We start from the raw sequence: 115040 nt of genomic DNA on the forward strand, positions 1-115040 counted from the left end.
TCAGTTGGTAGAGCAGTTGACTTTTAATCAATTGGTCGCAGGTTCGAATCCTGCACGACCCACCAATCGCTAAGGTGGAATGCGATTGTAAAACGTGAAGGATAACGTTGCGTAAGCAACGGCCCGTAGGGCGAGACGAAGTCGAGTCATCCTGCACGACCCACCACTAACTACAGTTAGTAAGTAGTATCCAGCGTAGTATCGGGTGATTAGCTCAGCTGGGAGAGCACCTCCCTTACAAGGAGGGGGTCGGCGGTTCGATCCCGTCATCACCCACCACTCGGGGCGTTAGCTCAGTTGGTAGAGCAGTTGACTTTTAATCAATTGGTCGCAGGTTCGAATCCTGCACGCCCCACCAATTTATTGGTGGTACCGAGTAAAAATTTTCAGGTTATACCCGAGCGGGTCGTTAGCTCAGTTGGTAGAGCAGTTGACTTTTAATCAATTGGTCGCAGGTTCGAATCCTGCACGACCCACCAATCGCTAAGGTGGAACGCGATTGTAAAACGTGAAGGATAACGTTGCGTAAGCAACGGCCCGTAGGGCGAGGCAAAGCCGAGTCATCCTGTACGACCCACCATCCTGAAAGTATAAAGAAGTAAACCCCATAAGGGGGCGTTAGCTCAGTTGGTAGAGCAGTTGACTTTTAATCAATTGGTCGCAGGTTCGAATCCTGCACGCCCCACCAGTGTAAAAAAGCGCCCTAAAGGCGCTTTTTTGCTATGCGCAGGATTTCATGATTCGAACCTGCAGCAGGTTCGGGTCGAACGAAGTGAGACAACGGAGCCGTTTACGGCGATGGCCCGAAGGGCGAGCGTAGCGAGTCATCCTGCACGCCCCACCAGTGTAAAAAAGCGCCCTAAAGGCGCTTTTTTGCTATGCGCAGGATTTTTTGATTCGAACCTGCTTGCCTGATGCCTTCGCTTATCAGTCCTACAGACGACACTATTCACGTAGGCCGGATAAGACGTCAGTCGCCATCCGGCATTCATCACACGCAATTATTGTGACTTTCTTACGCCAATCCGCTATCTTGTTTAGCATATAAAACAAATCTAACCGAATACGGCGTGCGTCACGCTTTTAATCGGTTATTTCGTTAAGCTAGTAAAACGAGAAAGCAAGATGAGCGTGATGTTTGATCCAGAAGCAGCAATTTATCCGTTTCCGCCGAAGCCAGCCCCGCTGAGTGTGGATGAAAAGCAATTTTATCGTGAAAAAATCAAGCGCCTGTTGAAAGAGCGTGATGCCGTTATGGTCGCGCACTATTACACCGATCCTGAAATTCAGCAATTGGCCGAAGAGACCGGTGGCTGTATTTCTGATTCTCTGGAGATGGCGCGGTTCGGCTCAAAACATTCTGCCTCTACGCTGTTGGTTGCAGGAGTGAGGTTTATGGGGGAAACCGCCAAAATCCTCAGCCCGGAAAAGACCATCCTGATGCCGACCTTACAGGCGGAATGTTCATTAGATCTGGGTTGTCCGATTGATGCTTTCAGCGCGTTTTGCGATGCGCATCCTGATCGTACTGTGGTGGTTTACGCCAATACCTCCGCTGCCGTTAAAGCACGTGCGGACTGGGTCGTCACGTCCAGTATCGCGGTAGAACTTATTGAGCACCTTGATAGTTTAGGTGAAAAAATCATCTGGGCTCCGGACAGACATCTGGGCAACTACGTGCAAAAACAGACCGGTGCAGACGTTCTTTGTTGGCAGGGGGCCTGTATCGTCCACGACGAATTTAAAACTCAGGCTTTAACACGCATGAAGGGGCTTTACCCTGATGCTGCGGTGTTGGTGCACCCGGAGTCCCCTCAGTCTATCGTTGATATGGCCGATGCGGTTGGCTCAACCAGCCAGTTAATCAACGCAGCTAAATCGTTACCGCATCAACAGCTGATTGTGGCGACTGACCGGGGCATTTTTTACAAAATGCAGCAGGCCGTTCCGGATAAAGAATTACTTGAAGCGCCGACGGCTGGCGAAGGGGCAACCTGTCGCAGCTGTGCGCATTGTCCGTGGATGGCGATGAACGGCCTCAAGGCGATTGCTGAGGGCCTGGAACAAGGCGGAGCGGCTCATGAGATACATGTTGATGCTGCGCTGCGAGAAGGGGCGTTGTTGCCGTTAAACCGCATGTTGGAATTTGCGGCTACACTTCGAGCTTAATTAATTTTTTTTGCTCTGGGGGAAAAGATGGACTTTTTTAGCACGCAGAACATTCTGGTACATATTCCGATCGGCGCTGGCGGTTACGATCTGTCGTGGATCGAAGCTGTGGGGACGATCGCCGGGTTGCTGTGTATTGGTCTGGCGAGCCTTGAGAAAATAAGCAATTACTTCTTCGGCCTGATAAACGTCACGCTGTTTGCGATTATCTTCTTTCAGATCCAGCTCTATGCAAGCCTGTTGCTGCAAGTTTTCTTCTTTGCCGCCAACATCTACGGCTGGTATGCCTGGTCCAGGCAAACTAACCAGCATGAAGCGGAACTGAAAATTCGCTGGCTGCCGTTACCAAAAGCGATCGGCTGGCTGGCGGCTTGCGTGGTAGCGATCGGTCTGATGTCGGTCTATATCGATCCGGTCTTTGCATTCCTGACCCGCATTGCGGTGAACATTATGCAGGCATTAGGATTACAGGTTGTTGTGCCTGAGTTGCAACCCGATGCATTCCCGTTCTGGGACTCCTGCATGATGGTGTTGTCGATTGCGGCGATGATCCTGATGACGCGCAAATACGTCGAAAACTGGCTGCTGTGGGTGATCATTAACGTAATAAGCGTAGTGATTTTCGCCCGACAAGGCGTATATGCCATGTCGCTGGAGTATATGATCCTGACGGTTATCGCCCTGAATGGTAGCAGGATGTGGATTAACAGCGCGCGTGAGCGGGGTTCCCGCGCGCTGTCCCATTAATGGTGATGATGTGAATGGCCGGACACGCCTTGGTACAGGTGGCAGTCCGGCCCATTGCACGGCTGATACTCCATCTGGATCGTCGCGTGTTCAATCTGGTAGTGATGGATAAGGAAATGCTGAATACGTTCCAGCAGGGCGTCATGATCGTGCGGCGGGATCACCTGCACATGCAGCGTCATTACCGGTTTTTCACCCACCATCCAGACATGGACATGGTGCACATTGCGGACTTCGGGGATATCCCGGCTGAGATGGCGCTGCAGTGCGGCAATATCCAGCGTCAGCGGGGCACCTTCCAGTAATTCGTTAACGCTATCCTTTAACAGTCGCCAGGCGCTGCGCAGTACCAGCACGGAAACCAGAATCGAGAGAATCGGGTCCGCAGGCGTCCAGCCCGTCCAGATAATAATGAGCGCAGCGATGATCGCTCCGACCGAGCCGAGTAAATCGCCCATCACATGTAGTGCCGCGGCGCGGACGTTCAGGTTTTTCTCCTCACTGCCGCGGTGTAGAACCCAAAAAGCCAGCACGTTGGCGAGTAAACCCGCGATAGCTATAACCATCATCATGCCGCCTGCCACGGGGCGGGGCGTATGAAAGCGCTCAATGGCTTCCCAGACGATTAAAATAGTGATCACGACCAATGCGATGGCATTAACAAACGCGGCCAGTGTCGTGAGCCTCAGCCAGCCGAAGGTGTGTCGTATTGTGGGCGGTCGATGGGAAAACCGGACGGCCAGCAGCGCGAAAAGGAGCGCTGCGGCATCAGTGAGCATATGTCCGGCATCAGCCAACAAGGCCAGTGAACCTGAAAGTATTCCACCTACCACTTCAACCAACATAAATCCGGCTGTAATGCAGAATGCAAACATCAAGCGGCGGGCATTATTGTCCTTGGGTTGCTCAGAGGAATTATGAGTATGCGAGTGCGCCATTATGCCATCCCTTTGTTATTCTCATCTTTACTGTATGCCATCATACCGTTTTTGGGATGATAAAATTAAAAAGGAGAGCTATTGCTCTCCCGTTATTAGCTTTATTTTCAGCGTTACTGCGTAGTGCCATCAGTTTTTGTCTCGGCATCATTATTAATGCCGTTTCCGGTCTCAACCTTCTTATTCACATCAGGGCAGCGACCGTCCTTACACATGGTGTTTTTGTGCATCTCGTCTTTGGTCATCCCTTCATGGTTCATTGATGAACCGTTCGGGTGCAGCATTGTGCCACCCGAATTCACGTTACTGTTGTCAACGTTATTTGGTGCCACGTTTTCGCGTGCGTCTGGGGCGACCTGACCGGCATCCGCCGAGGAATTTGCCTGGCCGTTGTTGGACTGCGTATTGGTTTCAGCAGCCAGCGCCGCGCCGCTGGCGAGGCTGAGTGTAGCGGTAAGAAAGAGTGAAGCCAGCTTTGTCATATGCATAATATGCTCCTGTTATGGTCGATATGTCGGATAACGTCTTCCAACAGTGCATGTGCCAGTTACATCATCAATATGTGGTTAATAGTTTTGCTTGAGAAATTAAACCCAGCATAGAATCTTGAAATTTATGGAAATTAAAGCTGTTACAGTTATAAATTGTAGGTTGGATCTCGTTTTTCGCTACTTTATTGCGTTTTTTTGGCCAATTCCAGGATTAATCCGTCCAAAGTGTAAAACCCCGTTTACACTTTATGACTGAAGATATAGATTGGAGGGATTGCATTCATTTATATAAGTATGGCAACGCTGGAATAATCATGAATTATCAGAACGACGATTTACGCATTAAAGAGATCAACGAGTTATTACCGCCAGTCGCATTGCTGGAAAAATTCCCCGCTACTGAAAATGCCGCAAACACGGTGGCTCATGCCCGTAAAGCGATTCATAAAATTCTGAAAGGAAGCGATGATCGCCTGTTAGTGGTAATTGGGCCGTGCTCTATTCATGATCCGGCAGCCGCTAAAGAGTACGCCGCCCGCCTGCTGGCGCTGCGCGAAGAGTTAAAAGGCGAGCTTGAAATTGTCATGCGCGTCTATTTTGAAAAACCGCGAACCACCGTCGGCTGGAAAGGGCTTATCAACGATCCGCACATGGACAACAGCTTCCAAATCAACGATGGGCTGCGCATTGCACGTAAATTGCTGTTGGATATCAACGATAGCGGATTGCCGGCTGCGGGTGAGTTCCTCGATATGATCACGCCGCAATACCTCGCCGACTTGATGAGTTGGGGCGCGATTGGGGCTCGTACCACCGAGTCTCAAGTACACCGCGAGCTGGCATCAGGTCTGTCTTGCCCGGTTGGTTTTAAAAACGGTACCGATGGCACGATCAAAGTTGCGATTGATGCAATCAACGCAGCAGGGGCGCCACACTGCTTCCTGTCTGTGACCAAATGGGGTCATTCAGCGATCGTGAATACCAGCGGTAACGGCGATTGCCATATTATTTTGCGCGGCGGCAAAGAACCTAACTACAGCGCTCAGCACGTTGCCGACGTGAAAGAAGGTCTGATCAAAGCAGGGCTCTCTGCACAAGTGATGATCGACTTTAGCCATGCCAACTCCTGCAAGCAGTTCAAAAAGCAGATGGATGTTGCGAAAGACGTTTGCGGACAAGTCGCTGGTGGAGAAAAAGCGATTATTGGCGTGATGATCGAAAGCCATCTGGTCGAGGGTAATCAGAACCCGGATAGCGGCGAGCCGCTGACCTACGGTAAGAGCATCACTGACGCCTGCATTGGCTGGGAAGACACCGATGCGGTCTTACGCCAGCTGGCAGAAGCAGTAAAAGCACGCCGCGGGTAAAAACGCATCCGGGCTACGCTCGGTAGACCGGATAAGGCAACGCCACTATCTGGCAATAAAAAAGCGTGGAGCATTCCACGCTTTTTTCGTTTGACCCGGGATGAAAATTACTTCGCTTTACCCTGGTTCGCAACGGCGGCCGCTTTTGCTGCGATCTCGTCAGCGTTACCCAGATAGTAGTGTTTGATCGGTTTGAAGTTTTCGTCGAACTCATATACCAGCGGTACGCCGGTCGGAATGTTCAGTTCAAGGATCTCATCTTCGCCCATGTTATCCAGGTATTTAACCAGCGCACGCAGAGAGTTACCATGAGCGGCGATAATCACACGCTCACCGCTTTTCATGCGCGGCAGAATGGTTTCGTTCCAGTAGGGGATAACGCGATCGATGGTCAGCGCCAGGCTTTCGGTAACCGGTAACTCTTTGTCGGTCAGCTTCGCATAACGCGGATCGTGACCCGGATAACGCTCGTCATCTTTGGTCAGTTCCGGTGGCGTTACCGCAAAGCCGCGACGCCATTGTTTAACCTGCTCGTCACCGTATTTTTCAGCGGTTTCAGCTTTGTTCAGACCCTGCAGCGCGCCGTAATGACGTTCGTTCAGTTTCCAGGATTTCTCAACCGGCAGCCAGGCCTGATCCAGTTCGTCCAGTACGTTCCACAGGGTGTGGATGGCACGTTTCAGCACAGAGGTATAAGCAAAATCGAAGCTGTAGCCTTCCTCTTTCAGCAGTTTACCTGCCGCTTTTGCTTCGCCCACACCTTTCTCGGACAGATCAACGTCATACCAACCGGTAAAACGGTTCTCGTTGTTCCACTGACTTTCACCGTGACGTACCAGAACCAGCTTAGTTACAGCCATACACTCACTCCTATAAATCATATTGAATGATAATAATTCTCATTATATTGCCGTAATGCGTCAGCGGCAATCCTTACGCATAACCATAGCGAAAATAGCGCCACAGTGTAAGGTTCTTGTGAACTCAAGGTTGCGATTTTGTCTTTGAACGGTGGGGATTTGAGCGGTTCTACTGTGATAAACAAGCAACAGGCCCGATACGTTACGTCATCGGGCCTGGGAGGGGGAACGATTAGGCTGGAATAAACCGGTATTCCGTCACGCTGGCGTACTCTTCGCCAGGACGCAGGAAGCAGTCTGGCTGCGGCCATTCCGGATGGTTCGGGCTGTCCGGCAGGAACTCGCTTTCCAGCGCCAGACCTTGCCAGTCGGCGTAGGCATCAGGACCACGGGATGGCGTACCGCCGAGGAAATTCCCGGAATAAAACTGTAATGCCGGGGCGGAGGTGTAGACCTCCATCTGCAGTTTTTCATCCTGGGACCACAGTCGAGCGACCGGCGTATGCGTATTGCCCTGTGCCTGGAGCAGGAAGGCGTGATCGTAACCTTTTACCTTGCGCTGATCGTCATCGGCAAGAAATTCACTGCTGATGATCTTAGGCGTACGGAAATCGAAAGTGCTACCAGCGACGGATTTCAGTCCGTCGTGCGGGATGCCCATTTCATCAACCGGCAAGTACTCGTCGGCGAGGATTTGCAGCTTGTGTTGGCGCACATCCGTTTTGTCACCGTCGAGGTTGAAATAAACGTGATTCGTCAGATTCACCGGGCAGGGCTTATCGACCGTGGCGCGGTAGGTTATCGAAATACGATTATCGTCAGTCAGGCGATACTGCACGGTAGCGCAAAGATGGCCAGGGAAGCCCTGATCGCCATCGTCAGACGTTAAGGCGAACAGCACCTGGCGGTCATTTTGATTGACTATCTGCCAGCGACGTTTGTCAAAACCGTCCGGCCCGCCGTGCAGCTGGTTGTCGCCCTGACTTGGTATTAATTCAACGGTTTCGCCAGCAAAGGTATAACGGCTGTTGGCGATACGGTTCGCGTAGCGACCAATCGAAGCCCCCAGAAATGCAGCCTGTTCCGGGTATTGTTCCGGGCTGGCGCAACCGAGTAATGCTTCGCGCACGCTATCATCGCTGAGCGGAATACGTGCAGAGAGTAGGGTCGCGCCCCAGTCCATCAGCGTGACCACCATCCCTGCGTCATTACGCAGGGTGAGCAGGCGAAACGGCTGGCCGTCCGGAGCCTGCACGGGGATTTCGTTTAACATTGTCCGGCTCCTTGAGAAGGTTTGCAGACGTAGAATGTTTCTTTAATTCCAGTTTTTGCTTCGTACTGCTCAGCGACAGCTTGCTGTACGGCAGGCACCAAGTCTTGCGGGATCAGCGCCACGATACAGCCGCCGAAGCCGCCGCCGGTCATGCGTACACCGCCTTTATCGCCAATGGTCGCTTTGACAATCTCAACCAGCGTATCAATTTGCGGCACGGTAATTTCAAAGTCATCGCGCATTGAGGCGTGAGATTCCGCCATCAGTTGGCCCATACGCAGCAGGTCGCCTTTTTCCAGCGCCTGTGCTGCTTCAACGGTACGCGCATTTTCCGTGATCACGTGGCGAACGCGTTTGGCGACAATCGGATCCAGCTCGTGGGCGACGGCGTTAAACGCTTCAAGGCTAACATCACGCAGCGCTGGTTGCTGGAAGAAACGTGCGCCGGTTTCACATTGTTCACGACGGGTGTTGTATTCGCTACCGACCAGCGTACGTTTAAAGTTACTGTTGATGATCACCACCGCTACGCCCTCAGGCATAGAAACTGCTTTGGTGCCAAGCGTTCGGCAGTCGATCAGTAGCGCATGATCTTTCTTACCAAGTGCCGAGATCAACTGATCCATAATGCCGCAGTTACAGCCGACAAACTGGTTTTCAGCTTCCTGACCGTTCAGGGCAATCTGCGCGCCGTCGAGCGGCAGATGATAGAGCTGCTGGAATACCGTACCCACAGCGACTTCCAGCGAGGCAGAAGAACTTAACCCCGCGCCCTGTGGGACGTTACCGCTGATCACCAGATCAGCACCGCCAAAGGCGTTATTGCGCTTTTGCAGATGTTTCACTACGCCACGCACGTAGTTTGACCACTGCTGGCTGTCGTGGGCGATAATCGGCGCATCAAGCGAGAACTCATCAACCTGATTGTCGTAATCAGCGGCGATCACGCGGACTTTTCGATCGTCGCGTGCCGCACAACTGATAACGGTTTGATAGTCGATGGCGCAAGGCAGAACGAAGCCGTCGTTATAATCGGTATGTTCGCCGATCAGGTTTACACGACCCGGTGCCTGAATAGTATGGGTGGCAGGGTAGCCAAATGTTTCTGCAAACAGAGATTGTGTTTTTTCTTTCAGACTCATTATTTAAACTCCGGATTCGCGAAAATGGATGTCGCTGACCGCACGCAGTCGTTCAGCCGCTTGTTCTGCCGTCAGGTCGCGCTGGGTTTCTGCCAGCATTTCATATCCGACCATAAATTTACGCACGGTCGCGGAACGCAGCAGCGGCGGATAAAAGTGTGCATGCAACTGCCAGTGTTGGTTTTCTTCACCGTTAAACGGTGCGCCGTGCCAGCCCATGGAGTAGGGGAATGAACACTGGAACAGATTGTCGTAACGACTGGTCAGTTTTTTCAACGCCAGCGCCAGGTCAGCACGCTGTTCGTCGCTCAAATCGGTAATACGCTGCACATGCGCTTTCGGCAGCAGCAGCGTTTCGAACGGCCACGCGGCCCAGTAAGGTACAACCGCCAGCCAGTGCTCGGTTTCAACGACCGTACGGCTGCCATCCGCCAGTTCTCTCTGGACGTAATCAACGAGCATCGGTGCGCCTTGTTCGGCGAAGTATGCTTTCTGCAGGCGATCTTCACGTTCGGCTTCGTTAGGCAAAAAGCTGTTGGCCCAAATTTGTCCGTGTGGGTGCGGGTTCGAGCACCCCATCGCTGCGCCTTTATTCTCAAATACCTGCACCCAGGGATAGGTTTTCCCTAAGTCTTCGGTCTGCTCCTGCCACGTTTTTACGATTTCTGTCAGTGCAGGGACGCTGAGTTCCGGCAACGTTTTGCTGTGATCGGGTGAGAAGCAAATCACGCGGCTGGTACCGCGCGCGCTCTGGCAGCGCATCAACGGATCGTGACTGTCCGGCGCGTCCGGGGTATCGGACATCAACGCCGCAAAGTCATTGGTAAAGACATAGGTCCCGGTGTAATCCGGGTTTTTGTCGCCGGTAACGCGCGTATTGCCAGCGCACAGGAAGCAGTCCGGGTCATGTGCAGGTAGTACCTGCTTAGACGGAGTTTCCTGCGCCCCTTGCCACGGGCGTTTGGCGCGATGCGGTGATACGAGGATCCACTGCCCGGTGAGCGGGTTAAAACGGCGGTGTGGATGATCGACAGGATTGAATTGCGTCATGATTGGTCCTTAATCCGAATATCCCTGTGGGTGGCGTGACTGCCAGTGCCATGTATCTTGTGCCATTTCATCCAATGTGCGGGTCACGCGCCAGTTGAGCTCGCGATCGGCTTTGCTGGCATCAGCCCAGTAGGCCGGAAGATCGCCTTCACGGCGCGGGGCGAAGTGGTAATTCACCGGTTTACCACAGGCTTTGCTGAAGGCGTGGACCACGTCCAGCACGCTGCTGCCGATGCCTGCACCGAGGTTATAAATATGCACACCCTGAATGCCTGCCAGTTTTTCCATGGCGGCAACGTGGCCGTCGGCGAGATCCATCACATGGATGTAGTCGCGTACGCCGGTGCCATCTTCAGTAGGGTAGTCATTGCCAAATATGGCAAGAGACTCGCGGCGGCCAACCGCAACCTGCGCGATGTAAGGCATCAGGTTGTTTGGAATACCTTGCGGATCTTCCCCCATATCTCCTGACGGATGAGCGCCAACAGGGTTAAAGTAGCGCAGCAGGGCAATGCTCCAGTCGGGCTGAGCTTTTTGCAGATCGGTCAGGATCTGTTCCACCATCAGCTTGCTTTTGCCGTACGGACTTTGTGGCGTGCCGGTGGGAAAGCTTTCAACGTAAGGAATTTGCGGCTGATCGCCATAGACGGTCGCGGAGGAGCTGAAAATGAAGTTTTTCACGTTGGCTGCGCGCATTGCATTCACCAGACGCAGAGTGCCGTTGACGTTGTTGTCATAGTACTCCAGCGGCTTGGCAACGGATTCTCCAACGGCTTTTAAACCGGCAAAATGGATGACCGTATCAATGGCATGATCGTGCAGAATTTCGGTTATCAGCGCTTCGTTACGGATGTCTCCTTCCACGAAGGTCGGATGCTTGCCGCCTAAACGCTCAATGACGGGCAGTACGCTGCGCTTGCTGTTGCAGAGATTATCCAGGATCACCACCTCGTGACCGTTTTTCAGCAACTGCACGCAAGTGTGGCTTCCAATGTAACCGCTACCACCTGTAACCAATACTCTCATAATTCGCTCCGTTAAGCCTATGGTATGCAATAACCATAGCATAACAAAGATGCGAAAAGTGTGACACGGAATAAATTAGTGGAATCGTTTACACTCCAGGGTTTTCACTCGATGCTGCTGGTTACTTTATTATAAATCATTATGTTAGGTTGTTATTTCAGCGATTGTCTGAAAAAAAAGCAGAAAAAAGGGCGTGATAAACGCCCTGGCATGAAAATTAACGCAGAGAAGTTTGTCGATAGCCGTAGATATCTTCCTCGGGTACAAACTCTAGCCGATGGGTAATGCAAGCTGGGGCATCTTCGGCGTGATGAGAGACGAACAAAAGCTGAGTTTCGCCTTCACCGATCAGGACATCCACAAACCGACGGATCAGTTGGCGGTTGAGCGGATCTAACCCTTGCAAGGGTTCATCGAGGATCAGCAATGTAGGATGTTTCACCAGAGCACGAACAATCAAGGCCAGTCGCTGCTGTCCCCAGGAAAGACTATGAAATGGTGCATCCGCGGTACGTTTATCGATGCCAAGAATATCCAGCCACTGTTGTACCAGCTTGTGCTGCCTGTCGGAGACGGCCTGATAAATGCCGATTGAATCGAAATAACCGGAGAGAATAACGTTGCGAACTGTCGTACTTACCCGGTAATCCAAATGCAGGCTGCTGCTGACATAGCCAATGTGTTTTTTGATATCCCAGATAGTTTCACCGCTGCCCCGGCGTCGGCCAAACAGGGTCAAGTCGTTGCTATATCCCTGGGGATGATCGCCGGTGATTAAACTGAGCAGGGTTGATTTCCCCGCACCGTTGGGGCCGACGATTTGCCAGTGTTCTCCCGGATTTACCCGCCAGCTCAGATGATGCAGGATAGGGCGATCGTTATACGAGACGGTGCCATCGTTAAGCACAATGCGCGGCTCGTTATCTGACAATGTGTGGCGTACTGAAGGCTCATCCGGCTCGGGTAACTGGATGCCTTCCAGCCGCTCGCTATGGGCAAGCTGAGCGATTAATGCCTGTTGCAGAAGGTCGATTTTTGCGCCGGTTTCCGTCAGTGTGCAATCGGCAAGCACGCCGGCAAACTGCACGAATTCGGGAATTTCATCAAAGCGATTAAGCACCAGTACCAGCGTTAAGCCGGCCTGGTGCAGCTCATCGAGCAGTTCTGCTAACTGGCTACGGGACGCGACGTCCAGCCCGTCAAAGGGTTCATCAAGGATCAGCAAATCTGGCGTGGACATTAATGCCTGGCAGAGCAGAGTTTTGCGTGTTTCACCGGTGGAAAGGTATTTGAAACGCCTGTTGAGTAGGGCTGAAATGCCAAATTGCTGCGCCAGCGCAGCGCAGCGGGCGGGATCGTTGACCTCATCCTGAATGATTTCTGCGGTGGTGCGCCCTGTGTCGTCTTCACCGGGACTAAGAAGATCGGTGTTGTTCCGCTGCCACTCGTCGCTGACCAGCTTTTGGAGCAGCTCAAAGGAGAGTCGGGTAATACGTGTGAACTGGCAGCGGCGTTCGCCTTTCAGGAGCGGCAACTCGCCCGCCAGCGCGCGGGCCAGCGCAGATTTCCCGCTACCATTAGAGCCAACAAACGCCCAGCTATCACCCGCGTTTAACGTCAACGCATCTAACTGGAGCGTTTTTATGTCGCTAAGACGAAACGTGCCTTGCGAAATTTGCAACGATGACATTTTGTATCCCATTATTTGCAGCGATGAATAACAGGGATACGTGTTCTTCGGGATGATGTCAATCAACTCAGCACAGTGTGGCGATAATCACTCTATCAGCATTAAAATATGCTGTGACGTTAGCGCCTTCAGTTAATGTGTGGGTCTGATCTATCGGCAACGTCGCGCAGAGCGTCTGGCCATCTGGCAACGTCATCAGCACTTCACACTGTTCCGCACCGCGTTCAATATGGCTAATCGTGCCCTGCAACTGGTTATCTGCAGCCTGAGCGATAGCGTCGTCCTGAGTGATTCCCACCCACGGCGCTTTCAGCAAAATCAGTACTTCTTTGCCTTCCTCAAGACCCAGACGCTCGCCGCTTTGCGCAGTGATTGCCACTTTCAGGCGCGTTTCGCCATCGGCCAGCAGGACGTCAACATGCTGCTGGACCTGATCGTAGTCGCGAGCGGTAATGGTGCCAAACCACTGGTTACGGGCGCTGGTTTGCAGTGAAAAACGCGAGATAGCTGCCAGCAGGCTGTTGAGCGGTAGCGCATCGTCATCGCTCAAAACATCAAAAGCTTTTTGTTGGATTTGCGCCAGTAAATCATATAACTGGATTAAACGTTGGCCATAGCGCGTTAACACCGCGCCACCGCCGCCTTTACCGCCTGTGGCACGTTCAACCAGCGTCTGCTCGCTGAGCTGGTTCATTTCGTTAATCGCATCCCAGGCGCTTTTGTAGCTGATACCTGCATCCTTCGCGCCCTGACTGATGGAACCGGAAAGCGCAATGTGCTTAAGCAGAGAAATGCGACGGGGATCAGCAAACAGTTTTTGCTGAAGTTTCAGCGTAAGAAGGATTTCGGCCTGCATCACAAGCTCCTGGCAAAAAAGGGTATTGTGACGGAAAACCGTGCCTGAGCAAAGCCGACCGCACAAAAGGGGAGTGCTTTTCTGCGTTATGTGGTTAGAATACAACTAAGGACTATATCTGGAGTTGACCATGTTAGAGTTATTGAAAAGTCTGGTATTCGCCGTAATCATGGTACCTGTGGTAATGGCCATCATTCTGGGTCTGATTTACGGACTGGGTGAAGTGTTCAACATTTTCTCTGGTATCGGTCAGAAAGACCAGTCCAGACAGAATCATTGATTCCCCAAACGCCCGCTCAGTCGGGCGTTTATATTTTTAGCCTTCCTACTCGTTTTCTCTCGCTACAGTTTCTCAAGATCCTGCTTTCCCTGCCGATATTTTCTTTGTGTAACCTCTAATTGGTATCAATAACCACTGGGAAAATCCTGGTTTAATCGTTATATTTGCGCCTACATAACGAAACGCAAAGGAGTTACAGATGGCACGTACATGGTTACGCTTGTTTGCAGGGGCAACACTTTCTCTTACTGTTGCCGGACATGCGCTGGCGGATGAAGGAAAGATTACCGTTTTCGCAGCGGCTTCGCTGACCAACGCGATGCAGGACATTGCAACGCAATATAAAAAAGAGAAGAACGTTGATGTTGTCTCCTCTTTTGCTTCTTCTTCCACACTGGCGCGTCAGATTGAAGCAGGCGCACCGGCCGATCTGTTTATTTCTGCCGATCAGAAATGGATGGACTATGCGGTAGACAAGAAGTCGATTGATACCGCAACGCGTGAAACGCTGTTGGGTAACAGCCTGGTGGTGGTTGCGCCGAAAGCCAGCGCACAGAAAGACTTCACCATCGACAGCAAAACCAACTGGACCAGTCTGTTGAACGGTGGGCGCCTGGCTGTTGGCGATCCGGAACATGTTCCGGCAGGCATTTATGCCAAAGAAGCGCTGCAAAAACTGGGTGCATGGGATACCCTGGCCCCGAAACTGGCTCCTGCTGAAGACGTGCGCGGTGCGCTGGCGCTGGTAGAGCGTAACGAAGCGCCGCTGGGGATCGTCTATGGTTCTGATGCCGTCGCCAGCAAGGGCGTAAAAGTTGTGGCGACCTTCCCGGAAGATTCGCACAAAAAAGTGGAATACCCTATCGCGATTGTTGATGGGCACAAAAACGCAACGGTTAGCGCGTTCTATGATTACCTGAAAGGACCGCAGGCTGCTGAAATCTTTAAACGTTATGGATTTACGACTAAGTAATGATACTGACCGATCCTGAATGGCAGGCCGTTATACTGAGCCTGAAAGTTTCTTCCCTGGCCGTGTTGTTTAGTCTGCCATTTGGGATCTTCTTTGCCTGGCTACTGGTGCGATGCAAGTTCCCGGGCAAAGCGCTGCTCGACAGCGTACTGCATTTGCCGCTGGTTCTGCCGCCTGTGGTGGTGGGGTATCTGCTGTTGGTCTCTATGGGACGGCGCGGATTCATTGGCGAATGGCTGTACGACTGGTTTGGCATCACTTTTGCCTTTAGCTGGCGTGGGGCGGTGCTGGCCGCTGCGGTGATGTCCTTCCCGCTCATGGTGCGGGCTATTCGTTTGGCGCTGGAAGGTGTCGACGTCAAGCTGGAGCAGGCGGCCCGCACGCTGGGAGCCGGACGCTGGCGCGTCTTTATGACCATTACGTTACCGCTGATGCTGCCCGGCATTATTGTTGGTACGGTGCTGGCGTTTGCGCGTTCCCTTGGGGAATTTGGTGCAACCATTACCTTTGTTTCCAATATTCCTGGCGAAACCCGCACCATTCCTTCGGCGATGTATACCCTGATCCAAACTCCCGGCGGCGAAAGCGCGGCGGCGAGGTTATGTATCATTTCCATTGTGTTGGCGCTGATTTCGCTGCTGATTTCTGAATGGCTGGCGCGTATTAGCCGTGAGCGGACGGGGCGATAATCATGCTTGAACTTAATTTCTCCCAGATGCTGGGGACGCATTGTCTGACGCTCAACGAAACGCTGCCAGCCAGCGGCATCACCGCTATTTTTGGCGTTTCCGGTGCGGGCAAAACCTCACTGATTAACGCCATCAGTGGTCTGACGCAGCCGCAGTCCGGGCGCATCGTGCTCAACGGTCGGGTCTTAAACGACGTCGAGAACGGTATCTGTTTAACGCCGGAAAAACGCCGGGTGGGCTATGTTTTCCAGGATGCGCGCCTGTTCCCGCACTATAAAGTGCGCGGCAACCTGCGTTACGGAATGGCGAAAAGCATGGCCGGACAGTTTGATAAGCTGGTGGCGTTGTTGGGCATTGAACCGCTGCTTGACCGTCTGCCAGGCGGTCTTTCTGGCGGTGAAAAGCAGCGTGTCGCCATCGGTCGGGCGCTGCTGACCGCGCCTGAGTTATTGCTGCTTGATGAGCCGTTAGCCTCTCTGGATATACCGCGTAAACGCGAACTGCTGCCTTATCTGCAACGCCTGGCGCGGGAAATTAATATTCCGATGCTGTACGTCAGCCACTCGCTTGATGAGATTTTGCACCTGGCAGATAAAGTGATGGTGCTGGAAAACGGGCAGGTCAAAGCGTTTGGTTCGTTGGAAGATGTCTGGGGCAGCAGCGTGATGCACCCCTGGCTGCCTAAGGAACAGCAAAGCAGTATTCTGAAAGTCAGCGTGCTGGAACATCATCCACACTACGCGATGACCGCGCTGGCGCTTGGCGATCAGCATCTGTGGGTCAACAAGCTGGAGCAACCGCTGCAAACCGCGCTGCGTATTCGTATTCAGGCCTCTGATGTTTCACTGGTTCTGCAGCCGCCGCAACAGACCAGTATTCGTAATGTTCTCCGGGCAAAGGTCGCGCAATGCTATGACGATAACGGTCAAGTGGAAGTTCAGCTTGAGGTGGGCGGTAAGACGCTGTGGGCGAAGATCAGCCCATGGGCCAGGGATGAACTGGGTATCAAACCTGGCCTGTGGCTGTACGCGCAAATTAAGAGCGTATCGATTACCGCCTGATTACAACAGGTGAGAGTAGATAAATTTCGCGATGCTGTCGGTGGTGTTATCACCAATCACGATGTTGGCGCGGGCTTTGACAGCGTTATCCGCGTTGCCCATCGCCACGCCAGTGCCTGCGGCTTCCAGCATGCTGATATCGTTAAAGTTATCGCCAAAGGCAATCACGTTTTCCATTGACCCGCCCTGTGCTTCGATCCACTGGGTCAAGCGTCGTCCTTTACTGTTGCCTTTACGGGCAATGTCGACCTGATCGTGCCAGGACCATTCACACTCCAGCCCCAGCTGTTGCTCGACATATCGGCCAAACTGCTGCAGTTTCGGAATATCTTCGTCGGTCAGAGCAAATTTCCATACGGCGTTAACGTCATGCGCCGCCTGCGCCAGCGAAGGAACCTGGGTGAAGGTCGGGCGCTGTTCCGGCGGCAGCGTTTGTGCCCAGTTAGCGGTACGCACTACATGCCCGGTAGGGCGCTCATACAGCATGGCCTCATCCACATACATCAGCCCGTGGATCTGATGTTCATCCAGCATTTCGATCAGCTGTAATGCCTGGTCTACCGGAAGGGGATCGGATTCCAGCACCTTTTTTGCTTGATAATCATACAAATAGGTACCGTTACAGCAAATTGCAGGTGTATCCAGCGCCAGTGCCTGATAAAAAGGATGAATAGCAACGTGATGGCGACCTGTGACAATGATAAGTTGGTAGCCTGCTTCTCTGGCGCGCGAGAGCGCTTCGAGAGAGGATGGCAGCAAGGTTTTTTTCGGGGTCAAGAGGGTACCGTCTAAATCCAGGGCAATCACGCGTGCGGTCATAGGTTTATCCAGATTAAGGTTGAGAATTATGTCTGTTGGAATGGTACACCGAGACGGGAGCCGGACAAAATTCTGAGCCTTAATTAAGCATTCACCGTTAAAAGCGTCTACCTTAGGCGTGTGTCAGGCAATTGCAGCCACCTGCCAAAAAGCAAAGGAGTATTCATGAAGCAAACCGTTTATACCGCCAGCCCTGAAAGTCAGCAAATCCACGTCTGGAGCCTGAATCACGATGGTTCTCTGACGCTGACACAGGTGGTTGATGTGCCGGGTCAGGTACAGCCGATGGTCGTCAGCCCGGATAAGCGTTACCTCTATGTTGGCGTGCGCCCGGAGTTTCGCGTGTTGGCTTATCGTATTGCGCCTGATGACGGTGCGCTGACCTTCGCGGCAGAGTCTGCGCTGCCGGGTAGCCCGACGCATATTTCTACCGATCATCAGGGACGTTTCGTGTTCGTGGGTTCTTATAACGCTGGCAGCGTGAGCGTCACGCGTCTGGAAGATGGTCTGCCGGTGGAACTGGTTGACGTGATTGAAGGTCTGGATGGTTGCCACTCAGCCAACATCTCTCCGGATAACCGTACCCTGTGGGTTCCGGCGTTGAAACAGGATCGTATCTGCCTGTTTGATGTAAGCGATGATGGCCATCTGGTCGCGCAGGAACCGGCTGAAGTGACTACCGTGGAAGGCGCGGGCCCGCGTCATATGGCGTTCCATCCGAATAAGCAATATGCCTACTGTGTGAACGAGCTGAACAGCTCTGTTGATGTCTGGGAGCTGAAAGATCCGTACGGCAAAATTGAGTGTGTGCAGACGCTGGATATGATGCCTGCAGATTTCGCTGATACCCGTTGGGCAGCAGATATTCATATCACACCTGATGGGCGTCATCTGTATGCCTGTGATCGCACCGCCAGCCTGATTACGGTCTTTAGCGTGTCTGAAGACGGTAGCGTACTGACTAAAGAGGGTTTCCAGCCTACCGAAACTCAGCCACGTGGTTTTAATATCGATCACAGCGGAAAATACCTGATTGCCGCCGGGCAAAAATCGCACCATATCGCGGTGTATAAGATTGCAGGCGAACAAGGACTGTTGACAGAGAACGGTCGTTACGCGGTAGGACAAGGCCCGATGTGGGTGGTGGTTAACGCGTACTAAAACGTCAGGTGTTACAAACGATCCGCAATCTTGTGAAGATTGCGGATTTTTTTATGTTTATTCAACAAGCGGTAGATTTTCATGACGTTCAGCAACGGATGTCCAAAGACAGTCTTTGTCATCTGCCCATAAATTAAGCAGAAGAGAGAAGAAACGTTCAGCGGGAGGTGAGAGAATAGCGTCTTTACGCCGAATAACTCCCAGTGTGCGTCTAATAACAGGCTCAACCAGTGGGATACCTGTCAGGGTGGGATGCGGCGTTTGCGGCATTGCTAACCCTGGTAACGCAGAAACGCCCAGTCCAGCTTCAACCAGTCCCAGCGAAGTGGACAGATGACGAACCTCGTAAAACCAGTTCAACTTCCACGGTTTATCGGCCAAATGTTGTTCAATCAATAATCGGTTGCCGCTTGAGGAGCGAACGCCTATCAATTTGTAATTCAGCAATTCCTGCCACTCCACCAACTGTTTATTGGCGAGTGGATGATCGCGCCGACAGGCCAGAACAAACGGTTCATTAACCAGTGGAGTGAACTCGATAGAGGAATTTGTGATGTTGTTCATATTTATTCCAAAATCAGCCTCATTGCAAAGTACGGATTCCATACAATTATTCGTACCTTGCTCAATAATTCGCACTTTGATATTGGGATACCGCTCATTAAATTTTCCTATTGCCAACGGCAAGAAATAGAAAACTGCGGTAGGAATACAGGATAATGTCACTATGCCATGATGATGAACATTCACATTACTAATATTAAAAATAGTTTCATCTAATGCCCTAATTAATTCTCTGGCTTCAGGTAAGAGCATCTTTCCTGATTTTGTTAATGTGACTTTGCGGGTTGTTCTTTCAAAGAGTTGAGTGTGTAAATACTCTTCCATCTTTTTAATCCTGCGTGTTAATGCAGGTTGCGTAATATTAAGTAACTTGGCGGCATTGTTAAAAGAATCGGACTCTGCCAGTGTGACAAACGCCTTCATGCTTGATAATTCGTGTTTCATTCTGACTCCGGACTAAATCGGGGAAGCCCCTGTCTAAGATGAAAGTGTTCAGTGTATCTGCAATTCATAATTTTTAATTAATAAAAATAAATCACTAATTACGAAAATGAAGTCATTAGTCACCCTAATCATGACATGCAACTATGTACATAGTGAAAATAATATCGAGAGCATAATCATGAAAAAAATACCTTGCGTTATGATGCGCGGAGGAACCTCCAGGGGCGCATTTTTATTAGCACAAGATCTACCGCAAGAAGAAAAACTGCGTGATGAAGTATTGATTAAAATTATGGGTTCTGGCAATGCGCTGGAAATAGACGGCATTGGTGGTGGCAATCCGTTAACCAGCAAAGTAGCGATCATTAGTCGTTCAAACGACCCGAAAGCTGATATCGATTATTTATTTGCTCAGGTATTGGTGCATGAGCAACGGGTCGATACCACGCCGAACTGCGGCAATATGCTTTCCGCCGTTGGCGCGTTTGCTATTGAAAAGGGATTAATTAATGCCGCAACGCCGACCACCCGCGTTCGTATTCGCAATGTAAACACCAACACGTTTATCGAAGCTGATATACAGACACCAAACGGCGTTGTTGAGTATGAAGGAACAGCAAGAATTGACGGTGTCCCGGGAACATCGGCCCCGATTGCATTGACGTTCCTGAATGCCGCAGGTTCTAAAACCGGGCATATTTTTCCAACGGGCCAACACATCGATTATATCAACTCCGTTCCCGTGACCTGTATGGATATGGCGACACCTGTCGTAATTATTCCTGCCGAATATCTGGGGAAAACGGGTTATGAATCCGCGCAAGATTTAGATGCAGACCGCGAATTATTAGCGCGCATCGAGTCTATTCGTTTACAGGCCGGTGAAGCTATGGGCCTGGGAAATGTCAGTAATAAGGTTATCCCTAAACCTATTCTCATCTCGGCGCCTCAGCACGATGGCGCAATTAATGTTCGCTATTTTATGCCGCATTCTTGCCATAAAGCACTGGCAATTACTGGGGCGATAGCGATCGCGAGCAGTTGCGCCATTAACGGTACCGTTACGCGTCAGATAACGGAAGGCGCGCATTACGGGAATATCACTATCGAACATCCAGGTGGCGCTCTTGATATTTATTTAACCAATGAAGGGGATGAGCCTGAAACTATCAGAGCTTCGGTTATTCGCACCGCCAGAAAAATATTCGCCGGTGATGTTTATCTTCCCTGACAGCATTGGCCACATGTCGATGTGATTATGGAAAATCGAAAAACATTCTGTATTGCTTGTACAGATTATTCAGGACCCCAAAATGAACGTTAAATCATTATGGAAGCTAATATTAATATTGGCCATCCCTTGCATTATAGGACTTATGCCAGCACCGGCAGGATTAAGTGAACTGGCCTGGGTGCTATTTGGTATTTATCTCGCAGCCATTGTCGGGCTGGTGATCAAACCGTTTCCTGAACCGGTGGTATTATTGATTGCTGTTGCCGCTTCAATGGTGGTTGTCGGAAATTTAGGCAGCGGCGTACTTAAAACCAGCAGCGTGCTGAGTGGCTATGCTTCCGGTACGACATGGCTGGTGTTCTCCGCGTTTACTTTAAGCGCTGCTTTTGTGACGACGGGACTGGGCAAGCGAATTGCCTATATTCTGATTGGTAAAATAGGTAACACCACGCTTGGACTGGGCTACGTGACCGTATTTCTTGACCTGGTATTAGCCCCGGCAACACCGTCAAATACGGCGCGTGCGGGAGGCATTGTCTTGCCCATCATCAATAGCGTGGCGGTGGCGTTAGGCTCTGAGCCGGACAAGAGCCCCCGACGTGTCGGCCACTACCTGATGATGACGGTGTATATGGTCACTAAAACGACCAGCTATATGTTTTTTACTGCGATGGCAGGAAACATTCTGGCATTGAAGATGATCAACGATATCTGTCAGTTACAACTAAGCTGGGGAGGATGGGCTCTTGCAGCAGCTTTGCCTGGACTGGTTATGCTGTTGGTAACGCCTTTAGTCATCTATTTTATGTATCCACCTGAAATTAAAAAGGTTGATAACAAAACTATCGCCAAAGCCGGGCTTCAGGATTTAGGGCCAATGAAAGGGCGCGAAAAAATGCTGCTAGGCATTTTCGTCCTCGCGCTATTAGGATGGATCTTTAGTAAAACTCTCGGCGTTGATGAATCAACGGTTGCCATTGTAGTAATGGGGACGATGCTTTTGTTTGGCGTAGTCACCTGGGATGATGTGGTTAAAAATAAGGGCGGCTGGAATACCTTAATCTGGTACGGTGGTATTATCGGTTTGAGTTCGCTGTTATCGAAAGTGAAATTCTTCGATTGGTTAGCCGAACTCTTCAAGAATAACCTCGACTTTGGTAACCACGGCAATGTTGCGTTCTTTGTTATTCTCTTTTTGAGCATTATTGTTCGTTATTTCTTTGCCTCTGGCAGCGCCTATATTGTGGCAATGATGCCGGTATTTGCCATGCTGGCGAACGTTTCTGGTGCGCCACTAATGTTAACTGCATTGGCATTACTCTTTTCTAACTCTTACGGCGGTATGGTTACCCATTATGGCGGCGCCGCGGGACCAGTTATTTTTGGCGTTGGATATAACGACATCAAATCGTGGTGGCTGGTTGGCGCAATGCTGACGTTCTTGACGTTTCTCGTCCATATCACGCTGGGTCTTTGGTGGTGGAATATGTTGATTGGCTGGAACATGCTCTAACTATACCCGTCATACTTCAAGTTGCATGTGCGTTGGCTGCGCTCGCTCACCCCAGTCACTTACTGGAGTAAGCTCTTGGGGATTCGCTCCCTTGCCGCCTTCCTGCAACTCGAATTATTTAGGGTATAAATTACATCGTTCATTGGTTGTCTGTGCTCTGGTTGGAGCACAGCAATGTGGAGTATCTAATGATTAAATTATATGAGAAAGGGATTTACCTCTCCGGTAATAATGAAATTATCGCTGAAGATGGGGTGTCTGAAGCAATCTGTAAAGAAGAAGCGAAAAAAGGAACTATCGCGTGGTCAATTCTCTCAGCGCATAATACGTCCGGTGACATGAATAAGCTAAAAATTAAGTTTGATTCATTAGCCTCACACGATATTACCTTTGTCGGTATTATTCAGACCGCTAAAGCATCAGGAATGGAGCGCTTTCCTTTACCGTACGTTCTGACGAACTGCCATAACTCATTATGCGCGGTAGGGGGAACCATTAACGGTGACGATCATATGTTTGGTCTGTCTGCGGCACAGCGTTACGGCGGAATCTTTGTGCCGCCACATATTGCCGTCATCCATCAGTACATGCGTGAAATGATGGCCGGGGGCGGCAAAATGATCCTCGGCTCAGACAGCCATACGCGTTACGGCGCATTAGGCACGATGGCGGTAGGAGAAGGGGGCGGTGAGCTGGTCAAGCAGCTGTTAAATGATACCTGGGATATTGATTATCCTGGCGTTGTGGCCGTTTATCTGACCGGTAAGCCTGTTGCGGGTGTCGGCCCACAGGATGTCGCTTTGGCTATCATTGGCGCGGTATTTAAAAATGGCTACGTCAAAAATAAGGTCATGGAGTTTGTCGGCCCTGGCATTCGCCATCTCTCAACGGATTTTCGCAACAGCGTTGATGTAATGACCACCGAAACCACCTGCCTGAGCTCTGTCTGGCAAACGGATGATGAAACTCGCAGTTGGCTGGCATTACACGGTCGCGAACAGGATTATCGCCCGCTCAGCCCGCAGCCGATGGCCTGGTACGATGGGTGTATTTATGTCGATCTGAGTGCGATTAAGCCGATGATTGCGCTGCCATTCCATCCAAGTAATGTCTATGAGATTGCTACACTCAACGAAAATCTGACGGATATTCTCCGGGAGATTGAAGTTGAATCTGCACGAATCGCGCAAGGTAAAGCCAGCCTTTCGTTGTTGGATAAAGTGGAAAACGGACGCTTAAAAGTACAGCAGGGGATCATTGCTGGATGCTCGGGCGGCAACTATGAAAACGTGATTGCCGCGGCGCAAGCCTTACGTGGTCAATCCTGCGGTAATGATGCTTTCTCGCTGGCTGTCTACCCCTCGTCACAGCCGGTGTTTATGGATTTAGCGCAGAAAGGTGTCGTAACGGATTTACTGGGAGCCGGGGCCGTCATCAGAACCGCATTCTGTGGTCCATGCTTTGGTGCGGGCGATACGCCAATCAACAATGGTCTTAGCATCCGCCATACCACGCGTAACTTCCCTAACCGTGAAGGCTCGAAACCGGGCAATGGTCAAATGTCAGCCGTTGCGCTGATGGATGCGCGATCAATTGCGGCTACGGCAGCAAATGGAGGATTTCTCACTGCCGCGACGGATCTGGACTGCTGGGAGGCTGTACCTGACTATGCGTTTAATCCTGCGCCATATAAGAGCCGCGTATACCAGGGGTTTGTGAAAGGGGCCACGCAACAGCCGCTCATTTACGGCCCGAATATTAAAGACTGGCCGGAACTGGGCGCGTTAACAGAAAATATTCTGCTGAAAGTGGCCTCAAAAATACTTGATGACGTGACAACGACGGATGAGCTTATCCCGTCCGGAGAAACCTCTTCGTATCGTTCCAATCCTTTGGGGCTGGCGGAATTTACCCTTTCCCGACGCGATCCCGGCTATGTTGGCAGAAGCAAGGCGGTCGCTGAACGGGAAAAACAACGTCAGGCGGGTGACGTTAGCGAACTGGCGTCCGTTTTCGCACGCATCCAGCAGATTACCGGTCAGGAAAACACGCAACCACTGGAGACTGAAATTGGCAGCATGATTTATGCCGTCAGGCCTGGTGATGGTTCTGCGCGCGAGCAGGCGGCAAGCTGTCAGCGAGTGATCGGTGGGCTGGCAAACATCGCCGAGGAATATGCCACCAAGCGTTACCGTTCCAATGTCATTAACTGGGGAATGTTACCGCTACAAATGGCTGAGAAACCCTCTTTTGAGGTCGGGGACTATATCTATATTCCCGGTATTCGCCGTGCGCTGGATGAGTGCAGCCACGAGATAAAAGCGTACGTTCTTCATGATGATGGCGCGGTGAGTGAAATTAGCTTGTATATGGAAAGCCTGACCGCCGAGGAGCGTGAGATTATTAAAGCGGGGAGTTTGATTAACTTTAATAAGTCGCGTTTGGTGTAACGCCATAAAAAAGGTCGCCAGCGTAAATATGGCGACCTTTTTTTACTCTGGGATTACTGCTTCGGCTCGGCAACCACTTTGCTACCGATACCGCGGTTGTTGTATTCCCACATGCGGTTGAAGTTGGTGTCGTTCAGGTTGCGCTGGATTTCACCTTTGTCATCTTCCGCACCGGTATTACCGGCAAATGGGCGTTTTGCGATAACGCTGTCAGCCCATGGTTTTGCCATGTTAAAGCCTTCGTTAATCACGCTGTCACGGATAACGACCTGACCGTTAGTGTTGGAATCGACATCCAGCGATCGGCCTAACTGCGCCACGCCATCGCCGCTTGCCGTGAAGCGGCTATTAATCGCCAGGAAACCGTAGTAGATGTTTGACAGAGTAGCCGGTGCGAACACATAGGCTTCCTGCTGGGTACGGGAGTTCACTACACGGAAATCGGTGTTCTCGAACACCACGGCGCCGCGACCGGAAACAATATCCACATCGCCTTCAATGTAGCTGTTGGTAACCAGCGTACGCGGCTGACGATCGTTTTCCAGGCGGTTTTGTACGCCGCTGTTGGTTACAAAGAACGTATTCTGACGACCCAGAATATTGACCTTGTTGATCTGCACTTTATCACCATCGGTACGCAGTGCAACGGCCGGGTGGTTGCCTGCATCAACGCTATCACCCAGGTTGTTTTCGATGGTCAGGTTCTGCAATTGCAGACCGTTGTTTTGCGACCAGACGACGGCAGAACACATCACACCAATATTTGTGCCACGTTTGTTCTGGCAATTATCAAACATATACCACGCAGGTTTACCCGGCATATATTTACCGCCTGGGTTCACCGTACGACGCCAGTCTGCGGTGCTCATGTCACCGTCAATGGCCTGGCCAATTTTTACATCCAGCGGTTTTTCGCCCATACCGTACAGCGTCAGGCTACCCGTTGCTGCCGGGATGTATACCGTGCCCTGATACTCGCCCGGCATAATCGCGATGTACTGACGTTTGTTTGTACGTTTGATGATTGCCGCATCCACCGCAGCCTGAATGCTGGTATGGGTTACGCCCTGAGTGCCTGCCGGGCCAACGACGAAGTCAGGTTGTGCAGGCAGAGAAATTGAAGAAGGGCTCCATGGCGCGGTGTTTGGCGTCAGCGCGGAAAAATAGTGCGCAGCAACGAAGTTTTTCGCTTCATTGGCCGACAAGATCGGGCGCGAAGAGGTACCTGGCGCGGTCTGATCGGAAGGAATTTGATCGGGCGGCGTAGAGCTACAGGCGGTCAGCGTCACGCCAAAAGCCATTGCCAGCGCCAGACGGGAAACTGATGATATGTTCACAGGTTGCTCCGGGCTTTGAAAGTTATCCATTAAAGCCTGCTTTTTTATACTAAGTTGAGCGAAACGGGAAGGCGAAAAGGTAAAAAGTTGTTTTTTATCGCAGCAATGTCTGGCGCGGAGAGTCTTTATATCACAAATAGATAACAATTATGGCTCTTCAGGTTGACAACATCCCTATAATCAAAAATAAATGTCTATACAACCTATGACAAGTGGTGAGTCGAATGCAGCAATTCTTCCCTGATGATGTTATCTGGCGCAATGTTCGTCTGGCGACTATGGATCCTGAACGTGGTACCCCATATGGGCTGGTGGATGGTCACGCGCTGATCGTCCGCCAGGGCAAGATTCGCGATATCGTCCCGGAATCATCGTTATATCTCACACATGACAATACTTTTGATATGCAGGGCAGGCTGATTACGCCTGGCCTGATTGATTGCCATACGCATCTCGTCTTTGGCGGAAACCGCGCAGGTGAATGGGAGCAGCGGCTAAATGGTGTCTCCTACCAGCAGATAAGCGCTCAGGGTGGGGGGATCAATGCCACCGTATCGGCGACCCGCAGCGCCACGGATGAACAACTCTTACACGTAGCTCATCAGCGGATGGAACAGCTGATCAAAGAAGGTGTTACGCTGTTGGAAATAAAATCCGGCTACGGCCTGGATTTGCCGACAGAAGAGAAAATATTGCGCGTGGTGGCAGCGCTGGCGGCAGAGAATATCGTTGAAATCAGCCCGACGCTGTTGGCTGCGCATGCGACGCCAACGGAATTCAGGGATGATCCTGACGGCTATATTACGCTGGTGTGCGAGACCATTTTGCCGCAGCTGTGGGAACAAGGGCTGTTTGAGACCGTTGATCTGTTCTGTGAAAGCGTCGGATTTAACCTCGCGCAGAGCGAACGGGTATTTCAAGCCGCCCAGGCGCTGGGCATTCCGATTAAAGGCCATGTCGAACAACTGTCATTGCTTGGCGGCGCGCAGTTGGTAAGCCGCTACCACGGACTATCCGCCGATCATATTGAATACCTCGATGAAGCGGGCGTGGCGGCAATGAGCCAAAGCGGTACGGTCGGCGTGCTGCTGCCCGGCGCATTCTATTTCCTCAAAGAGCAGCAGCGCCCACCGGTAGCGTTGCTGCGTCAATATCAGGTACCGATGGCGGTAGCGACAGATTTTAACCCCGGTACCAGCCCGTTTATCAGCCTGCACTGGGCGATGAATATGGCCTGCGTTCAGTTTGGCTTAACGCCGGAAGAAGCATGGGCGGGCGTAACCCGTCATGCGGCCCGGGCGCTGGGGCGTCACGCCACCCACGGTCAATTGAAGGCCGGGTTTGTGGCCGATTTTGTGGTGTGGGATGCAACACTTCCTGTTGAGATCCTGTATGAACCCGGACGCAACCCGCTCTACCAACGCGTATTCAAAGGACAAATAGCATGACTCACTGGCAACCTGCTTCACCTGCGCTATGGCAGGGACGTGATGACCGGGCCGAATCGCCGAATGCGCTGCGCCTGTTTCAGACTATCACCCAGAGCCCGACGTTTAGCCCAGAAATGTATCGCGAGCAGATAGCGTTGCTCGGGTTTGCTTGCGACGAAGGTGTTAAACGTAATCAGGGGCGCACGGGAGCTGCCGGAGCGCCCGATGTGCTGCGCAAGGCGCTGGCGAATTTAGCCAGCCACGATGGGCATCATCGACTGGTGGATCTGGGCAATATTGTGGCGCAGGCCCCCGATCTTGAGGGCGCGCAGCAGGCGCTACGCAATGCAGTACAGCGTTGCCAGCAGGAAAATATGCGCACCTTTGTTTTGGGTGGCGGACACGAAACCGCATATGCCCATGGTGCAGGTGTGCTGGACGCATTCCCGCAGGCGAAAGTGGGGATAGTCAACTTCGATGCGCATCTCGATTTGCGCCATGCCGGGCAGGCTACATCCGGTACGCCGTTTCGCCAGTTGGCGCAGCTTTGCGATGAACAACAGCGTGAATTTCACTATGCCTGTATCGGCGTCAGCCGGGCGGCAAACACCCAGGCGCTTTGGGATGAGGCCCAGCGGCTCGGTGTGACCGTAGTGGAGGATCTGCATTGTGATACGGCGCAGGCGCAGTTAGCGCAGTTCATTGCCAATCTGGATGTCATCTATCTGACAATCGACCTCGACGTGCTGCCGGTGTGGGAAATGCCCGGTGTGTCGGCCCCCGCCGCGCTTGGCGTACCGTTGGCGACGCTGCTGAGACTGATTGAGCCTCTGTGTCGTAGCGGTAAACTACAGGCGGTGGATATGGTTGAATTTAATCCACGCTTTGACGATGATGGCAGGGCGGCGCGGGTTGCGGCGCGATTAGGCTGGCAAATCGCCCACTGGTGGCACTGACATACCTGATGGCGTTGCGCTTATCAGGTTCGGGTAATGCCTGTAAACTGTACCCACTCACATTTTCAGCTTAAGGAAGGCTCACGCATGCTCCCATCCCGTTCTGCACCGGCTCCTTTTTACGAAAAGGTCAAACAGGAGATCAGCGAAAAAATTGCCAGCGGTATCTGGCAGCCTCACGATCGCATTCCGTCTGAGGCAGAGCTGGTGGCGCAGTATGGTTTTAGCCGCATGACCATCAACCGGGCGCTGCGTGAGTTAACGGATGAAGGTTTACTGGTGCGTTTGCAGGGCGTGGGGACGTTTGTCGCCGAGCCAAAAGGTCAGTCCGCGCTATTTGAAATTCGCAGCATCGCGGATGAAATCAACGCCCGTCAGCATCAGCACCGGTGCGAAGTGCTGACGCTGGAAAGAACCCGGGCAAACGCGCAGCAGGCTTTGGTATTAAACGTCAAAGAAGGCACCTCTATTTTTCACTCTGTCATGGTGCACTACGAGAACGATCTGCCGGTACAGATTGAAGATCGCTGCGTGAATGCCGAAATTGTGCCCGAGTATCTGGCGCAGGATTACAGCCAGACTACGCCGCACGCTTACCTGTCGCTGATAGCCCCCTTGACCGAAGGTGAGCATATTGTTGAGGCCGTTCGCGCCAGCGCCGAAGAGTGCGCGTTGCTGAACATCAAAGAACACGATCCCTGCCTGCTGATCCGCCGCAAGACCTGGTCCGCGTCATCCATTGTCTCTCATGCCCGTTTGCTGTTCCCTGGTTCCCGCTATCGACTGCAAGGGCGGTTTATGTCCTGATACAGGAGATGAAAACCGTGATTGCTGACGCAATATAATAAAAATGTATCTTAATTGTTAAAAACATCCTTGCGGTGACTTGTATAGACAAGTATATGTTACTTATCTATCCGACGTTCGCGAGGAGTTTTCTGTCATGTCCCATAGCAAATATCGTCAGCAGGATATTCGTGCCCCACGCGGCACCACCTTAACGGCCAAAAGCTGGCTGACCGAAGCGCCGCTGCGCATGTTAATGAATAATCTGGATCCCGATGTGGCGGAAAATCCGCATGAGCTGGTGGTTTACGGCGGGATTGGCCGCGCCGCACGGGACTGGGAATGCTATGACGCCATCGTCAACGCGCTGACCAAACTGGAGACCGATGAGACGCTGCTGGTCCAGTCCGGAAAACCGGTAGGCGTATTCAAAACTCACGACAACGCACCGCGCGTGCTGATTGCCAACTCCAACCTGGTGCCACATTGGGCTACCTGGGAACACTTCAACGAACTGGACGCCAAAGGGCTGGCGATGTACGGCCAGATGACCGCCGGGAGCTGGATCTACATCGGCAGCCAGGGCATCGTGCAGGGGACTTATGAAACCTTCGTTGAGGCCGGGCGTCAGCATTATCAGGGTAACCTGAGCGGGCGCTGGGTACTGACCGCCGGACTGGGCGGTATGGGCGGGGCGCAGCCGTTAGCCGCTACGCTTGCGGGGGCGTGTTCGCTGAACATTGAATGCCAGCAAAGCCGAATCGATTTCCGTCTGCGTACCCGTTACGTGGACGAGCAGGCGACATCGCTTGACGATGCGCTGGCGCGTATCGACAAATACACTCGCGAGGGTAAAGCGGTCTCCATTGCGCTGTGTGCGAACGCCGCCGACGTTGTGCCGGAACTGGTGAAGCGCGGTGTGCGCCCGGATATGGTCACCGACCAGACCAGCGCCCACGATCCGCTGCATGGTTATCTGCCGTCTGGCTGGAGCTGGGAAGAGTATCAGGCAAAAGCGGTGTCCGATCCGCAGGGCACGGTGCAGGCGGCGAAACGTTCAATGGCAACGCACGTTGAGGCGATGCTGGCGTTTAGCAAAATGGGCGTGCCAACGTTTGATTACGGCAACAACATTCGCCAGATGGCCAAAGAGATGGGCGTGGAAAATGCCTTTGATTTCCCCGGCTTCGTACCTGCTTATATTCGACCGTTGTTCTGTCGCGGCATTGGCCCGTTCCGTTGGGTAGCGCTTTCCGGCGATCCGCAGGATATTTATAAAACAGATGCCAAAGTGAAAGAGATCGTGGCAGATGATAAGCACCTTCATCACTGGCTGGATATGGCGCGTGAGCGGATTAATTTCCAGGGTTTACCGGCGCGTATCTGCTGGGTCGGCCTGGAGTGGCGTCAGAAACTGGGGCTGGCGTTTAATGAAATGGTGCGCAGCGGTGAAGTATCCGCGCCGATTGTTATTGGCCGTGACCATCTGGACTCCGGTTCTGTTGCCAGCCCGAACCGCGAAACTGAAGCTATGCGTGACGGCTCAGACGCCGTATCCGACTGGCCGCTGCTGAACGCGCTGCTTAACACCGCCAGCGGCGCGACCTGGGTGTCGCTGCATCACGGTGGCGGGGTCGGTATGGGCTTCTCTCAGCATGCCGGGATGGTGATTGTTTGCGATGGCACCGATGAAGCCGCGGCGCGTATCGCCCGGGTCTTACATAACGATCCGGCGACCGGGGTGATGCGTCACGCCGACGCCGGATATGACATTGCGGTGGAATGCGCCGTCGAAGAAGGGCTAAATTTGCCGATGGTTACCGCGACGCAGGAGAAACGCTGATATGAACACCATGACACTCACGCCGGGCCATCTGAGTTTTATCCAGCTACGTGAAATCTGGCAGCAGCCGGTCAAACTGAGTCTGGATGCCGGGGCGATCGATGCTATTAACGCCAGCGTCGCCTGCGTCAATAATATTGTCGCTGAAGGCCGTACGGCGTATGGCATTAATACCGGCTTTGGCCTGCTGGCCCAGACCCGTATCGCCACGGAAGATTTGCAGAATTTGCAGCGTTCGCTGGTGCTTTCCCATGCGGCAGGTGTCGGCGAGGCGCTGGACGACGCGATGGTGCGTCTGATTATGGTGCTGAAAATCAACAGCCTGGCGCGCGGTTTTTCCGGTATTCGCCTGAGCGTGATTGAAGCGCTGATTGCGCTGGTGAATGCCGAGGTGTATCCACTGATCCCGGCGAAAGGCTCCGTGGGGGCATCGGGTGACCTGGCGCCGCTGGCGCATATGTCTTTGACGCTGTTGGGAGAAGGGAAGGCGCGCTGGCAGGGTGAATGGCTCCCGGCGACCGAAGCGCTGAAAAAGGCCGGGCTGGAGCCGATAACGCTGGAGGCAAAAGAAGGGCTGGCGTTGCTCAACGGCACCCAGGCTTCGACGGCCTTTGCGCTGCGTGGGCTAATTGAAGCTCAGGAACTGTTTGCGTCTGCAACGGTGTGCGGGGCGCTGACCACCGAAGCCGTGCTGGGTTCCCGTCGTCCGTTTGACGCCCGTATTCACGCCGCGCGAGGGCAGCGTGGGCAGATTGATGCCGCAACGCTGTATCGTCACGTATTGACCGACACCAGCGCGCTTTCGCAGTCGCATCATAACTGTGAGAAAGTGCAGGATCCGTATTCTCTGCGCTGTCAGCCACAGGTGATGGGGGCATGTCTGACGCAAATGCGCCAGGTGATGGATGTTCTGCTGGTGGAAGCCAATGCGGTTTCCGACAACCCGCTGGTATTTGCCGAAGAGGGGGATGTCATATCTGGTGGCAACTTCCATGCTGAACCGGTGGCGATGGCAGCAGATAATCTGGCGCTGGCGATTGCGGAAATCGGCTCGTTATCGGAGCGACGCATTGCGTTAATGATGGATAAACACATGTCGCAACTGCCGCCGTTTTTGGTGAAAAACGGTGGGGTGAACTCCGGCTTTATGATTGCTCAAGTCACGGCTGCCGCGCTGGCGAGTGAGAACAAAGCGCTGGCGCATCCGCATAGCGTAGACAGTTTACCGACGTCCGCCAACCAGGAAGATCACGTATCTATGGCTCCGGCGGCGGGGCGCAGACTGTGGGAGATGGCAGCAAATACGCGCGGCGTGATTGCCGTAGAGTGGCTGGCGGCGTGTCAGGGGATTGACCTGCGTGAAGGGTTAACCTCAAGCCCGCTGCTGGAGCAGGCGCGCCAGGCTTTACGCGAGCAGGTTGCCCATTACACGCAGGATCGCTTTTTCGCCCCGGATATCGAGTGCGCGACCGAACTGTTAGCGCAAGGAACGTTGCTGAAATTGCTGCCTGAATTTCTGTAGAAAATTGCCTGATGACGACGCTGACGCGTCTTATCAGGCTTACGGTCTGCTTTGTAGGCCGGATGAGGCTAAGCCGACATCCGGCACAACAGAACTTAGCTAAATATTGCGGTAACAGAAGCGCTGGCGAGCGAGTGGAAATGGACGTTAAACCCAACCATCGCGCCGCTGGCGTCCTCATTGACATCAATACGCTCCACATCCAGTGCGTGAACCGTAAAGATATAGCGGTGGTTTTCCCCCTTCGGCGGCGCAGCGCCACCATAACCGGCTTTACCAAAATCCGTGCGTGTTTGCAGCACGCCTTCCGGCAACGCAACCAGCCCCGAGCCGTAACCTTGTGGTAAAACCCGGGTATCTGCAGGCAGGTTAACCACCACCCAGTGCCACCAGCCGGAGCCGGTTGGCGCATCAGGATCGTAACAGGTCACGACAAAGCTTTTAGTCCCGGCGGGCACATCATCCCATGCCAGGTGCGGGGAAATATTATCCCCGTCATATCCCATGCCGTTAAAGACGTGGCGATGAGGAAGCTTTTCGCCATCGCGCAGATCGTTACTGATTAGTTTCATGCTGACTCCTCTCGTTAGCCAAAAAGTGTAGCCAGAAACCGTAGAGCTTACCGCTGATTAATCGCTAAAAAATGTTGCATTGCGCACAGCCTCGTTGACGGCCTGGGTCAGACGACGCAGTTGTTCGGGCTTGATGATGTACGGCGGCATCAGATAAATGAGCTTACCAAACGGTCTTACCCACACGCCCTGTTCGACAAAGAACTTCTGTAACGCGGCCATATTCACCGGATGCGTGGTTTCTATCACGCCGATGGCACCAAGCACGCGCACGTCGGCAACCCAACGGGAATCTGCCGCCGGGGCGAGTTCTTCACGCAACTGCGCTTCAATGACCGCGACCTGCGAGCGCCATTCGCCGGTTTCGAGCAGCGACAGGCTGGCAGAGGCGACGGCGCAGGCCAGTGGATTACCCATGAAAGTCGGGCCGTGCATAAAACATCCGGCTTCACCGTTGCTGATGGTTTCCGCAACCAGGCGCGTGGTCAGGGTGGCGGAAAGGGTCATCGTTCCGCCGGTTAACGCTTTGCCAAGGCACAAAATGTCCGGAGTGATATCAGCGTGCTCACAGGCAAACAGCTTGCCCGTGCGACCAAATCCGGTGGCGATTTCATCGGCAATCAGCAAAATGCCTTCCCGGTCACACATCTTACGGATGCGCTTTAACCATTCGGGGTGATACATGCGCATGCCGCCAGCGCCCTGTACAATCGGCTCAAGGATCACTGCCGCAATTTCGTGGCGATGTGCGGCCATCAGACGGGCAAAAGGCACCATATCCAGTTCGTCCCATTCGCCGCCCATCCGGCTTTGCGGAGCGGGCGCAAACAGGTTATCAGGCAGATAACCCTTCCACAGACTGTGCATCGAGTTGTCAGGATCGCAGACCGACATCGCGCCGAAAGTATCGCCGTGATAACCGTTACGAAATGTCAGGAAACGCTGACGGGATTCACCTTTGGCCTGCCAGTATTGCAGCGCCATTTTCATCGCGACTTCCACGGCGACCGAACCAGAATCAGCGAGAAAAACGCACTCCAGCGCCTCGGGCGTCATCGCCACCAACTGGCGACACAGCGCAATAGCCGGGGCATGGGTAATGCCGCCAAACATCACGTGCGACATGGCATCAATCTGCGTTTTCATCGCGGCATTCAGCTGCGGGTGATTGTAACCGTGGATCGCCGCCCACCAGGATGACATGCCGTCAACCAGCTTCTCACCGCTGGCTAATATCAGTTCACAACCTTCGGCACTGGCCACCGGATAAACCGGTAGCGGGGAGGTCATGGAGGTGTAAGGGTGCCAGATATGGCGTTGGTCAAACGCAAGATCGTCCGTTGTCATAATCGACTTGTAAACCAAATTAAAAAGATTTAGGTTTACGAGTCTACACCAAACTAACAACGAAACGTATACCAATATGGCTCATTCTTCTCGCTGGACAATGTCGCAAGTCACCGAATTATTTGAAAAACCGCTGCTGGATCTGTTGTTTGAAGCGCAGCAGGTTCATCGTCAGCATTTCGATCCGCGGCAGGTACAAGTTAGTACGCTGCTGTCGATTAAGACCGGTGCTTGCCCGGAAGACTGCAAATACTGCCCGCAAAGTTCCCGCTATAAAACCGGACTGGAAACGGAACGTTTGATGGAAGTTGAACAGGTTCTGGACTCTGCACGTAAGGCGAAACAAGCCGGTTCAACGCGGTTTTGCATGGGCGCGGCGTGGAAGAACCCTCACGAACGCGATATGCCGTACCTGGAACAAATGGTTCAGGGCGTGAAAGAACTGGGGCTGGAAGCCTGTATGACGCTGGGCACGCTGGACGAATCTCAGGCCCAGCGCCTGGCCAATGCGGGTCTGGACTACTACAACCACAACCTCGACACCTCGCCGGAATTTTACGGCAATATCATTACCACCCGTTCGTATCAGGAGCGCCTGGATACGCTGGATAAAGTGCGTGAGGCGGGCATTAAAGTTTGCTCCGGCGGGATTGTGGGGCTGGGTGAAACAGTGACCGACCGCGCGGGTCTGCTGCTGCAATTAGCGAATCTGCCGACGCCGCCGGAAAGTGTGCCGATCAACATGTTGGTGAAAGTGAAGGGCACGCCGCTTGCCGATAACGACGACGTAGATGCTTTTGATTTTATTCGTACTATCGCCGTCGCGCGCATCATGATGCCGACCTCATACGTACGTCTTTCTGCCGGGCGCGAGCAGATGAACGAACAAACCCAGGCAATGTGCTTTATGGCCGGGGCCAACTCGATTTTCTACGGCTGCAAACTGCTGACCACGCCGAACCCGAACGAAGATAAAGATTTATTGTTGTTCCGTAAGCTGGGTCTTAACCCGCAGCAAACGGCGGTACTGGCGGGTGATAACGAACAGCAACAACGTCTGGAGCAGGCGCTGCGTACCCCGGATACCGACGATTACTACAACGCGGCAACCGTATGACCTGGCAGCAAAAAATCGACGATGCGCTAACGGCGCGTCGTCGTGCTGATGCGTGGCGTCGGCGCTATGCAGTGACACAGGGTGCTGGTCGCTGGTTACAGGCTGGCGGTCGTCAGTATCTGAATTTCTCCAGCAACGACTATCTCGGCTTAAGCCACCATCCGCAAATTATCTGCGCGTGGCAGCAGGGTGCTGAGCGTTTTGGCGTCGGCAGTGGCGGCTCGGGCCATGTCAGCGGTTATTCCGTTGCGCATCAGGCGCTGGAAGAAGAGCTGGCGCAGTGGCTCGGCTATTCCCGGGCGCTGTTGTTCATCTCCGGTTTTGCCGCTAATCAGGCAGTGATAGCCGCATTGATGGAAAAAGACGATCGCATTGTCGCCGACAGGCTTAGCCATGCCTCGCTGTTGGAGGCCGCCAGCCTTAGCCCTGCTGTTTTACGTCGCTTTACCCATAACGATCCGCAACATCTGGAGCGTCTGCTGACTTCCCCCTTTCCGGGGCAGCAACTGGTGGTCACTGAAGGCGTATTCAGCATGGATGGCGATAGTGCGCCGCTGGCAGAAATCCACGCGGTGGCGAAACGGCAGGGCGCGTGGCTGCTGGTGGATGATGCGCATGGGATTGGCGTAAGCGGTGAGGAAGGGCGCGGTTCGTGCTCTCGACAACAGGTGAAACCTGAGCTGCTCGTAGTGACGTTTGGCAAAGGGTTTGGCGTCAGCGGTGCGGCGATCCTGTGTTCTGATAGCGTGGCCGACTATCTGCTGCAGTTTGCCCGCCATCTGATCTACAGCACCAGTATGCCACCGGCGCAGGCGCAGGCTTTACGCGCCGCGCTGGCGGTGATCCGCAGCCGTGAAGGCGATGAACGCCGGGAAAAGTTAGCGATGCTGATCCAGCGTTTTCGCGCTGGGGTGAATACTACGGATTTGACGCTGGCGCATTCAGACAGTGCTATTCAACCGCTGATCGTTGGCGACAATCATAAAGCCCTGCAACTGGCACAGACATTACGGCAACAGGGATGCTGGGTGACGGCGATTCGCCCACCAACGGTGCCCATTGGTACGGCCAGATTACGGCTGACGCTGACCCAGGCGCATGAGGTGCAGGATATCGATCGTCTACTGGAGGTGTTGCATGGCACAGGTCAATAAACAGGCGATTGCCGCCGCGTTTGGCCGCGCTGCCACCCACTATGAGCAACACGCAGAGCTACAGCGTCAGAGCGCCGATGCGTTACTGGCACAACTCGATGGCCGGGCGTTCTCAAGGGTTTTGGACGCGGGCTGTGGGCCTGGGCGTATGAGTCGCTACTGGCGGGAGCAGGGGAGCGAGGTCTGTGCGTTGGATCTGTCGGCGCAAATGCTGGCTGAAGCGCAGCGTCACGATGTTGCCCATCACTATCTGCTGGCGGATATCGAAGCCATTCCGCAGGCCGCTGCCACTTTCGACTTGGCCTGGAGCAATCTGGCCGTGCAGTGGTGCAGCGACCTACGCGGTGCGTTAAGCGAGCTATACCGGGTGGTGCGTCCTGGCGGAACGGTGGCGTTTAGTACCCTGGCGCAAGGTTCGATGCCGGAACTTCGTCAGGCGTGGCGAACAGTTGATGACCGGGAGCATGCCAACCGTTTTTTGCCCGTGGAGCAACTGGAAAACGCGCTGTGCGGCTGGGACGTTGAATACCAGTCTCATGCCGTCACGCTGTGGTTTGACGATGCGCTGAGCGCCATGCGCTCGTTGAAGGGTATTGGTGCGACGCATTTGCATGATGGACGCGAGCAGCGTGTGCTGACCCGCTCGCAACTGCGTCAGCTACAGCTCGCCTGGCCCTGTCAGCAGGGGAAATATCCGCTGACCTATCATCTTTTTTTGGGAGTGATTCAACGTGACTAACACGTATTTTGTCACCGGGACGGACACTGAAGTAGGTAAAACTATCGCCAGCTGTGCGTTGCTTCAGGCGGCGGGACAGTTGGGATTGCGAACCGTCGGCTATAAGCCGGTGGCGTCAGGCAGTGAAATGACGGATGAAGGTCTGCGAAACAGTGATGCGCTGGCGCTACAGCGCAACAGCGTTGTAGCCGTGGATTATGCAGCCATCAATCCGTATACCTTCGCGGAACCTACCTCACCGCATATCATCAGTGCTGTCGAAGGGCGCCCCATTCAGGCCTCCGTGATGTCTGCGGGTTTACGCCTGCTTGAAGAACAGGCTGACTGGGTATTGGTGGAAGGTGCAGGCGGATGGTTTACGCCGCTTTCGCCAACGCTGAGTTTTTCTGACTGGGTAAAAGAGGAACAACTGCCGGTGATTCTGGTGGTTGGCGTTAAGCTCGGTTGTATCAATCATGCCATTTTGACCGCCCAGGCGGTGCAGCAGGCCGGGCTGACGCTCGCCGGATGGGTTGCCAATGATGTGACGCCACCCGGCAAGCGTCATGCTGAATATATGGCGACGCTAAAGCGTGCGCTTGCGGCTCCGCTGCTGGGGAAAATTCCCTGGCTGGCAGAAGAGCCGGAGCAAGCATCGACAGGTCGTTATATCGATCTTAGCGTTTTGTCTCTGGCATCCACCAGTCGTTGATTAGCGGGTCGCTGAATTGTGTTATTTGCCCTTGAGCCACGTTGCGGCCACGATGTAACAAGCAATAGCAGTCGGCGACCCGACGAATGAACGGCAGGCTTTGCTCCGCGAGCATAATGGTGATGCCAAGCTCCTGGCTTAGCCTTACAATCAGATTCCCCAGTTTGTGGATATACGCCTGGCCTGTTCCTCGTGTGGGCTCATCGAGGATCAGCAAACGCGGGCGAGTGACCAACGCACTGGCGAGTGCAAGCTGGTGCTGATTTTCCTCGGACAATGCCACCCCTTTGGCCTGACGCAGTACAAACAGCTGTGGAAACAGGCGGTAAATATCGCTGCTGTTCATTGCTTCGCTTTCCTCAACCACCTGGCGCGCAATGTGCAGATTTTCCTCTACCGTCAGTTGCGAAAAAATTCGCCGCTCCTGTGATACACAGTTAATACCTAGTGCAATGCGCTTTGCCGCCGGAATCTGAAGCAGATCGCAAGGTGGTGCGCCAGCCTGATGCCAGAACATGGTTCCGCTCTCAATCGGTAAATTGCCGATGATGCAATTGGCAAGCGTAGTCTTTCCCATCCCTGGAAGACCCAGCACGGCGGTACATTTACCGGGCAACAGGTCGAGATCGACATCCCAAAGCGAGTGTTGATTACCGTAATAGTGATTCACTGCACGAAGACTCAACATAGATTTCTCCCTCATGATGATATCCGCCTCGCGGACTGGTGGTCGGGAGAAAACTGCAAATCTCTTGCCAGAAGCGGAATTGGGGAAAAATACAGCAGGATGGCGTGCAGCGCTGGCGGTAAATTCTTACTGACCGCATTCCTGACGTTCTTTTGTGCACATTGGCAGTGCCTGGTGGTGTCGTGATGGTGCAGGTAGGAAAATGATGAAAATGCGAGCAAGATCTCGGCCATCCGAGGTCGCTTCGTTAGCTGATAAATATCAAAAAATAGCGATAATTTTTTTTTATCCCACCAGAAAAGATCATCAGGACGTTTTTGCCAGGCTACAGTCCATACGGGCTGGAGGCAGTTATCCACTATTCCTGTGGATAACCTTGTGTATTAGGGTTAGAAAACACAATGTAAGCGAGAGAAGACGCGGCCTGCGACTAAATTGATGCGAAAGACGGCTCGAGATAATAATCATTAAATTACAGGATGTTAGATAAATGCAATGGCTGTCGCAGAAGTGTCATGCGTTGCCACAAAACTTTCATCGAGTAGCTTGACAAATGTTAAAAAAGTCATTGGTTTGGGGATAACACATTTTTGCTGGTGTTTTATCTTGCCTGCGGACAAATTTTAGCCTGTAGTCACGGCCATTTTGCTGGGGTAACAGAAATATTCTGGCGCGTTACTGTTTTTTCATCCAGTATATTTTACTGGCAAAATATACGGCTGCGAGTAAAATTACACACCTGCCCGCCCATTGCTTCAGGTAGCTGCTCATGAGTAAACCGTTCAAACTAAATTCCGCTTTTAAACCCTCTGGCGATCAGCCTGAGGCGATTCGTCGCCTGGAAGAAGGTCTGGAGGATGGTCTGGCGCATCAGACGCTACTGGGGGTGACGGGGTCGGGGAAAACATTCACCATCGCTAACGTGATTGCGGACTTGCAGCGTCCTACCATGGTGCTGGCCCCCAATAAGACACTTGCTGCTCAGCTGTACGGTGAGATGAAAGAGTTCTTCCCGGATAACGCGGTGGAGTATTTTGTCTCTTACTACGACTATTATCAGCCGGAAGCCTACGTACCCAGTTCTGACACCTTCATCGAGAAAGATGCTTCGGTCAACGAACATATTGAGCAGATGCGCCTGTCGGCAACCAAAGCGCTGCTGGAACGTCGCGATGTCGTTGTCGTGGCGTCGGTTTCCGCGATTTATGGTCTGGGTGACCCGGATCTGTACCTGAAAATGATGCTGCACCTGACGGTGGGGATGATTATCGACCAGCGTGCGATCCTGCGTCGTCTGGCGGAGCTGCAATATACCCGCAACGATCAGGCATTCCAGCGCGGGACCTTCCGCGTGCGTGGTGAAGTGATCGACATTTTCCCGGCAGAATCAGACGACATCGCGCTGCGCGTGGAACTGTTTGATGAAGAGGTCGAACGTTTATCGCTGTTTGACCCGCTGACTGGGCAGGTCGAATCCACAATTTCGCGCTACACCATCTATCCTAAAACGCACTACGTGACGCCGCGCGAACGTATCGTGCAGGCGATGGAAGAAATCAAAGTTGAGCTGGCAGAGCGGCGTAAAATTCTGTTGGCAAATAACAAACTGCTGGAAGAACAACGCTTAAGTCAGCGTACCCAGTTCGATTTGGAAATGATGAATGAGCTGGGTTACTGCTCGGGGATTGAAAACTACTCCCGCTATCTGTCCGGGCGCGGCCCTGGCGAGCCGCCGCCGACGCTGTTTGATTACCTGCCTGCCGATGGCCTGCTGGTGGTGGATGAATCCCACGTGACTATCCCGCAAATTGGCGGCATGTATCGCGGTGATCGGGCGCGTAAAGAAACCCTGGTCGAATACGGATTCCGTCTGCCGTCGGCGCTGGATAACCGCCCGCTCAAATTTGAAGAGTTCGAGGCGCTGGCTCCGCAAACTATCTACGTTTCGGCGACGCCGGGCAACTATGAGCTGGAAAAATCCGGTGATGAAGTGGTCGATCAGGTGGTACGACCGACCGGCCTGCTGGATCCGGTCATTGAGGTGCGTCCGGTGGCGACGCAGGTTGACGATCTGCTGTCGGAGATCCGCACCCGTGCGGCGATTAACGAACGTGTGCTGGTCACCACGCTGACCAAACGGATGGCAGAAGACCTCACAGAATACCTCGAAGAACATGGCGAGCGGGTGCGTTATCTGCACTCTGACATCGATACCGTGGAACGTATGGAAATCATTCGTGACCTGCGTCTGGGCGAGTTTGACGTGCTGGTGGGTATCAACCTGTTACGTGAAGGTCTGGACATGCCTGAGGTCTCCCTGGTGGCGATTCTGGACGCAGACAAAGAAGGGTTCCTGCGTTCTGAACGTTCGCTTATCCAGACCATCGGTCGTGCGGCGCGTAACATCAACGGTAAGGCTATTCTCTACGGCGATAAAATTACCGCCTCAATGGCTAAAGCGATTGGTGAAACCGAACGTCGTCGTGAGAAACAGCAACTCTACAACGAAGAGCACGGTATTACGCCGCAGGGCCTGAATAAGAAAGTGGTCGATATTCTGGCGCTGGGTCAGAATATTGCGAAGACCAAGGCGAAAGGCAAAGGGAAGTCACGCGCAGGCGCGAAGTCTGAAGTTGTGGAACTGGATATGACGCCAAAAGCGCTGCAGCAGAAGATTCACGAGCTGGAAGGGCAGATGATGCAGCATGCGCAGAATCTCGAATTTGAAGAGGCAGCGACGATCCGTGACCAGTTGCATCAACTGCGCGAGTTGTTTATCGCAGCATCATAAGAGTGTGCCGGATGCGGGGTAAACCCATTATCCGGCCTACGGCAAAGATCGCGTTCGTAGGTCGGATGCCGGAGCAGAGCGTTTTGTAGGCCTGATAAGCGCAGCGCATCAGGCTAATCCGTTTAGCCCAGCGCCTGCACCGCTTTCTCCAGCGCACTATGCAATAGCTGGCGGTCATGGCGATACGGAATATCGCTGGCTTCCAGCACTTCCTGAATGACAACGCGGTCGGTAACGGCGGAAGCATCCACTTTCGGCCCCACAACCACCGCATCAATCACTTTCTTCCCGACGTACTGTTCAATAATGGCCAGCTTATCGCTAAGCGTCAGGCTGGCTGCTGGCAGGCTTAATTCGCGCCCAAGATTGCCTATATAGACCATCGGAGCCGGTGTGCGACGCAAGGCCTGCGCCATTTCGTCGAGCAGCAGGATCGGCATCAGGCTGGTGTAAAAACTGCCTGGCCCAATTAAAATCAAATCAGCTTCAGCGATAGCCTCTACCGCTTCGCGCGTGGTTGGCACTTTTGGCGACAGCATCAGCTCCTGAGGCGGGATGGTGAGCTGATCGATATTCACTTCGCCATACACCTCATGCCCCTGATCGTCGATAGCCATCAAATCCACCGGCAGCTCCGACATCGGAATTAAATGCGCATCGACCTTCAGCAGGTTACGAATTAAATTGATGGCTTCCAGAGGCCGCACGCTGAGGTGATCGAGCGCCTTTAACATCAGATTTCCGAGGTTATGCCCGGAAAGCTCGCCATTACCACCAAAACGGTACTCAAACATCGCGGATGCGACGCTGGGCTGGGTAATTAACTGGTTCAGACAGTTACGCATGTCTCCCCAGGCTATCCCGCCTTCAGAGCGACGAATACGACCTGTCGACCCGCCGTTATCCGTGGTGGTGACGATACCCGTCAGGCGGGAACCTAATGGGGAAAGAGAGGAGAGAACGCGTCCTAATCCATGCCCTCCGCCGAGAGCGACAACGCGGTCCAGATCTGCCAGCGTGCGAGTGCGCATATATTTTCCTGATATCAATTGATCGGCGCTACAGTAACGTAAATAGCGTGTTTTCAGCAATTATCCAGTCGGCATCTGCCGTAATTATTTTCTGCGATCTACTCCTTTCTGACGAGATCCACCTGATGGCAAGATGATGTATATCAATGCAAAACTGTGGTTTTTGCTTATTCTGTAGCGAAATTGCACGATCATGTCGTTATGTATGTATTTATACAACGAAAGTGTACATGGCAAAAGCGTCATTTACACGCTAGTATCGGCATAACCACTAAGTACTCTTAATAATTTGAGTTGCCGGAAGCCAACGCATCTGCAACACGAAGTATGACGAGTATAAACACTCTAGCCTCTGCACCTGGGTCAAATGATACGGTGCTTTGGCCGTGACAAGACTTGAAAAAGTTTGTCACCAGGGCGCAGGAAGAAATGACTACGTCTCCCGTATTTGGAAAGGTGTACATGGGCTCTCAACTTACCGATGCTTTCGCACGTAAGTTTTACTACTTACGTTTGTCGATTACCGATGTGTGTAACTTTCGTTGCACCTACTGCCTGCCGGATGGCTATAAGCCCGGTGGGGTCACCAATAACGGCTTTCTGACCGTTGATGAAATTCGCCGTGTCACGCGCGCGTTCGCCAGTCTGGGAACGGAAAAAGTGCGTCTGACAGGGGGCGAACCTTCACTGCGTCGCGACTTTACTGACATTATCGCCGCCGTGCGCGAAAACGACGCCATCCGTCAGATTGCGGTAACCACCAATGGTTATCGTCTGGCGCGCGATGCTGCTGCCTGGCGCGATGCCGGACTGACCGCGCTCAACGTCAGCGTCGACAGCCTGGATGCCCGTCAGTTTCATGCCATTACCGGGCAGGACAAGTTTCAACAGGTGATGGCAGGCATTGACGCCGCCTTTGATGCGGGTTTTGAAAAAGTGAAAGTCAACACCGTGCTGATGCGCGATGTAAACCATCATCAGCTGGACACCTTCCTTGCGTGGATCCAACCTCGGCCAATCCAACTGCGTTTTATTGAACTGATGGAAACGGGCGAGGGCAGCTCTCTCTTCCGTAAACACCATATCTCCGGACAAGTACTTCGCGATGAGCTATTGCGTCGCGGCTGGATTCACCAGATCCGACAGCGCAGCGACGGCCCAGCTCAGGTTTTCTGTCATCCTGATTATGTTGGTGAAATTGGTCTGATCATGCCTTATGAGAAAGACTTCTGCGCCACCTGTAATCGTCTGCGCGTTTCCTCTGTTGGCAAGCTTCATCTGTGTTTATTTGGTGAAGGCGGCGTAAGCCTGCGTGATTTGCTGGAAGATGACGCTCAGCAGCCGGCGCTGGAAGAACGTATTTCAGCCGCGCTGCTGGAGAAAAAGCAGACCCATTTCCTGCATCAGAACAATACCGGTATTACGCAAAACTTATCTTACATTGGCGGCTGATCGCTAAAAGGAGTTTTTCATGAGTCAGGTAAGCGCTGAATTTATCCCGACACGCATTGCTATTCTTACTGTTTCCAACCGTCGTGGCGAAGAAGATGACACCTCCGGCCATTATCTGCGTGACTCGGCGCAAGAAGCGGGTCATCAGATTGTTGATAAGGCGATTGTCAAAGAAAACCGTTACGCCATCCGCGCCCAGGTTTCTGCCTGGATTGCCAGTGATGATGTACAGGTAGTGCTCATTACCGGCGGTACCGGGTTAACCGAAGGGGACCAGGCACCGGAAGCGCTGCAACCGCTGTTTGACAGAGAAGTTGAAGGGTTTGGCGAAGTCTTCCGTATGCTGTCGTTTGAAGAGATTGGCACCGCGACGCTGCAATCCCGCGCGATTGCCGGAGTGGCCAATAAAACGCTGATTTTCGCCATGCCGGGTTCGACCAAAGCGTGTCGTACCGCCTGGGAAAATATCATTGCGCCGCAGCTTGATGCCCGTACGCGTCCGTGTAATTTCCACCCACATTTGAAGAAATAAGTATGTCGCAACTGACTCATATTAACGCCGCTGGCGAAGCGCATATGGTGGATGTCTCCGCCAAAGCGGAAACTGTACGCGAGGCGCGTGCTGAAGCATTCGTGACTATGCGTAGCGAAACGCTGGCGATGATTATCGATGGCAGCCACCATAAAGGTGATGTATTCGCCACGGCGCGTATTGCGGGTATTCAGGCCGCCAAACGTACCTGGGATCTTATCCCGCTGTGCCATCCGCTGATGCTGAGTAAGGTGGAAGTCAATCTTCACGCTGAACCGGAGCACAACCGCGTACGGATTGAAACGCTGTGTCGCCTGACCGGTAAAACCGGCGTTGAAATGGAAGCGTTAACGGCGGCCTCCGTGGCGGCGTTGACCATCTACGATATGTGCAAAGCGGTGCAAAAGGATATGGTGATTGGTCCGGTGCGTCTGCTGGCAAAAAGCGGCGGCAAGTCCGGAGATTTTAAGGTAGATGCGCATGATTAAGGTTCTCTTCTTTGCTCAGGTACGCGAACTGGTAAACACCGATGCGTTAGAGGTTGCCGCCGAGTTTGCAACGGTAGAAGCGCTGCGCAAGCATCTTGCCGCAAAAAGCGATCGCTGGGCGTTGGCGCTGGAAGACGGTAAGCTGCTGGCGGCGGTAAACCAGACGCTGGTCGATTTTGACCATCCCCTTAACTCAGGTGACGAAGTGGCTTTCTTCCCACCGGTAACCGGAGGCTAAGATGGCGGAAACGCGAATTGTTGTTGGCCCTGCGCCGTTTCGCGTCGGGGATGAGTATCCCTGGCTGGCAGAGCGCGATGAAGACGGCGCGGTAGTCACTTTCACCGGTAAAGTGCGCAATCACAATCTCGGTGACAGCGTTAAGGCGTTAACGCTGGAACACTATCCGGGAATGACCGAAAAAGCGCTGGCGGAGATTGTCGACGAAGCGCGTTTGCGCTGGCCGCTGGGTCGGGTGACGGTGATTCATCGCATTGGCGAACTGTGGCCGGGTGACGAAATCGTGTTTGTTGGCGTGACCAGTGCGCATCGCAGCAGCGCGTTTGATGCCGGGCAATTCATTATGGATTACCTGAAAACCCGCGCGCCGTTCTGGAAACGCGAGGCCACGCCGGAAGGTGAGCGCTGGGTTGATGCCCGCGACAGCGATAAGCTAGCAGCAAAACGCTGGTAGAGTACAATTGTTGTAGGCTCATACTGATTCAGGAGATTGTCATGGACCGATTCCCACGATCCGATTCTATTGTACAGGCCCGTTCCGGCCTGCAAACGTATATGGCGCAGGTATACGGCTGGATGACCTGCGGACTGATGCTGCTGCGTATTTTCGGCAATCGTCGTTAATTCTCTGTTGCCGGATGGCGCTGCGCTTATCCGGCCTACCGCTTGGTATCAAAAGTAGGCCGGATAAAGCGTTAAGCCGCATCCGGCACTATATATACTATCATTTCGCCATCGCCTTCTCGTTTTTTACCCGCAACTTTTTTGCCCGACTCTCCAGCAGCAAATAACACACCAGTGCCAGAAGCAGCGGAATAAAATAGTACAACACGCGATACGCGAGCAGGGCAGCAATGATTGTTCCCTGAGACGTGTCCTCTCCTGCCAGCAGCGCCATAAACACCGCTTCCAGCACGCCGATCCCCGCGGGAATATGCACGATTACGCCGGCAATACTGCTCACCAGCAGCACGCCCAGCACGAAGAAATAATCGATATTCTGACCGAGCAACAACCAGATAATCGCCCCCATTACCATCCAGTTCGCACTGGATATCGTCATTTGCGCGAGGGCAAATTTCCAGGAGGGCAGCACCAGTTTTTGGCCCTTGATGGTGATGTGACGATGTTTAGAGAAGGCGCAAAACCACAGATAAACAACAATAATCAGCAGCAGCGCAATGCCTAAGATGCGCAATGTGCCTTCATCGATATACCAGTGTGCGGGCAGTTCGACGACGCCGAAGGTAAATATAAAACCGCCCAGCAGAATATAGCCCAGCCAGTTAGTGGTAATACTCAGCGAAAAAATCCGCGTTATTGTGCCCCCCGGCAATCCGAGGCGCGAGTAAAGGCGATAACGCATCCCTATACCACCCACCCAGGTGCTCAACGTCAGGTTGAAGGCGTAACAGATAAACGACACCAGCATGACCTGGCGTTTTGCCAGTTTGTGGCCGCAGTAGTAGCGCCCGAGCAGATCATAACAGCCGTAAAGTAAATAACTGACGATCACCAACCCCACGGCGCTGAGCAGGGCGATCCGATTGTAATCGCGAATTACCGTCCACACTTCCTGCCAGTTGACCTTGCTGGCATAAACAACCAGCAGCACGATCACCGCAATAAAAAACAGCCATGTGAGGATCTTTTTCGCTAACCGCCAGCGTCGGTGGCTTTTTGCCATCAGGTTTTCCCTCCTGCATCCTCTGTTTGTATACGGTCCTGAGTTTCCAGAGCGGGCTGCGCGGGCGGCTCTACCTCGGCCAGATGCGGGGTATGCGCCGGCAACCAGCCGACCAGCGCCGGGAAGTGGCGTAAAAAGTGGAAGGCCAGTACGCTCTTGGTCAGGTTCCACCAGGTGCGTTTTGGCAGCATGGATTCATCAACCCGCTTGCAGTCCTGCGCAATAATAGGGTTCAGGTTGTCACGCAGGGTCTGATTAAACGTACGGTCATGAATAATCAGATTTGCCTCCAGATTCAGTGACAGGCTCAGTGGATCAAGATTGCTGGAGCCCACCGTCGCCCAGTGATCGTCCATCAGCGCCACTTTGCCATGCAGAGGTTTACGGCGGTATTCATAGACATGGACGCCGCCTTTTACCAGATAGTTGTACAGCAGGCGGGCGCCCACTTTCACAATCGGCATATCCGGTTCACCCTGCACGATGAGTTTTACCCGAACACCCCGTCGGGCCGCTTTACGCAGGGCATGCAGAAAGCGATAGCCGGGAAAGAAGTAGGCATTGGCGATGATCACTTCCCGCCGTGCCTGGGTCAGCATTTTCAGATAGTGGCGTTCAATATCATCACGATGTTCTTCGTTATCGCGCCAGACAAACAGCGCCTGCGCTTCGCCGGGGCGATGATTGTCGATTGCCCGGTGATGACGTCGCCACCAGCGTCGTACAGCGCTCTGTCCGGGCAAGTTTTCCAGCACGAATTTCAGAATGTCAGCAACGACTGGACCTTCAACGCGCACGGCGTAATCCTGCTTGGCCTCCGGACCGTAATCAGACATGTGTTCAGCGGAGTAATTGATGCCGCCAACAAAGGCAACACGATCATCAATGACCACAATTTTGCGATGCATACGACGAAAGAGATTAGTGCGCATCCCGAACAGACGCGGACGCGGATCGTAGTAGCGGAAAACAACGCCGGCTACGGTGAGCTCTTCGACAAAACTGTCGCTAAGATCAGGCGAGCCGTAGCCATCCAGTAACACCTCTGCTTTGATTCCTCGCCGGGCGGCTTCGAGCAACGCGGCATGCAGCTGTTTTCCTACCGCATCTTCAAACCAGATAAAGGTCTCGAGGATTATTTTTTGCTGCGCCTGTTCAATGGCGTCAAAGACGGCGGGGTAGAATTGATCGCCGTTTTCCAGTAGTTGAATTTGATTGCCTTCACGCCAGCCATATTTCATAAATGAATCTCCGCACTCAGAGGGGCATGATCGGACAAATGTCGCCAGTGACGCAGCGCCAGCGTCGTTGGGGTACTGGCATTCGCGTTTTTCACATAGATCCTGTCCAGACGCAGCAGGGGAAACTGCACCGGAAATGTTCGCGCCGGGCGGCCGTGGGCGCGGGTAAAAATCTCGTCAAGGCCAGCTTTGGCTTTCAACGGGCGATTGGCCGTTTGCCGCCAGTCGTTAAAATCCCCGGCAATCACCACCGGCTCCGCGTCGGGCAGGGCGTTAACCCAGTCTGCCAGCATCGCGAGCTGGGCCTGGCGGTGAGCTTCACGCAGGCCGAGGTGCACACACATCACATGGATGGGGTGGGAGAGCATTGGCGGTACGATTCGGCAGTAAAGGACTCCGCGCTTTTCACTCGCGCCGACCGACACATCACGATTTTCATAATGCTCAATGGGATACCGCGACAGCACAGCATTACCGTGATGTCCCTGCGGGTACACGGCGTTACGCCCGTAGGCGAAGTCGCTCCACATCGTGTCCGCCAGAAATTCGTAGTGGCTGGTATCCGGCCAGTTCTCAATGTGCAGCGAATGAGCTTCGTGCGCACCCATCACTTCCTGCAGGCATACAATGTCTGCACCGACCGTTCTGACGGCCTCCCTTAGCTCAGGTAAAATAAAACGCCGGTTGAAGGCGGTGAACCCTTTGTGAGTATTAATGGTGAGCACATTGAATGAAAATTGAACTCCCGATCCGCTCATGAGCCTCCCGTTGGCGTCACTTTCTAAATAAAATAGTGTAGTCATCGTCACAAAAAGATGCAGTGTTGCGGAATTTTCCGTAAAGTCCGGTACTCTGAACAATTAGTTGAAAATCCTTCAGGAGAAAAGCCATGAGGTGGCAACAACGTGTTCGTGTCGCAACGGGTCTAAGTTGCTGGCAGATTGTGTTGCATTTACTGGTAGTGGCGTTGCTGGTAATGGGCTGGATGAGCGGCACGCTGGTGCGCGTCGGCCTGGGATTATGCGTCGTTTACGGCGTAACGGTTTTATTAATGCTGGCCTTGCAACGTCACCATGAACAACGCTGGCGTGACGTCGCTGATGTGCTGGAAGAGCTGACTACCACGTGGTATTTCGGTGCCGCAATGATCGTGCTGTGGTTACTGTCGCGCGTGCTGCAAAACAACGTCTTGCTGGCACTGGCGGGTCTGGTGATCCTGGCCGGACCCGCCGTGGTCTCGCTGCTGGCGAAAGACAAAAAGCTACATCACCTTACGTCGAAACATCGCATACGCCGCTGAGCCGGTTGTGGCCGCTATCACCAACAGCGGCCACAAACTTCCCCAGACAATCTGCAGACTCGCATCCTTCAGGTAAATCTGTTTCGTGATGTCCGTAAAATGGCGGATCGGGTTTATCCACGTCAGATTCTGCAACCAGACCGGCATGTTTTCGACTGGTGAGACGTAGCCCGAGAGTAAAATCGCCGGCATCATAAACACAAACACGCCGATAAACGCTTGCTGCTGGGTGGCGCACAGCGATGAAATCAGCAGACCAAAGCCGACCAGCGACAGCCCGTAAATTACCATTGTGAAATAGAACAACCCCAGTGAACCGGCAAATGGAATGTCATAAGCCCAGATACCAATTGCCAGCACAATGGTGGCCTGAAAAGTAGCCACAATCAGCGCGGGCACAGCTTTACCGATGAAAATCTGCCAGGTGGTAAGCGGGGAGACCAGCAGCTGATCCAGCGTACCTTGCTCGCGCTCGCGAGCAACCGAAAGCGAGGTGACGATCATTACGCCGATAGTGGTGATCATGGCGATCAGCGACGGCACCACGAACCATTTATAATCCAGATTCGGGTTGTACCAGTTACGCACGACCAGCTCGCTGTTGTTTGGTTTCGGCTTGCCGTCCATCAGCTCCTGCTGATACGTCTTAACGATTTGCTGCAGGTAATTGGCGGCAATTTGCGCGCTGTTGGAGTTACGCCCGTCGAGGATAATTTGCATGGGTGCCTGCTGGAAGGTGTCCAGATTGCGCGAAAAGTTGGCCGGGAAGCGCACCAGCAGCAGGGCTTTTTGCGTATCGATAGTCGGCTTAATCTCCTGCGGGCTTTTCAGCAGCAGAACATGGGTAAAGGCGCTGGCGCGGGCGAAGCGTTGGGTTAACTCCACCGAATGTTTACCGTTGTCTTCGTTATAGATAGCGATCGTGGCGTTGGTCACTTCCAGCGTCGCCGCAAACGGGAACAGGATCACCTGAATCAGTACCGGTAAAATCAGAATGGCTCGCGTCTGCGGTTCGCGTAACAGCGATTGCAGCTCTTTGCGAATTAACGTCCATAAGCGATGAAACATGCCCGTCCCCTTAATCCAGCCGACGTTTGGTTTTAAGCCACGTCAGGCCAATAAACATCACCGCCGAAGCGATTAAAAACAGCACGTTAATAATCAGCACCACCGGAATATTTCCCGCCAGAAACAGGCTTTGCAGGGTACTGACGAAATAACGCGCCGGAATAATGTAGGTTACCGCCCGGATAATCGCGGGCATGCTGTCTATCTGGAAGATAAAACCTGACAGCATAATCGAGGGCAGGAAAGCGGCGTTCAGCGCGACCTGCGCGGCGTTAAACTGGTTGCGGGTGATGGTGGAAATAAGCAACCCCATGCCAAGCGTACTGAGCAGAAACAGGCTGGTAATGAAAAACAGGATTAGCAACGAGCCGCGATAGGGCACGCCAAGAATAAATACCGACACCAGCATACACAGCAGCATCGCCAGCATGCCGAGGAAATAATAGGGGATCAGTTTACACAGCAGTAATTCGACGCGGGTAACTTCGGTAGAAAGCAGTGCCTCCATGGTTCCGCGTTCCCATTCGCGCGCCACCACTAATGAGGTGAGGATCGCGCCAATCACCGTCATGATGATGGTTACCGCCCCGGGAATAATAAAGTGCTGGCTGATGGCCGCCGGGTTAAACCAGTAGCGTGTTTGCACGTCGATCAAAGGCTCGAACGATTCCCCACGATCTTCCGCCCGCTGTTGCTGCCAAATCTGCCAGATGCCTTCGACATAACCCTGCACAAAGTTGGCGGTATTGGGTTCGCTGCCATCGGTGATCACCTGGATCGGTGCCACATCATTAGGTCGCGCCATCTGCTGGGCAAAATCCACAGGGATCACCACCAGCCCGCGAATGCGCCCAGCCTGCATTTTCTCAATCAATTCCTGACGGTTATCGCTGATAGTGGCGTCAATATACGGCGAGCCGGTCATGGTATGGGTAAAATCCAGCGCCTCCTCGCTTTGCTGTTCGAGCAAAATCCCGACCCGCAGCTTGCTGGAGTCGAGGTTTATCCCGTAGCCGAAGATAAACAGCAGCAGCAGCGGGATCACCACCGCAATCAGCCAACTGCTGGGGTCGCGAACGATCTGGCGGGTTTCTTTCACGCACAGCGCACGTACGCGACGCCAGGAGAGAGCGGAGTTACTCATGCGTATGCTCCTTATCCCAGTCATTGATTAGCGTAATGAACGCCTGCTCCATGGTCGGGTCCGGAGTGTCGCTGTCGGCAGCCTGAGCTTTCAGGTCGTCCGGTGTTCCGCTGGCAATCAGTTTGCCGCGATACACCAACCCGATGCGATCGCAGTATTCCGCCTCGTCCATAAAGTGGGTGGTCACCATCACCGTGACGCCTTTTTCCACCATGCTGTTGATATGCAACCAGAACTCACGACGGGTGAGGGGATCGACCCCGGAAGTGGGTTCATCAAGGAACAGAATGTCGGGTTCATGCATCAGCGAGCAGGCCAGCGCCAGACGCTGCTTAAACCCTAGCGGCAGTTCGTCGGTGGCGTGGGAAGCGATACTCTTCAGGCCAAATGCCTCGCTCATTCGATCGATTTTCTCCTTCTGCGCCCGACCACGCAGGCCGTAGACGCCGGAGAAAAAACGCAGATTTTGTTCAACCGTCAGGTTACCGTACAGGGAGAATTTCTGCGCCATATAGCCCAGATGCTGACGCGCTTTGCCGGAGCTGACTTTCAGGTCCATATCCAGCACCAGCGCTTTACCGGAGGTGGGGACCAGCAGGCCGCACATCATTTTAAAGGTGGTAGATTTGCCGGCACCGTTGGGTCCTAACAGACCAAAAATCTCGCCGCGCTGTACGGAAAAGTCTACGTGGTCGGTCGCGGCAAAATCGCCAAACTTCTTGGTCAGCGCTTTGGCTTCGATCACCGTTTCGCCAGGCGTACCTTCTACGGTATGCAGGATAGCGCCCAGCGGGGATTCCGATGTTCCGGCTCCGCCGAGTAAATCGATAAAGGCATCTTCGAAGCGGGGTGCAGTTTCATTGATGGTTATCTGCGGCATGCCGTCAGCGTTTTGGATCTGCTGAGCAGTCGCCTCTTTTTTCAGGATTAAACGGACGGATTTCCCCTGAATCATTCCGTCGCTGACCAGCGGTAGTTTTAACGCGCGTTGCAGCAGTCGGCGGTTATTTTCCTGCGGACTGCTCATCAGGAAGCTGCGACCAGCCATGGTTTGCGTAAGCTGAGTAGGATCGCCCTGGTATAACAATTCGCCTTCGTTCATCAGCAGCACATCACGGCATTGCTCTGCTTCATCCAGATACGACGTACTCCAGAGGATCAGCATGCCGTCTCCGGCCAGTTCGTGGACCATTTGCCACAGTTCGCGACGGGAAATTGGGTCGACACCCACACCTGGCTCATCCAGCAGCAACACTTTGGGTTCGCCGACCAGCGTACAGGCTAGCCCGAGCTTCTGCTTCATGCCGCCGGAAAGTTTGCCGGCCAGTCGTCCGGTAAATGGCCCCAGCGAGGTAAACTCCAGTAGTCGGGCAAAGGTTTTTTCTCGCGCCTCACCGGTGACGCTACGCAAATCGGCATAGAGATTGAGGTTCTCCATGACGGTCAAATCTTCATACAGACCAAATTTCTGCGGCATATAGCCCAGCACCGCGTGCAGCGCGCTGTCGTCTTTGATGGGGTCAAAACCAATTACCGCAGCACTTCCGGCATCAGGTTTTAATAATCCCGCCAGCATGCGCATCAACGTGGTTTTGCCTGCGCCGTCCGGCCCGACAAGCCCGGTCACGTAGCCCGCATGCACGATACAGTCGAGCGGGGCGACGGCCGGTTTTTCCATTCCAGCAAAGTTTTTCGTCAGCCCTTTAAGCGTAATGACGGCGTCATTCATGCCGTGCCTCATCGCCAAATTTTATCGTTACCGGCATTCCCTGACGTAGCGCATCGTCCGCGTCGGTTACGACAATTCGCAGGCGATACACCAGATCGGTGCGCAGATCAGGAGTCTCGACCGTTTTCGGCGTAAATTCGGCGGTTGGTGACACAAAGCCGATTTTGCCGTGATACGGTTTGTCCGGGCGACCGTCGGTATAGAGCAGGATCTCACGTCCCGGCTGCGCCTGGCTCAGATTGCGTTCGTCTACGTAGGCGCGAACCCAGACCGGACGCGTGAGCGACAGCGTCAGTACCGTGCTCCCTTCGTTCAGCATGCTGCCGGGTTCAACCGCGCGGGTGAGAAGCGTGCCGTCAGATGGCGAGGTCAGCGTGGTATCATGCAAATTAAGCTCTGCCTGTGCCAGTTCGGCCTGAGCCTGTTCGAGCGTAGCTTTTGCCTGCTCGATGTCCTGCACACGATTACCGCTGCGATATTGCGTGAGTTTATCCTGCGCGGATTTCAGTGAAGCTAACGCCTGATCGCGAGATGAACGCGCGTTTTCCAGATCGTTGGCAGAAATGGTACGGCTTTTCCACAATCCTACCTGCCGATTGTAAAAATTCTGCGCGTAATCATAGGCGGCCTGCGCCTGTTTGACTGCCGCCGCGGTTTGCGCGATCTCTTCTTCGCGATACCCTGCCAGCATCAGATCGTATTGCGCCTGGGCGGCGGCAACGTTGGCTTTTGCCTGCATCAATGCGTTTTCATACGGTGCGCGGTCCAGTTCGCCCAGCACCTGACCGGCGGTAATCGCATCGCCTTCATCAACCGCCAGCGAGGCCAGTCTGCCGCCGACGCGAAAACTCAGGTTGACGCTACGGATATCGACATTGCCGTATAGCGTCAGGCTGTTATCTTGCCGACTCTGATACCACCACGTTCCACCGGCAATCACGGCAACGAGGGCCGCGATAACCAGCCCGAGAACGACAGGTTTTTTCATGACTCCAGACTCCTTTGCGTTAAACCTTGCAGAATAAGATCGATGTGACAGGTGATCGTTTGGTCAATCAGCGCGGTTTTATCCTCATCAAATTGTGACCAGCCCGTACGCAACAGAATGGTTTCTTTCCCCAGACGAAAAGCCAGCACCTCGCCGAGTATGGCGTGGGTATGCAGAATCATTTGGGTATCGTTGGCATCGCCGCTGGTATAGGCGGCAATCAGGCGCGTCAGGTGTGTATGCAGCGGATTGATAACCTGGTCGTGCACCAGTTGATAAGCCGCAGTGGGGGAAAGCTGTTCACGCGAGATAAATTTGCTCAGGTTAACGGTGTCGTCCTGGGTTAACAGCATGATCATATTTTTGCAGGCGCGCAGGATCAGTTCACGCATCGCGCCACGATCCGGTTCTGGCTGAGCGAATAAACGCTCGGCCTCTTCAGCGTGCGGACGAAACTGTGAGCCGATAAAATCTGCAATCCACTGGGCGCAGGCGAGATATAAATCCTCTTTTGAGCCAAAATAGTAGGTGATAGCCGCAATGTTTTGCCCGGCCTGTGCAGCGATATCGCGCGTCGTGGCGTGCAGACCATACTCGCCGAATTGCGCCAATGCAGCGGCAATGAGCTGGTTCTTCGCCTGTTCACCTTTGGTTGTCATGGTGGGTGTATTCATGGCACGACTCTGATCTTAATCAATCGATTGATTAAGATTATGACTGATGCGCAGCCTTGTCCAGTCCGGACGGTTATTTTCCAGTAAAGGGATAATTTATGCGGCACATCACAAAAACTGCTACACTCCGCCCCTTCATGACATTGTGGTTTTTGTCATCTCTATTGTATGTATCTCCCTGAAAACGACACCGGTAACGGTCAGGGCGGTTCGGAGTTGTTATGTCTTTTGATTCCCTTGGTTTAAACCCTGAAATTTTACGTGCCGTTGCCGAGCAGGGTTACCGTGAACCTACCCCTATTCAGCAGCAGGCTATTCCTGCCGTGCTGGAAGGCCGCGATCTGATGGCCAGCGCCCAGACCGGTACGGGGAAAACGGCAGGTTTTACCCTGCCGCTGTTGCAGCACCTGATTACCAATCAGCCGCATGGTAAAAGCCGTCGTCCGGTTCGTGCGCTGATCCTCACGCCAACCCGTGAACTGGCGGCCCAGATTGGCGAAAACGTCCGTGATTACAGTAAGTATCTGAATATTCGCTCGCTGGTGGTCTTCGGCGGCGTCAGCATTAACCCGCAGATGATGAAACTGCGTGGCGGTGTGGATGTACTGATTGCCACCCCGGGTCGTTTGCTCGATCTGGAGCATCAGAATGCGGTAAAACTGGATCAGGTGGAGATCCTGGTACTGGATGAAGCTGACCGCATGCTGGATATGGGCTTTATTCACGATATTCGTCGCGTTCTGGCAAAACTGCCGGCAAAACGTCAGAACCTGCTGTTCTCGGCAACGTTCTCTGATGACATTAAGTCGCTGGCCGAAAAACTGCTGCATAACCCGCTGGAAATCGAAGTGGCGCGTCGTAATACCGCGTCCGAGCAGGTAACTCAGCACGTTCATTTCGTCGATAAAAAACGTAAACGCGAACTGTTGTCACAGATGATTGGTCAGGGCAACTGGCAGCAGGTGCTGGTGTTTACCCGTACCAAACATGGCGCGAACCATCTGGCAGAACAGCTGAATAAAGACGGCATCCGCAGTGCGGCAATCCACGGTAATAAATCTCAGGGGGCGCGTACACGTGCGCTGGCTGATTTTAAATCCGGTGATATTCGCGTGCTGGTAGCGACCGATATTGCCGCGCGTGGTCTGGACATTGAAGAGTTACCGCACGTGGTGAACTACGAGCTGCCAAACGTCCCAGAAGATTATGTGCACCGTATTGGTCGTACCGGGCGTGCCGCCGCTACTGGCGAAGCGTTGTCTCTGGTGTGCGTCGATGAACACAAGCTGCTGCGTGACATCGAGAAGCTGCTGAAAAAAGAGATCCCGCGTATAGCGACGCCAGGCTACGAGCCAGATCCGTCCATTAAAGCTGAGCCGATCCAGAACGGTCGTCAGCAGCGTGGCGGCGGCGGTGGTCGCGGGCAGGGCGGAGCAGGGCGTGGCCAGCAGCCGCGTCGTCAGGATGGCGGTGCGCCAAAAGCGAAGCCGCGTAGTGGCGAAGGCAAACCGGCAGGTGATAAACCTCGTCCACCGCGCCGTCCGCGCAAACCGTCCACAGCGCAGTAATTGCGAGCCCGGCCGAAAGGTCGGGCTTTTCTTTTTGCGACACGGGATAGAAAGTGCCACAATAGTGGCTGTTTATACAGTATTTCAGGTTTTCTCATGGCACTTACGGCTGCGTTAAAAGCGCAAATCGCCGCCTGGTATAAGGCGCTTCAGGAACAGATCCCCGACTTTATCCCCCGTGCGCCGCAGCGGCAGATGATTGCTGACGTCGCGAAAACGCTGGCAGGTGAAGAAGGGCGGCATCTGGCGATTGAAGCGCCGACCGGGGTGGGGAAAACTCTGTCGTATCTGATTCCCGGTATTGCCATTGCGCGTGAAGAGCAAAAAACGCTGGTGGTCAGCACCGCCAACGTCGCTTTGCAGGATCAGATCTACAGCAAAGATTTACCGCTGCTGCGCAAAATTATCCCCGACCTGCGTTTTACCGCCGCGTTTGGTCGCGGACGCTATGTCTGCCCGCGTAACTTAGCGGCGCTGGCCAGTACTGAACCCAATCAGCAGGATCTGCTGGCTTTTCTCGACGATGACCTGACGCCCAACAACCAGGAAGAACAAAAGCGCTGCGCCAGGTTAAAAGGCGATCTCGACAGCTACAAGTGGGACGGGCTGCGCGATCACACCGATATCGCCATTGACGACGGACTCTGGCAGCGTCTGAGCACCGATAAAGCTAGCTGTCTGAATCGCAACTGTCACTATTATCGTGAATGCCCTTTTTTTGTCGCCCGCCGGGAGATTCAGGAAGCTGAAGTGGTGGTGGCTAATCATGCACTGGTGATGGCGGCGATGGAAAGCGAAGCCGTTTTGCCGGAGCCGAAAAACCTGTTGCTGGTACTTGATGAAGGCCACCATTTGCCGGATGTCGCGCGCGATGCGCTGGAGATGAGCGCGGAAATCAGCGCCCCCTGGTACCGGCTCCAGCTGGATCTGTTTTGCAAATTAGTGGCGACCTGTCTTGAACAGTTTCGCCCGAAAACCACGCCGCCGCTGGCGAATGCCGAGCGTCTGAACGGTCACTGTGAAGAGCTGTATGAACTGATTTCATCGCTCAATAACATTCTTAATCTGTATATGCCTGCTACTCAGGAGGCGGAACACCGCTTTGCGATGGGCGAACTGCCTGCAGAAGTGATGGAGATTTGTCAGCGTCTGGCAAAGCTTACGGAAATGCTACGCGGGCTGGCGGAACTGTTCCTCAACGATCTCAGCGAAAAAACCGGCACTCACGATATTGTGCGTCTGCATCGGGTTATTTTGCAGATGAACCGGGCGCTGGGCATGTTTGAGGCGCAAAGCAAACTGTGGCGGCTGGCATCGCTCGCGCAGTCGTCAGGCGCGCCGGTGAGTAAATGGGCGACGCGCGAGGTGCGTGACGGGCAGATCCACGTCTGGTTCCACTGCGTGGGGATCCGTGTGAGCGATCAGCTCGAACGACTGCTGTGGCGTAGCGTCCCGCATATTATTGTCACTTCCGCAACGCTGCGCTCGCTCAACAGCTTCTCGCGTTTGCAGGAGATGAGTGGTCTGAAGGAAAAAGCAGGAGATCGGTTTGTTGCGCTGGATTCACCGTTTAATCACGTTGAACAGGGCAAAATCGTCATTCCGCAGATGCGCTACGAACCGTTAATTGATAACGAAGAGCAGCATATCGCGGAAATGGCCGCCTATTTTCGCGAACAGCTGGAAAGTAAAAAGCATCAAGGGATGCTGGTACTCTTTGCCAGCGGTCGGGCGATGCAGCGTTTTCTTGAGCATGTTACCGATCTGCGCCTGCTGTTGTTGGTGCAGGGCGATCAGCCGCGCTATCGTCTGGTAGAGTTGCACCGCAAACGGGTGACCAACGGCGAGCGCAGCGTGCTGGTTGGGCTGCAATCTTTTGCTGAAGGTCTGGACTTGAAAGGCGACCTGCTGACCCAGGTGCATATTCACAAAATTGCTTTTCCACCGATCGACAGCCCGGTGGTGATCACCGAGGGCGAGTGGTTGAAAAGCCTGAACCGCTACCCCTTCGAGGTGCAGAGCCTGCCCGCGGCGTCGTTCAATTTGATCCAGCAGGTTGGGCGACTCATCCGTAGCCATGGCTGCTGGGGAGAAGTGGTTATTTATGACAAACGTTTATTGACCAAAAACTATGGCAAGCGTTTACTGAACGCGTTACCCATATTTCCGATAGAGCAACCTGCTGTGCCAGACGTTATAGTAAAACCAAAAGAAAAAGCGAAACCCACGCGCCGCCGTCGGCGTTAACGATGCGAGCAACAGGCAAGGAGTTATCGATGGATTACCGCAAAATCATTAAAGAGATTGGGCGAGGAAAAAATCACGCGCGTGACCTGGACAAGGATACTGCTCGCGGACTGTATACCCATATGATGAACGGCGACGTACCTGACCTTGAGATGGGCGGGGTGCTGATTGCGCTACGTATTAAAGGCGAAGGCGAAGCGGAGATGCTGGGCTTTTACGAAGCGATGCAAAACCACACCATTCGCCTGACTCCGCCGGTTGCCAAACCCATGCCGATTGTCATTCCCAGCTACAATGGTGCACGCAAGCAGGCGAATTTGACGCCGCTGCTGGCGATTTTACTGCATAAGCTCGGTTTCCCGGTAGTCGTGCACGGTGTCAGTGAGGATCCAACCCGCGTGCTGACAGAAACCATTTTTGAACTGATGGGGATTACGCCAACGCTGCATGCTGGGCAGGCGCAGGCAAAGCTGGATGGTCATCAGCCGGTGTTTATTCCGGTGAGCGCGTTGTGCCCTCCGCTGGAGAAACAGCTGGCGATGCGCTGGCGCATGGGCGTGCGTAACAGTGCGCACACACTGGCTAAATTAGCCACGCCGTTTGCTGAAGATGCGGCGCTGCGTCTTTCCAGCGTGTCCCACCCGGAATACGTCTCGCGTGTGGCGAAGTTCTTCGGCGATATCGGTGGGCGCGGCCTGTTGATGCATGGTACCGAGGGCGAAGTGTATGCCAACCCGCAGCGCTGCCCGCAGATAAGCCTGATAGATTCATCCGGCGTGCGAGTGTTACAGGACCGACAGAGCGAGATGCCTGACGAGCCAGTACCGCTGCCGGTGGCAAAAGATCCGGAAACCACCGCGCGCTGGATTGAGCGTTGTCTGGCTGGCAGTGAGCCGGTCCCGGCATCGTTGAAAATTCAGATGGCCTGCTGCCTGGTGGCAACCGGTGAATCCGCCTCGCTTGCCGAAGGACTTGCTCGCGTCGAGCAAAGCTTCTGATTCATTTGTTATCCCGACGGGCCTTTTACCTGGTCTGTCGGTTTTCTCTTTTCGGCAACGTGAAATTTCTGCACGTTTATTGACCTCCTGAGCGCCGTGGCGCAGCATAGTTTGTTGAAAAATAAGAAACACAACAAACACGCGACACAACAGGAGATAACAATGAACAGTGGACATCGCTTCCATGTGCCAACGCTGCACGCCTTTATCCAGGCCGTTTTTCATCAGATGGGAAGCAATGATCAGGAGGCGCGGCTGGTGGCCGATCATCTGATAGCCTCTAACCTCGCCGGTCACGACTCCCACGGCATCGGTATGATCCCAAGCTATATTCGTTCATTCTCGCTGGGGCATCTACAAATCAACCGTCATGCCAAAGTGGTAAAAGATGCAGGGGCGGTGATTACGCTTGATGGCGATTGTGCCTTTGGTCAGGTGGCGGCTCACGAAGCCATCACGCTGGGGATTGAAAAAGCTCGCCAGCACGGTATCGCCGCCGTGGCATTACATAATTCGCATCATATCGGACGTATTGGCTACTGGGCGGAGCAATGTGCGGCGGCAGGTTTTGTCTCAGTGCATTTTGTGAGCGTGGTCGGGATCCCGATGGTTGCACCGTTTCATGGCCGCGATAGTCGTTTTGGCACTAACCCTTTCTGCGTTGTTTTTCCGCGTAAAAATACCTTCCCGCTATTGCTGGACTATGCAACCAGCGCCATCGCGTTTGGTAAAACCCGTGTGGCATGGCATAAGGGCGAGCCGGTAGCTCCTGGATGTCTGATTGATGTGGCGGGGGTGCCTACAACGGATCCTGCGGTAATGCAGGTTTCTCCGCTGGGGTCGTTGCTCACCTTTGCCCAGCACAAAGGTTATGCGCTGGCGGCGATGTGCGAAATTATGGGTGGCGCGCTTTCAGGGGGTAAAACCACACATGAAGAGAGCCTGCAGACCAGCCCGGACGCCATCATCAACTGTATGACCACTATTATTATGAATCCGGAACTGTTCGGCGCGCCGGACTGCGACAACCAGGTCGCAGCATTTGCTGAGTGGGTGAAAGCGTCCCCGCATGCTGAAGATGCCCCGATCCTGTTGCCAGGTGAGTGGGAAGTGAATACTCGCGAGGAACGGCTGGAACACGGTATTCCGCTGGATGCCGGAAGCTGGCAGGCGATTTGCGAGGCGGCGCTGCAAATAGGCATGCCGGACGCCGTGTTGCAGGAATTCCGTCAACGACTTGAACACTAAGCAAAAAAAAGCCCGTCCAGTGGCGGACGGGCAAACAAAGGGTAACAAACAGGGTCAATGAGGGTTGGAGCATTGGGTCGTACAGGTAATCTTTCGGTTATTTATAGATAACCGCGGTGCCGCTCATTTTGTCTTTACCGACAGCGGAAGTGATGCTGTAACCAGTTGCGCCAGCAGCAGCCGCTTTCTCAGCCAGTTTGGCTTCCAGGCCATCCAGTGTGGTGGCACCATCAGCAGAAACTACACCAATTTTATTCATGCTTTGTGCCTGAGTGGAGGAAACCGGCTCGGCAGCGAAAACGCCAAATGACAGGGTAGACAGGGCGATGGCAGCAACAGCAAATTTGATATTTTTCATGATTAATCTCTCGAAGGGTTGTTCTGTTAGTAGTCAGTGTTCTTTAAGAAGACGTTGTTCCGTCGATGTGATAAGTATCACGTTTTTTTTGGTGAGAGAAAATCGAATAGAATTGACGACATCAATCAAAAAAATTGAATGACAAATAACTTATTGAATATTAATAAATTCAGACGAGGGATTTACAGTTCTTGTCATTGCGCTTTACAGAGAAACCAACAACGGCACATTTTGCCACACAGAGTGCGAAAAAGCGTGCTCGTAAAGGAAATCGTATGCGCTGAAACTTTTGGTAAAGATGAGTCAACGTAGCTGGCTGTCTTTCGAACCTCTGCGATTATATCCTGAAAATGCCGCGCTATGTGAATCTTTATCCTGTTGGCAAGTGATGCACAAGCGTACCCCTGGCACGGCCTCACGTCTGGCCTGAGGGATAGGATTGCCACATTCTTCGCATTCATACAGACTTTCCCCGGTCGGTAACTCACCGCGGGCGCGGGCAACAGCATCTTCAATAGTATTGTTGATCTGTTCGTTAACTGCGTCGTCATTTGCCCATCCGGATGCCATGTGTACCTCCTGCTGCTGATGTCTACAGACTAAGTATAGCGAAGGTGATGGCTGAAAAACGACCATGCGCCAGCAGTATCAGATTTCAGACCATTCGCGCAGCAGGTTATGGTAGAGATTGAGTAATGACAGGATTTCGTTGCTCTCCCCATGACGAGCCTTCAGGGATTGAATGTTTTTATCCAGTTCAAAAAGCATGGCGCGATTTTTGTCGTCACGGATCATCGACTGGATCCACATAAAGGATGCCACACGAACGCCATGGGTTACTGGCGTTACGCAGTGTAGGCTGCTGGAAGGGTAAAGCACCAGATCGCCTGCCGGAAGCTTCACCGCATGCTGGCCGTAGGTATCATTGACCAGCAGTTCTCCTCCTTCATAATCATCCGGGTTACTCAGGAATAAGGTTGCGGAAAGGTCTGTGCGCATCCAGCCGTTTTCCGGATGGCTACGCACCGCACCGTCAACGTGAAAACCATAGGTCTCGTTGTCCTGGTAGCGATTAAACAGCGGTGTGGAGAGCGTTTTCGGTAGTGCTGCGGCGAAGAAAAGCGCGCTGTTATTTACCGCAGTCTGTACCGCCTGTTGTAAAACGCCGTAGCGTTCACTTTGCGTATTTACCTGCTGGTTGTTTTTAACCTGCGCCCCCTGAGCGCCGGTGGTTGCGCGGCCATCAACCCAGTCGGCTGCGTCCAGTTGCTCGCGAAACCAGGCTACATCCTGCGCCGACAGAACGCCGGGAATGTGGTACATCATCAGTGTTTCTCCTGAAAGTGGGGCTTTCGCCCCACGCGATGGATCAGAAATGCATATTGGCTGTGAGCAGGAAAGTTCTTGGCTCGCCTGGATGATAACGGTATCCACTCTTGTTTATGGAGGATACATAATCGGTGTCGAACAGGTTATAGACGTTTAGCTGGAAATCGAGATTGCGATTCACGCGATAGCCCAGTTTGGCGTCGGCGACCCAGTAACCTTCAGTGTAGGATGGCGTACCCACGGCGCCGTCCGAACCGCGATGCATACTGCCCACGTAGCGAGCGCCTGCGCCAACGGAAACATCGTCAGTTGCCTGATACTGGCTCCACAGCGTGAACGCATGTTCCGGCGTATAGGGCAGGGAAGAAGAACCATCCTGAGCAACGTTTTTGCCGCTGTGGATGGTGGCGCGTTGCTGGGTGTAACCCCCAATAACCTGCCATGCGGGGGTGATGTTGCCTGCTACTGAGAGCTCGTAGCCTTCAACGCGTTTCTCCCCGTACTGGGAATAGGTACCGTCGTCGTTCTGCTCAACTTCATTCTCAATATCCGTGCGGAAAATTGCGGCGGTTAGCAGCAGGCGCTTATCCAGCACCTCCCATTTGGTGCCAATCTCGCTAGTTTTCGCTTTCTGCGGTTTGAAGTCGGTACGGTTTGCGCTGTTACCGCTTCCGCCCTGAGCAAGGGCAAAGTTGCTGCCGCCCGGCGGTTGCTGAGAAACGGCATAGTTAATGTAGACATTGCCGTTATCGGTCAGGTGATACAGCGCGCCCGCTTTCCAGTTCACCAGATTGCCTGATTTGGCAGTATCCACAGTGGTGACCGGGGAACCTTTGGCGACGCCTGTCGGACATGCCACTGCACCACGGCCAGAAGCGCCGCAAGCGGTGGCGCTGTCATATTCAGTGCGGTAATTGTCGAGGCGAATACCACCGTTCAGCTCGAACTCGCGGGTAATTTGTAGCGTATCAAAAGCGTATACGCCAAAGGTATCGGTTTGCCCGTTAGCGTTGGCGCCGTTACGCGATAATCCGCCGATATTCACGTCGCTGTTGGGATGATAAATATTAACCGGCGGCGGGGTGATCGGGGCTACGCCATAGTTGGTTTGTGTTTCGCGCGTCAACTCCACGCCAGTGCTGATGTCGTGACCGATGGATCCCGTGTAAAATTTTGAGGTCAGGTTGGTCTGGTTGGTCAGGATTTTGTTACTGACATCTTTGGTATTTGCCAGGCGTGACCAGGTCCAGGTGTCGACGCTGCTGGTGGGTTGCGTAATATTAGACGCACCGCCCATCACCGCCGTCATCAGATAATCCTGTTTAATACGCGACCAGCGGGTGGTGTTGCGAATCGTGGTGCTGTCGCTCAGGTCATGTTCAAAACGCATCGTCGCGGTATCGGTCGTCGAATCGTCGTAATCCGAGTTGGTACCGTAGAAATTATGCGTATCCACTTTTCCTGAATGATTCAGTGCAGACGTCCCTGCGGAAGGCGCAGAATATCCCGGCAGACCGATGGTGGGAATACCCCCATCCGGCGTGTTGTGTTGAGTAACGTGCAGATAGTTCAGATACAGTCGGTTATCGGTGCCTAAGCCAAAAGCAAGTGAGGGGGCCACGCCGTAACGTTCATTCTTAATATTATCGCGACCGGCATCATGTGTTTTTTCACCCATCAGGTTTAAACGTGCGGCGGTGGTGTCGCCGATAACCTGGTTAATGTCCAGCGTACCACGGCGGAACCAGGCGCTACCGACGCTGGCCGACGCATCGATTCCTGAGTCGGTACGCGGCTGTTTGCTGATCATATTGATAGAGCCAGTCGGCGCGCTACGTCCATAGTCGGTACCGGAAGGACCTTTAATCACTTCGACCTGTTCGGTATTGAAGGTATCGCGCGTGACGCTGCCGATATCACGAACACCGTCGATATAAATACTGTTCGAAGTATCCGCGCCACGCATATAAACCGCATCACCGGTAGTGGAGTTGCCGTTTTCACCAGCGAAAAACGCGCCAACGCCCGGTACGTTTTTCAGCGCATCGGTCAAATTTGTTGCGCCTTGATCCTTAATCACCTGCTCAGAAATCACCGTCATGGTGCGGGTGGTATCCGCCACCGGGCGGGAGAATTTAGGGTCGGCAGACTGTGTTGGGGCGTACAGCGAAGGTTTGACCGCTTCAACGACCAACGTATCTTCTGGTTTTTTGTCCTGATCGCCTGCTGCGACAGCCTGGGCTACCGGGGACAGGCCAATGCACAGACCGGCAAAAAAAGTCAGTGAATGAAAACTACTGGACGGCAAGTTGCGATTTTTATCCATTTTAATTAATGACTTATTATTTTTTGAGTAGACGGTTTCACTCACGCGAAGGGACATCTCTGTGGATGTTGTACCCTGCAGGTCTCGCGAAAATGAATGTGTAATTGATAATGATTTTAATAATCATTTCTAATCAGTGCGACGTTTTAGCATTCATTAATTCAAAAATAAATACATTTATTTACATTGGATTCAAAATGCCAACACATTGATTACAAATTGAGCCGAAAATGAAGTGAACAGCGCGCAGAAAACTGCATTCGGGCGAATGCAGTTGGGAGAAGGTGGGGGGCTACTTATAGATAGTTGCGGTACCGTACATCTGGTTTTTACCGCCTGCAGAATTAACAACAAAGCCTTTTGCCCCTTGTTCTTTCGCTTTCTCTGCCAGCTTGTCTTCAAGGTCGCTCAGGTTAGAGGCGCCGGTAGCGGATACTGTGCCGGAAGCTTGTAGCTGACCGGTAGCTGGGCTGGTGTATGGCTGTGCAGCAAAGGAGGCAAATGTCATGCCGGTAAGTACGGTAGCGGCAAGTAATGTGAGGCATTTCTTCATGGTGATATCCTCTGAAAAACAACAGGTGTGCCTGATAAGTTTAGGTCGTCAGCGGATGACATTTACCGCAAAAAACTGGTGATGAACTGTCTGTTTTTCGAACAATCAGCAAAGCGTCAAACAGGCGTAAAAAATCAAATTTCCTTGTTGTGTGTGTTTACCGCGTGGCGTTATGCGGGTATCTTACGCCGCTGTTAAAAGGAGAATGCTATGTCCGCCCAGAAACCGGGATTACACCCACGCAACCGCCACAATGGCCGTTATGATCTTGCGACTTTATGCCAGGTTACCCCAGAGCTGACGCAATTTCTCACCCTCACGCCCGGCGGGGAGCAGAGTGTTGATTTCGCCAATCCGCAGGCCGTCAAGGCGCTCAATAAGGCGCTGTTGGCGCATTTTTATGCGGTGAAACACTGGGATATTCCAGACGGTTTTCTGTGCCCGCCGGTTCCTGGTCGCGCTGACTACATTCACCACCTGGCCGACCTGTTGGGGGAAACCAGCGGAACCATTCCGGCAAATGCGAGCATCCTGGACATAGGCGTAGGGGCAAACTGTATTTATCCGCTGATCGGCGTGCATGAATACGGCTGGCGATTCACGGGCAGTGAGAGCAGTAGCGAAGCGTTTAACAGCGCTCAGGCGATCATAAACGGCAATCCGGGGTTAACCCGTGCTATTCGTCTGCGTCGTCAGAAAGATGCTTCGGCAATCTTCAACGGTATCATTCACAAAAATGAGCAGTATGAAGCCACATTGTGTAACCCGCCATTCCATGATTCTGCGGCCTCAGCCCGCGCAGGAAGCGAGCGTAAACGTCGTAATCTGGGGCAAGATAAAGATGATGCGCTGAACTTTGGCGGACAACAGCAGGAGCTGTGGTGTGAAGGCGGCGAAGTAGCGTTCATCAAAAAAATGATCGTCGAAAGCCAGGCTTTTGGCCGTCAGGTTATGTGGTTTACCACGCTGGTTTCGCGCGGCGAGAACTTGCCTCCGCTGTACCACGCATTAACGGATGCGGGCGCGGTGAAAGTGGTCAAGAAAGAGATGGCCCAGGGGCAAAAGCAGAGTCGCTTTATTGCCTGGACCTTTATGGATAACGATCAGCGTCGTCGTTTTATGGCGCGTAAACGCTAAAGCGTTGGCTCGGTAGGCGGCAGCGGTTCGCTTGCCGCAGACGTTGGGCCATTCCCTGGTGCAGGCAACACTTGATACGTCTGTACCGGGGCGCGTATGTTGGCCAGATCGAAGTATTTCTTCACCTGGCTGTCGAGCGCAAAACGTACCGTCCACTGCTTCAGCGGCAAGGTGGTAAACGAGACCCGTAGTGTGAATGCCGTATTGGTTAATCCTACAATCCCGGCAAACGACGGCTCGCCGATAATCAGCCCGCGAATATCATCTTTTTCCATCACCGCAGCAACCGCATCTTTCAACGCCTGATTCGCTTTATCCGCATCCTCATGGCGGTCTACGTCGTAATTGGCGACGACCGATCCAATTCCCCGCACAAAGTTGGCGAAGGTCGTTATCGATGACCAGGGAATAATATGGTACGCCCCGGTGTCCTGACGCACGCCCACAGAACGGATGGACATCCGTTCAACCGTACCGGTGAGTGGGCCAATGGTCACCAGGTCGCCGGTGTTCATGCCATTTTCAAACTGAATAAAAATCCCGGTAATAATATCTTTTACCAGCGTTTGCGAGCCGAAAGAGATAGCCAGCCCCAGCGCCCCGGCCCCGGCCAGTAAGGGGGCTATATTGACGCCGATTTCCGACAACACAATCATGATGGTGATCGTGCTGATGATCACCGCCAGTGCGTTACGAAACAGTGTCAGTAGGGTGCGGGTACGAGCGCTGGGCAGCGGACGACCGTGGATATCGGAAGCCAGACGATTTTCAATCAGGCTGGCGAGAATCGTCCAGCCGATGGCGGAGAAGAATAAAATCAGCGCGATACGGATCAGGATATCCACTGTTTTTTCTCCTGCGCCGTAATGCAGCCAGTTCCAGAAGTCGAACAGTCCCCAGGCATTCAGTAGCAGCATCACCGCAACGCACACCGTCAGGATCCTGGCTACGCTTAACGCTGTCGACAGCCAGCCATTCAGCCGCTTTTGCAGTTCCGGATAGTTGCGCTGGGTGTGTGGCGAAAGGGTAATAGTTTTGGCAATCCAGCGGGAAAACATGCCGGAAACAAAGGCGGCAATTCCAATGATTACCAGACTGCGCAGCGTAGCGCCCATCATGAATTTCAGGCTGTTGCCCGGATCAAACAGCGAAAAGAAAAACAACACAATGAAATAGGCGCTGGCCAGCCAATGCCATACCAACGCAAAAGCACGAATAAACAGACTGAAAAAAGCGAGGGATCTTTCCGCCAGATTCAGCAAATGCTGCGTTATCTCTTTCTTGTTTCTGAAAATCAGGTACAGCGCCCATAGCGTGATACACAACATGATGATGACGTTGGCCATCGCGCCGACCTGCACATTGACCTGATTCGAAATAATGGGCACGGCAACGATAAGCCCATAGCCAATCAGGCTGCTCAATGAACTCAAACGGCGATTCCAGTAGCGTGCGCCAGCATCCTGAATGTTAAACGGGCGCAGCTCGGCCACCGTTGGGCAAAATATCAGGCGCAAAATGGCCTTGAAGAATTCAATCAGGGCGAAGGCATTGAGAAACAGGCTTTGCTGAAAGGCGATCGTGCGACTGCCAGCGTTCATTTTGTCGCTCAGTATCTGCCCGACAAATAATGTCAGCGCCAGCAGAAGCAAATCAATAATGAATGCGCCAACGATCATCGCCGGAAGCTGAAGCCAGTTGCTGCGTTCGCGGTTTTTGCGTCGTGCCCATTGTCCCATTTTGCGATACAGCGGCAGCGCGCACAGGCGAATCAGCCAGAAAAAACCGAACACTGACACCGCCAGCATTAAAAAATGCGTCAGAGCATTGGTGAACGTTTGCGGATTAAAGGTCTTATGCGGGGCATCGGTAATATTGCGATAAAGCTGGGCAAAGCGGCTGGAGAGCGCCTCACCGTAGTGGCGGGTGACGTCCGTGACGTTTTCCAGTACCGTTTTTTCTTCCGTTAACGTGGGCGGGACAATGGTAGGCACCGGCTCGGCAGGAGGGGCAGTGGCCACTTTGCGCAACTGACCGATCAGCTCCTTCCGCGAGGCGTCATTTTCCAACACATCGGCCAGTGCACCGTAAGCCGCTTTTTTCTGTTCAATATCCGGCTCTTTCGCCGCTGTGGTTTGCGCGTTGGTTGATGTTGGCGTGGTGACGCCAGGAATTGTCACCGCCTGGGTCGGAAGACTCAACAGACAAACAATGATGAACAGGATCCCGCGCATGACTCCTCCCATGAGAAAATAAATACAAAAGGATAAGTATAGATGTCAGGGCGGGAGAGAATTGAAATGAGAGGATTCTGGTGAAAAACCTCCCTTCGGGCGAAGGGAGGCAGAGCTATCAGGAAACGTGCTGCAAGAATTCCTGTAAGCGTTGGCTGGGCGGATTTTCAATCAGGGCCTGCGGATTACCGTCTTCGGCAATACGACCCTTATCAATGAAAATCAGGCGTGAAGCCACTTTTTCGGCAAAACCGATTTCGTGGGTCACAATCACCATGGTCATCCCTTCTTCCGCCAGATCCTGCATAACTTTCAGAACTTCGTGGCGCAGTTCTGGATCCAGCGCTGAGGTTGGCTCATCAAATAGCATCATTTTCGGCTTCACCGCCAGCGCACGGGCGATAGCCACACGCTGTTGTTGACCGCCGGACAGCTCAGAAGGGTAGTGATGGGCGCGCTCGGCCAGACCCACTTTCGCCAGCAGTTCTTTCGCCAGTTTCTCGGCCTGTTCTTTATTCGCCCCGCGTACGCGCTGCGGCCCGAACATGACGTTTTCCAGCGCCGTCAGATGCGGGAACAGATAGAACTGCTGAAACACCATCCCGGCTTCCTGGCGGATTAACCGCTCGTCTACCTTCGGATCGTTCACTTTCAGACCGTCGACGATCAGATCGCCAGAGGTTATCTCTTCCAGTTTGTTAATGCAGCGTAGCAGGGTAGATTTACCGGATCCTGACGGCCCGATAATCACCACTACTTCACCCTGTTGAATGTTCAGGTCAATATTGTGCAGCACCTGGGTTGGACCAAAGTGCTTAGAAACGTTTTTAAATTCAATCACAGGATTTTCATCCTTCTTTCCAGACGACGCAGAATGAAGCTCAGCACCAGCGTAATGATCAGATAGAACACCGCAACGGCGCTCCAGATTTCCAGTGCGCGGAAGTTACCGGCAATGATTTCCTGGCCCTGACGGGTCAGTTCAGCGACGCCAATGACAATAAACAGCGAGGTATCTTTAATGCTGATGATCCACTGGTTGCCCAGCGGCGGCAGCATACGACGCAGCGCGAGAGGCAAAATAACGTGGCGAATAGTCTCTGTGCGTGAAAGTCCAAGGGCCAGTCCGGCTTCGCTGAATCCTTTATGGATTGAGAGCACCGCACCGCGGGTGATTTCCGCAATATAGGCACCGGAGTTGATCATGATGGTGACAACGGCGGCGCTAAAGGGGTCAATGCGTAAATCGTTAAATGCCATTGGTAGAGCGAAGTAAATAAACATTACCTGCACAACGATTGGCGTACCGCGAATGACTTCGATAAACACCAGCGCTACGTGGTTGGCGATCCAACCGCCGAAAGTGCGCGCAAACCCTGCTGCAAGTCCGATTATCAGACCGCCAGCCAGACCGAGGACCGAGATCCACAGGGTCATTTTGGCGCCTTCAATCAAAAGCGGGATGGCGGGCCAGATGGCACTCCAGTCAAACTGCATATGTCGTTCCTGTTACCGTGGTGTAAATATTCAAATGCCCGTTTTGCCGGATGTGCTGTGCTTATCCGGCTTACAGGTCTCAAAAATCCAGGCGTAGGCCCGGTAAGCATCACGCCACCGGGCAACGCTACCGGTTATTATTTAGGTTCAGTACCGAACCATTTTTTGTAGATTTCGTTGTAAGTACCGTTCTCTTTCAGCGTTTTCAGCGCGCCGTTCACTTTCTCACGCAGGTCGTCGCTGCCTTTCGGGAAGGCGATGCCGTACTGCTGGGCTTCCAGTGATTCGCCTACAGCTTTGAACTGACCATTGCCAGCTGTTTTGATGAAGTAAAGAATGTTTGGTGTGTCGTGCAGCACGGCGTCTGCGCGGTTGGTGCCCAGTTCCATATACGCGTTATCGATGTTCGGGAACTGACGCAGGTCTTTAGTTTTGATATTCGCTTTTGCGTAATCAACGGAACCGGTGCCGCTCTTCACTGCGACAACTTTACCATCCAGATCTTTCACGCTTTTCACGTCGTTGTTATTCGCTTTCACCATCACTAACAGACCGCTTTTGTAGTAGCCGTCAGAGAAGTCGATCGCTTTTTTACGCTCATCGGTGATGGTGATACCCGCCAGTGCCAGGTCGATATTTTTGGTTTGCAGAGCCGGGATGATGCCGCTGAAATCCATTGGTTTCAGTTCATAATCCAGCTTCAGTTCTTTGGCGACAGCAGCCCAAAGATCCACATCAAATCCAACGTATTTGTCACCCTGTTTGAATTCGAACGGTACAAACGCGGTGTCAGTTGCGACAACCAGTTTCTTATCTGCGGCATGGGAGGACACCGCAAAAGCCAGGGTAAGTGCAGCCAGTGAAACTTTTAATACAGACTTCATAGGATTTCCTTTTATATCCACGGGGCGATCCCCTGCGAGAACATATGGCTTAATGAAAGAATCGTGCCAATTTTGCAACTCATTGTTTTAACAAGAGGGTGTTTCGTTTCTCTGCACAATAAGTAGGGCAAAGCGAGTAATCTGCACTGTTTTGGGGCACTAATTTGGTGCGAACCAGCCACGGTGCAAACGGTATGACTATTTAGCGTAAAAATTGTTGATAAAACAATCTTTCGTTAACGATTGTGTGAGGTGATTATTACAAATAATTTACTTTGGAGTGACGAATGATCAATGTTATGCACCATAGATGTGCAAAACCCCCGCCGGAGCGAGGGTTATATAGGTAATTCTTATGTCTGCGGTTACTCAATGTTGGCTTCGATAAACCACAGGAATTTGTCGAGATCGCGAGAGGCTGCGGTAAAGATATCCGCGGTATCTTCGTCTTTTGCTTCGCTAATAGCCTTACGTACGCTGTTTGCAACTACGGCATAACGTTCGGCCAGCTCTTTTAAGTGGTCCTGTACGTTATGGATATCCAGCGGGTAACTTTTCAGAGGCGTTTTGCTATTAATAACCTGAGTTGTGCCCAGTGCCACACCGCCCAACTGTACGGCGCGTTCAGCCATCGTGTCGAGGTGATCGGTCAGGGCTGTACGGAAGCCATCCAGCATTTCATGTACCGCAATGAAGTTTGCGCCGCGCATGTTCCAGTGAGCCTGTTTGGTGATCAATGACAGGTCAATGAACTGGATTACTTGCTGATTCAGCAGTTCAACGGTCGCTTTCTTTTCGCTATCAGACACATCGTTGCGGGTATAAAGGAGGGCGGATGCTTTTGTTTTTACCAGTTTCGCGGTACTCATATTTTCATATCCTCTTGATATTTATGTCCCAACTCTTCAACGGAATTAAGTATAGCGCTAAATTTGGATTTTTTTTTCCGGTGTTGCCTATCACTTTAATAGCGAAGAAGGGGGAAGATATAAAATATCAAATAAAATCAATGCAATGAGTGTTGTGTTTCTTACGTGGTGTTATTTTTATGTTAATTTTTGAGATTGAATGAAATATGTGGATGAGAAAATTATATTTTTTAGAATTATTATCACGCAGATTTACAATTGGATATTCTGCATGATTATGCAAACCATGCAGAATATTACGTGGTTATTTCACGTCGACTTGTTTTATTTGTGGCTCTTTACGAATAGTGAGCGTAGAGCCCATTGATGCGACGATAATGGCACCCAGAGCGAGTGTCTGGATAAGCGTCAGCGTTTCACCGAGGAAGATCATTCCGGAAACCGCTGCCAGGGCAGGTTCCATACTCATCAATGTACCGAAAGTACGCGTCGGCAGGCGCGTCAATGCAATCATCTCCAGTGAATAGGGAAGTGCAGTAGAGAGGACTGCAATGGCCAGGCCTAACGGCAGAATGGACCAATGCCACAGGGCATCACCAGCCTGGATCGCGCCGATTGGCACAAATACCAGTGCTGCAATTAATGACCCTACTGCGACGGTTGCCGGACCGTGTTCCGCCCCGGCTCGCTGCCCGGTAAGAATATAGATGGCCCAGCAGGCACCAGCCCCCAGCGCTAGCGCAGCACCGGTTAAATCGACGTGAGAAACGTCCTGACCTAATGGCAGCAGGAACCACAGTCCGAGTACAGCCAGTGCAACCCAAATGAAATCCACCGGGCGCCGGGATGAAAACAGCGCTACCGCCAGCGGGCCGGTAAATTCCAGCGCCACGGCAATTCCCAGTGGCACGGTCTGGATTGACAGATAGAAGAGATAGTTCATCCCGCCCAGAGACAGGCCATAAAACAGAAGGGGCAGGCGCTGTTCTTTGGCGAATCGCAAACGCCAGGGCTTAAAGAAGGCGATAAGGATGAGGGTGCCCAACGCAAGGCGCAACGCGGTAACGCCCGGCGCGCCGACGAGCGGGAACAGCGATTTCGCCAGAGATGCTCCGCTTTGAATGGAGGACATAGCAATTAGCAAAACCAAAATAGGCAACCAGACTGGCGCTTTACGTGACGACCCCGGCATCCTTTCTCCTGTCAAATTATGTCAATAGAAGTAAAACAGCGAGTGTAATGGAAATACACACATGCGGTTGAGTATTCGTTGAAAAAAAAATTGCTCAGTTCCGTACAATGGCATGAAACTGATGGATTAATAATCTGCGTGATTAGGAATAATCTGGATGAATGTGCCATATTGTGCGCGCAATAATGGCATTTTACTTTAGAAAATTGATGTTAATTGAAAGAGATAGCGGATTTCTGAAATGTTCTGTTACATGAAAGACCCCGTTAGACATCGCTAATCGCAAAGAGTTTCCCATCAATTTTTGGTATATTTAAAACTTAAGATTTACTTGAAGCACATTTGAGGTGGTTATGAAAAAAATTGCATGTCTTTCAGCACTGGCCGCTGTTCTGGCTTTCTCCGCAGGTACTGCTGTAGCTGCTACTTCTACCGTTACCGGTGGTTACGCTCAGAGCGATGCTCAGGGCGCAGCGAACAAAATGAACGGTTTCAACCTGAAGTATCGCTACGAGCAGGACAACAACCCGCTGGGTGTTATCGGTTCCTTCACTTACACTGAAAAAGATCGTACCGATGCTTCTGGCGACTACAACAAAACCCAGTACTACGGCATCACTGCTGGTCCGGCTTACCGTCTGAACGACTGGGCAAGCATCTACGGTGTAGTGGGTGTTGGTTACGGTAAATTCCAGAACGCAGCATCCCCGGCTGACAACCACACCACCAGCGACTACGGTTTCTCTTACGGTGCTGGTCTGCAGTTCAACCCGATCGAAAACGTTGCTCTGGACTTCTCCTACGAGCAGAGCCGTATTCGTAGCGTTGACGTTGGCACCTGGATCGCTGGCGTGGGTTACCGCTTCTAATCACTTCGGTGATATGAAAAATCCGCCTCTCGGGGCGGATTTTTTTTGCCTGCAATATGAGCTGTTAACGAGATTTGGTCTCGAAGATGTCGGTACCAAGGTGGTTGTAGTCCACCTTTTGTAGCTTAAAGTTGGTGATGTACACAGGCCCGGCTTTTTTCTCTGAGATAAAGCGGTAGCTGTTGGTTATTTCTTTTGCGCTAATCCCTGTCCACTGCGAGAAAAAGCTGAGGAAATCATTGGCGGATCGACGGGCCTTAATCACCCGATGCGCTTTATCATCGCTCGACAGCACCATGAAAGGTACCTGGAAATTCTGCTGGAACTGATCGTCATGCGCCAGGTACTGCACCTCTTTTCCACGCTCTTTAAACGCGAGGCCATGATCGGAGAAATAGACCATCGAGAAGCTGGTACCGCTATTACGTAGCTGATCGTATAGCTGGCGCAGTAGGTCATCCGTTTGCGTCATGGTGTACAGGTAGCAAGACGTCTCTTTTGACTGGACGAAAGTCTCGTACTTACCCTGCGTACGGTCGCAGGCCTGCGGATGTGAGCCCATTAAATGCAGTACAATAAGCTGCGGCTGAGTGCGCTCGGTTGCCAGCACCTGTGCGGTCATCTTCAACAGCGCTTCGTCACGGGTATTTTTATCCGCTTCGAAGTCACCGTTCTTGAGGAACTGAACTTCATCAGCGCGTTTTGCAATGCTGGCGATGGCCGTGTCGTATTCACCAATTTGTCCCTGATTGGAAAACCACCATGTCTGGAAACCTGCTCGGTTGGCCAGGGTGACAAAGTTATCCTGGAACTGGGGCTTATTGTCGACCACCCGATTCAGCGTCAGGCCGAGTGATTTTTGCGTTGAACCGCTGGCAGCAATGTAATCCGCAAAGATGTAGCCGTTAACGGAGCTGGCAAACGGGGTGTTATCCCAGTGACCGCCAAACGCGCCTAACGCATCGCGGCGGGCGCTTTCGCCGATCACCACGACGTAGGTGTGATACTTCGGCTTCACGGCGGTTACGGTCCAACTGTCTTTCACGCTCGACAGCTTCGCCATACGCTCTTGTTCGTCGAGCACTTCGTTGTTATTGACGATCACGTCCTTGGCAAACCGGAAAACCGGATAGCCAGTGTCTTTCAGCTTGAACACGCCGCCCCAGGCCAGGTTTTGTACCGGAGTAACAAAGAATGCGACAACGCTGAACAGCAAACAAACGCTGTCGAACTTGTTCCAGCCACGCTTTTGTTCATCTTTTTTACGACGTACGGCGATAACGCCGAGGGCGAAAATAAATACCCCAACCAGATAACTGTACCAGGGGAAGATGGTCAGGATTTCGGTGGACTCTTCCATATTGGTTGAGTGCAGCGCCAGCAAGGTATTGAAGTTCGGTGAGCCGTAAGCCTGGCCGAACGGAAAGTACATTGCCGCAATCAGCGAGCAAAGGCCAATCAGCACTTTCTGCGCGCGCGGCGCGCTGCGCCACAGCAGCATCAATATACAGGTGAAAGCAACGCTATAGAGCAGGCTAAGCGGATAGCCCAGCGCAAGGTTGATCAGCAGAGACTGTAAGAAATAGAGGCCAGTCCACGGACTAATCGCCCGGCTACGAGCAATGATTGAATCTTTGAGGGTTAAATTCATATGCCACTGTTACAAAAACGCCATGTGCTTACCCTGGCGCTAAGGGTCATTGCCTGCCTGAGAGAGCGAGAAGAGGGATAGGGTCCGCATCCGCGAGCCGCAATATACGCAGGGCTGCGAAAAGATAGAGTGTGCGCAAGAGAAGGTCAACTACTACAAAGAAATTGTTTTGCGAGGGACGTGGCAAAACTGACAAAAAGAAGGGTTATTGGGACGAAAACCACCACCGTACCCGGATGACGGCAGGAAAAAGAAGCGGCGTACCGCAACGCCGCATTAATTTTCTGAAGGTTTATCCTTCTCAGGTTTGCTGTTAATCATGTCACACAGCATAGAGATCAGCATCAACCGTACTTTAAAGGGAGAGTGGCTAAACACGCGTATACACCTCTTAAATTCATTCATGTAAACCTCCTGACTTCACGATCCCATCAGTCCTTGAGGGATGTCTTTATTATATACAGATATAGCACAGGCTATATTATATAGCTATTGCTAAAACGTTAATTTTTTGTGCCCGCGCAACTCTGGTTTACAATGAGCGCTCTCTAATCAGATGCCGTTAACGCGTCACAGTAACGAGGAAGCAGAATGAGTCGTCGCGCAGGTACGCCAACAACAAAAAAAGTGACGCAATTGGTGAATGTCGAAGAACACGTTGAAGGGTTTCGTCAGGTTCGGGAGGCGCATCGCCGTGAGCTGATTGATGACTACGTAGAGCTGATTTCCGATCTCATTATTGAGGTAGGTGAAGCGCGCCAGGTGGATATGGCCGCACGGCTTGGGGTTTCCCAGCCGACGGTTGCTAAAATGCTTAAGCGTCTTGCTTCAGTCGGATTGATTGAAATGATCCCCTGGCGAGGCGTGTTTTTAACCGCAGAAGGTGAACGACTGGCTCAGGAAAGTCGGGAGCGTCATCAGATTGTGGAGAATTTCCTGTTGATGTTAGGTATCAGTCCGGAAATTGCCCGTCGCGACGCGGAGGGGATGGAGCATCACGTCAGTAAGGAAACGCTGGAGGCTTTTAGCCGGTTTACGCAACAGCAAGGAACAGGCTCTGAATGAGTTTTCCTTTATTACGCGCCTTACAGCGCGATCGTTTTTTCCAGCTGTTAATCATCGTTGGGGTTGTACTGAGCCTTTTCACGCCATTTACCCCCCGGTCGTGGCCGGGAGCGATTGACTGGCACACAATTATCACGCTTAGTGGCCTGATGTTACTGACCAAAGGCGTGGAGCTAAGTGGTTACTTCGATGTGTTAGGGCGCAAGATGACCCGCCGTTTCAAAACAGAGCGCCAGCTGGCGATATTTATGGTGCTGGCGGCGGCGTTGTTGTCGACGTTTCTGACCAACGATGTTGCGCTGTTTATTGTTGTTCCGCTGACCATCACTCTGAAAAAATTGTGCGCTATTCCGGTGAATCGCCTGATTATCTTTGAGGCGCTGGCGGTTAACGCCGGATCGTTGCTAACGCCAATAGGCAATCCACAAAACATTCTGATGTGGGGACACTCAGGCTTATCGTTTATCGCGTTTACCTGGCAAATGGCGCCGCTTGCGGGGGCCATGATGCTGACGCTGGTGGTGCTGTGCTGGTTTAGTTTCCCGAATAAAGCATTGCATTATCACACCGGTACGCGCGCACCTGACTGGCAACCGCGTCTGGTGTGGGGCTGTCTGGTGTTGTACATCATCTTCCTTGTAGCACTGGAGTTAAAACAAGAGCTGTGGGGTCTGGCGATTGTGGCGGCGGGGTTCATGGTGCTGGCTCGCCGCGTGATCCTCTGCGTAGACTGGACGCTGCTGTTGGTGTTTATGGCGATGTTCATTGATGTGCACTTGCTGACGCAGCTTCCGGCCCTGCAGGGGATAACCCACCAGATTGGCGCGCTTTCAGCGCCGGGGCTTTGGCTGACCGCCATTGGCCTGTCGCAGTTTATCAGTAATGTGCCCAGTACGATTTTGCTGCTGAACTACGTCCCGCCAACGCTGCTTCTGGCCTGGGCGGTCAATGTGGGCGGCTTTGGGCTGTTGCCGGGATCGCTGGCGAATCTCATTGCGTTACGGATGGCGAACGACCGTCGGATCTGGTGGCGTTTTCATTGGTATTCGGTACCGATGCTGATATGGGCGGCGCTGGTGGGATATGGTTTGTTGCTGATGATGTAATTGATGTGGTGTGCCGGATGGCGGCTGGCGCCTAATCCGGCCTACAGTGTTGGTAGGCCCGATAAGCGTAGCGCCATCGGGCATGTATAGCTGATTAGTTCAGGCGAACCGGCATACCAGAACGGTTCTGTACTGCCTGCTCAACGACGGCCTGATCGACGTCAGGCTGACCGGTGATGCTGGTAATGCTCTTGGTCAGGGTAATCGGTACAATTTCCCCGCCTTCGAACTGTGCTTCAGTCGTAGACAGCGGGTTATGTACTTCGATGTAACGGCTGCCGTCTGGTTCGGTAGTGGCTTTTACCGGCTCATCAATAAACTGTACACGGGTGCCGACCGGCACATTTTCAAACAAGAATTTGATGTCGTCGTTGCGCAGACGTACGCAACCGTGGCTGACACGTAAGCCGACGCCGAAGTTAGCATTGGTACCGTGGATAGCATACAGGCGACCGATATACAGCGCGTACAGACCCATCGGGTTATCCGGACCTGCCGGAACAACGGCTGGCAGCGGCTCGCCTGCAGCGCGGTATTCCGCATGCATTTTCGCCGTTGGCGTCCAGGTTGGGCCTGCTTTTTTACGTTCTACTTTGGTGGTCCAGTTGATTGGCGTGTCTTTGCCCAACTGGCCGATACCGATCGGCAGAACAATGACGGTGTTGGTGCCTTTCGGGTAGTAGTACAGACGCATTTCAGCGCTGTTGATAACAATACCTTCATGCACGGTATCAGGCAGGATCAACTGCTGAGGAATGTTCAGCACGGTGCCGCCTTTCGGCAGGAAGGTATCCACGCCCGGGTTGGCTTCCAGCATGTTAGACAGACCCATCTGATACTCTGCCGCAAAATACTCCAGCGGTTGGGTGTTGCCTTCAGGAATAGTAATGACCTGGTTTTGGCCAATCAAACGGCTGCCATCGGTCGGCAGCGGGTACGTGACGGCAGAAGCGGTGTTACAAAAACCAACTATTGCGAGTGCCGCCGCGAAAAGCGTTGTTAATTTCATATTCATGTTCATGTATGCGAGATTCAGTGCCAGGCAGGCTAGTGGGTTGAGATTTATGTAGTGTTGGGCACGCATTATATGTGCAATCTGAGCAACAAGGAATTCGGATGTGTACTAAATCACATTTTTTTCCTTTTGGTTTCACTTTATCCCTTCCGCATGAAGACGCGATCTTCTTACAGACTTATGGCATAATAAGCGGTTTGTCACATATTTCTTTCTCTTTCAGGATACGCCAGTGTTAGTTTCCAGCAACGTCACTATGCAGTTCGGCAGTAAGCCGCTGTTTGAAAATATTTCCGTCAAATTTGGCGGCGGCAACCGTTACGGCCTGATTGGCGCGAACGGTAGCGGTAAATCCACTTTTATGAAAATTCTCGGCGGCGACCTCGAACCGACGCTGGGCAACGTTTCCCTCGATCCGAATGAACGCATCGGTAAGCTGCGTCAGGATCAATTCGCCTTTGAAGAATTCACCGTGCTTGACACCGTGATCATGGGTCACGCTGAACTGTGGGAAGTGAAGCAGGAGCGCGATCGCATTTACGCCCTGGCTGAGATGAGCGAAGAAGACGGCTATAAAGTTGCTGATCTCGAAGTTCAGTATGGCGAAATGGACGGCTACTCTGCGGAAGCGCGTGCGGGTGAACTGCTGCTGGGCGTAGGTATTCCGGTAGAACAGCATTACGGCCCGATGAGCGAAGTCGCGCCCGGCTGGAAGCTGCGTGTGCTTCTGGCGCAGGCGCTGTTCTCTAACCCGGACATTCTGCTGCTCGACGAACCAACGAACAACCTGGATATCGACACCATTCGCTGGCTGGAGCAGACGCTGAACGAGCGTGACAGCACCATGATCATCATTTCGCACGACCGTCACTTCCTGAACATGGTCTGTACACACATGGCGGATCTGGACTATGGCGAACTGCGTGTTTATCCGGGTAACTACGACGAATACATGACGGCGGCAACCCAGGCGCGTGAACGTCTGCTGGCCGATAACGCCAAGAAGAAAGCACAGATTGCCGATCTGCAATCCTTCGTCAGCCGCTTTAGCGCCAACGCGTCTAAATCTCGACAGGCGACCTCTCGTGCGCGTCAGATTGATAAGATCAAGCTCGACGAAGTGAAAGCGTCCAGCCGTCAGAACCCGTTCATCCGCTTCGAACAGGATAAGAAACTGTTCCGTAACGCGCTGGAAGTGGAAGCGCTGGCGAAAGGTTTTGATGAAGGTCCGCTGTTTAAAAACTTCAACCTGCTGCTGGAAGTAGGGGAGAAGGTTGCCATCATTGGTGCCAACGGCGTGGGTAAATCCACCATGCTGAAAACGTTGGTTGGCGATTTGCAGCCGGACAACGGTACCGTTAAGTGGTCTGAAAACGCCCAAGTGGGTTACTACGCGCAGGATCATGAATACGAGTTTGAAAACGATCTAACCGTCTTCGAATGGATGAGCCAGTGGAAACAAGAGGGCGATGATGAGCAGGTTGTGCGCAGCTTCCTTGGCCGTCTGCTGTTCAGCCAGGACGATATCAAGAAACCTGCAAAAGTGCTCTCCGGTGGTGAAAAAGGACGCATGCTTTTCGGTAAGCTGATGATGCAGAAACCGAATATCCTGGTCATGGATGAACCGACCAACCACCTGGATATGGAATCTATCGAGTCGCTGAACATGGCGCTGGAAATGTATCAGGGCACGTTGATCTTTGTTTCTCACGACCGTGAGTTCGTCAGTTCCCTGGCGACCCGCGTGATTGAGATTACGCCGGAACGCGTGATCGACTTCACCGGCAACTACGAAGATTACCTACGTAGTAAAGGTATTGACGGTTAATTTACCCGTCGTCTTTCGTGTTACAGGTGTGTTGGCTGCACCTGTTCACCCCGGTCACTTACTTATGTAAGCTCCCGGGGATTTACAGGCTGACCGCCTTCCTGTAACGCGAAATACTTAGGGAAAATTGTGTAAGCTACATATTAAATAATCCCCAGCGCGCGTTTACCGTGGATATTCAAATCCTCCAGCGTGAAGCGTCCTTCCCAGTTAGTTTCATAATCCTCTCGCGGGAAATCACCCGGAGATGCGCCTTTTTCCAGCGCAGCTTTCACTTTGTGGGCGTAGGCCAGATTTTTTTCGCACATCGGGGCGGCAGGGATATACATAACGTTACCCCAGCCCTGCTGATTTTCTACAGGCGCGACGGAGTGAATCACATCGCAATGCCACCACACGGAGTCTCCGGCGTCCAGTTGTGGAATGCTGGTTAACGCTTCAATCAGCAACGGATGCCATTGCGCAGAAATCGGCAGGACTCTGCCGGGCGCTACGCCGCAAAGCTCATCTTCCGGCACATCGCCAAGCAATGGGCGTAACAGCACATACGCCATCGCTTCAGGAATCGGAACCACGTGCAACAATCCCTGTCCTGGCAGCATATCGGACAACGCAGTCCAGCCCTGGAAGGTACGGAACACTGAACATTTGGTGGTGTTATCCACCGTGTACTCTTCTACTTCGGTGCGATGCGCAGCCTGCCACGGATCGTAATCTGCCAGCTTGCCATTGAAAACATGAGCAAATACCTGCTGATACGCAGGCAGCAGCCAGCGTTCCAGCGCGCCGGAATCCGTATGCGCGCCCAGCCCTTTGGAGGTGGTTCCCGGCGGACGGCGGCGTATACGGTCAGGGTAGATAACGCTGACATCTGGGTTAAACCATTGTTTACCTTCGCTTGAAAATGTCCAAAGACGATTGAGGAACGACTGGGCATTGGCCATTTCTTCACTTTGGCGGGCCTGCATCTGCGCCTGGGACCAGTAAATGGGGTAGATTTCAGGTCGCGATGCGCTCAGGGTGCCGAAGAAGTTATCGCCTGGCCCTTTGTAGACGTCATCAAAATGGTTGCGATCCAGGTAATCAAGCATCGACTGATCCCATGCCAGCGCCTGTTCGCGGGGGAAATGCCCTTTAATGACTGCGCATCCGCGACGCTTAATTTCTTCACGCTGCTCTGCACTCACGCGACCCGCTTTGATATCCGCATAGGACAACACAGGCCATACCGGGGAGCCTTGCGCTTTGAGAGCGTTGATTTCCGCCACGCGGGTGGCAATGGCATCGCTCAGCTGATTGAAGATCAACTGAACATCCCCAAGCTGTGCCCGCAGTTGCTGTTTCATCTGACGGATTGCCGCTTTGTGATCGGCGGGCAACGTGTCGCTGGTAAAAGTAAAAGCCATAACCACCTCGCATTAACTTTCATTCGAAACTAAATTTAATTACAAGTGACAATATAAGTTAAAAGTTAGTTAATGCAAGTTTAAAAACCTGCTGGTGTGAGCAAAATAGAAAAAGAGTGAAAACCGGGATGAGGGATACCCCGGTTGGCAGGATCAGGCGTTAAAAGGTGAAGTGTTATCCAGCACTGCCTGAATTACGTTCAGCGCGCCTTGATGGTTATTGTCATCGGTCTGATAGCGGGCAATCACTTTGATGCTCTCTGCCGCATTGTCCATGGCGAAAGAGTAGTGCGCCATCTTCAGCATTTCCGCGTCATTGCCACTGTCGCCAATGGCGACCACGTTTTGCGGTGACAGGTTCCAGCGTTTTAGCAGACGGCTGATTCCGTTAGCTTTATGTAATCCTGGAATGATCAGGTCGATAAACCCAAAGCCGCTGGTGACGGGCTTCATAATGCCATCAAGCGCGGTGTGCAGGTGATCGATAACCAGCGGGATCTGTTGGTCCGGTAAATTCAGCGAGAACTTAAACAGCACATCGTCGATATCCTGATAATCCTTTACGGGTTTCAGGCGGTGGTAGTGTTTTGACATCAAACCGACAAAGGACTCTGGGGCATTTTCGCTCACGTAGGCGCTTTGCAGTCCACAGGCCACAAAGTTGAGTTGCTTATCTTTGAGCAGTTCGCCAATGACAATGCGTGATTCGTGGCGCGTAAGCTCGCCGTGAAACAGCTGTTTGCCATGTTCAAACACCAGCGCCCCGTTCTCGGCGACAAAAGAGATCTCATCTTTGAGCTGCGGGAAAAAGGAGATCAACTGGTAATACTGGTTGCCGCTTGCCACGACAAATTCAATATCTCGTTTCTTCAGTTCCTGATACTGCGCCATAAAGCGTGCACGATCGTATTGCTTGGCGTCGTCGAGAAAAGTTCCGTCCATATCGGTGACGATAACTTTGATGGTCATATATGCTCCTGGCTCATAACTGCGACCAGAAACATTTTAATAACAATGTGAGCTAAAGCACAAATTTAATTTCGAATGAAAGTAAAACGCCAGGTGGCAACTTCGCCTTACCCGGCTAAAGGGGAGTATGTAAGCCCGGTAAGCGCAGCGCCACCGGGCGGGAGGGTTACAGCATATGTTCAGTGCGCGCGATGATATCGTCCTGTGCATCCGGTGAGAGAGCGGTGAAGAAGGCGGAATAACCTGCTACACGCACCACCAGGTCACGGTACTGATCCGGGTGTTTTTTGGCTTCCAGCAGCGTTTCACGAGAAACGATGTTGTACTGAATATGCCAACCTTTGTGCTCTTCAAAGAAGGTACGCAGCAGAATCATCAGCTTTTGTTTGTCTGACTCATTTTCCAGCGTGGCCGGGTTCAGCTTCTGATTTAATAGCACGCCACCGAGAATCGAACCGGTCGGCAGTTTACCCACCGAGCCAATTACCGCAGTTGGGCCGAGATGGTCCGTACCGGAAGCCGGGCTTGCGCCTTCTGCCAGTGGAGTGTGTGCTTTACGGCCATCCGGTGTTGCCATCGTTGCTGCGCCAAACGGCACGTTTGCAGAAATAGACGAGGTCCCGGCGTAGTAATTGCCGCCAACCGGGCCACGCCCGTAACGCGGATTATGATACTGTTTCAGTTCATCGATATAAGTCTGATAAGCGCGGGCCAGCAGCGTATCAACGCTATCGTCATCGTTGCCATATTTCGGTGCGCCGTTGATTAGTCGTTGGCGTAACTGCTCATGGGTCAGACCGTCAAAATCATCGGCCAGCGCGGCGGCCAGTTGTTGTTGACCGATAGCGCCCTGTTCAAAGACCAGTTTCTTCACTGCTGCCAGGCTGTTGCCGAGGTTGGCGATACCCACCTGCAAACCTGATACCCAGTCATACTTCGCGCCGCCTTGCTTAATGCTTTTCGCGCGTTCGATACAGTCGTCTACCAGCGCGGAGCACAGAATATCGTGTACGTTCTCTTCCAGCATGGTGTCAACGACATACTCGATTTCAATGGATTTACGCGTGTAGTAGCGAATCTGTGTATCCCAGGCATCCATCACTTCATCGAAATTGTTGAAGTTGCCAGCTGAGAGCGCTTTTTCCTGCGGCAGGAAGACTTTGCCGCTGGTGGCATCGCGTCCGCCTTCCAGCGCCGCCAGCATCACGCGGGCAAAGTTAATAAAGCTCATGCCGGTGCAGCGGTAGCCCCATTTGCCGCCAACGGCGGTTTCGATGCAACCAATCGCTGCATAGTCATAGGCGTCTTGCGGTTCAATGCCCAGCTTAATGAATTCCGGAATGACGATTTCATCGTTGTTAAAGGCTGGCATCCCGAAGCCGCAGCGGATCACCTGCACGCAGGCATCAAGGAAGTCATTACTCATCCCCGCGTGATAACGCACGCTCAAGTTCGGCTGAGTAGAACGCAGGCGGCCACAGGACTCCAGAATGGCGTAGGAGAGCGGGTTGACGGCATCCATCGCCTGACCGCTAACCAGGTTCTGGCCACCTATGGTTACGTTCTGATACAGCGGGCTGCCCGCTGAGGCTTTCGAATGGGAGCCAGAACGGATTTTGTTCACTTCCAGCAGTTTCAGCCAGCAGCTGTGCAACAGCTCAATGGCGTGCTCACGATCGAGGCTCTGATTCAGTTCTACGTCACGACGGTAGAACGGGTAGAGGTACTGATCCATACGGCCAAACGATACTGAGTGACCGTTAGATTCAATTTGCAGAATCAACTGGATGAAATAGCACAACTGCAACGCCTGCCAGAATGTTTTTGGTGGCTCATGGGCAATCACATCACAGTTTTCCGCCATGGTCAGCAGTTCATCACGACGGCCGGTGCGCGTTTCTGTGGATGCCATTTTACGCGCCAGCGCGGCAAAGCGCTCAATGTGTAAAGTGACGGCTTCCAGCACGATATCAATCGCTTTCAGGAACTGATCGCCGTGGAGATCGTCCAGACACGTCAGATTGATGCGGGAGCGACGTTCATTGACTTTGTGGCGCAGGCCGTCCAGACCTTTTTCCAGCAGCAGCGGGAAGTTCACCGCCAGGTGTGCGTCGCCGGAGGTCATATTACCTTCGGCTTTGATAATGCCGGTTTCCAGCAGCCCTTTCTGCTCGTCAGTGAACATCCCGTAGCAGCGATCCTGCACGGTCTGACCACGCCACCACGGACACACCTCGTGTAATACGCGTTTATTCTCTTCGCTTACCGCAAAACCTGCGCCCGGTCTGTCGGCGAGGTCGTCGATCTCTTTTTCAATCCAGGAGACGGTGTATTCCGGGAAGATCGGCGCGGCGCGCACTTCGCTTGCCTGGTTACCGATAATCAGTTCGTCATGCTTGATCCAGATGGTGCGTTCCGCCAGATGATGGGCCAGCGCCAGCGCGCGGCGTACCGGGATCGGCTTATCCAGGTGTTGCTGATACATCTCGGTATAGTGCTGGGCGCGCTCGGTACAAACCGGCGGTTTCACGATATGGATCAGGGCTGTTTTATGCGCTTTGATACGATCGCTGAGTGTGTCCAGTTTCAGAGTGGTCATGGCGATTATCCTCGTAGGGTCGCGGTTAAACCTTTAAGGCTGGCATACTGCTGGGCAAATTCGAGCAGTGCAGGCGCATCAAGCGGTTTATCCGGTGCGTTGTAGGGTTGACTGAGTAAGTGGTATTTGTTGATACCAAGGGTGTGGTAGGGCAAAAAATGAATCTCCCCGACGTGAAGCTCGTCGGCAGCAAAATCGGTAATAGCCTGGATGGCGGCTTCGTCAGCGTTGAACCCCTGAATCAGCGGTACGCGGATAATCATTTTTTTACCAGCTGCGGCCAGTTTTTTTAGATTTTCCAGCACACGAGAGGCGCTGCCATCGGTCCACTGTTTAAACGGCGCATCCGCCACGTGTTTTAGATCGGCCAGAAACAGATCGACGTCAGATAATGATGGTTCAATATACTTCCACGGGACATGCAGGCAGGTTTCCACTGCGGTATGAATGCCGGCGTCGTGGCTGGCTTTGAGCAAAGAAGCCGCCAGCTCTGGCTGCATAAACGGTTCGCCACCGGACAGGGTTAGGCCCCCTCCGCTGCGATCGTAAAACGGTTTATCACGCAATACGGTCGCCATGATTTCGTCCACGCTTTTTATCTCTCCACAGACGGTTAGCGCCTGCGTTGGACAGCAGTGGGTCAGCGCCGTCAGATCGTCATCGGTCAGTTTTTCGCGATGAATCAGCAACCCGCTTAGTGCCCGCTCAATTACTGCGGGTGCTGCCTGAGCACAAAGATCGCAACCATCAAGGCACAGGCGTGCGTCATAGAGCAGATCCTGCGTACGGGCGCGACTTTCCGGATTCTGGCACCACCGGCAGCCCAGGGAGCATCCCTTAAGGAACACCACAGTACGGATCCCGGGACCATCATGCGTGGAATAGCGCTGGATATTGAAAATCATAAGCGACCTCTTTTCTTTCGTATAAAGATTAAATTACTTTCGAATGAAAGTTATATTGACGTGCGTCAACTAACCGTGAGGTTTCGCCGTGCTACCTTTTATTCATGCTAATTATTCGTTTGAGGAAAGGTTATGGAACTCTATTTAGATACGTCTGACGTTGATGCGGTAAAAGCTCTGGCGCGCATTTTCCCGCTGGCAGGGGTGACCACTAACCCGAGTATTGTGGCGGCGGGGAATCAGACGCTGGAAGTACTACTGCCGCAACTGCAGGAAGCGATGGGAGGACAAGGCCGTCTGTTTGCTCAGGTGATGGCGACCACCGCCGAAGGGATGGTTAGCGATGCGCGTAAGCTGCGGGCAATCATTGCTGATATCGTGGTCAAAGTGCCGGTAACAGCAGAAGGTCTGGCGGCTATAAAATTGCTGAAAGAAGAAGGGATCCCGACGTTGGGTACTGCGGTATACGGTGCAGCTCAAGGGTTATTGGCTGCACTGGCAGGTGCGGAATATGTTGCGCCATACGTTAACCGCGTGGATGCGCAAGGAGGGGATGGCATTCAGACGGTGACCGACCTGCAGACGTTACTGAAAATGCATGCCCCGCACGCCAAAGTACTGGCAGCCAGTTTTAAAACGCCGCGTCAGGCGCTGGATTGCCTGCTGGCAGGCTGCGAGTCCATCACGCTACCGCTGGACGTTGCTCAGCAGATGATTAGCTCCCCGGCAGTTGATGCTGCCGTCGTGAAGTTTGAGCACGACTGGCAGAGCGCATTCGGTCGCACGTCTATTTAAACGAGAGTGCCGGGATGTAGTCCCGGCATTATTGCGTACATGTTTCCGTCAAAATGAATGTGTTGCAGTTGTACGCTTTTATCTGCGAATCCCTCTCGTAAAACCGACAAAGTCGGCATGCGACCCGTCATCATGGCAGGTACAGTCGTGTCATCATGTTAATCAGGTGACGGACCGCCATGAAAAAATTACCCACATCCACGCCGCACGATGCGCTATTTAAAACGTTTTTAAAATACCCGGAAACGGCGCGCGATTTCATTGAAATCCATCTTCCCTCCACGCTACGAGCGCTGTGCGATTTTTCGACATTAAAGCTGCAACCGACCAGTTTTATCGAGGATAACTTACGTGCATATTATTCCGATGTACTTTGGTCGATGAAAACCAGTGAAGGGCACGGCTATATTTATGTCGTAATCGAACATCAAAGCCGCCCGGATGTTCATATGGCATTTCGCCTGATGCGTTATGCGATAGCGGCAATGCAAAGTCACCTCGACGCCGGGCATAATACGTTACCTTTAGTTGTGCCGATGCTGTTTTATCACGGAATCGATACACCTTATCCCTTCTCTCTATGCTGGCTGGATGAGTTTGATAATCCAACACTTGCACGTCAGCTCTACCTGTCAGCTTTTCCGCTGGTAGATATTACCGTTGTTCCAGATGAAGAAATTATGCAGCACCGACGCATTGCTCTTCTGGAACTGATTCAAAAGCATATTCGTCAGCGCGATTTGATGGGGTTGGTGGACAAGCTGGCCGCGCTGTTGGTTACCGGAAGCGCTAATGACAGCCAGCTAAAAGCGCTGTTTAATTACCTGCTAATCCAGCACGGTCACAAACCGCGCTTTGGACGATTTATGCGCAAGCTGGCGCAGCGGGTACCCGAACACAAGGAGAGTACAATGAATATTGTGGAAAAAATACGTAGGGCAGGACAGCGAAAGGGGATGCGGGAAGGCATGCAAAAAGGCTTGGTTGAAGGCCGCCGCGAGGAAGCGTTACGCATTGCTCACTCAATGCTGGACGATGGTCTCCCACGGGCGGTCATCGTGAGGATTACTGGGCTTTCTGAAGATGACGTTAAATCACTGACGTATTGAACGTATATTAATTCAGCCCCGGATAACAAACGCCGCCGGGGCTTTCGTTTATTGCCCGCAGACCTCGCACCCCGGATTACGCATCAGCTTCATTTCGCGAAACTGGCAGGTCATGGCATCGTACATGACGATTTTTCCGGATGCCGGTTTACCGTAGTTTGCCAGCAGCTTAATGGCTTCCATTGCCTGTAACGAGCCGATCACGCCGATCAGCGGGGCCATCACTCCGGCTTCTACGCAGGTCAGGGCGTTTTCACCGAACAGACGGCTCAGGCAACGGTAGCAGGGCTCGCCTTCCTGATACGTAAAGACGGTAATTTGCCCTTCCATGCGAATTGCTGCACCGGAAACCAGCGGAACTCTGGCGGCATAGCATCCGGCATTCAGCTGATTGCGGATGCTGACGTTATCCGTACAGTCCAGCACCAAATCATGTTCGGCAATAAGCGCGTGAATCTCGCTATCGTCCAGCAGCGCATTCACCGGCGTAATGACGATATAAGGGTTAATCCGCGTTAGCGCGTCACGGGCGGATATCACTTTTGGTTGCCCTACGGTTGCATCGCTGTGCAGCGTCTGGCGTTGGAGGTTTGACACGGATACCGTGTCAAAGTCGAGCAGGGTTAAATGCCCGACGCCAGCACCAGCAAGGTACTGGGTTGCAGCACATCCCAGTCCCCCCAGACCAACGACCAGTACCCGCGCATCTTTGAGCGCTTCCTGACCTTCGAAATCGAAGCCGCGCAGAATGATTTGCCGGTTATAGCGCATCATCTCCTGGTCGCTGAGTTCTGCCATTACAGGCCTCCAAACAGTGCGTTAAATGGCTCAACTTCAACCCATTCTCCGGCCTCAACGTTACCGCGATCGCGCTCCAGCACAATAAAGCAGTTGCCCTGGCTAAAGGAGCTAAAAATATGCGAGCCCTGGTGCCCGGTGGTAGTGACTTCCAGTTCGCCTTCCGCGGTACGCTGCAATACACCACGCTGAAAATCCAGACGCCCTGGCGTTTTCTTCAGGCGTGAAGCGGTGCGTACGCGCTGGCGCGGAGGCAACCCACAGGCGGTGTTGCCGCTGAGTTTCGCCAGCAGCGGTTGTACCAGTTGATAAAAGGTGAGGGCAGCAGACACCGGGTTACCCGGCAGGCCGCAAAACCAGCTGTTGCTCAGTTTGCCAAAGGCGAACGGTTTACCGGGTTTGATGGCCAGCTTCCAGAAGGCAATTTCTCCCAGCTCTTCCAGAATGGTTTTGGTGTAATCCGCTTCGCCTACCGAAACGCCACCAGAGCTGATGACGACGTCGGCCTGGCTGTCGGCTTCGGTAAATGCGGCCCGCAGCGCGTTGGGATCGTCGCGAATAATTCCTAAGTTGATCACCTCGCAGCCCAACTGCTGCAGCATCAGGTGAACGGTCAGACGGTTTGTGTCATAAATCTGCCCGTCACCCAGCGGCTGACCCGGCAATTGCAGCTCATCACCGGTGGAGAACAACGCCACGCGGACTTTACGCACAACGGGGACCTCGGCAATACCGAGCGAAGCTAGCACGGGAAGCTCGGCGGTTGTCAGACGAGTTCCTGTGGGGAATACCACCGCGCCGTTTGCAATATCTTCACCGCGCAAACGAATATTTTGTCCGCTGCGGACGTCGGCGGTAAAACGCACACCGTCGTCAGTTTGTTCCGTTTGCTCCTGCATTACCACGGCTTCACAACCGGCAGGCACCGGGGCTCCGGTCATAATACGGATGCAGGTTCCCGCAGGCCACTCGCCGTGGAATGGCTGTCCAGCAAAGGCTTTGCCAGCCACCGCAAGAGGCTGGTCTGATTGTAAATCGGCTAATCGCACCGCATAGCCATCCATTGCCGAGTTATCGAATCCCGGCACATCAATCGGGGAGACGACGTCGGTGGCCAGAATGCGGCCAAAGCATTGAACCAGCGGCAGCGTTTCGACGGCGGTGAGTGGGGTAATACGCGAAAGCATCTGAGAAAGAGCCGTTTCAAGCGGCATCAGTCCGGCGGTAAATTCCATGAGAAGACTCCTGCGGGGCAAAATCGAATCCGCTCATTATGTCAGAAAATGGACGCGGACAGTATGCTACCTCAGGCTTAGGATCAGATCTGATACAGGTTTTCTGCCAGAGATTAGCGCTACAGGAAAGATGCAGTATAGACTCATGATTTCTGCTTTTTCTCCAGGAGGCTAAATGTCTGCGACTATCCCGGATTCAATTCGACGACAGGTGAATGCCGCCAGTGCACTGATTGCGCGGATTATCGAGGGCGATCTGGTTGCTGTTCATTTGTATGGCTCTGCTGTTGAAGGTGGCTTAAAGCCCCAAAGCGATATCGATTTACTGGTTACCATTAGGCAGCCACTTAATACCCGGCAAAGAAATGATCTGATGCAGGGTTTTCTGGAAATATCAGCCCCGCCTGGTAGCGTTGATAGATATCGGGCGCTGGAAGTGACCATCGTGGTCTATTCACAACTTGTACCCTGGCAATTCCCACCGTCAAGAGAAATGCAATTTGGCGAATGGTTGCGTGACGATATTCGCGCGGGAATTGTTGAACCGACACAGGTGGATCCTGATCTCTCCATCCTGCTGACCCAGGCCAGGCGCGCCAGCGTAGCGTTGTTCGGTGAAGCCGCTGAGACGTTATTCAACGTCATTCCTTTTAGCGATGTCGTGCAAACATTTCGGCATATTCTTGATATGTGGCAGAAAACGGTCGATTTAGAGGGTGACGAGCGAAATATCATCCTCACTCTGGCGCGTATTTGGTACAGCGTGGTTACGGGCAATATTGTCGCTAAAGATGAAGCCGCCTCCTGGCTTATACCGCAATTACCCGTTGAGTATGCTGACACGCTGCAAGCCGCGCGTGCGGAATACCTGGGGTTAACTAAAAAGAACTGGGCTGCGTCTATGCAGTCTGTTGAACGCTTTGTGTTTTATGCAAAAAAACAGATTGCCGTTCGGCTTGAATAATATATTCAACGATGTTGGAAGATCCCCTTTCTGATTAACTCATCTAAATAACCTGATGGGATGGGGTGTGAGGTACGGGCCTTAACCTTTACATGACGTCTGCATCTTTCTATATTCAAAAATCGAATCAATAAGTCACAGAAATTCTGATATTTATAACCCCGGTACCTGCCACCTAATGGACGAATAAAATGGGTAAAGCAGTCATTGCAATTCACGGCGGCGCAGGGGCTATCACCCGTTCGCAGCTGAGCCAGGAGCAAGAGTTGCGTTATATACAGGCGCTGTCGGATATCGTTGAAACCGGCCAGCGGATGCTTGAAGACGGTCGTAGCGCACTGGATGTCGTTACCGAGGCCGTGCGCCTGCTGGAAGAGTGTCCATTGTTTAATGCCGGAATTGGCGCGGTGTATACCCGTGATGAAACCCATGAACTTGATGCCTGCGTGATGGATGGTAACACGCTTAAGGCGGGAGCTGTCGCCGGGGTCAGCCATCTGCGAAACCCGATTCTCGCGGCACGCCTGGTAATGGAACACAGTCCACACGTCATGATGATAGGTGAAGGGGCTGAAAACTTTGCCATTGCGCAGGGTATGGAGCGCGTATCAGCGGATATTTTCTCGACGCCAGAACGCTACGCTCAACTTCTGGCGGCGCGAACAGCGGGTGAAACGGTGCTGGACCATAGCGCGAGCCCGCTGGATGAAAACAACAAAATGGGTACCGTGGGTGCGGTCGCATTAGATATGTTTGGCAATCTGGCGGCAGCAACATCCACCGGTGGGATGACCAATAAATTACCGGGGCGGGTGGGTGACAGTCCGTTGGTTGGCGCAGGCTGTTATGCCAATAATGCAAGTGTGGCAGTCTCCTGCACCGGAACCGGAGAAGTCTTTATTCGTGCTTTGGCGGCCTATGACATTGCGGCGTTGATGGACTACGGCGGTCTGAGTTTATCCGAAGCGTGTGAACGCGTAGTGATGGAAAAATTACCAGCGCTTGGCGGCAGCGGCGGTTTAATTGCTATCGATCATGAGGGCAATGTCGCTTTGCCGTTTAACAGCGAAGGTATGTACCGCGCCTGGGGATACGCAGGTGATACGCCAACAACCGGTATTTATCGGGAAAAAGGAGATAGCGTTGCCACACAGTGATGAGCTTGATGCCAGCGATGTGCTGGCAGTCAGCAATCTGAATATTGCCTTTGAACAGGAGCAGCAGCGTGTCAGCGCAGTGCGCAATCTGTCATTTCGCCTGAAGCGTGGCGAAACGCTGGCGATAGTCGGTGAGTCTGGTTCTGGTAAGTCGGTGACCGCCTTGTCGCTGATGCGTCTGATTGAACAGTCCGGCGGCGAGGTGAGCTGCGATGAAATGCTCCTCCGACGCCGTAATCGACAGGTTATTGAGCTGGGTGAACAGAGCGCATCACAAATGCGTCACGTGCGCGGTGCGGATATCGCGATGATCTTCCAGGAGCCTATGACATCGCTTAATCCGGTGTTTACCGTGGGCGAGCAAATTGCCGAGTCTATCCGCTTGCACCAGGGTGCCAGTCATGAAGAGGCGATGGTAGAAGCGAAGCGAATGCTCGACCAGGTGCGTATCCCCGAGGCGAAGGCGATTTTATCGCGTTATCCACACCAGCTTTCCGGCGGTATGCGCCAGCGGGTGATGATCGCCATGGCACTGTCGTGTCGCCCTGCGGTTTTAATTGCTGATGAGCCGACAACCGCGCTGGATGTCACCATTCAGGCGCAGATCCTGCAACTGATAAAAGTGTTGCAGCAGGATATGTCGATGGGAGTGATCTTTATTACCCACGATATGGGCGTTGTGGCGGATATTGCCGACCGCGTGCTGGTGATGTATCAGGGCGAGGCGGTAGAAACCGGCAGCGTTGAGCAGATTTTTCACACTCCCCAGCATCCTTATACTAAAGCGCTGCTGGCAGCCGTGCCGCAGCTTGGGGCAATGAACGGGCATGAACTTCCGCGCCGTTTCCCGCTTATTTCATTACACGATCCCAGCCATGTAGAGCCACAGACCGAACAGGATACCGTGGTTGAAGGCGAGCCAATTTTGCAGGTACGTAACCTGGTGACGCGTTTTCCTCTGCGTAGCGGCATTCTAAATCGCGTGACTCGCGAGGTGCATGCAGTGGAAAACGTCAGCTTTGACCTGTGGCCGGGAGAAACGCTCTCGCTGGTGGGAGAGTCGGGCTGTGGGAAATCCACCACCGGGCGGGCGCTGTTGCGCCTGGTTGAGTCTCAGCGTGGGGAAATCATTTTCAACGGACAGCGTATTGATACCCTTGCTGCCAGCAAGTTGCAGCCGCTGCGTAGGGATATTCAGTTTATCTTCCAGGATCCGTATGCCTCGCTCGATCCACGTCAGACGGTGGGATATTCCATTCTGGAGCCGCTACGGGTGCATGGGTTATTGCAGGGTGATGCGGGGTCAAAACGGGTTGCATGGCTGCTGGAACGCGTAGGATTGTTGCCTGAGCATGCCTGGCGCTATCCGCACGAGTTTTCCGGCGGTCAGCGTCAGCGTATCTGTATTGCACGGGCATTGGCACTCAATCCCAAAGTGATTATTGCCGATGAATCTGTCTCGGCGCTGGATGTTTCAATTCGCGGGCAAATCATCAACCTGATGCTCGACCTGCAGCGAGAATTGGGTATCGCATATCTGTTTATTTCTCACGATATGGCGGTGGTGGAACGGATCAGTCACCGTGTAGCGGTAATGTATCTCGGGCAAATCGTTGAGATTGGCCCCCGACGCGCGGTGTTTGAAAATCCGCAACATCCGTATACGCGCAAACTGATGGCGGCAGTACCGGTTGCCGATCCATCGCATCACCGACCACAGCGTGTGCTGTTGTCGGATGATATCCCCAGCAATATCCGCAAGCGCGGCGAAGAGATTTCCCCCGTGTCGTTACAGTTAGTTGGCCCGGGGCATTATGTTGCGCGTGGGCAACCAGAAAATGCGCTTTCGCGTTTATAACAGGCAGGCAGGGTTTAAGGAGAATAACATGACAAAAATTGTTGCTCGGAAATGGCTGGTTGCTGTGGGAGTAGCCTCTGCGCTGGCCGCATCGCCTGGCTGGGCCGCCAAAGACGTGGTGGTGGCGGTAGGATCCAATTTCACCACGCTTGACCCCTATGACGCGAATGACACGTTGTCGCAGGCGGTAGCGAAGTCGTTTTATCAGGGACTGTTTGGCCTTGATAAAGAGATGAAGCTGAAAAATGTGCTGGCAGAGAGCTATACGGTTTCTGATGACGGCCTGACTTACACTCTTAAGCTGCGTCAGGGTGTGAAATTTCAGGATGGCACCGACTTCAACGCTGATGCGGTTAAAGCCAACCTCGACCGCGCCAGCAATCCGGAAAACCGTCTGAAACGCTACAACCTGTATAAGAATATCGATAAAACCGAGGTTGTAGATCCGTCAACGGTGAAGATTACGCTGAAACAGCCGTTCTCTGCCTTTATCAATATTCTGGCGCATCCGGCAACGGCAATGATTTCTCCCGCCGCGCTGGAGAAATACGGTAAGGAGATCGGTTTCCACCCTGTGGGGACCGGGCCGTACCAGCTTGATACCTGGAATCAGACAGATTTTGTGAAGGTTAAGAAGTTCGCGGGTTACTGGCAGCAAGGGCTGCCAAAGCTGGATACGATTACCTGGCGTCCGGTGACCGACAACAACACGCGTGCGGCCATGCTGCAGACCGGGGAAGCGCAGTTTGCCTTCCCGATCCCTTACGAGCAGGCTGCGTTACTGGCGAAGAATAAAAACCTGGAACTGGTGGCCAGTCCGTCTATTATGCAGCGTTACATCAGCATGAACGTCACACAAAAACCGTTCGATAATCCGAAGGTGCGCGAGGCGTTGAATTATGCCATCAACCGTCAGGCGCTGGTGAAAGTGGCGTTTGCGGGTTATGCCACGCCAGCAACGGGCGTTCTTCCTCCATCGATAGCTTACGCGCAAAGCTATACGCCATGGCCATACGACCCGGCGAAAGCGCGCGAACTTCTGAAAGAAGCAGGTTATCCGAACGGTTTTACCACCACGCTATGGTCTTCACATAATCACAGTACCGCGCAGAAAGTGCTGCAATTTACCCAGCAGCAGCTGGCGCAGGTGGGAGTTAAGGCTCAGGTAACAGCGATGGATGCCGGCCAGCGCGCGGCGGAAGTCGAGGGTAAAGCGCAGAAAGAGAGCGGGGTGCGGATGTTCTACACCGGCTGGTCTGCCTCTACGGGGGAAGCGGACTGGGCGCTGTCACCGCTGTTTGCATCACAAAACTGGCCGCCAACGCTGTTTAATACGGCGTTCTATAGCAATAAGCAGGTGGACAGTGATTTAGCGGCGGCCTTGCAAACTAACGATCCAGCGCAGAAAGCGAAGCTGTACAAGGATGCGCAGGATATTATCTGGAAAGAGTCGCCGTGGATCCCACTGGTAGTGGAAAAACTGATTTCGGCGCACAGCACCAGATTGACCGGGTTCTGGATTATGCCGGACACCGGATTTAGCTTTGATGATGCGGATTTAAAATAAGCTATTCATTCGGCCCCGCTAACCAGGGGCCGGCGAAGGGAGCGTGATGCTTAACTATGTTTTCAAGCGCCTGCTGGGGTTGATCCCAACGCTATTGATTGTTGCGGTGCTGGTGTTTTTATTTGTTCACCTGCTACCCGGCGATCCGGCCCGGCTGATTGCCGGACCGGAAGCTGACGCCGAGGTGATTGAACTGGTACGCAAGCAGCTGGGTCTGGACCAACCGCTGCATATTCAGTTCTGGCATTACATGACCAACGTGTTGCAAGGCGATTTTGGCACGTCGATGGTTTCTCGTCGTCCGGTTTCCGAAGAGATAGCCAGCCGTTTTATGCCGTCGTTATGGCTGACAATTGCGAGTATGGCATGGGCTGTGTTATTTGGTATGACGGCGGGGATCATTGCAGCCGTATGGCGCAATCGCTGGCCGGACAGGTTGAGTATGACGCTGGCGGTTACCGGGATCTCGTTCCCGGCGTTTGCGCTTGGCATGCTGCTCATGCAGATATTCTCCGTTGAACTTGGCTGGTTGCCAACCGTTGGCGCTGACACCTGGCTGCACTATATCCTCCCGTCTATTACTCTGGGCGCGGCGGTGGCTGCGGTGCTGGCCCGGTTTACCCGCGCCTCGTTCGTCGATGTGCTCAGCGAAGACTATATGCGTACCGCGCGGGCTAAAGGGGTAAGTGAGACCTGGGTGGTGTTAAAACATGGTCTGCGTAACGCGATGATCCCAGTGGTCACCATGATGGGGCTACAGTTTGGCTTTTTGCTTGGTGGATCAATCGTGGTTGAGAAGGTGTTCAACTGGCCTGGGCTTGGGCGACTGCTGGTGGACTCCGTCGAAATGCGCGACTATCCGGTGATTCAGGCCGAGGTACTGTTGTTTTCTCTGGAGTTTATTCTTATCAACTTAGTGGTGGATGTGCTTTACGCCGCCATTAATCCGGCTATCAGGTACAAGTAAGGATGCGATTTTTTAACTGGCGCCGACAGGCGATTTTGAATGCAATGCCCCTTGTTAAGCCAGAGCAGATACGCACACCGTGGCATGAGTTCTGGCGTCGTTTCCGTCGACAGCACATGGCGATGTTCGCTGGGCTGTTTGTATTGCTCCTGATCATGGTCGCGATTTTTGCCCGCTGGCTGACGCCATTTGATGCCGAAAATTACTTCGATTATGACCGTTTGAATGATGGGCCGTCGATGCTGCACTGGTTTGGTGTCGATTCTCTGGGACGAGATATCTTTAGCCGCGTGCTGGTTGGCGCGCAAATCTCGCTGGCGGCGGGGGTTTTTGCCGTGTTTATTGGCGCGGCGATTGGCACAGTGCTGGGGCTGCTGGCGGGATACTACGAAGGTTGGTGGGATCGGCTGATTATGCGTATCTGCGATGTGCTGTTCGCCTTTCCCGGCATTCTGCTGGCGATAGCCGTGGTCGCCGTGCTGGGCAGCGGCATTGCGAACGTGATTATCGCCGTGGCCATTTTCTCCATTCCTGCTTTCGCGCGCCTGGTGCGCGGAAATACACTGGTGCTGAAGCAACAGACGTTTATTGAGTCTGCGCGCAGTATTGGTGCCAGCGATACGACCATCATTTTTAACCATATCCTGCCGGGTACGGTTTCATCGATCGTGGTCTTTTTTACCATGCGAATCGGCACGTCGATCATCTCTGCCGCGAGCCTGTCATTTCTGGGATTAGGCGCACAGCCGCCGACGCCGGAGTGGGGGGCAATGCTTAATGAAGCGCGCGCTGACATGGTGATCGCGCCGCACGTGGCGATTTTCCCGGCGGTAGCGATATTTCTGACGGTGCTGGCGTTTAACTTACTGGGAGATGGTCTGCGCGACGCGCTGGACCCGAAGATAAAAGGATAAATCACAGGCCGGATAAGACGTAATGCCTTATCCGGCCTACGGTTGAGTTACGCTTAATTAAACGCGTGAACCCCACAGATCGTATTCATCTGCGTTTTCGACCTTCACGCGGATGATATCACCAGGTTTCACCTTGGTTTCACCATTCAGGTATACCGCGCCGTCGATTTCCGGAGCATCAGCCATGCTACGACCAATTGCGCCTTCTTCGTCAACTTCATCAACGATAACCAGAATCTCGCGGCCCACTTTCTCTTGCAAACGTTCAGCAGAGATCTGCTGTTGCAATTGCATAAAGCGGTTCCAGCGTTCTTCTTTCACCTCTTCCGGGATTTGATCCGGCAGGTCATTAGCGCCAGCGCCTTCTACCGGGCTGTATTTAAAGCAGCCCACGCGATCCAGACGTGCTTCCTTCAGGAAGTCGAGCAACATTTGGAAGTCTTCTTCCGTTTCACCCGGGAAACCAACAATGAAGGTGGAGCGCAGCGTCAGTTCAGGGCAGATTTCACGCCACTGTTTGATGCGCGCCAGCTGTCTGTCTACGGAGCCTGGGCGTTTCATCAGTTTAAGAATACGCGGGCTGGCATGCTGTAACGGGATGTCCAGATACGGCAGGATTTTCCCTTCTGCCATCAGCGGGATCACGTCATCAACGTGCGGGTAGGGGTAGACGTAATGCAGGCGCGTCCAGATCCCCAGTTTTGATAACTGTTCGCACAGATCAACCATGCTGGTTTTGACCGGCTCGCCGTTATGGAAACCGGTCCGGTGTTTCACATCCACACCGTACGCAGAGGTATCCTGAGAGATTACCAGAATCTCTTTCACGCCCGCATCGACCAGACGCTTGGCTTCGCTGAGGACGTCGCCAATCGGACGGCTCACCAGATCGCCGCGCATGGATGGAATAATGCAGAACGTACAGCGGTGATTACAGCCTTCAGAAATCTTCAGATAGGCGTAATGGCGCGGAGTCAGCTTGACACCCTGCTCAGGAACCAGGCTCAGGAACGGATTATGCTTTGGTTTGGGTACGTAATGGTGAACGTGCTCCAGAACCTGCTCGTAGCTATGCGGCCCGGTGATTTCCAGTACCTTCGGGTGGACTTCACGGATCTGATCGACTTTCGCGCCCAGACAACCGGTGACGATCACCTTGCCGTTTTCGTTAAGCGCTTCGCCGATTGCTTCCAGGGATTCCTGAACCGCACTGTCGATAAAGCCGCAGGTATTAACGATAACCATATCCGCGTCGTCGTAGCTTGGCACGACATCATAGCCTTCGGTACGAAGTTCGGTCAGGATGCGCTCAGAATCGACGAGGTTTTTCGGGCAGCCGAGGGAGACAAAGCCGATTTTCGGCTGGTGGGTTACATTGCTCATAGCGTAAAAAGTGTTCAGTTATTGGAATATTCAGGGCAGGGATTCTACAGAGTTCTGAACAAAAATTGTATCGCAATCTCAAATCATCAGCGGCCTGCTGGGTGCGGAATTAAAGATTATTTGTAAATTATGTTAATTTTAGGTGATGGGTTGATCCTGGACATGACTTTGTTCAAAAAATAACCATACTATTAAGTTGCACCATAGTTGGAAAGAGGAGGAACAAAGTATGGTTGTTGACAGACTGAGAACCGATCTTCTCAACAAATTGATAAACGCCCGTATCGAACTTGCCGCTTATCTGCAGTTGAGAAAAGCGAAAGGCTACATGTCAGTCAGCGAGAGCGATCGTCTGCGTGATAATTTTTTTGCACTGAATCGCGAATTGCACGAACAATCACAGCTTCACGGTATGCATCTTGATCAGGAAGAGTGGAATGCCCTTCATCGTGCTGAAGGGGCGTTAGCCGCCGCCGCTGTTTGTCTTATGAGTGGACACCATGATTGTCCAACGTTTATCGCCGTTAACGCAGAGAAACTGGAAAACTGCCTGACAACGCTGACGCTGAGTATCCAGAGTTTGCAATCTTACCCAACGCTGGAACACGTCTGAATCAGGGGGAGGGCACTCCCCCTTTTCGTTAAGATTATGTAAATATGACGGGGTGATTCCCCTTGCTGGCTACGCTTTATGCAGAGCCATTAAGGAGGTGTTATGCGTCGACTCTTTCTCTGTGCTATCCCACTTGCGCTATTTTCCTCTTATGCCGTCGCGGTAAAAGTGGAAGTGCTGCAAACCAAACTCGATCACCCATGGTCACTGGCTTTTTTACCCGATAACCGGGGTATGCTCATTACGCTCAAAGGTGGACAGCTTCGACTCTGGCAGCCTGATAAAGGGCTTTCCGACCCGCTGACCGGCGTACCAAAAGTCTGGGCGAATGGTCAGGGCGGATTGCTTGATGTGGTGTTAGCTCCGGACTTTGAACGATCCCGCCGGGTGTGGTTAAGCTTCGCGGAAGCTGACAGTGAAGGCAAAGCGGGCACCGCGGTAGGCTACGGGCGATTGAGTGACGATCTCAAACACCTGCAAGAATTTCAGACCGTTTTTCGCCAACAGCCAAAGCTCTCTACCGGAAACCATTTTGGTGGACGTCTGGTATTTGATGGAAACGGCTATCTGTTTATCGGCCTTGGTGAGAATAACCAACGTTCAACTGCTCAGGATTTGGATAAGCTGCAGGGCAAGGTCGTACGACTGACCGATGAGGGCAAAATTCCACCGGATAATCCGTTTGTGAACATGGAGGGAGCGCGGGCAGAGATTTGGTCGTATGGCATCCGCAACCCGCAGGGTATGGCGATGAATCCGTGGAGTGATGTGTTGTGGCTCAATGAGCATGGCCCACGCGGAGGCGATGAAATTAATATCCCCGAGAAAGGGAAAAACTACGGTTGGCCTATCGCGACCTGGGGTGTTAACTACAGTGGTTTGAAAATTCCCGAAGCAAAAGGTCAAATTGTTGCTGGCACGGAACAACCCATCTTTTACTGGGAAAAGTCGCCAGCGGTCAGCGGAATGGCTTTTTATAATAGTGATACCTTTCCACAGTGGCGGCAGAAGTTGTTCATCGGCGCGTTGAAAGATAAAGAAGTGATCGTACTGAGCGTTAAAGAGAATACGGTCACTGAGGATGGTCGTCTGTTGCAGGAAAGGGGGCAACGGATCCGTGATGTGCGCGTCGGACCAGATGGTTATATGTACGTGTTAACCGACGAGTCCGACGGGGAATTACTAAAAGTGAGTCCCTGATTTGTTTAGCTGACCGGGATCATCACGATTTTTTGAAACGCCGGGCGCTCGGTCAGTTGCTGATACCAGCGTTCCAGATGCGGGCGCGGGGTCCAGCTCAGGCCAACGTTGAACAGGTTATAGATAAACGGTGCCACAGCGATATCCGCCGTGCCAAATTCAGCCCCGGAGAACCATGACTGGTCTGCCAGCGCGTTATCCAGAATGGCAAACAGGTTATCGCAAACTTGCTTACTGGCCTCAATGGCCGCTAGATCGCGCTGATCGGCAGGTGTTCTGACCAGGCCAAATAAGATAACCCGATGCGCAGGGCTTAGCGTCTGATTTGTCCAGTCCATCCATTTTTCGCCGACGGCGCGCGCGGCCGGTGCGTCAATCCACAAACGTTTTTGTCCGTACTGAGCGGCCAGATAGCGGACAATGGTATTGGATTCCCACAGCACAACGTCCGTTTCATCATCGCGTAGCAACGGGACCAGTCCGTTCGGGTTTAGTGCCAGATAGTCGGCATCGCGGTTACCGCCATGCTGTCCGCCCGCCAGAATTTGGTTATACGGCAGTTCCAGTTCCTCGAGCGTCCACAATACTTTTTTTACGTTGGTCGAGTTATTGCGACCCCACAGTGTAATCATAGTAACCCCGCAAATTAATTGAGCAGCTTTATGGCTGCAGATGCCATCTGACTAGCTCACATGGTGGGGTAAACCTAATATTTACGCAACAAAGTCTAAAAAAATCGTGCCAGGAGCAGCGCAGCGCGGCGTTATTGCATAAACTTTAAAAACTTTACCAACTTACGGTTTCTTTAAGCTCATTAGTGCGTTATTACTCACCGCACTTATTTTACACGTCATCCATCAGACTTTTTCTGCATGGGTTGGTCGAGGTCGCTTGGCTGGTTTTGTGTAAACACGGTGTGGTATGACGTGGTTTTTTGGAATGGATACTCGGGTGGCATTTATGACGCAATACTTCTCTTCACTTCGCAGCTTTGCTGCAGGTTCTGCACTCTTAATCCTTTTGGCGCCGACCGTACAGGCGGCGGAGCAACCGACGGCCCCGCCGAGCGTGGACGCGCGCGCGTGGATTCTGATGGATTACGCCAGTGGCAAGGTGCTGGCGGAAGGTAATGCTGATGAGAAACTGGATCCTGCCAGTCTGACCAAAATCATGACCAGCTATGTGGTTGGGCAGGCGCTGAAGGCCGGAAAAATTAACCTCAACGACATGGTCACCGTGGGCAAAGACGCCTGGGCGACCGGTAATCCAGCCCTGCGCGGTTCGTCGGTGATGTTCCTCAAGCCCGGCGATCAGGTTGCGGTATCAGATCTGAATAAAGGCGTTATCATTCAGTCAGGTAACGATGCGTGTATTGCACTCGCTGATTACGTTGCCGGCAGCCAAGAATCCTTTATTGGTCTGATGAACGGCTATGCGAAAAAACTGGGGCTGACCAACACTACTTTCCAGACGGTGCACGGTCTGGATGCGGCAGGACAGTTCAGTACCGCACGTGATATGGCGCTGCTCGGGAAGGCGTTAATTCACGATGTGCCGGAAGAGTATGCTATTCACAAAGAGAAAGAATTTACCTTCAATAAAATTCGTCAACCGAACCGCAACCGTCTGTTGTGGAGCACCAACCTGAACGTGGATGGTATGAAAACCGGGACCACTGCCGGGGCGGGATACAACCTGGTGGCTTCCGCGACCCAGGGCGATATGCGCCTGATCTCCGTGGTGCTGGGGGCGAAAACCGATCGCATTCGTTTTAATGAGTCAGAAAAGCTGCTGACCTGGGGCTTCCGCTTCTTTGAAACCGTTACGCCGATCAAGCCGGATGCGACTTTCGTTACTCAGCGCGTATGGTTTGGCGATAAGAGTGAAGTGAATTTGGGTGCCGGAGAAGGTGGTTCTGTGACCATCCCGCGTGGCCAGCTCAAAAACCTGAAGGCCAGCTTTACCCTGACTGAACCACAGCTAACTGCACCGCTGAAGAAAGGTCAGGTTGTGGGCACTATCGACTTTCAGTTGAACGGAAAATCCATTGAGCAACGTCCGTTGATGGTGATGGAAGATGTGCAAGAGGGTGGTTTCTTTAGCCGCATGTGGGACTTTGTGATGATGAAATTCCACCAGTGGTTTGGTGGTTGGTTCTCTTAATCTTACCTATTGCCGGATGGCGCAATCGCCGTCCGGCAGTATCTCTTAATACTTCAGCGTGATACGTTGCGCTTTAGCGTACTCGACATACTCATCGTCAGGGCGGTTATCACTGATAATGGTATCAAAGCGTTTTAATTCCCCCATCCTCGCAGGTCGCACCTTGCCAAACTTGCTGTGATCGACCACCAAAACGTGATGCTGCGCCATCGACATTGCCCAGTGCTTCACCGGCAGTTCTTCCAGATTAAAACAGGTCGCGCCTTTCTCGATATGAACGCCTGCCGCGGAATAAAAGGCGATATCCGGACAGAGATTGTTCAGCGTTTCCTGGAAGTCGAGCGGTTTAAAAATCGCGTTACTGGCATGGAATTCGCCACCACACAGAATGACGCGGCACTGCGGTTTTTCCTGCAGCACCAGAAACGTATTCAACGAGTAGCAGATTGCGGTGAAGGGCAGTTCATTGTCGATCGCTTCAATGATCCACGGCGTGGTAGTACCGCAATCGAAAAAGATGGTCTGATGCGCCTGCACGAGACTCGCCGCCAGCTGGGCGGCGCGACGTTTTTCATCAACCAGACGGGATTTTTGATCGCTGATTAAATAATGGTTAGCGCTGCGGGGTTCCAGAACAATATAGCCCCCGAGCAGTACGACGGGAGCATCATGATTATTCAGGTCGCGACGAATGGTCATCTCAGACACGCCCAGCAACGTTGCGGCTTCTTTGAGGTGTAATTTATCGCTGCGTTTCAGCGCCTGCAGTAATTGACCAATACGCTCGTCGCGTCGAGTTTCCATAGTTCCCCTGGAGAATAGAATAAGTGCTCAGTTTCGCGCTTAATACTACTCTTTTTACCGTGGGTTAGTCACGTACCCAACCTTTACGGATGGGGAGGGCGAAGCAGGCGCGATAGCAAGTTTGCAAGCCGAGGTACAGGGTCGCGCCAAAGCGCTGCCAGATCATCTGGGCGCTCAGACAGCCGATCAACCCAGCCAGTAATCCGCCCAGCATATCCAGCGGCCAGTGTACGCCAAGGTAAACCCGCGACCAGGCAATCGCCACGGCAACGACCATCAGCAGAGCGCCCGTCCACAGGCGATGCCAGAACAGGAAGGCCAGTGCAAAGGTAAAGATAACCGTACCGTGGTCACTCGGGAAAGAGTCATCTGCCGCATGATGCAGAAAGTTGTAACCAATGTGGTTTACAAACGGGCGATCGTGAGGGAACAGATGTCCCATCAGCCAGGAAATCGTCAGACCAACTATCAACGCAATGGCCATTTTGATGACCAACTGGCGCTGGAGCGTAACCTGACCGCGAGGTCCCCATAGCCAGAGCACAACGGCTAACAGCGGCACAATGCTGATCAGATCTTTGGCAATGAAAATGGCGAGCGAAATTGCCCATTGCGCAGAGTCGGGTGTTGCATTGATCAGGTAAAAAAGTGAGTTGTTCAGATTTTCCAGCATAACGTCCAGACTCAGTGTAATCGTTAAAAAGACCCATGGGAGCGAGAGCATAAAATTGCTTTCACGGGATAAAAAGCGGTCTTGTCTTATTTGTCTGCTAAATGACTATTTTTAAGACAATTAATGAGACTTATTGAGCATGATAGCGGTCTCAACTTAAATTAACCTTAAAGCAAAATCTTCTTGAGCAAATGAATGTAAAAATGTGCGCATTTTGCTTTCAAATCACATAATTCACTATCACCAGTACGGCGCATTTATTACACTTTGCGCGATTTTTCTATAGCTAAGAGACTGCATGCAGAACCGTTTATCTTCAGGCGCCCGTTTGGGGCGTCAGGCATTACTTTTCCCTCTCTGTCTGGTGCTTTACGAATTCTCTACTTATATCGGCAACGATATGATCCAGCCTGGAATGTTGGCGGTGGTGGAGCAATACAATGCCGGAATAGATTGGGTACCCACATCCATGACCGCCTATCTGGCTGGCGGCATGTTTTTACAGTGGTTATTAGGACCGCTATCGGATCGTGTTGGGCGTCGTCCGGTGATGTTAACCGGCGTGCTCTGGTTCATCGTGACCTGCCTTGCGACCCTGCTTGCACAGAATATTGAGCAATTTACTTTCCTGCGTTTTTTGCAGGGGATAAGCCTGTGCTTTATTGGTGCGGTGGGTTACGCCGCCATTCAGGAGTCCTTTGAAGAAGCGGTCTGCATAAAAATTACCGCGCTGATGGCAAACGTGGCGCTGATTGCGCCGTTGCTGGGTCCGTTGGTAGGCGCAGCTTGGGTACATGTTCTGCCGTGGGAAGGGATGTTTATCCTGTTTGCTGCTCTGGCGGCCATCTCCTTTTTTGGTCTGCAACGCGCGATGCCGGAAACGGCAACCCGGCTGGGTGAAAAGCTGTCCATTAAAGAGCTGGGCAAGGATTATAAGTTGGTGCTAAGGAACGTGCGTTTCGTTGCAGGCGCACTGGCGTTGGGTTTTGTCAGCCTGCCGTTACTGGCGTGGATTGCGCAATCTCCGATTATTATCATCAGCGGAGAACATCTCAGTAGTTACGAATATGGCCTGTTGCAGGTGCCGATTTTTGGTGCGCTGATTGCCGGTAACCTGGTGCTGGCGCGTCTGACTTCGCGAAAAACCGTGCGTTCGCTGATTATCATGGGCGGCTGGCCAATTGCCGTTGGCCTGATTATTGCCGCTGCGGCCACGGTGGTGTCATCTCATGCATATCTATGGATGACGGCGGGTTTGAGTATCTATGCGTTTGGCATTGGCGTGGCGAATGCGGGGCTGGTGCGCCTGACGCTGTTTGCCAGTGAAATGAGTAAAGGTACAGTTTCTGCCGCAATGGGTATGCTGCAGATGCTGATTTTTACCGTTGGTATCGAGCTGAGTAAACACGCTTATCTGCTGGGAGGCAACGGCTTGTTCAGCTTGTTCAATCTGGCCAGCGGCGTGCTGTGGCTGATTCTGATGGTGATCTTCCTGAAAGATAAACGGGTAGGGGATTCCCGGGAAGGCTAAAGCCCGGTTGCCCGGGCCTGGCAGAAACTTAGTGGTGATCGTCAATCTGATGTTCGATGATCATGCCTTCACCGACGCTGGCAACATGTCGCGCATAAGGATGTGCGCGATAAACAGGAGCCGGGGCAGGTGCCGGGGCAACATACACCGTTTGTGGCGCAGTAGTCACGTTGACCGCCTGCGGCACGCTGACGGAAGAGGGCACGATCACCACTTTATAACCGCTTGGTACATCAACGGTAACGCTTTGTGCAAATACTGACCCTGCAAAACCCAGCAACAATGTCGCCATCAGTACACTTTTCTTCATAATCCGCTCACCTGAAATATTCACTGGAAGTAATAATCCAGTGGGTTAATTTGAGGCGGATTATGAATAGATCATGCCATCATTTTGTTGCCGTCTGTGCTGAGGCGTTAATGCGTAAACGGTGCTTCATTCTTTAACACGCGGTCGATAATATCCAGGACGCCCTCTTCGTTGTTCGATCCCGCGCGATATTTCGCCGCCTTAATAACCGGCTCATGGGCGTTGGCCATTGCAAAACTAAATCCCGCCTGGCGCAGCATCTCAATATCATTTCCGCCATCGCCAAACACAACAACCTCATCGTCGTTAATATTCCAGCGTTGTTGCAGCAGCCGCAGACCATTTGCCTTATGCACGCCGGGAATAATTAAATCGATGCTGCCGTAGCCGGTATGCACCGGCACCATAATGTCGCCAATCGCCTCGTGGAGATCGGCCTGCACCTGTGGGATTCTGTCGTCGGAAATATTCAGCCCGAACTTGAAGAAAACGTCGTTAAGATTATCAAAATTATCTACAAATTCGAGACGATGATAATACATGGCGGAAACAGCTTTATGTTCATCGCTGTACTGCTTCAGCGTGTAGGCGCTGCTTTTACCACAGGCAATAATATCAATGTCCGTACGGGTGAGCAGATGTTCAACGATGGCCTGGAAATCATCCTTTGCCAGTTCGCCGTTAAAAACATCTTCACCTTCACTGACTACCCAACCGCCGTTTTCGGCAACAAATGAGATCTCACTGGCCAGTTCGGGGAAAAAGGAAATCAACTGATAATATTGATTGCCGCTGGCGACCACAAAGCGGATCCCTTGTTCTTTCATCTGGCGGTATTGCGCCATAAAGCGCTCACGGTTATAGGTTTTTTGGTCACTTAAAAATGTGCCATCCATGTCGACCGCAATTAATTTGATACTCATTAGCTGTTCTCCATCACCGTGGTATTTTTGAGATCCGGTTTCGCCACCGCTTTCGCGACGATGGCGGCAACGAGCACCAGCGCCAGCACCACCAGCATAGCGCTGCGCAGGCCGTAGTGTTCACCCAGGTAGCCCAGCAGCGGCGGTCCAACCAGGAACGCCAGATAGCCGGTTGTTGCGACAACGCTGACGCGGGTTGGTGCATCGGGGCCGGTGTCGCTGGCGGCTGAAATGGTCAGCGGGAAGCCGAGTGATGCACCGAGTCCCCACAAAATAACGGAAACACCCGCCACCCAAGAGCTGTCGACAAAAATAATCAGGCTAATCCCGAGAGCGCCCATCAGCGCACTGGCGCGCACCACCATGACGCGGCTGTAGCGGTCGATGAACCAGCCGCCAGTAAAGCGGCCAACGGTCATGCCCAGCGTAAATCCGGCATAAATCAGAGAGCCTGATGTTGGGCTAAACCCATGACCGTCCACCATCAGCAGCGGAAGCCAGTCGTTGGCGGAACCTTCAGCAAATGCCATTGCGAGCACCACGACGCCAATTAGCAATAACTGGATATCGCGATAAAAAGGCAGTCCTTTTTCACCGGAGGGAGAACCATCAGCGGCATTTTTACCCGTACCCTCAGGAATTGCTTTGATGGCGATAAAGATAGGAGTGATAGCTACCAGCGCCGCCAGCAGAATATGCGCGTTTGCCGGGACGCTGAAGGCGGTAAGCATCATCCCGACTCCTGCGCCCGCCAGCGTTCCCAGGCTGTAAAAACCATGCATCATCGGCAGCACGGTTTTATTCATTTCGCGTTCAACCGCCGCACCTTCGACGTTGATGGCCACTTCTGCTGCGCCAAAGCTGGCGCCAAACACGGCCAGACCAAATGCGAAAAGCCAGGCGGAATGCAGCCAGAGCGCCACGCTGAGGATAGCCATCCCAATGACCGCACATGACATGGTAGTGCGGATCACTTTGCGCGTGCCAAATCGTTTCACCAGCCAGGCCGAACAAAGAATGCCACTCATCGAACCAATAGAGAGTCCAAACAGCACCGCGCCCATTTCGGCGGTAGAGATGGAGAGAATATCTCTGATGGCAGGGGTACGCGTTGCCCAGGAGGCCATTAATAATCCTGGTAAAAAGAAGAACGTGAACAGCGCCCAGGTGCGACGTCTTAAGGCTTTGCGTGATGAGATGCCAGTCATGAATTCGAGCCAAAGAAAAGAGGAAAGAAGACAACATTAGCAAGGTTGTGTACATTTGTACACAAATGCAAGAAGAGGAAATGCAGTGCGACGTGCAAACGATCCGCAGCGGCGGGAAAAAATAGTTCAGGCCACCCTTAAGGCGATAGTAATCCATGGTATTCATGGGGTTACACACCGTAAAATCGCTATGATTGCCGAGGTGCCACTGGGCTCAATGACCTATTATTTTGCAGGAATAGATGATCTGCTGTTGGAGGCATTCAGCTGTTTTACGCATACTATGTCTCAGCAGTACCAGGATTTTTTTGCCGACGTTGCTGATGCGCAGGCGGCCTGCCATGCGATTACCGATATGATTTACGGCTCCCAGGTCACAACGCCTGATAATATGGAGCTCATGTATCAGCTGTATGCTTTCGCCAGCCGTAAACCAGCGTTGAAAACGGTGATGCAGAACTGGATGCTACGCAGCCAACAAACGTTAGAGCAGTGGTTTGATCCGGTTACGGCGCGGGCGCTGGATGCGTTTATTGAAGGAATGACGCTGCATTTTGTCACGGATAAAAAACCGCTGCAGCGAGAAGATATTCTGATGATGGTGGAGCGTATTGCCGAATTGCCGCAGAGATAAAATCCTCAAAATGGTTTGTCGAGGCGGGTAACGGCCTGACGTAAAAAATCAATGACTTTTACCGCCTCTGGCGTCAACGGTCGGGCGGCTTTTTTTACCGTCCCGACATCCATGTAAGTAATAAAATCATCAATCGTTCTGTGCATGACGCGCAGACCATCCAGTGACCACGGGCGATACACCAGGTCGGATAAAATGGTTATCCCTCTGCCTTTTGCAACCAGACTTCTTATTGCTTCAAAAGAGTTGCTGCGAAAACTGATATTGGGCGTATAGCCACGCTGCTGCCAGTAATCGATGATTACGTCAGGGTACTTATCGGTTTCCAGCAGTAAAAATGGTAGTTTCTCGACGTCTATTAAACGGATCGATGCCTGGCTCTGTAGCGGATGCCCAATAGACGTCCACAGGCGGCGCTGTGAACGAATAAATGTTTCAATCTCCAGGTCGTTATCATGGTTGATATTTGAGGTCAGAAGCAGGCAAAAATCGACCTTTTGTTCCCGTAGAGCCTGTACCAGTTCCGGTGCAGTGGCTTCATAAAACACGATCTCCAGCAAAGGGAAACGTCGTTCAATATCGTTGAGTATATCCGGAATAAGATAGGCAGAGAGCGTTTCGGCAATGCCTATGCGCACTGTGCCGGTGAGAATTTCGCTCCTGTCATGCAGGGCGTCAATAGCCGAGTGGCTACTGTTGATGATGTTGCAGGCATGTGCCAGAAAGCGCTCGCCCTCAGCGGTGAGCTTCACACCTTTGGGATAACGTACAAATAGCTGCACGTCTAATGCTTCTTCCAGGTTCCGCATGGCAATGGTCATTGATGACTGAGAAATATGACAGCGTGCGGCAGCTTTGGAAATTTGTAATGTTTCTGCAAGCGCGATGTAAAACTCAAGTTGCCTTAGCGTAAATTTCATAGTTTTAATCTATGCAGATGGATAAAAACGTTATATTAGCATTCATTCTCACGCCGCCGTAGCCTTGTGGTCATACCGTACAACTGACAATAAGGCGCAAATATGCCCTATCTTTTACTCAGTCTGGCTGCCTGTTTTTGGGGTGGAAATTATGTGATTGGTCATCTCTTGGTCGCTGAAGTTAATCCCATCGTTTTATCAGCGGCGCGCTGGGTATTTACCGCGTTATTATTGATGACGCTCTATTTTCGTCAGGTCACAGAGCAATGGCCGGTGATGAAAAAATCCTTTGGTACTATCGTCTTCCTTGCGCTTTGTGGTCAGGTTCTTTTCCCCTTAACGCTGTATATCGGCTTGCAATATACAACCTCGCTTAATGCCGCGATTTATATGTCCACCACCCCGGCACTCGTACTGTTAATCAATAAGTTCTTTTTTAAAGAGCGGATTTCTGCGCGAAATATAGCTGGTGTGATCCTGAGTACTGTTGGTGTTATATGGCTGGTGTCGCAGGGTGATATGATAAATGCGCGGGTATTTGCACATCTGAATCAGGGCGATTTCTGGACCATGGGGTCAGCGTTAAGTTGGGCCGTCTATTGTGCTTTTTTACGCATTAAACCGCGTGAGGTAAAGGGAAACGCCTTTGTCGCAGTGAGCGCGCTGTTAGGTGCGATTGTACTTATTCCGGTACTGGCTCTGGAGTTGATACGCAATGGTATGCCGGGATGGAATAGCTATGCCAATACAGGCGTTGTAACTGGGCTGGCATACCTTGTTATTTTTCCTTCCTGGCTGTCATATCTATTATGGAACAAAGGGATTAGCGCCATTGGCGCAACGCGTGGAGAGATCTATTCACACTTGATCCCATTGAGTGGCGGATTATTTAGCGTGATGTTTTTGCACGTCGCTCTGCATTCATATCATCTGGTGAGCGCGTTGGTTATTATGTGCGGTATAGCATTGTGTTCCCGTCCGAGTGCAAAAAAAGGCTCGCAGCAGCACATGGCGTGAAAAGCGGGTAAATTAGCTTACGGTGGCGCCCCCGGTAATATTTACCACTGTGGCGGTCATAGCGCTGGCATGGTCTGAAGCGAGAAAGGTTGTAACCTCAGCGATTTGTGCAAGCGTAGGCAGGCGCGCGAGCATGGTGCTTTGCGCCGCCCCCTCTAACCATTGATCGACGGTTAAACCCATTGACTGTGCTTTAGCGGTGAAAATTTCTCCGGTATAGGAGCCAGCCGCTACAGCATCCACAATCGCATGCGACCGCACGCCGACGACACGAATGTTTATTGGTCCCGTCTCGCTGGCGAGCGCCTTAATAAAAGCCTCTGTTCCTGCACAGCCGACGATATGGCCGAGATGCCCGGGCATCGCCATCGGGGCTGCGGGCGCAACGATGGTGAGAATAACGCCCGCTCGATTGCCGCCCATGTGTGGCGTTACGGCTTTTGCGATATTGAACTGCGCCGCAAGAAAAGGGGTGATACCGCTCATAAACTCAGAGAGGGATAATGCATCGATGCGCTTGCCCTGTTCGTGCATAAATCCCGTTGCGTTAACCACCACATCTATTCCACCGGTTTGCTGTACAAGGCGGGTAACTTCCTTCGATGCGTTGTGCTCGTCGAGTACATCGGTGATAAAGGTTTCGACTGTACCACCCGCCGTTCGGATGCCACTTGCGGTCCAATCCAGCTTTTCCTGACGGCGCGCGCCCAGATACACATGGGCTCCTTCGCGCGCCATAGTATGCGCAACTGCACTACCAATAGCGCCGCTGCCACCGAAGATCATTGCGACTTTGCCTGAGAGTAACATAGCAACCCCATCACCATTTAGCACCGAGTAAAGTATGTGCCATAACGGGCATGCTGCAAATTTGAGAAAGCGTTTCCGGGTCAGCGATGAAAATCAGGTTATGCCGGGGACATTGCTGCTATAGGTCTTATAGCAGCAATGTCTATCAGCTCATTTTAACGCCGATCAGTTACTGTAAGTGTTTGATATTTCTTTAACATGTATATCATTATCAAAATTATCAAAAGCAAGTACATCATCCAGATGCTGGTATTTAGCTCAATTAAAAAACTACCGATACCTCCGATAACTGACGGAATAACCAGCGAGGCGGCTCCCATCAACGCAGAGGTCGCTCCCAGGTTGGTGCGCTGGCTGGACATGGTCAGGTAGGTATAGAGTGATTCGAACATCCCTCCAGCAAACATCAGGATAATAAAGAAGAATATAAAAATATTGACGTGATAACTAAGTATTATTAATGGAATACACAGTACAATAAATGAGGCGATGATTTTCAGCCACGAATTCAAAATTTGCGACGCAGACCGTTTCTTAAGAAGTTTACCTGATAATGCAGCCCCCAGCAGTAGGAAGCCTCCAATAATTGATGAAAGCACACCAAATTGCGTTGATGAGTATCCAAACGTAACCATAAAAATAAATGGGGAGGCTGTGACATAGCAATAAATCAGCGAGAATGACAGACCAAGAGACAGACAAGGTAGATAAAATCGAGGTTGTTTGCTGATCTCTTTATACGTATTAAATGATGATTTTAATGAATAGGCAACCCTTCTCTCATGGCTGAGTGTTTCAGGGAAGTTAAAATAAACGTATATTAACGTTATAATAGCATAGCCACATATCATTAAAAAAATTGCGCGCCATCCCCATAAGTCATTAATTATCCCTCCCAGCAGGGGCGAAGCAATGGGAACGACACCTTCGATAGTGATGATGATGGCATACAGCGTCGCGGCCACTGAACCACGAGTTACATCTCGAACTGCGCTGATTGCTGTAACCAGCGTTATTGATATAGAAAGACCTTGTATGACACGGATCGCCAGAAACATAACCAGATCGGTTGAGAGCGTGAGACAATATGTTGTCACGCCATAAATAACCGCACCTGTAAGCATAATTTTTCGCCGGCCAATAGCATCAGATAATGGACCAAAAATTAGCTGTCCAAAACCAATGCATAGGGTATAAACCATAATCGACAACTGCGTGGTTGAGACATTTTTTTCAAATTCTTTTGCGATGTCGGGAATTGAAGGTAAATAAGTGTCCACTCCCAGAATCCCCATTATCGTCAACATGGCCAGGCCGACAGTAAAGTAAACTATGTTCTTTCTATGAATAACAGTTTGCAGCTTCATTACTTATCACCATGAGTAAATTAAAAGCATGAAAAAGTTCACTATTTAAATAGAGATGTTGTGGATAATTATCGTGTAGGCAATAAAACAGAGTTGAAATGAACTGTCAAACTTTTGACTCAAAAAAATTGAGATATGAGTCACAGGTATATAGCCATAATTTTCGATGGTAGGGTTCCAGTTAAATTTAATTGTGTTTGATTGCCAGGCAGCACGAGGAACCATAAGTACACTGACTTCGGATACGGGCATACTGTTGGTGTTGGTGTTGGTGTTGGTGTTGGTGTTGGTGCTGGTGCTGGTGTTGGTGATTGATTTTTTCAGTAGTGAATTTCAGGCAACAAAAAACCCATCAACCTTGAACCAAAACGGCGGGGTTGATGGGCTCCACAAATTGGGGACATCAAAGAAAAGCAGTGGCAATAGTTATGACTGACGCCTTGAAGAAAAGTTCTGCTTACCTGCAAAAAATTTTCGTTTAAGGGTAAATTTCAGCGCTAACCAAGGCCAGGCCAGACAATGACGATGAGTGTCCCCGCTAATGTCAGCAGAACGTTAGCTATCGCGTAGGTCCCAGCATAGCCTAACGCAGGGATGTTGCTGCGTGCGGTGTCGCTGATGATTTCCATTGCCGGAGCACAGGTACGTGCGCCCATCATGGCGCCAAACAGCAGGGCGCGGTTCATGCGCAATACGTAAGCACCAAACAAGAAACAGATAACAACCGGAACCAGGCTGACTACCAGACCGGCAATCAACATTTGACCACCGACGGCCCCCAGGCCATTACCAATGCCACTGCCTGCGCTTAAACCGACGCCAGCCATGAATACCATCAGACCAAACTCTTTCACCATATTCAGTGCACCCTGTGGGATGTAGCCAAACGTTGGATGGTTGGCTCGCAGGAAGCCCAGCATGATAC

At 52.6% G+C, this 115040-nt stretch carries 107 protein-coding genes, 4 tRNA genes, 2 other RNA genes, 1 pseudogene and 1 riboswitch (1 of these 115 only partly in view); of the genes and pseudogenes, 58 read left to right on the forward strand and 56 right to left on the reverse strand.

Going from position 1 to position 115040, the window contains the following annotated elements; all coding sequences use genetic code 11:
• The 8 genes from OGV71_RS22095 (at window position 1) to pnuC (ending at window position 2916) form a co-directional block, all read left to right on the forward strand.
• Window positions 1–166: non-coding RNA, RtT sRNA (locus OGV71_RS22095), on the forward strand.
• A 37-nt stretch (window positions 167–203) separates the two neighbouring features.
• Window positions 204–279: transfer RNA gene (locus OGV71_RS22100), tRNA-Val, on the forward strand.
• A 3-nt stretch (window positions 280–282) separates the two neighbouring features.
• Window positions 283–358, forward strand: a tRNA-Lys gene (locus tag OGV71_RS22105).
• A gap of 45 nt (window positions 359–403) precedes the next feature.
• Window positions 404–479 (forward strand) — tRNA-Lys (locus OGV71_RS22110).
• 133 nt (window positions 480–612) lie between these two features.
• Window positions 613–688, forward strand: a tRNA-Lys gene (locus OGV71_RS22115).
• A gap of 22 nt (window positions 689–710) precedes the next feature.
• Window positions 711–844, forward strand: a non-coding RNA gene (locus OGV71_RS22120) — RtT sRNA.
• Window positions 845–1125: 281 nt separating this feature from the next.
• Window positions 1126–2169: a quinolinate synthase NadA gene (gene nadA / locus OGV71_RS22125; RefSeq protein ID WP_003837113.1), complete on the forward strand. Its 1044-nt coding sequence runs from the start codon at window positions 1126–1128 to the stop codon at window positions 2167–2169.
• Between the two features lie 27 nt (window positions 2170–2196).
• On the forward strand, window positions 2197–2916 hold the full coding sequence (gene pnuC, locus OGV71_RS22130) for a nicotinamide riboside transporter PnuC (RefSeq protein ID WP_071696415.1): 720 nt from the start codon (window positions 2197–2199) through the stop codon (window positions 2914–2916).
• On the opposite strand, the gene zitB is transcribed toward pnuC, so the two are convergent.
• Both zitB and OGV71_RS22140 read right to left on the reverse strand, forming a co-directional pair.
• Window positions 2913–3854: a CDF family zinc transporter ZitB gene (gene zitB, locus OGV71_RS22135; protein WP_071698437.1), complete on the reverse strand. Its 942-nt coding sequence runs from the start codon at window positions 3852–3854 to the stop codon at window positions 2913–2915. The two genes, pnuC and zitB, sit on opposite strands and share 4 nt — an antisense overlap.
• A 113-nt stretch (window positions 3855–3967) precedes the next feature.
• Entirely contained in the window at window positions 3968–4342 is a 375-nt protein-coding gene (locus tag OGV71_RS22140) for a YbgS-like family protein (protein WP_003022994.1), read from the reverse strand.
• Between the two features lie 317 nt (window positions 4343–4659).
• Here OGV71_RS22140 and aroG point away from each other — a divergent pair, with 317 nt between their 5' ends.
• On the forward strand, window positions 4660–5712 hold the full coding sequence (gene aroG / locus OGV71_RS22145) for a 3-deoxy-7-phosphoheptulonate synthase AroG (RefSeq protein ID WP_003022997.1): 1053 nt from the start codon (window positions 4660–4662) through the stop codon (window positions 5710–5712).
• A gap of 107 nt (window positions 5713–5819) precedes the next feature.
• Here aroG and gpmA read toward each other — a convergent pair whose 3' ends face one another.
• The 7 genes from gpmA to modE all read right to left on the reverse strand — a co-directional run bounded on the left by gpmA (window position 5820) and on the right by modE (window position 13609).
• Window positions 5820–6572: a 2,3-diphosphoglycerate-dependent phosphoglycerate mutase gene (gene gpmA / locus OGV71_RS22150; RefSeq protein ID WP_003022999.1), complete on the reverse strand. Its 753-nt coding sequence runs from the start codon at window positions 6570–6572 to the stop codon at window positions 5820–5822.
• Between the two features lie 232 nt (window positions 6573–6804).
• Window positions 6805–7845, reverse strand: a complete 1041-nt coding sequence (gene galM, locus OGV71_RS22155) for a galactose-1-epimerase (RefSeq protein WP_048219294.1) — start codon at window positions 7843–7845, stop codon at window positions 6805–6807.
• Window positions 7839–8987 (reverse strand): galactokinase, encoded by a 1149-nt coding sequence (galK, locus tag OGV71_RS22160; protein WP_032942744.1) that lies wholly within the window; start codon window positions 8985–8987, stop codon window positions 7839–7841. The genes galM and galK overlap by 7 nt, the downstream gene beginning before the upstream one ends.
• 3 nt (window positions 8988–8990) lie before the next feature.
• Window positions 8991–10037, reverse strand: coding sequence for a galactose-1-phosphate uridylyltransferase (galT, locus tag OGV71_RS22165; RefSeq protein ID WP_192465509.1), 1047 nt, complete (start codon window positions 10035–10037; stop codon window positions 8991–8993).
• A 9-nt stretch (window positions 10038–10046) separates the two neighbouring features.
• Window positions 10047–11063: a UDP-glucose 4-epimerase GalE gene (gene galE, locus OGV71_RS22170; protein WP_003837100.1), complete on the reverse strand. Its 1017-nt coding sequence runs from the start codon at window positions 11061–11063 to the stop codon at window positions 10047–10049.
• A 217-nt stretch (window positions 11064–11280) separates the two neighbouring features.
• Entirely contained in the window at window positions 11281–12753 is a 1473-nt protein-coding gene (gene modF, locus OGV71_RS22175; RefSeq protein WP_204583859.1) for a molybdate ABC transporter ATP-binding protein ModF, read from the reverse strand.
• A 67-nt stretch (window positions 12754–12820) separates the two neighbouring features.
• Window positions 12821–13609 (reverse strand): molybdenum-dependent transcriptional regulator, encoded by a 789-nt coding sequence (modE, locus tag OGV71_RS22180; RefSeq protein ID WP_204583857.1) that lies wholly within the window; start codon window positions 13607–13609, stop codon window positions 12821–12823.
• Window positions 13610–13739: 130 nt separating this feature from the next.
• Between modE and OGV71_RS22185 the strand changes: the two genes are divergently transcribed.
• The 4 genes from OGV71_RS22185 to modC all read left to right on the forward strand — a co-directional run bounded on the left by OGV71_RS22185 (window position 13740) and on the right by modC (window position 16612).
• A complete protein-coding gene (locus OGV71_RS22185) occupies window positions 13740–13889 on the forward strand; it encodes an AcrZ family multidrug efflux pump-associated protein (RefSeq protein ID WP_003023026.1) in 150 nt (49 codons plus the stop codon).
• Window positions 13890–14088: 199 nt separating this feature from the next.
• A complete protein-coding gene (gene modA, locus OGV71_RS22190; RefSeq protein WP_003023029.1) occupies window positions 14089–14862 on the forward strand; it encodes a molybdate ABC transporter substrate-binding protein in 774 nt (257 codons plus the stop codon).
• The gene (gene modB, locus OGV71_RS22195) at window positions 14862–15551 is read left to right on the forward strand and encodes a molybdate ABC transporter permease subunit (protein ID WP_003023032.1); all 690 of its coding nucleotides are present in this window, start codon (window positions 14862–14864) and stop codon (window positions 15549–15551) included. Before modA ends, modB begins: the two co-directional genes overlap by 1 nt.
• Before the next feature lie 2 nt (window positions 15552–15553).
• Complete coding sequence (gene modC / locus OGV71_RS22200; protein ID WP_003023034.1) at window positions 15554–16612, forward strand: molybdenum ABC transporter ATP-binding protein ModC; 1059 nt, start codon at window positions 15554–15556, stop codon at window positions 16610–16612.
• Here the strand turns inward: modC and OGV71_RS22205 are convergent, their stop codons facing one another.
• Entirely contained in the window at window positions 16613–17431 is an 819-nt protein-coding gene (locus tag OGV71_RS22205) for a pyridoxal phosphatase (protein WP_204583855.1), read from the reverse strand.
• Between the two features lie 165 nt (window positions 17432–17596).
• Here OGV71_RS22205 and pgl point away from each other — a divergent pair, with 165 nt between their 5' ends.
• Window positions 17597–18592 carry a 6-phosphogluconolactonase gene (pgl, locus tag OGV71_RS22210; RefSeq protein WP_086503856.1) on the forward strand — a complete coding sequence of 332 codons (996 nt, stop codon included), beginning with the start codon at window positions 17597–17599 and terminating at the stop codon, window positions 18590–18592.
• A gap of 57 nt (window positions 18593–18649) precedes the next feature.
• Here pgl and OGV71_RS22215 read toward each other — a convergent pair whose 3' ends face one another.
• Complete coding sequence (locus tag OGV71_RS22215) at window positions 18650–19600, reverse strand: LysR family transcriptional regulator (RefSeq protein ID WP_096889509.1); 951 nt, start codon at window positions 19598–19600, stop codon at window positions 18650–18652.
• 178 nt (window positions 19601–19778) lie between these two features.
• Here OGV71_RS22215 and OGV71_RS22220 point away from each other — a divergent pair, with 178 nt between their 5' ends.
• The 3 genes from OGV71_RS22220 to OGV71_RS22230 all read left to right on the forward strand — a co-directional run bounded on the left by OGV71_RS22220 (window position 19779) and on the right by OGV71_RS22230 (window position 24797).
• Complete coding sequence (locus OGV71_RS22220; protein ID WP_071696419.1) at window positions 19779–20831, forward strand: 4-oxalomesaconate tautomerase; 1053 nt, start codon at window positions 19779–19781, stop codon at window positions 20829–20831.
• 82 nt (window positions 20832–20913) lie between these two features.
• On the forward strand, window positions 20914–22347 hold the full coding sequence (locus tag OGV71_RS22225; RefSeq protein WP_061548837.1) for an anion permease: 1434 nt from the start codon (window positions 20914–20916) through the stop codon (window positions 22345–22347).
• Window positions 22348–22535: 188 nt separating this feature from the next.
• Window positions 22536–24797 carry a hydratase gene (locus OGV71_RS22230; protein ID WP_286534020.1) on the forward strand — a complete coding sequence of 754 codons (2262 nt, stop codon included), beginning with the start codon at window positions 22536–22538 and terminating at the stop codon, window positions 24795–24797.
• 53 nt (window positions 24798–24850) lie between these two features.
• Here OGV71_RS22230 and OGV71_RS22235 read toward each other — a convergent pair whose 3' ends face one another.
• Entirely contained in the window at window positions 24851–26134 is a 1284-nt protein-coding gene (locus OGV71_RS22235) for a putative acyl-CoA thioester hydrolase (protein WP_003023051.1), read from the reverse strand.
• 224 nt (window positions 26135–26358) lie between these two features.
• Here OGV71_RS22235 and hutI point away from each other — a divergent pair, with 224 nt between their 5' ends.
• The 5 genes from hutI to hutH all read left to right on the forward strand — a co-directional run bounded on the left by hutI (window position 26359) and on the right by hutH (window position 32671).
• Window positions 26359–27582 carry an imidazolonepropionase gene (hutI, locus tag OGV71_RS22240; protein WP_044712625.1) on the forward strand — a complete coding sequence of 408 codons (1224 nt, stop codon included), beginning with the start codon at window positions 26359–26361 and terminating at the stop codon, window positions 27580–27582.
• Window positions 27579–28520, forward strand: coding sequence for a formimidoylglutamase (gene hutG / locus OGV71_RS22245; RefSeq protein ID WP_032938575.1), 942 nt, complete (start codon window positions 27579–27581; stop codon window positions 28518–28520). Before hutI ends, hutG begins: the two co-directional genes overlap by 4 nt.
• Window positions 28521–28607: 87 nt before the next feature.
• Entirely contained in the window at window positions 28608–29327 is a 720-nt protein-coding gene (locus OGV71_RS22250) for a histidine utilization repressor (protein WP_003023059.1), read from the forward strand.
• Window positions 29328–29463: 136 nt separating this feature from the next.
• Entirely contained in the window at window positions 29464–31149 is a 1686-nt protein-coding gene (gene hutU / locus OGV71_RS22255) for a urocanate hydratase (protein ID WP_003023061.1), read from the forward strand.
• Between the two features lies 1 nt (window position 31150).
• Window positions 31151–32671, forward strand: coding sequence for a histidine ammonia-lyase (gene hutH, locus OGV71_RS22260; protein WP_003837068.1), 1521 nt, complete (start codon window positions 31151–31153; stop codon window positions 32669–32671).
• A gap of 95 nt (window positions 32672–32766) precedes the next feature.
• On the opposite strand, the gene OGV71_RS22265 is transcribed toward hutH, so the two are convergent.
• Both OGV71_RS22265 and bioA read right to left on the reverse strand, forming a co-directional pair.
• Window positions 32767–33243: a kinase inhibitor gene (locus OGV71_RS22265; RefSeq protein WP_054528206.1), complete on the reverse strand. Its 477-nt coding sequence runs from the start codon at window positions 33241–33243 to the stop codon at window positions 32767–32769.
• Between the two features lie 57 nt (window positions 33244–33300).
• A complete protein-coding gene (bioA, locus tag OGV71_RS22270) occupies window positions 33301–34590 on the reverse strand; it encodes an adenosylmethionine--8-amino-7-oxononanoate transaminase (protein WP_204583853.1) in 1290 nt (429 codons plus the stop codon).
• A 76-nt stretch (window positions 34591–34666) separates the two neighbouring features.
• Between bioA and bioB the strand changes: the two genes are divergently transcribed.
• From bioB to bioD, 4 genes are read left to right on the forward strand one after another with little or no spacing between them, the layout of a single operon-like run.
• Window positions 34667–35707, forward strand: a complete 1041-nt coding sequence (gene bioB, locus OGV71_RS22275) for a biotin synthase BioB (RefSeq protein ID WP_003837062.1) — start codon at window positions 34667–34669, stop codon at window positions 35705–35707.
• The gene (gene bioF, locus OGV71_RS22280; protein WP_204583851.1) at window positions 35704–36861 is read left to right on the forward strand and encodes an 8-amino-7-oxononanoate synthase; all 1158 of its coding nucleotides are present in this window, start codon (window positions 35704–35706) and stop codon (window positions 36859–36861) included. Before bioB ends, bioF begins: the two co-directional genes overlap by 4 nt.
• Window positions 36845–37600: a malonyl-ACP O-methyltransferase BioC gene (gene bioC / locus OGV71_RS22285; protein WP_003035177.1), complete on the forward strand. Its 756-nt coding sequence runs from the start codon at window positions 36845–36847 to the stop codon at window positions 37598–37600. The genes bioF and bioC overlap by 17 nt, the downstream gene beginning before the upstream one ends.
• Window positions 37593–38291 carry a dethiobiotin synthase gene (gene bioD / locus OGV71_RS22290; protein WP_204583849.1) on the forward strand — a complete coding sequence of 233 codons (699 nt, stop codon included), beginning with the start codon at window positions 37593–37595 and terminating at the stop codon, window positions 38289–38291. Before bioC ends, bioD begins: the two co-directional genes overlap by 8 nt.
• On the opposite strand, the gene OGV71_RS22295 is transcribed toward bioD, so the two are convergent.
• Window positions 38257–38979 (reverse strand): ABC transporter ATP-binding protein, encoded by a 723-nt coding sequence (locus OGV71_RS22295; RefSeq protein ID WP_204583847.1) that lies wholly within the window; start codon window positions 38977–38979, stop codon window positions 38257–38259. The two genes, bioD and OGV71_RS22295, sit on opposite strands and share 35 nt — an antisense overlap.
• 11 nt (window positions 38980–38990) lie before the next feature.
• Window positions 38991–39338 (reverse strand): hypothetical protein, encoded by a 348-nt coding sequence (locus tag OGV71_RS22300; RefSeq protein ID WP_286534024.1) that lies wholly within the window; start codon window positions 39336–39338, stop codon window positions 38991–38993.
• Window positions 39339–39748: 410 nt separating this feature from the next.
• On the opposite strand from OGV71_RS22300, the gene uvrB reads away from it, so the two are divergent.
• Complete coding sequence (uvrB, locus tag OGV71_RS22305) at window positions 39749–41770, forward strand: excinuclease ABC subunit UvrB (RefSeq protein ID WP_103768867.1); 2022 nt, start codon at window positions 39749–39751, stop codon at window positions 41768–41770.
• A gap of 122 nt (window positions 41771–41892) precedes the next feature.
• Here uvrB and yvcK read toward each other — a convergent pair whose 3' ends face one another.
• Window positions 41893–42801: a uridine diphosphate-N-acetylglucosamine-binding protein YvcK gene (gene yvcK / locus OGV71_RS22310; RefSeq protein ID WP_204583845.1), complete on the reverse strand. Its 909-nt coding sequence runs from the start codon at window positions 42799–42801 to the stop codon at window positions 41893–41895.
• A gap of 329 nt (window positions 42802–43130) precedes the next feature.
• A riboswitch (molybdenum cofactor riboswitch) is annotated at window positions 43131–43276 on the forward strand.
• On the opposite strand from yvcK, the gene moaA reads away from it, so the two are divergent.
• The 6 genes and pseudogenes from moaA to OGV71_RS22340 all read left to right on the forward strand — a co-directional run.
• Window positions 43264–44253, forward strand: a complete 990-nt coding sequence (gene moaA / locus OGV71_RS22315) for a GTP 3',8-cyclase MoaA (protein WP_032934386.1) — start codon at window positions 43264–43266, stop codon at window positions 44251–44253. It overlaps the preceding riboswitch by 13 nt.
• A gap of 19 nt (window positions 44254–44272) precedes the next feature.
• Window positions 44273–44785 (forward strand): molybdenum cofactor biosynthesis protein B, encoded by a 513-nt coding sequence (moaB, locus tag OGV71_RS22320; RefSeq protein ID WP_003035187.1) that lies wholly within the window; start codon window positions 44273–44275, stop codon window positions 44783–44785.
• Between the two features lie 2 nt (window positions 44786–44787).
• Window positions 44788–45273, forward strand: a complete 486-nt coding sequence (gene moaC / locus OGV71_RS22325) for a cyclic pyranopterin monophosphate synthase MoaC (protein ID WP_003035188.1) — start codon at window positions 44788–44790, stop codon at window positions 45271–45273.
• A complete protein-coding gene (gene moaD, locus OGV71_RS22330; RefSeq protein WP_003837047.1) occupies window positions 45266–45511 on the forward strand; it encodes a molybdopterin synthase sulfur carrier subunit in 246 nt (81 codons plus the stop codon). Before moaC ends, moaD begins: the two co-directional genes overlap by 8 nt.
• A gap of 1 nt (window position 45512) precedes the next feature.
• Window positions 45513–45965, forward strand: a complete 453-nt coding sequence (gene moaE, locus OGV71_RS22335) for a molybdopterin synthase catalytic subunit MoaE (RefSeq protein ID WP_003035193.1) — start codon at window positions 45513–45515, stop codon at window positions 45963–45965.
• 41 nt (window positions 45966–46006) lie between these two features.
• Window positions 46007–46108, forward strand: a pseudogene (locus OGV71_RS22340) (Bax inhibitor-1/YccA family protein); the annotation flags it as partial.
• Between the two features lie 127 nt (window positions 46109–46235).
• Here the strand turns inward: OGV71_RS22340 and OGV71_RS22345 are convergent.
• From OGV71_RS22345 to OGV71_RS22355, 3 genes are read right to left on the reverse strand one after another with little or no spacing between them, the layout of a single operon-like run.
• Window positions 46236–47198: a lysylphosphatidylglycerol synthase domain-containing protein gene (locus OGV71_RS22345; protein ID WP_003035197.1), complete on the reverse strand. Its 963-nt coding sequence runs from the start codon at window positions 47196–47198 to the stop codon at window positions 46236–46238.
• Complete coding sequence (clsB, locus tag OGV71_RS22350; RefSeq protein WP_003837040.1) at window positions 47198–48439, reverse strand: cardiolipin synthase ClsB; 1242 nt, start codon at window positions 48437–48439, stop codon at window positions 47198–47200. Before clsB ends, OGV71_RS22345 begins: the two co-directional genes overlap by 1 nt.
• The gene (locus OGV71_RS22355; protein WP_003035201.1) at window positions 48436–49197 is read right to left on the reverse strand and encodes an endonuclease/exonuclease/phosphatase family protein; all 762 of its coding nucleotides are present in this window, start codon (window positions 49195–49197) and stop codon (window positions 48436–48438) included. Before OGV71_RS22355 ends, clsB begins: the two co-directional genes overlap by 4 nt.
• Before the next feature lie 131 nt (window positions 49198–49328).
• Between OGV71_RS22355 and OGV71_RS22360 the strand changes: the two genes are divergently transcribed.
• Complete coding sequence (locus OGV71_RS22360; protein WP_003035203.1) at window positions 49329–49739, forward strand: YbhQ family protein; 411 nt, start codon at window positions 49329–49331, stop codon at window positions 49737–49739.
• On the opposite strand, the gene OGV71_RS22365 is transcribed toward OGV71_RS22360, so the two are convergent.
• From OGV71_RS22365 to cecR, 5 genes are read right to left on the reverse strand one after another with little or no spacing between them, the layout of a single operon-like run.
• Window positions 49701–50807 carry an ABC transporter permease gene (locus tag OGV71_RS22365; protein ID WP_003837035.1) on the reverse strand — a complete coding sequence of 369 codons (1107 nt, stop codon included), beginning with the start codon at window positions 50805–50807 and terminating at the stop codon, window positions 49701–49703. The two genes, OGV71_RS22360 and OGV71_RS22365, sit on opposite strands and share 39 nt — an antisense overlap.
• Window positions 50808–50817: 10 nt before the next feature.
• Window positions 50818–51951, reverse strand: a complete 1134-nt coding sequence (locus tag OGV71_RS22370) for an ABC transporter permease (RefSeq protein ID WP_003035208.1) — start codon at window positions 51949–51951, stop codon at window positions 50818–50820.
• Complete coding sequence (locus OGV71_RS22375; RefSeq protein ID WP_003845404.1) at window positions 51944–53680, reverse strand: ATP-binding cassette domain-containing protein; 1737 nt, start codon at window positions 53678–53680, stop codon at window positions 51944–51946. Before OGV71_RS22375 ends, OGV71_RS22370 begins: the two co-directional genes overlap by 8 nt.
• Window positions 53673–54668: a secretion protein HlyD gene (hlyD, locus tag OGV71_RS22380; RefSeq protein ID WP_071696426.1), complete on the reverse strand. Its 996-nt coding sequence runs from the start codon at window positions 54666–54668 to the stop codon at window positions 53673–53675. Before hlyD ends, OGV71_RS22375 begins: the two co-directional genes overlap by 8 nt.
• On the reverse strand, window positions 54665–55342 hold the full coding sequence (cecR, locus tag OGV71_RS22385) for a transcriptional regulator CecR (RefSeq protein ID WP_204583843.1): 678 nt from the start codon (window positions 55340–55342) through the stop codon (window positions 54665–54667). The genes hlyD and cecR overlap by 4 nt, the downstream gene beginning before the upstream one ends.
• Before the next feature lie 221 nt (window positions 55343–55563).
• On the opposite strand from cecR, the gene rhlE reads away from it, so the two are divergent.
• The 4 genes from rhlE (at window position 55564) to OGV71_RS22405 (ending at window position 61403) form a co-directional block, all read left to right on the forward strand.
• Complete coding sequence (gene rhlE, locus OGV71_RS22390) at window positions 55564–56910, forward strand: ATP-dependent RNA helicase RhlE (protein ID WP_086503862.1); 1347 nt, start codon at window positions 55564–55566, stop codon at window positions 56908–56910.
• A 96-nt stretch (window positions 56911–57006) separates the two neighbouring features.
• Window positions 57007–59157, forward strand: a complete 2151-nt coding sequence (dinG, locus tag OGV71_RS22395; RefSeq protein ID WP_003035224.1) for an ATP-dependent DNA helicase DinG — start codon at window positions 57007–57009, stop codon at window positions 59155–59157.
• 29 nt (window positions 59158–59186) lie between these two features.
• Complete coding sequence (ybiB, locus tag OGV71_RS22400) at window positions 59187–60155, forward strand: DNA-binding protein YbiB (protein ID WP_003035227.1); 969 nt, start codon at window positions 59187–59189, stop codon at window positions 60153–60155.
• A 162-nt stretch (window positions 60156–60317) separates the two neighbouring features.
• A complete protein-coding gene (locus tag OGV71_RS22405; RefSeq protein ID WP_057063405.1) occupies window positions 60318–61403 on the forward strand; it encodes a malate/lactate/ureidoglycolate dehydrogenase in 1086 nt (361 codons plus the stop codon).
• Window positions 61404–61500: 97 nt separating this feature from the next.
• On the opposite strand, the gene ybiJ is transcribed toward OGV71_RS22405, so the two are convergent.
• From ybiJ to mcbA, 5 genes are all read right to left on the reverse strand, one after another.
• Window positions 61501–61761, reverse strand: a complete 261-nt coding sequence (ybiJ, locus tag OGV71_RS22410; RefSeq protein WP_003035231.1) for a DUF1471 family protein YbiJ — start codon at window positions 61759–61761, stop codon at window positions 61501–61503.
• 303 nt (window positions 61762–62064) lie between these two features.
• A complete protein-coding gene (locus tag OGV71_RS22415) occupies window positions 62065–62331 on the reverse strand; it encodes a DksA/TraR family C4-type zinc finger protein (protein ID WP_003035233.1) in 267 nt (88 codons plus the stop codon).
• Between the two features lie 78 nt (window positions 62332–62409).
• A complete protein-coding gene (ybiX, locus tag OGV71_RS22420) occupies window positions 62410–63087 on the reverse strand; it encodes a PKHD-type hydroxylase YbiX (RefSeq protein ID WP_003035235.1) in 678 nt (225 codons plus the stop codon).
• A gap of 43 nt (window positions 63088–63130) precedes the next feature.
• Window positions 63131–65416, reverse strand: a complete 2286-nt coding sequence (locus tag OGV71_RS22425; RefSeq protein WP_204583841.1) for a catecholate siderophore receptor Fiu — start codon at window positions 65414–65416, stop codon at window positions 63131–63133.
• Between the two features lie 292 nt (window positions 65417–65708).
• A complete protein-coding gene (mcbA, locus tag OGV71_RS22430) occupies window positions 65709–65969 on the reverse strand; it encodes a DUF1471 family periplasmic protein McbA (RefSeq protein WP_003035239.1) in 261 nt (86 codons plus the stop codon).
• Between the two features lie 210 nt (window positions 65970–66179).
• Here mcbA and rlmF point away from each other — a divergent pair, with 210 nt between their 5' ends.
• Window positions 66180–67106, forward strand: coding sequence for a 23S rRNA (adenine(1618)-N(6))-methyltransferase RlmF (rlmF, locus tag OGV71_RS22435; RefSeq protein WP_048233309.1), 927 nt, complete (start codon window positions 66180–66182; stop codon window positions 67104–67106).
• Here rlmF and ybiO read toward each other — a convergent pair.
• From ybiO to rhtA, 6 genes are all read right to left on the reverse strand, one after another.
• Window positions 67103–69340 carry a mechanosensitive channel protein gene (ybiO, locus tag OGV71_RS22440; RefSeq protein WP_204583839.1) on the reverse strand — a complete coding sequence of 746 codons (2238 nt, stop codon included), beginning with the start codon at window positions 69338–69340 and terminating at the stop codon, window positions 67103–67105. The two genes, rlmF and ybiO, sit on opposite strands and share 4 nt — an antisense overlap.
• A gap of 118 nt (window positions 69341–69458) precedes the next feature.
• Window positions 69459–70181, reverse strand: a complete 723-nt coding sequence (gene glnQ / locus OGV71_RS22445; protein WP_003035246.1) for a glutamine ABC transporter ATP-binding protein GlnQ — start codon at window positions 70179–70181, stop codon at window positions 69459–69461.
• On the reverse strand, window positions 70178–70837 hold the full coding sequence (gene glnP / locus OGV71_RS22450; RefSeq protein ID WP_003035248.1) for a glutamine ABC transporter permease GlnP: 660 nt from the start codon (window positions 70835–70837) through the stop codon (window positions 70178–70180). Before glnP ends, glnQ begins: the two co-directional genes overlap by 4 nt.
• Window positions 70838–70974: 137 nt before the next feature.
• Entirely contained in the window at window positions 70975–71721 is a 747-nt protein-coding gene (glnH, locus tag OGV71_RS22455; protein WP_003035251.1) for a glutamine ABC transporter substrate-binding protein GlnH, read from the reverse strand.
• Window positions 71722–72086: 365 nt separating this feature from the next.
• Window positions 72087–72590: a DNA starvation/stationary phase protection protein Dps gene (dps, locus tag OGV71_RS22460; protein ID WP_032936399.1), complete on the reverse strand. Its 504-nt coding sequence runs from the start codon at window positions 72588–72590 to the stop codon at window positions 72087–72089.
• Between the two features lie 304 nt (window positions 72591–72894).
• Window positions 72895–73782, reverse strand: coding sequence for a threonine/homoserine exporter RhtA (gene rhtA / locus OGV71_RS22465; RefSeq protein WP_204583837.1), 888 nt, complete (start codon window positions 73780–73782; stop codon window positions 72895–72897).
• Between the two features lie 353 nt (window positions 73783–74135).
• Here rhtA and ompX point away from each other — a divergent pair, with 353 nt between their 5' ends.
• Window positions 74136–74651 carry an outer membrane protein OmpX gene (gene ompX, locus OGV71_RS22470; RefSeq protein WP_003035257.1) on the forward strand — a complete coding sequence of 172 codons (516 nt, stop codon included), beginning with the start codon at window positions 74136–74138 and terminating at the stop codon, window positions 74649–74651.
• Window positions 74652–74715: 64 nt separating this feature from the next.
• Here the strand turns inward: ompX and OGV71_RS22475 are convergent, their stop codons facing one another.
• Window positions 74716–76302: a phosphoethanolamine transferase gene (locus tag OGV71_RS22475; RefSeq protein WP_003035259.1), complete on the reverse strand. Its 1587-nt coding sequence runs from the start codon at window positions 76300–76302 to the stop codon at window positions 74716–74718.
• 276 nt (window positions 76303–76578) lie between these two features.
• Window positions 76579–76707: a manganase accumulation protein MntS gene (gene mntS / locus OGV71_RS22480; protein ID WP_003836996.1), complete on the reverse strand. Its 129-nt coding sequence runs from the start codon at window positions 76705–76707 to the stop codon at window positions 76579–76581.
• A 186-nt stretch (window positions 76708–76893) separates the two neighbouring features.
• Here mntS and mntR point away from each other — a divergent pair, with 186 nt between their 5' ends.
• Complete coding sequence (mntR, locus tag OGV71_RS22485) at window positions 76894–77367, forward strand: manganese-binding transcriptional regulator MntR (RefSeq protein ID WP_003035264.1); 474 nt, start codon at window positions 76894–76896, stop codon at window positions 77365–77367.
• Window positions 77364–78473 carry an anion transporter gene (locus tag OGV71_RS22490; RefSeq protein WP_204583835.1) on the forward strand — a complete coding sequence of 370 codons (1110 nt, stop codon included), beginning with the start codon at window positions 77364–77366 and terminating at the stop codon, window positions 78471–78473. The genes mntR and OGV71_RS22490 overlap by 4 nt, the downstream gene beginning before the upstream one ends.
• A gap of 94 nt (window positions 78474–78567) precedes the next feature.
• Here OGV71_RS22490 and ldtB read toward each other — a convergent pair whose 3' ends face one another.
• Window positions 78568–79488, reverse strand: a complete 921-nt coding sequence (gene ldtB / locus OGV71_RS22495) for a L,D-transpeptidase (protein WP_003845438.1) — start codon at window positions 79486–79488, stop codon at window positions 78568–78570.
• 232 nt (window positions 79489–79720) lie between these two features.
• Between ldtB and OGV71_RS22500 the strand changes: the two genes are divergently transcribed.
• The gene (locus OGV71_RS22500; protein WP_003035269.1) at window positions 79721–81316 is read left to right on the forward strand and encodes an ABC-F family ATPase; all 1596 of its coding nucleotides are present in this window, start codon (window positions 79721–79723) and stop codon (window positions 81314–81316) included.
• Window positions 81317–81459: 143 nt separating this feature from the next.
• Here OGV71_RS22500 and OGV71_RS22505 read toward each other — a convergent pair whose 3' ends face one another.
• The 4 genes from OGV71_RS22505 to OGV71_RS22520 all read right to left on the reverse strand — a co-directional run bounded on the left by OGV71_RS22505 (window position 81460) and on the right by OGV71_RS22520 (window position 87195).
• Entirely contained in the window at window positions 81460–82722 is a 1263-nt protein-coding gene (locus OGV71_RS22505) for a DUF1479 domain-containing protein (protein WP_048219222.1), read from the reverse strand.
• A gap of 153 nt (window positions 82723–82875) precedes the next feature.
• The gene (locus OGV71_RS22510) at window positions 82876–83691 is read right to left on the reverse strand and encodes a Cof-type HAD-IIB family hydrolase (RefSeq protein WP_086503866.1); all 816 of its coding nucleotides are present in this window, start codon (window positions 83689–83691) and stop codon (window positions 82876–82878) included.
• A 166-nt stretch (window positions 83692–83857) separates the two neighbouring features.
• Window positions 83858–86290 (reverse strand): glycyl radical protein, encoded by a 2433-nt coding sequence (locus tag OGV71_RS22515; RefSeq protein ID WP_204583832.1) that lies wholly within the window; start codon window positions 86288–86290, stop codon window positions 83858–83860.
• A 5-nt stretch (window positions 86291–86295) separates the two neighbouring features.
• Window positions 86296–87195 (reverse strand): glycyl-radical enzyme activating protein, encoded by a 900-nt coding sequence (locus OGV71_RS22520; RefSeq protein WP_048233316.1) that lies wholly within the window; start codon window positions 87193–87195, stop codon window positions 86296–86298.
• 132 nt (window positions 87196–87327) lie between these two features.
• Here OGV71_RS22520 and fsa point away from each other — a divergent pair, with 132 nt between their 5' ends.
• Window positions 87328–87990 carry a fructose-6-phosphate aldolase gene (fsa, locus tag OGV71_RS22525; protein WP_003035280.1) on the forward strand — a complete coding sequence of 221 codons (663 nt, stop codon included), beginning with the start codon at window positions 87328–87330 and terminating at the stop codon, window positions 87988–87990.
• Between the two features lie 179 nt (window positions 87991–88169).
• Window positions 88170–89099, forward strand: coding sequence for an Rpn family recombination-promoting nuclease/putative transposase (locus OGV71_RS22530; RefSeq protein WP_003035281.1), 930 nt, complete (start codon window positions 88170–88172; stop codon window positions 89097–89099).
• 48 nt (window positions 89100–89147) lie between these two features.
• Here OGV71_RS22530 and moeB read toward each other — a convergent pair whose 3' ends face one another.
• Window positions 89148–89897: a molybdopterin-synthase adenylyltransferase MoeB gene (moeB, locus tag OGV71_RS22535; RefSeq protein ID WP_003035283.1), complete on the reverse strand. Its 750-nt coding sequence runs from the start codon at window positions 89895–89897 to the stop codon at window positions 89148–89150.
• Entirely contained in the window at window positions 89897–91132 is a 1236-nt protein-coding gene (moeA, locus tag OGV71_RS22540) for a molybdopterin molybdotransferase MoeA (protein ID WP_003035286.1), read from the reverse strand. Before moeA ends, moeB begins: the two co-directional genes overlap by 1 nt.
• Before the next feature lie 175 nt (window positions 91133–91307).
• Between moeA and OGV71_RS22545 the strand changes: the two genes are divergently transcribed.
• The 6 genes from OGV71_RS22545 (at window position 91308) to gsiD (ending at window position 98559) form a co-directional block, all read left to right on the forward strand.
• Window positions 91308–92096: an aminoglycoside adenylyltransferase family protein gene (locus tag OGV71_RS22545; RefSeq protein ID WP_204583830.1), complete on the forward strand. Its 789-nt coding sequence runs from the start codon at window positions 91308–91310 to the stop codon at window positions 92094–92096.
• Between the two features lie 191 nt (window positions 92097–92287).
• Window positions 92288–93253, forward strand: a complete 966-nt coding sequence (iaaA, locus tag OGV71_RS22550; RefSeq protein WP_003035291.1) for a beta-aspartyl-peptidase — start codon at window positions 92288–92290, stop codon at window positions 93251–93253.
• The gene (gene gsiA / locus OGV71_RS22555; RefSeq protein WP_086503870.1) at window positions 93240–95111 is read left to right on the forward strand and encodes a glutathione ABC transporter ATP-binding protein GsiA; all 1872 of its coding nucleotides are present in this window, start codon (window positions 93240–93242) and stop codon (window positions 95109–95111) included. Before iaaA ends, gsiA begins: the two co-directional genes overlap by 14 nt.
• 28 nt (window positions 95112–95139) lie before the next feature.
• A complete protein-coding gene (gsiB, locus tag OGV71_RS22560) occupies window positions 95140–96678 on the forward strand; it encodes a glutathione ABC transporter substrate-binding protein GsiB (RefSeq protein ID WP_003035297.1) in 1539 nt (512 codons plus the stop codon).
• Window positions 96679–96724: 46 nt separating this feature from the next.
• Window positions 96725–97645 (forward strand): glutathione ABC transporter permease GsiC, encoded by a 921-nt coding sequence (gene gsiC, locus OGV71_RS22565; RefSeq protein ID WP_003836970.1) that lies wholly within the window; start codon window positions 96725–96727, stop codon window positions 97643–97645.
• Window positions 97646–97647: 2 nt separating this feature from the next.
• Window positions 97648–98559 (forward strand): glutathione ABC transporter permease GsiD, encoded by a 912-nt coding sequence (gsiD, locus tag OGV71_RS22570; RefSeq protein ID WP_003035302.1) that lies wholly within the window; start codon window positions 97648–97650, stop codon window positions 98557–98559.
• Window positions 98560–98616: 57 nt separating this feature from the next.
• On the opposite strand, the gene rimO is transcribed toward gsiD, so the two are convergent.
• Window positions 98617–99942, reverse strand: coding sequence for a 30S ribosomal protein S12 methylthiotransferase RimO (rimO, locus tag OGV71_RS22575; RefSeq protein WP_003035305.1), 1326 nt, complete (start codon window positions 99940–99942; stop codon window positions 98617–98619).
• A gap of 229 nt (window positions 99943–100171) precedes the next feature.
• Here rimO and bssR point away from each other — a divergent pair, with 229 nt between their 5' ends.
• On the forward strand, window positions 100172–100555 hold the full coding sequence (bssR, locus tag OGV71_RS22580; protein WP_003035308.1) for a biofilm formation regulator BssR: 384 nt from the start codon (window positions 100172–100174) through the stop codon (window positions 100553–100555).
• Between the two features lie 102 nt (window positions 100556–100657).
• Window positions 100658–101755: a PQQ-dependent sugar dehydrogenase gene (locus OGV71_RS22585; protein WP_204583828.1), complete on the forward strand. Its 1098-nt coding sequence runs from the start codon at window positions 100658–100660 to the stop codon at window positions 101753–101755.
• Between the two features lie 5 nt (window positions 101756–101760).
• Here OGV71_RS22585 and OGV71_RS22590 read toward each other — a convergent pair whose 3' ends face one another.
• Window positions 101761–102387, reverse strand: a complete 627-nt coding sequence (locus tag OGV71_RS22590; protein ID WP_204583826.1) for a glutathione S-transferase family protein — start codon at window positions 102385–102387, stop codon at window positions 101761–101763.
• 328 nt (window positions 102388–102715) lie between these two features.
• On the opposite strand from OGV71_RS22590, the gene dacC reads away from it, so the two are divergent.
• Entirely contained in the window at window positions 102716–103918 is a 1203-nt protein-coding gene (dacC, locus tag OGV71_RS22595) for a serine-type D-Ala-D-Ala carboxypeptidase (protein WP_003035316.1), read from the forward strand.
• Between the two features lie 45 nt (window positions 103919–103963).
• Here the strand turns inward: dacC and deoR are convergent, their stop codons facing one another.
• Complete coding sequence (deoR, locus tag OGV71_RS22600) at window positions 103964–104722, reverse strand: DNA-binding transcriptional repressor DeoR (RefSeq protein WP_003035319.1); 759 nt, start codon at window positions 104720–104722, stop codon at window positions 103964–103966.
• A 64-nt stretch (window positions 104723–104786) separates the two neighbouring features.
• Window positions 104787–105395 (reverse strand): undecaprenyl-diphosphate phosphatase, encoded by a 609-nt coding sequence (ybjG, locus tag OGV71_RS22605; protein ID WP_003836958.1) that lies wholly within the window; start codon window positions 105393–105395, stop codon window positions 104787–104789.
• 298 nt (window positions 105396–105693) lie between these two features.
• Between ybjG and OGV71_RS22610 the strand changes: the two genes are divergently transcribed.
• A complete protein-coding gene (locus tag OGV71_RS22610; protein ID WP_061548429.1) occupies window positions 105694–106926 on the forward strand; it encodes an MFS transporter in 1233 nt (410 codons plus the stop codon).
• A gap of 28 nt (window positions 106927–106954) precedes the next feature.
• On the opposite strand, the gene OGV71_RS22615 is transcribed toward OGV71_RS22610, so the two are convergent.
• From OGV71_RS22615 to OGV71_RS22625, 3 genes are all read right to left on the reverse strand, one after another.
• A complete protein-coding gene (locus OGV71_RS22615) occupies window positions 106955–107236 on the reverse strand; it encodes a hypothetical protein (RefSeq protein ID WP_003035330.1) in 282 nt (93 codons plus the stop codon).
• Window positions 107237–107343: 107 nt separating this feature from the next.
• On the reverse strand, window positions 107344–108159 hold the full coding sequence (locus OGV71_RS22620) for a Cof-type HAD-IIB family hydrolase (protein WP_003035335.1): 816 nt from the start codon (window positions 108157–108159) through the stop codon (window positions 107344–107346).
• Window positions 108159–109367, reverse strand: coding sequence for an MFS transporter (locus OGV71_RS22625; RefSeq protein ID WP_204583824.1), 1209 nt, complete (start codon window positions 109365–109367; stop codon window positions 108159–108161). The genes OGV71_RS22620 and OGV71_RS22625 overlap by 1 nt, the downstream gene beginning before the upstream one ends.
• Before the next feature lie 85 nt (window positions 109368–109452).
• On the opposite strand from OGV71_RS22625, the gene OGV71_RS22630 reads away from it, so the two are divergent.
• Entirely contained in the window at window positions 109453–110001 is a 549-nt protein-coding gene (locus OGV71_RS22630; RefSeq protein WP_003035341.1) for a TetR/AcrR family transcriptional regulator, read from the forward strand.
• Window positions 110002–110006: 5 nt separating this feature from the next.
• Here the strand turns inward: OGV71_RS22630 and OGV71_RS22635 are convergent, their stop codons facing one another.
• On the reverse strand, window positions 110007–110921 hold the full coding sequence (locus tag OGV71_RS22635) for a LysR family transcriptional regulator (RefSeq protein ID WP_048219203.1): 915 nt from the start codon (window positions 110919–110921) through the stop codon (window positions 110007–110009).
• 102 nt (window positions 110922–111023) lie between these two features.
• Here OGV71_RS22635 and OGV71_RS22640 point away from each other — a divergent pair, with 102 nt between their 5' ends.
• Entirely contained in the window at window positions 111024–111938 is a 915-nt protein-coding gene (locus OGV71_RS22640) for a DMT family transporter (protein WP_032948920.1), read from the forward strand.
• 12 nt (window positions 111939–111950) lie between these two features.
• On the opposite strand, the gene OGV71_RS22645 is transcribed toward OGV71_RS22640, so the two are convergent.
• Together OGV71_RS22645 and OGV71_RS22650 are read right to left on the reverse strand one after the other, a co-directional pair.
• The gene (locus tag OGV71_RS22645; RefSeq protein ID WP_204583822.1) at window positions 111951–112748 is read right to left on the reverse strand and encodes an SDR family NAD(P)-dependent oxidoreductase; all 798 of its coding nucleotides are present in this window, start codon (window positions 112746–112748) and stop codon (window positions 111951–111953) included.
• Between the two features lie 155 nt (window positions 112749–112903).
• Window positions 112904–114115, reverse strand: coding sequence for a multidrug effflux MFS transporter (locus OGV71_RS22650; RefSeq protein ID WP_204583820.1), 1212 nt, complete (start codon window positions 114113–114115; stop codon window positions 112904–112906).
• 166 nt (window positions 114116–114281) lie between these two features.
• Between OGV71_RS22650 and OGV71_RS22655 the strand changes: the two genes are divergently transcribed.
• Window positions 114282–114551 (forward strand): hypothetical protein, encoded by a 270-nt coding sequence (locus tag OGV71_RS22655; RefSeq protein WP_286534039.1) that lies wholly within the window; start codon window positions 114282–114284, stop codon window positions 114549–114551.
• A 61-nt stretch (window positions 114552–114612) separates the two neighbouring features.
• On the opposite strand, the gene OGV71_RS22660 is transcribed toward OGV71_RS22655, so the two are convergent.
• A protein-coding gene (locus OGV71_RS22660; RefSeq protein WP_003035354.1) for an aspartate:alanine antiporter crosses the window boundary here: on the reverse strand, window positions 114613–115040 show its end. It continues 1258 nt past the right edge of the window; the window shows 428 of its 1686 coding nt (coding positions 1259–1686); its start codon lies off the right edge, out of view; the stop codon is at window positions 114613–114615.

The sequence above is a fragment of the Citrobacter sp. Cf088 genome (assembly GCF_030334295.1).
GTDB classification, from domain to species: domain Bacteria; phylum Pseudomonadota; class Gammaproteobacteria; order Enterobacterales; family Enterobacteriaceae; genus Citrobacter; species Citrobacter freundii.

Bases quoted from the DNA above. Each gene is read 5' to 3' on its own strand.
- OGV71_RS22635 (WP_048219203.1), bottom strand. From the start codon at position 110,921: ATGAAATTTACGCTAAGGCAACTTGAGTTTTACATCGCGCTTGCAGAA.
- hlyD (WP_071696426.1), bottom strand. From the start codon at position 54,668: ATGAAAAAACCTGTCGTTCTCGGGCTGGTTATCGCGGCCCTCGTTGCC.
- glnH (WP_003035251.1), bottom strand. From the start codon at position 71,721: ATGAAGTCTGTATTAAAAGTTTCACTGGCTGCACTTACCCTGGCTTTT.
- cecR (WP_204583843.1), bottom strand. From the start codon at position 55,342: ATGAATACACCCACCATGACAACCAAAGGTGAACAGGCGAAGAACCAG.
- fsa (WP_003035280.1), top strand. From the start codon at position 87,328: ATGGAACTCTATTTAGATACGTCTGACGTTGATGCGGTAAAAGCTCTG.
- OGV71_RS22250 (WP_003023059.1), top strand. From the start codon at position 28,608: ATGCTCCCATCCCGTTCTGCACCGGCTCCTTTTTACGAAAAGGTCAAA.
- dps (WP_032936399.1), bottom strand. From the start codon at position 72,590: ATGAGTACCGCGAAACTGGTAAAAACAAAAGCATCCGCCCTCCTTTAT.
- modF (WP_204583859.1), bottom strand. From the start codon at position 12,753: ATGTCATCGTTGCAAATTTCGCAAGGCACGTTTCGTCTTAGCGACATA.
- mntR (WP_003035264.1), top strand. From the start codon at position 76,894: ATGAGTCGTCGCGCAGGTACGCCAACAACAAAAAAAGTGACGCAATTG.
- modA (WP_003023029.1), top strand. From the start codon at position 14,089: ATGGCACGTACATGGTTACGCTTGTTTGCAGGGGCAACACTTTCTCTT.
- moeB (WP_003035283.1), bottom strand. From the start codon at position 89,897: ATGGCAGAACTCAGCGACCAGGAGATGATGCGCTATAACCGGCAAATC.
- rlmF (WP_048233309.1), top strand. From the start codon at position 66,180: ATGTCCGCCCAGAAACCGGGATTACACCCACGCAACCGCCACAATGGC.
- uvrB (WP_103768867.1), top strand. From the start codon at position 39,749: ATGAGTAAACCGTTCAAACTAAATTCCGCTTTTAAACCCTCTGGCGAT.
- ybiJ (WP_003035231.1), bottom strand. From the start codon at position 61,761: ATGAAAAATATCAAATTTGCTGTTGCTGCCATCGCCCTGTCTACCCTG.
- OGV71_RS22265 (WP_054528206.1), bottom strand. From the start codon at position 33,243: ATGAAACTAATCAGTAACGATCTGCGCGATGGCGAAAAGCTTCCTCAT.
- OGV71_RS22215 (WP_096889509.1), bottom strand. From the start codon at position 19,600: ATGAAACACGAATTATCAAGCATGAAGGCGTTTGTCACACTGGCAGAG.
- OGV71_RS22590 (WP_204583826.1), bottom strand. From the start codon at position 102,387: ATGATTACACTGTGGGGTCGCAATAACTCGACCAACGTAAAAAAAGTA.
- galT (WP_192465509.1), bottom strand. From the start codon at position 10,037: ATGACGCAATTCAATCCTGTCGATCATCCACACCGCCGTTTTAACCCG.
- bssR (WP_003035308.1), top strand. From the start codon at position 100,172: ATGGTTGTTGACAGACTGAGAACCGATCTTCTCAACAAATTGATAAAC.
- OGV71_RS22655 (WP_286534039.1), top strand. From the start codon at position 114,282: ATGGTAGGGTTCCAGTTAAATTTAATTGTGTTTGATTGCCAGGCAGCA.
- galK (WP_032942744.1), bottom strand. From the start codon at position 8,987: ATGAGTCTGAAAGAAAAAACACAATCTCTGTTTGCAGAAACATTTGGC.
- gsiD (WP_003035302.1), top strand. From the start codon at position 97,648: ATGCGATTTTTTAACTGGCGCCGACAGGCGATTTTGAATGCAATGCCC.
- OGV71_RS22640 (WP_032948920.1), top strand. From the start codon at position 111,024: ATGCCCTATCTTTTACTCAGTCTGGCTGCCTGTTTTTGGGGTGGAAAT.
- moeA (WP_003035286.1), bottom strand. From the start codon at position 91,132: ATGGAATTTACCGCCGGACTGATGCCGCTTGAAACGGCTCTTTCTCAG.
- OGV71_RS22620 (WP_003035335.1), bottom strand. From the start codon at position 108,159: ATGAGTATCAAATTAATTGCGGTCGACATGGATGGCACATTTTTAAGT.
- bioB (WP_003837062.1), top strand. From the start codon at position 34,667: ATGGCTCATTCTTCTCGCTGGACAATGTCGCAAGTCACCGAATTATTT.
- OGV71_RS22510 (WP_086503866.1), bottom strand. From the start codon at position 83,691: ATGACCATCAAAGTTATCGTCACCGATATGGACGGAACTTTTCTCGAC.
- clsB (WP_003837040.1), bottom strand. From the start codon at position 48,439: ATGAAATATGGCTGGCGTGAAGGCAATCAAATTCAACTACTGGAAAAC.
- OGV71_RS22530 (WP_003035281.1), top strand. From the start codon at position 88,170: ATGAAAAAATTACCCACATCCACGCCGCACGATGCGCTATTTAAAACG.
- OGV71_RS22490 (WP_204583835.1), top strand. From the start codon at position 77,364: ATGAGTTTTCCTTTATTACGCGCCTTACAGCGCGATCGTTTTTTCCAG.
- zitB (WP_071698437.1), bottom strand. From the start codon at position 3,854: ATGGCGCACTCGCATACTCATAATTCCTCTGAGCAACCCAAGGACAAT.
- hutU (WP_003023061.1), top strand. From the start codon at position 29,464: ATGTCCCATAGCAAATATCGTCAGCAGGATATTCGTGCCCCACGCGGC.
- ybiO (WP_204583839.1), bottom strand. From the start codon at position 69,340: ATGCGCGGGATCCTGTTCATCATTGTTTGTCTGTTGAGTCTTCCGACC.
- modE (WP_204583857.1), bottom strand. From the start codon at position 13,609: ATGCAGGCCGAAATCCTTCTTACGCTGAAACTTCAGCAAAAACTGTTT.
- OGV71_RS22345 (WP_003035197.1), bottom strand. From the start codon at position 47,198: ATGGCAAAAAGCCACCGACGCTGGCGGTTAGCGAAAAAGATCCTCACA.
- OGV71_RS22360 (WP_003035203.1), top strand. From the start codon at position 49,329: ATGAGGTGGCAACAACGTGTTCGTGTCGCAACGGGTCTAAGTTGCTGG.
- bioC (WP_003035177.1), top strand. From the start codon at position 36,845: ATGGCACAGGTCAATAAACAGGCGATTGCCGCCGCGTTTGGCCGCGCT.
- ybiB (WP_003035227.1), top strand. From the start codon at position 59,187: ATGGATTACCGCAAAATCATTAAAGAGATTGGGCGAGGAAAAAATCAC.
- modB (WP_003023032.1), top strand. From the start codon at position 14,862: ATGATACTGACCGATCCTGAATGGCAGGCCGTTATACTGAGCCTGAAA.
- ldtB (WP_003845438.1), bottom strand. From the start codon at position 79,488: ATGAATATGAAATTAACAACGCTTTTCGCGGCGGCACTCGCAATAGTT.
- moaA (WP_032934386.1), top strand. From the start codon at position 43,264: ATGGGCTCTCAACTTACCGATGCTTTCGCACGTAAGTTTTACTACTTA.
- rhtA (WP_204583837.1), bottom strand. From the start codon at position 73,782: ATGCCGGGGTCGTCACGTAAAGCGCCAGTCTGGTTGCCTATTTTGGTT.
- OGV71_RS22545 (WP_204583830.1), top strand. From the start codon at position 91,308: ATGTCTGCGACTATCCCGGATTCAATTCGACGACAGGTGAATGCCGCC.
- glnP (WP_003035248.1), bottom strand. From the start codon at position 70,837: ATGCAGTTTGACTGGAGTGCCATCTGGCCCGCCATCCCGCTTTTGATT.
- rimO (WP_003035305.1), bottom strand. From the start codon at position 99,942: ATGAGCAATGTAACCCACCAGCCGAAAATCGGCTTTGTCTCCCTCGGC.
- rhlE (WP_086503862.1), top strand. From the start codon at position 55,564: ATGTCTTTTGATTCCCTTGGTTTAAACCCTGAAATTTTACGTGCCGTT.
- OGV71_RS22520 (WP_048233316.1), bottom strand. From the start codon at position 87,195: ATGATTTTCAATATCCAGCGCTATTCCACGCATGATGGTCCCGGGATC.
- moaC (WP_003035188.1), top strand. From the start codon at position 44,788: ATGTCGCAACTGACTCATATTAACGCCGCTGGCGAAGCGCATATGGTG.
- dacC (WP_003035316.1), top strand. From the start codon at position 102,716: ATGACGCAATACTTCTCTTCACTTCGCAGCTTTGCTGCAGGTTCTGCA.
- OGV71_RS22415 (WP_003035233.1), bottom strand. From the start codon at position 62,331: ATGGCATCCGGATGGGCAAATGACGACGCAGTTAACGAACAGATCAAC.
- iaaA (WP_003035291.1), top strand. From the start codon at position 92,288: ATGGGTAAAGCAGTCATTGCAATTCACGGCGGCGCAGGGGCTATCACC.
- deoR (WP_003035319.1), bottom strand. From the start codon at position 104,722: ATGGAAACTCGACGCGACGAGCGTATTGGTCAATTACTGCAGGCGCTG.
- pnuC (WP_071696415.1), top strand. From the start codon at position 2,197: ATGGACTTTTTTAGCACGCAGAACATTCTGGTACATATTCCGATCGGC.
- modC (WP_003023034.1), top strand. From the start codon at position 15,554: ATGCTTGAACTTAATTTCTCCCAGATGCTGGGGACGCATTGTCTGACG.
- galE (WP_003837100.1), bottom strand. From the start codon at position 11,063: ATGAGAGTATTGGTTACAGGTGGTAGCGGTTACATTGGAAGCCACACT.
- OGV71_RS22475 (WP_003035259.1), bottom strand. From the start codon at position 76,302: ATGAATTTAACCCTCAAAGATTCAATCATTGCTCGTAGCCGGGCGATT.
- OGV71_RS22225 (WP_061548837.1), top strand. From the start codon at position 20,914: ATGAACGTTAAATCATTATGGAAGCTAATATTAATATTGGCCATCCCT.
- OGV71_RS22375 (WP_003845404.1), bottom strand. From the start codon at position 53,680: ATGAATGACGCCGTCATTACGCTTAAAGGGCTGACGAAAAACTTTGCT.
- nadA (WP_003837113.1), top strand. From the start codon at position 1,126: ATGAGCGTGATGTTTGATCCAGAAGCAGCAATTTATCCGTTTCCGCCG.
- OGV71_RS22425 (WP_204583841.1), bottom strand. From the start codon at position 65,416: ATGGATAAAAATCGCAACTTGCCGTCCAGTAGTTTTCATTCACTGACT.
- hutI (WP_044712625.1), top strand. From the start codon at position 26,359: ATGCAGCAATTCTTCCCTGATGATGTTATCTGGCGCAATGTTCGTCTG.
- OGV71_RS22140 (WP_003022994.1), bottom strand. From the start codon at position 4,342: ATGCATATGACAAAGCTGGCTTCACTCTTTCTTACCGCTACACTCAGC.
- OGV71_RS22625 (WP_204583824.1), bottom strand. From the start codon at position 109,367: ATGACTGGCATCTCATCACGCAAAGCCTTAAGACGTCGCACCTGGGCG.
- OGV71_RS22515 (WP_204583832.1), bottom strand. From the start codon at position 86,290: ATGACCACTCTGAAACTGGACACACTCAGCGATCGTATCAAAGCGCAT.
- gpmA (WP_003022999.1), bottom strand. From the start codon at position 6,572: ATGGCTGTAACTAAGCTGGTTCTGGTACGTCACGGTGAAAGTCAGTGG.
- OGV71_RS22185 (WP_003023026.1), top strand. From the start codon at position 13,740: ATGTTAGAGTTATTGAAAAGTCTGGTATTCGCCGTAATCATGGTACCT.
- OGV71_RS22615 (WP_003035330.1), bottom strand. From the start codon at position 107,236: ATGAAGAAAAGTGTACTGATGGCGACATTGTTGCTGGGTTTTGCAGGG.
- bioA (WP_204583853.1), bottom strand. From the start codon at position 34,590: ATGACAACGGACGATCTTGCGTTTGACCAACGCCATATCTGGCACCCT.
- galM (WP_048219294.1), bottom strand. From the start codon at position 7,845: ATGTTAAACGAAATCCCCGTGCAGGCTCCGGACGGCCAGCCGTTTCGC.
- OGV71_RS22370 (WP_003035208.1), bottom strand. From the start codon at position 51,951: ATGAGTAACTCCGCTCTCTCCTGGCGTCGCGTACGTGCGCTGTGCGTG.
- mntS (WP_003836996.1), bottom strand. From the start codon at position 76,707: ATGAATGAATTTAAGAGGTGTATACGCGTGTTTAGCCACTCTCCCTTT.
- ybjG (WP_003836958.1), bottom strand. From the start codon at position 105,395: ATGCTGGAAAATCTGAACAACTCACTTTTTTACCTGATCAATGCAACA.
- OGV71_RS22650 (WP_204583820.1), bottom strand. From the start codon at position 114,115: ATGAAGCTGCAAACTGTTATTCATAGAAAGAACATAGTTTACTTTACT.
- dinG (WP_003035224.1), top strand. From the start codon at position 57,007: ATGGCACTTACGGCTGCGTTAAAAGCGCAAATCGCCGCCTGGTATAAG.
- hutH (WP_003837068.1), top strand. From the start codon at position 31,151: ATGAACACCATGACACTCACGCCGGGCCATCTGAGTTTTATCCAGCTA.
- gsiB (WP_003035297.1), top strand. From the start codon at position 95,140: ATGACAAAAATTGTTGCTCGGAAATGGCTGGTTGCTGTGGGAGTAGCC.
- OGV71_RS22205 (WP_204583855.1), bottom strand. From the start codon at position 17,431: ATGACCGCACGCGTGATTGCCCTGGATTTAGACGGTACCCTCTTGACC.
- aroG (WP_003022997.1), top strand. From the start codon at position 4,660: ATGAATTATCAGAACGACGATTTACGCATTAAAGAGATCAACGAGTTA.
- OGV71_RS22505 (WP_048219222.1), bottom strand. From the start codon at position 82,722: ATGGCTTTTACTTTTACCAGCGACACGTTGCCCGCCGATCACAAAGCG.
- mcbA (WP_003035239.1), bottom strand. From the start codon at position 65,969: ATGAAGAAATGCCTCACATTACTTGCCGCTACCGTACTTACCGGCATG.
- moaE (WP_003035193.1), top strand. From the start codon at position 45,513: ATGGCGGAAACGCGAATTGTTGTTGGCCCTGCGCCGTTTCGCGTCGGG.
- OGV71_RS22610 (WP_061548429.1), top strand. From the start codon at position 105,694: ATGCAGAACCGTTTATCTTCAGGCGCCCGTTTGGGGCGTCAGGCATTA.
- OGV71_RS22295 (WP_204583847.1), bottom strand. From the start codon at position 38,979: ATGTTGAGTCTTCGTGCAGTGAATCACTATTACGGTAATCAACACTCG.
- moaD (WP_003837047.1), top strand. From the start codon at position 45,266: ATGATTAAGGTTCTCTTCTTTGCTCAGGTACGCGAACTGGTAAACACC.
- OGV71_RS22645 (WP_204583822.1), bottom strand. From the start codon at position 112,748: ATGTTACTCTCAGGCAAAGTCGCAATGATCTTCGGTGGCAGCGGCGCT.
- ompX (WP_003035257.1), top strand. From the start codon at position 74,136: ATGAAAAAAATTGCATGTCTTTCAGCACTGGCCGCTGTTCTGGCTTTC.
- OGV71_RS22585 (WP_204583828.1), top strand. From the start codon at position 100,658: ATGCGTCGACTCTTTCTCTGTGCTATCCCACTTGCGCTATTTTCCTCT.
- OGV71_RS22365 (WP_003837035.1), bottom strand. From the start codon at position 50,807: ATGTTTCATCGCTTATGGACGTTAATTCGCAAAGAGCTGCAATCGCTG.
- OGV71_RS22230 (WP_286534020.1), top strand. From the start codon at position 22,536: ATGATTAAATTATATGAGAAAGGGATTTACCTCTCCGGTAATAATGAA.
- yvcK (WP_204583845.1), bottom strand. From the start codon at position 42,801: ATGCGCACTCGCACGCTGGCAGATCTGGACCGCGTTGTCGCTCTCGGC.
- gsiC (WP_003836970.1), top strand. From the start codon at position 96,725: ATGCTTAACTATGTTTTCAAGCGCCTGCTGGGGTTGATCCCAACGCTA.
- hutG (WP_032938575.1), top strand. From the start codon at position 27,579: ATGACTCACTGGCAACCTGCTTCACCTGCGCTATGGCAGGGACGTGAT.
- OGV71_RS22355 (WP_003035201.1), bottom strand. From the start codon at position 49,197: ATGAGCGGATCGGGAGTTCAATTTTCATTCAATGTGCTCACCATTAAT.
- OGV71_RS22405 (WP_057063405.1), top strand. From the start codon at position 60,318: ATGAACAGTGGACATCGCTTCCATGTGCCAACGCTGCACGCCTTTATC.
- moaB (WP_003035187.1), top strand. From the start codon at position 44,273: ATGAGTCAGGTAAGCGCTGAATTTATCCCGACACGCATTGCTATTCTT.
- pgl (WP_086503856.1), top strand. From the start codon at position 17,597: ATGAAGCAAACCGTTTATACCGCCAGCCCTGAAAGTCAGCAAATCCAC.
- bioF (WP_204583851.1), top strand. From the start codon at position 35,704: ATGACCTGGCAGCAAAAAATCGACGATGCGCTAACGGCGCGTCGTCGT.
- OGV71_RS22220 (WP_071696419.1), top strand. From the start codon at position 19,779: ATGAAAAAAATACCTTGCGTTATGATGCGCGGAGGAACCTCCAGGGGC.
- ybiX (WP_003035235.1), bottom strand. From the start codon at position 63,087: ATGATGTACCACATTCCCGGCGTTCTGTCGGCGCAGGATGTAGCCTGG.